110 protein-coding genes, 5 tRNA genes and 2 pseudogenes (1 of these 117 cut by a window edge) are annotated in these 114,109 nt (G+C 67.7%); 98 read left to right on the top strand and 19 right to left on the bottom strand.

What is annotated here, in order from left to right; all coding sequences use genetic code 11:
* Together ATK74_RS07920 and ATK74_RS07915 are read right to left on the bottom strand one after the other, a co-directional pair.
* Positions 1-352 carry the 5' end (the start) of a 2-oxoacid:ferredoxin oxidoreductase subunit beta gene (locus tag ATK74_RS07920; protein WP_098460517.1) on the bottom strand. It extends 695 nt beyond the left edge of the window, so only the first 352 of its 1,047 coding nucleotides appear in the window; it begins with the start codon at positions 350-352; the stop codon falls past the left edge of the window.
* The gene (locus ATK74_RS07915; protein ID WP_098460516.1) at positions 349-2,199 is read right to left on the bottom strand and encodes a 2-oxoacid:acceptor oxidoreductase subunit alpha; all 1,851 of its coding nucleotides are present in this window, start codon (positions 2,197-2,199) and stop codon (positions 349-351) included. The genes ATK74_RS07920 and ATK74_RS07915 overlap by 4 nt, the downstream gene beginning before the upstream one ends.
* Before the next feature lie 161 nt (positions 2,200-2,360).
* On the opposite strand from ATK74_RS07915, the gene mptB reads away from it, so the two are divergent.
* Positions 2,361-3,953, top strand: a complete 1,593-nt coding sequence (gene mptB / locus ATK74_RS07910) for a polyprenol phosphomannose-dependent alpha 1,6 mannosyltransferase MptB (RefSeq protein ID WP_098460515.1) — start codon at positions 2,361-2,363, stop codon at positions 3,951-3,953.
* Positions 3,946-4,884, top strand: coding sequence for an enoyl-CoA hydratase/isomerase family protein (locus ATK74_RS07905; RefSeq protein ID WP_098460514.1), 939 nt, complete (start codon positions 3,946-3,948; stop codon positions 4,882-4,884). Before mptB ends, ATK74_RS07905 begins: the two co-directional genes overlap by 8 nt.
* On the opposite strand, the gene ATK74_RS07900 is transcribed toward ATK74_RS07905, so the two are convergent.
* From ATK74_RS07900 to ATK74_RS07890, 3 genes are read right to left on the bottom strand one after another with little or no spacing between them, the layout of a single operon-like run.
* A complete protein-coding gene (locus tag ATK74_RS07900; protein WP_098460513.1) occupies positions 4,885-5,712 on the bottom strand; it encodes an exodeoxyribonuclease III in 828 nt (275 codons plus the stop codon). It lies immediately after the preceding gene.
* Entirely contained in the window at positions 5,712-6,740 is a 1,029-nt protein-coding gene (locus ATK74_RS07895) for an alanine racemase (protein ID WP_098460512.1), read from the bottom strand. The genes ATK74_RS07900 and ATK74_RS07895 overlap by 1 nt, the downstream gene beginning before the upstream one ends.
* 25 nt (positions 6,741-6,765) lie before the next feature.
* Positions 6,766-7,257 carry a YajQ family cyclic di-GMP-binding protein gene (locus ATK74_RS07890; RefSeq protein ID WP_098462136.1) on the bottom strand — a complete coding sequence of 164 codons (492 nt, stop codon included), beginning with the start codon at positions 7,255-7,257 and terminating at the stop codon, positions 6,766-6,768.
* 58 nt (positions 7,258-7,315) lie between these two features.
* Between ATK74_RS07890 and ATK74_RS07885 the strand changes: the two genes are divergently transcribed.
* Positions 7,316-7,397, top strand: a tRNA-Tyr gene (locus ATK74_RS07885).
* 70 nt (positions 7,398-7,467) lie between these two features.
* On the opposite strand, the gene ATK74_RS07880 is transcribed toward ATK74_RS07885, so the two are convergent.
* Complete coding sequence (locus tag ATK74_RS07880) at positions 7,468-8,853, bottom strand: class II fumarate hydratase (protein ID WP_098460511.1); 1,386 nt, start codon at positions 8,851-8,853, stop codon at positions 7,468-7,470.
* A 62-nt stretch (positions 8,854-8,915) separates the two neighbouring features.
* On the opposite strand from ATK74_RS07880, the gene ATK74_RS07875 reads away from it, so the two are divergent.
* From ATK74_RS07875 to rplL, 15 genes are all read left to right on the top strand, one after another.
* Positions 8,916-9,209, top strand: coding sequence for an MGMT family protein (locus ATK74_RS07875; protein WP_211283311.1), 294 nt, complete (start codon positions 8,916-8,918; stop codon positions 9,207-9,209).
* A 138-nt stretch (positions 9,210-9,347) separates the two neighbouring features.
* Positions 9,348-9,420 (top strand) — tRNA-Thr (locus ATK74_RS07870).
* Between the two features lie 56 nt (positions 9,421-9,476).
* Positions 9,477-9,552: transfer RNA gene (locus tag ATK74_RS07865), tRNA-Met, on the top strand.
* Between the two features lie 35 nt (positions 9,553-9,587).
* A complete protein-coding gene (rpmG, locus tag ATK74_RS07860) occupies positions 9,588-9,758 on the top strand; it encodes a 50S ribosomal protein L33 (protein WP_098460510.1) in 171 nt (56 codons plus the stop codon).
* Positions 9,759-9,822: 64 nt separating this feature from the next.
* Positions 9,823-10,260, top strand: a complete 438-nt coding sequence (locus tag ATK74_RS07855) for a hypothetical protein (protein ID WP_098460509.1) — start codon at positions 9,823-9,825, stop codon at positions 10,258-10,260.
* Between the two features lie 50 nt (positions 10,261-10,310).
* Positions 10,311-10,736, top strand: a complete 426-nt coding sequence (locus ATK74_RS07850; protein ID WP_098460508.1) for an FAS1-like dehydratase domain-containing protein — start codon at positions 10,311-10,313, stop codon at positions 10,734-10,736.
* Positions 10,733-11,137, top strand: a complete 405-nt coding sequence (locus tag ATK74_RS07845) for a MaoC/PaaZ C-terminal domain-containing protein (RefSeq protein WP_098460507.1) — start codon at positions 10,733-10,735, stop codon at positions 11,135-11,137. Before ATK74_RS07850 ends, ATK74_RS07845 begins: the two co-directional genes overlap by 4 nt.
* Entirely contained in the window at positions 11,130-12,182 is a 1,053-nt protein-coding gene (locus tag ATK74_RS07840; RefSeq protein WP_098462130.1) for a UDP-N-acetylmuramate dehydrogenase, read from the top strand. The genes ATK74_RS07845 and ATK74_RS07840 overlap by 8 nt, the downstream gene beginning before the upstream one ends.
* 116 nt (positions 12,183-12,298) lie before the next feature.
* Positions 12,299-12,371: transfer RNA gene (locus ATK74_RS07835), tRNA-Trp, on the top strand.
* 65 nt (positions 12,372-12,436) lie between these two features.
* The gene (gene secE, locus ATK74_RS07830) at positions 12,437-12,853 is read left to right on the top strand and encodes a preprotein translocase subunit SecE (protein WP_098460506.1); all 417 of its coding nucleotides are present in this window, start codon (positions 12,437-12,439) and stop codon (positions 12,851-12,853) included.
* A 17-nt stretch (positions 12,854-12,870) separates the two neighbouring features.
* Positions 12,871-13,674, top strand: coding sequence for a transcription termination/antitermination protein NusG (nusG, locus tag ATK74_RS07825; protein ID WP_098460505.1), 804 nt, complete (start codon positions 12,871-12,873; stop codon positions 13,672-13,674).
* Positions 13,675-13,743: 69 nt separating this feature from the next.
* Positions 13,744-14,175, top strand: a complete 432-nt coding sequence (gene rplK, locus ATK74_RS07820; protein WP_098460504.1) for a 50S ribosomal protein L11 — start codon at positions 13,744-13,746, stop codon at positions 14,173-14,175.
* 88 nt (positions 14,176-14,263) lie between these two features.
* A complete protein-coding gene (gene rplA, locus ATK74_RS07815; protein ID WP_098460503.1) occupies positions 14,264-14,965 on the top strand; it encodes a 50S ribosomal protein L1 in 702 nt (233 codons plus the stop codon).
* A 264-nt stretch (positions 14,966-15,229) separates the two neighbouring features.
* Positions 15,230-15,817: a 50S ribosomal protein L10 gene (gene rplJ, locus ATK74_RS07810; RefSeq protein ID WP_098460502.1), complete on the top strand. Its 588-nt coding sequence runs from the start codon at positions 15,230-15,232 to the stop codon at positions 15,815-15,817.
* A 17-nt stretch (positions 15,818-15,834) separates the two neighbouring features.
* A complete protein-coding gene (gene rplL / locus ATK74_RS07805) occupies positions 15,835-16,227 on the top strand; it encodes a 50S ribosomal protein L7/L12 (RefSeq protein WP_098460501.1) in 393 nt (130 codons plus the stop codon).
* A gap of 190 nt (positions 16,228-16,417) precedes the next feature.
* Here rplL and ATK74_RS15355 read toward each other — a convergent pair whose 3' ends face one another.
* Positions 16,418-16,576, bottom strand: a complete 159-nt coding sequence (locus ATK74_RS15355; protein ID WP_169923777.1) for a hypothetical protein — start codon at positions 16,574-16,576, stop codon at positions 16,418-16,420.
* Between the two features lie 104 nt (positions 16,577-16,680).
* Between ATK74_RS15355 and ATK74_RS07800 the strand changes: the two genes are divergently transcribed.
* The 8 genes from ATK74_RS07800 (at position 16,681) to tuf (ending at position 30,714) form a co-directional block, all read left to right on the top strand.
* Positions 16,681-17,925 (top strand): helix-turn-helix transcriptional regulator, encoded by a 1,245-nt coding sequence (locus ATK74_RS07800; protein WP_098460500.1) that lies wholly within the window; start codon positions 16,681-16,683, stop codon positions 17,923-17,925.
* A gap of 348 nt (positions 17,926-18,273) precedes the next feature.
* Entirely contained in the window at positions 18,274-21,747 is a 3,474-nt protein-coding gene (gene rpoB, locus ATK74_RS07795; RefSeq protein WP_098462127.1) for a DNA-directed RNA polymerase subunit beta, read from the top strand.
* Between the two features lie 77 nt (positions 21,748-21,824).
* Positions 21,825-25,709: a DNA-directed RNA polymerase subunit beta' gene (locus tag ATK74_RS07790; RefSeq protein WP_098460499.1), complete on the top strand. Its 3,885-nt coding sequence runs from the start codon at positions 21,825-21,827 to the stop codon at positions 25,707-25,709.
* A gap of 2 nt (positions 25,710-25,711) precedes the next feature.
* The gene (gene rpiB / locus ATK74_RS07785) at positions 25,712-26,185 is read left to right on the top strand and encodes a ribose 5-phosphate isomerase B (protein ID WP_098460498.1); all 474 of its coding nucleotides are present in this window, start codon (positions 25,712-25,714) and stop codon (positions 26,183-26,185) included.
* A gap of 153 nt (positions 26,186-26,338) precedes the next feature.
* Positions 26,339-26,710 carry a 30S ribosomal protein S12 gene (gene rpsL / locus ATK74_RS07780; protein WP_020488528.1) on the top strand — a complete coding sequence of 124 codons (372 nt, stop codon included), beginning with the start codon at positions 26,339-26,341 and terminating at the stop codon, positions 26,708-26,710.
* Positions 26,710-27,180, top strand: coding sequence for a 30S ribosomal protein S7 (gene rpsG / locus ATK74_RS07775; protein WP_098460497.1), 471 nt, complete (start codon positions 26,710-26,712; stop codon positions 27,178-27,180). Before rpsL ends, rpsG begins: the two co-directional genes overlap by 1 nt.
* Positions 27,181-27,276: 96 nt before the next feature.
* Positions 27,277-29,388, top strand: a complete 2,112-nt coding sequence (gene fusA / locus ATK74_RS07770) for an elongation factor G (RefSeq protein WP_098460496.1) — start codon at positions 27,277-27,279, stop codon at positions 29,386-29,388.
* Positions 29,389-29,520: 132 nt separating this feature from the next.
* A complete protein-coding gene (gene tuf, locus ATK74_RS07765; protein ID WP_098460495.1) occupies positions 29,521-30,714 on the top strand; it encodes an elongation factor Tu in 1,194 nt (397 codons plus the stop codon).
* Between the two features lie 144 nt (positions 30,715-30,858).
* On the opposite strand, the gene ATK74_RS07760 is transcribed toward tuf, so the two are convergent.
* Genes ATK74_RS07760 through ATK74_RS07750 form a run of 3 tightly spaced genes read right to left on the bottom strand, consistent with a single transcriptional unit; the run spans position 30,859 to position 34,424 of the window.
* A complete protein-coding gene (locus tag ATK74_RS07760) occupies positions 30,859-31,779 on the bottom strand; it encodes a carbohydrate kinase family protein (RefSeq protein ID WP_098460494.1) in 921 nt (306 codons plus the stop codon).
* Positions 31,776-32,705 (bottom strand): SDR family NAD(P)-dependent oxidoreductase, encoded by a 930-nt coding sequence (locus tag ATK74_RS07755; protein WP_098460493.1) that lies wholly within the window; start codon positions 32,703-32,705, stop codon positions 31,776-31,778. Before ATK74_RS07755 ends, ATK74_RS07760 begins: the two co-directional genes overlap by 4 nt.
* 33 nt (positions 32,706-32,738) lie before the next feature.
* Positions 32,739-34,424 (bottom strand): glutamine--tRNA ligase/YqeY domain fusion protein, encoded by a 1,686-nt coding sequence (locus ATK74_RS07750; RefSeq protein WP_098460492.1) that lies wholly within the window; start codon positions 34,422-34,424, stop codon positions 32,739-32,741.
* A gap of 106 nt (positions 34,425-34,530) precedes the next feature.
* Here ATK74_RS07750 and gltX point away from each other — a divergent pair, with 106 nt between their 5' ends.
* From gltX to ATK74_RS07735, 3 genes are all read left to right on the top strand, one after another.
* On the top strand, positions 34,531-35,997 hold the full coding sequence (gene gltX / locus ATK74_RS07745) for a glutamate--tRNA ligase (protein WP_098460491.1): 1,467 nt from the start codon (positions 34,531-34,533) through the stop codon (positions 35,995-35,997).
* The gene (locus ATK74_RS07740; protein ID WP_098460490.1) at positions 35,994-36,731 is read left to right on the top strand and encodes an SDR family NAD(P)-dependent oxidoreductase; all 738 of its coding nucleotides are present in this window, start codon (positions 35,994-35,996) and stop codon (positions 36,729-36,731) included. The genes gltX and ATK74_RS07740 overlap by 4 nt, the downstream gene beginning before the upstream one ends.
* Before the next feature lie 219 nt (positions 36,732-36,950).
* Positions 36,951-38,351, top strand: coding sequence for an L-fucose/L-arabinose isomerase family protein (locus ATK74_RS07735; RefSeq protein ID WP_098462124.1), 1,401 nt, complete (start codon positions 36,951-36,953; stop codon positions 38,349-38,351).
* A 201-nt stretch (positions 38,352-38,552) separates the two neighbouring features.
* On the opposite strand, the gene ATK74_RS07730 is transcribed toward ATK74_RS07735, so the two are convergent.
* Positions 38,553-39,527, bottom strand: coding sequence for an EamA family transporter (locus ATK74_RS07730; RefSeq protein ID WP_098460489.1), 975 nt, complete (start codon positions 39,525-39,527; stop codon positions 38,553-38,555).
* 260 nt (positions 39,528-39,787) lie between these two features.
* Between ATK74_RS07730 and rpsJ the strand changes: the two genes are divergently transcribed.
* From rpsJ to ATK74_RS07570, 32 genes are all read left to right on the top strand, one after another.
* Complete coding sequence (gene rpsJ / locus ATK74_RS07725; RefSeq protein ID WP_020488540.1) at positions 39,788-40,099, top strand: 30S ribosomal protein S10; 312 nt, start codon at positions 39,788-39,790, stop codon at positions 40,097-40,099.
* Between the two features lie 11 nt (positions 40,100-40,110).
* The gene (rplC, locus tag ATK74_RS07720; RefSeq protein WP_098460488.1) at positions 40,111-40,767 is read left to right on the top strand and encodes a 50S ribosomal protein L3; all 657 of its coding nucleotides are present in this window, start codon (positions 40,111-40,113) and stop codon (positions 40,765-40,767) included.
* Positions 40,764-41,432, top strand: a complete 669-nt coding sequence (gene rplD, locus ATK74_RS07715) for a 50S ribosomal protein L4 (protein WP_098460487.1) — start codon at positions 40,764-40,766, stop codon at positions 41,430-41,432. Before rplC ends, rplD begins: the two co-directional genes overlap by 4 nt.
* Complete coding sequence (gene rplW, locus ATK74_RS07710) at positions 41,429-41,737, top strand: 50S ribosomal protein L23 (protein ID WP_211283310.1); 309 nt, start codon at positions 41,429-41,431, stop codon at positions 41,735-41,737. The genes rplD and rplW overlap by 4 nt, the downstream gene beginning before the upstream one ends.
* A gap of 22 nt (positions 41,738-41,759) precedes the next feature.
* Entirely contained in the window at positions 41,760-42,596 is an 837-nt protein-coding gene (gene rplB, locus ATK74_RS07705; protein WP_098460486.1) for a 50S ribosomal protein L2, read from the top strand.
* 21 nt (positions 42,597-42,617) lie between these two features.
* Positions 42,618-42,899, top strand: a complete 282-nt coding sequence (gene rpsS, locus ATK74_RS07700) for a 30S ribosomal protein S19 (RefSeq protein WP_098460485.1) — start codon at positions 42,618-42,620, stop codon at positions 42,897-42,899.
* 26 nt (positions 42,900-42,925) lie between these two features.
* On the top strand, positions 42,926-43,324 hold the full coding sequence (gene rplV, locus ATK74_RS07695) for a 50S ribosomal protein L22 (RefSeq protein WP_098460484.1): 399 nt from the start codon (positions 42,926-42,928) through the stop codon (positions 43,322-43,324).
* A gap of 2 nt (positions 43,325-43,326) precedes the next feature.
* Positions 43,327-44,145 (top strand): 30S ribosomal protein S3, encoded by an 819-nt coding sequence (gene rpsC / locus ATK74_RS07690; RefSeq protein ID WP_098460483.1) that lies wholly within the window; start codon positions 43,327-43,329, stop codon positions 44,143-44,145.
* A 2-nt stretch (positions 44,146-44,147) separates the two neighbouring features.
* A complete protein-coding gene (gene rplP / locus ATK74_RS07685) occupies positions 44,148-44,567 on the top strand; it encodes a 50S ribosomal protein L16 (protein ID WP_098460482.1) in 420 nt (139 codons plus the stop codon).
* Positions 44,567-44,797, top strand: a complete 231-nt coding sequence (gene rpmC, locus ATK74_RS07680; protein ID WP_098460481.1) for a 50S ribosomal protein L29 — start codon at positions 44,567-44,569, stop codon at positions 44,795-44,797. The genes rplP and rpmC overlap by 1 nt, the downstream gene beginning before the upstream one ends.
* 5 nt (positions 44,798-44,802) lie before the next feature.
* The gene (gene rpsQ, locus ATK74_RS07675) at positions 44,803-45,072 is read left to right on the top strand and encodes a 30S ribosomal protein S17 (RefSeq protein ID WP_098462120.1); all 270 of its coding nucleotides are present in this window, start codon (positions 44,803-44,805) and stop codon (positions 45,070-45,072) included.
* A gap of 16 nt (positions 45,073-45,088) precedes the next feature.
* Positions 45,089-45,457, top strand: a complete 369-nt coding sequence (rplN, locus tag ATK74_RS07670; RefSeq protein WP_098460480.1) for a 50S ribosomal protein L14 — start codon at positions 45,089-45,091, stop codon at positions 45,455-45,457.
* Positions 45,458-45,459: 2 nt separating this feature from the next.
* A complete protein-coding gene (gene rplX / locus ATK74_RS07665; protein ID WP_098460479.1) occupies positions 45,460-45,837 on the top strand; it encodes a 50S ribosomal protein L24 in 378 nt (125 codons plus the stop codon).
* Positions 45,837-46,466 (top strand): 50S ribosomal protein L5, encoded by a 630-nt coding sequence (gene rplE, locus ATK74_RS07660; RefSeq protein ID WP_098460478.1) that lies wholly within the window; start codon positions 45,837-45,839, stop codon positions 46,464-46,466. The genes rplX and rplE overlap by 1 nt, the downstream gene beginning before the upstream one ends.
* Before the next feature lie 11 nt (positions 46,467-46,477).
* Positions 46,478-46,663: a type Z 30S ribosomal protein S14 gene (locus ATK74_RS07655; protein ID WP_098460477.1), complete on the top strand. Its 186-nt coding sequence runs from the start codon at positions 46,478-46,480 to the stop codon at positions 46,661-46,663.
* A gap of 80 nt (positions 46,664-46,743) precedes the next feature.
* On the top strand, positions 46,744-47,151 hold the full coding sequence (gene rpsH, locus ATK74_RS07650; protein ID WP_098460476.1) for a 30S ribosomal protein S8: 408 nt from the start codon (positions 46,744-46,746) through the stop codon (positions 47,149-47,151).
* 15 nt (positions 47,152-47,166) lie between these two features.
* A complete protein-coding gene (rplF, locus tag ATK74_RS07645) occupies positions 47,167-47,709 on the top strand; it encodes a 50S ribosomal protein L6 (RefSeq protein WP_098460475.1) in 543 nt (180 codons plus the stop codon).
* Complete coding sequence (gene rplR, locus ATK74_RS07640) at positions 47,709-48,086, top strand: 50S ribosomal protein L18 (protein ID WP_098460474.1); 378 nt, start codon at positions 47,709-47,711, stop codon at positions 48,084-48,086. The genes rplF and rplR overlap by 1 nt, the downstream gene beginning before the upstream one ends.
* A gap of 23 nt (positions 48,087-48,109) precedes the next feature.
* Complete coding sequence (rpsE, locus tag ATK74_RS07635) at positions 48,110-48,730, top strand: 30S ribosomal protein S5 (RefSeq protein ID WP_098460473.1); 621 nt, start codon at positions 48,110-48,112, stop codon at positions 48,728-48,730.
* Positions 48,730-48,912 carry a 50S ribosomal protein L30 gene (gene rpmD / locus ATK74_RS07630; protein WP_098460472.1) on the top strand — a complete coding sequence of 61 codons (183 nt, stop codon included), beginning with the start codon at positions 48,730-48,732 and terminating at the stop codon, positions 48,910-48,912. Before rpsE ends, rpmD begins: the two co-directional genes overlap by 1 nt.
* Position 48,913: 1 nt before the next feature.
* Positions 48,914-49,354 (top strand): 50S ribosomal protein L15, encoded by a 441-nt coding sequence (rplO, locus tag ATK74_RS07625; protein WP_098460471.1) that lies wholly within the window; start codon positions 48,914-48,916, stop codon positions 49,352-49,354.
* Between the two features lie 185 nt (positions 49,355-49,539).
* Positions 49,540-50,874 (top strand): preprotein translocase subunit SecY, encoded by a 1,335-nt coding sequence (secY, locus tag ATK74_RS07620; RefSeq protein WP_098460470.1) that lies wholly within the window; start codon positions 49,540-49,542, stop codon positions 50,872-50,874.
* Positions 50,871-51,443 (top strand): adenylate kinase, encoded by a 573-nt coding sequence (locus ATK74_RS07615; RefSeq protein WP_098460469.1) that lies wholly within the window; start codon positions 50,871-50,873, stop codon positions 51,441-51,443. The genes secY and ATK74_RS07615 overlap by 4 nt, the downstream gene beginning before the upstream one ends.
* On the top strand, positions 51,443-52,291 hold the full coding sequence (map, locus tag ATK74_RS07610) for a type I methionyl aminopeptidase (RefSeq protein WP_425440116.1): 849 nt from the start codon (positions 51,443-51,445) through the stop codon (positions 52,289-52,291). Before ATK74_RS07615 ends, map begins: the two co-directional genes overlap by 1 nt.
* Positions 52,291-53,205 (top strand): ketopantoate reductase family protein, encoded by a 915-nt coding sequence (locus ATK74_RS07605; protein WP_098460467.1) that lies wholly within the window; start codon positions 52,291-52,293, stop codon positions 53,203-53,205. Before map ends, ATK74_RS07605 begins: the two co-directional genes overlap by 1 nt.
* 72 nt (positions 53,206-53,277) lie before the next feature.
* On the top strand, positions 53,278-53,796 hold the full coding sequence (locus tag ATK74_RS07600) for an RDD family protein (RefSeq protein ID WP_098460466.1): 519 nt from the start codon (positions 53,278-53,280) through the stop codon (positions 53,794-53,796).
* 46 nt (positions 53,797-53,842) lie between these two features.
* A complete protein-coding gene (locus ATK74_RS07595) occupies positions 53,843-55,591 on the top strand; it encodes a DEAD/DEAH box helicase (RefSeq protein ID WP_098460465.1) in 1,749 nt (582 codons plus the stop codon).
* An 80-nt stretch (positions 55,592-55,671) separates the two neighbouring features.
* Positions 55,672-57,243, top strand: coding sequence for a circularly permuted type 2 ATP-grasp protein (locus ATK74_RS07590; protein ID WP_098460464.1), 1,572 nt, complete (start codon positions 55,672-55,674; stop codon positions 57,241-57,243).
* Positions 57,237-58,163 (top strand): alpha-E domain-containing protein, encoded by a 927-nt coding sequence (locus ATK74_RS07585; protein ID WP_098460463.1) that lies wholly within the window; start codon positions 57,237-57,239, stop codon positions 58,161-58,163. The genes ATK74_RS07590 and ATK74_RS07585 overlap by 7 nt, the downstream gene beginning before the upstream one ends.
* Positions 58,163-59,008 (top strand): transglutaminase family protein, encoded by an 846-nt coding sequence (locus tag ATK74_RS07580; RefSeq protein WP_098460462.1) that lies wholly within the window; start codon positions 58,163-58,165, stop codon positions 59,006-59,008. The genes ATK74_RS07585 and ATK74_RS07580 overlap by 1 nt, the downstream gene beginning before the upstream one ends.
* A 130-nt stretch (positions 59,009-59,138) precedes the next feature.
* On the top strand, positions 59,139-60,581 hold the full coding sequence (gene dinB / locus ATK74_RS07575; RefSeq protein WP_098460461.1) for a DNA polymerase IV: 1,443 nt from the start codon (positions 59,139-59,141) through the stop codon (positions 60,579-60,581).
* Between the two features lie 22 nt (positions 60,582-60,603).
* The gene (locus ATK74_RS07570) at positions 60,604-60,951 is read left to right on the top strand and encodes a DUF3040 domain-containing protein (RefSeq protein ID WP_098460460.1); all 348 of its coding nucleotides are present in this window, start codon (positions 60,604-60,606) and stop codon (positions 60,949-60,951) included.
* A 13-nt stretch (positions 60,952-60,964) separates the two neighbouring features.
* Here ATK74_RS07570 and ATK74_RS07565 read toward each other — a convergent pair whose 3' ends face one another.
* Genes ATK74_RS07565 through ATK74_RS07555 form a run of 3 tightly spaced genes read right to left on the bottom strand, consistent with a single transcriptional unit; the run spans position 60,965 to position 65,233 of the window.
* A complete protein-coding gene (locus ATK74_RS07565; RefSeq protein WP_143483592.1) occupies positions 60,965-63,076 on the bottom strand; it encodes a transglutaminase TgpA family protein in 2,112 nt (703 codons plus the stop codon).
* Complete coding sequence (locus ATK74_RS07560; RefSeq protein ID WP_169923775.1) at positions 63,073-64,266, bottom strand: DUF58 domain-containing protein; 1,194 nt, start codon at positions 64,264-64,266, stop codon at positions 63,073-63,075. Before ATK74_RS07560 ends, ATK74_RS07565 begins: the two co-directional genes overlap by 4 nt.
* 1 nt (position 64,267) lies before the next feature.
* Complete coding sequence (locus ATK74_RS07555) at positions 64,268-65,233, bottom strand: AAA family ATPase (protein WP_098460457.1); 966 nt, start codon at positions 65,231-65,233, stop codon at positions 64,268-64,270.
* Positions 65,234-65,390: 157 nt separating this feature from the next.
* Between ATK74_RS07555 and mraZ the strand changes: the two genes are divergently transcribed.
* From mraZ to ATK74_RS07450, 21 genes and pseudogenes are all read left to right on the top strand, one after another.
* Positions 65,391-65,819, top strand: coding sequence for a division/cell wall cluster transcriptional repressor MraZ (gene mraZ, locus ATK74_RS07550; RefSeq protein WP_098462119.1), 429 nt, complete (start codon positions 65,391-65,393; stop codon positions 65,817-65,819).
* A gap of 146 nt (positions 65,820-65,965) precedes the next feature.
* Complete coding sequence (gene rsmH / locus ATK74_RS07545) at positions 65,966-66,931, top strand: 16S rRNA (cytosine(1402)-N(4))-methyltransferase RsmH (RefSeq protein ID WP_098460456.1); 966 nt, start codon at positions 65,966-65,968, stop codon at positions 66,929-66,931.
* The gene (gene ftsL, locus ATK74_RS07540; protein WP_098460455.1) at positions 66,928-67,533 is read left to right on the top strand and encodes a cell division protein FtsL; all 606 of its coding nucleotides are present in this window, start codon (positions 66,928-66,930) and stop codon (positions 67,531-67,533) included. The genes rsmH and ftsL overlap by 4 nt, the downstream gene beginning before the upstream one ends.
* Positions 67,533-69,404, top strand: coding sequence for a peptidoglycan D,D-transpeptidase FtsI family protein (locus ATK74_RS07535; RefSeq protein ID WP_098460454.1), 1,872 nt, complete (start codon positions 67,533-67,535; stop codon positions 69,402-69,404). The genes ftsL and ATK74_RS07535 overlap by 1 nt, the downstream gene beginning before the upstream one ends.
* A 25-nt stretch (positions 69,405-69,429) precedes the next feature.
* On the top strand, positions 69,430-70,956 hold the full coding sequence (locus ATK74_RS07530; RefSeq protein ID WP_098460453.1) for a UDP-N-acetylmuramoyl-L-alanyl-D-glutamate--2,6-diaminopimelate ligase: 1,527 nt from the start codon (positions 69,430-69,432) through the stop codon (positions 70,954-70,956).
* On the top strand, positions 70,949-72,370 hold the full coding sequence (locus tag ATK74_RS07525; RefSeq protein WP_098462118.1) for a UDP-N-acetylmuramoyl-tripeptide--D-alanyl-D-alanine ligase: 1,422 nt from the start codon (positions 70,949-70,951) through the stop codon (positions 72,368-72,370). Before ATK74_RS07530 ends, ATK74_RS07525 begins: the two co-directional genes overlap by 8 nt.
* Positions 72,367-73,431 (top strand): phospho-N-acetylmuramoyl-pentapeptide-transferase, encoded by a 1,065-nt coding sequence (gene mraY, locus ATK74_RS07520; RefSeq protein ID WP_098460452.1) that lies wholly within the window; start codon positions 72,367-72,369, stop codon positions 73,429-73,431. Before ATK74_RS07525 ends, mraY begins: the two co-directional genes overlap by 4 nt.
* On the top strand, positions 73,410-74,903 hold the full coding sequence (gene murD, locus ATK74_RS07515; RefSeq protein WP_425440098.1) for a UDP-N-acetylmuramoyl-L-alanine--D-glutamate ligase: 1,494 nt from the start codon (positions 73,410-73,412) through the stop codon (positions 74,901-74,903). The genes mraY and murD overlap by 22 nt, the downstream gene beginning before the upstream one ends.
* Before the next feature lie 10 nt (positions 74,904-74,913).
* Positions 74,914-76,185, top strand: coding sequence for a putative lipid II flippase FtsW (gene ftsW, locus ATK74_RS07510; RefSeq protein ID WP_211283309.1), 1,272 nt, complete (start codon positions 74,914-74,916; stop codon positions 76,183-76,185).
* Positions 76,186-76,190: 5 nt separating this feature from the next.
* Positions 76,191-77,285 carry an undecaprenyldiphospho-muramoylpentapeptide beta-N-acetylglucosaminyltransferase gene (murG, locus tag ATK74_RS07505; RefSeq protein WP_098462115.1) on the top strand — a complete coding sequence of 365 codons (1,095 nt, stop codon included), beginning with the start codon at positions 76,191-76,193 and terminating at the stop codon, positions 77,283-77,285.
* 4 nt (positions 77,286-77,289) lie between these two features.
* The gene (gene murC, locus ATK74_RS07500) at positions 77,290-78,699 is read left to right on the top strand and encodes a UDP-N-acetylmuramate--L-alanine ligase (RefSeq protein ID WP_098462114.1); all 1,410 of its coding nucleotides are present in this window, start codon (positions 77,290-77,292) and stop codon (positions 78,697-78,699) included.
* Complete coding sequence (locus ATK74_RS07495; protein ID WP_098460451.1) at positions 78,696-79,409, top strand: cell division protein FtsQ/DivIB; 714 nt, start codon at positions 78,696-78,698, stop codon at positions 79,407-79,409. Before murC ends, ATK74_RS07495 begins: the two co-directional genes overlap by 4 nt.
* A 181-nt stretch (positions 79,410-79,590) precedes the next feature.
* Positions 79,591-80,533: pseudogene (gene ftsZ / locus ATK74_RS07490) on the top strand (cell division protein FtsZ); the annotation flags it as partial.
* Positions 80,534-80,745: 212 nt separating this feature from the next.
* Positions 80,746-81,459, top strand: coding sequence for a peptidoglycan editing factor PgeF (pgeF, locus tag ATK74_RS07485; protein ID WP_098460450.1), 714 nt, complete (start codon positions 80,746-80,748; stop codon positions 81,457-81,459).
* Between the two features lie 81 nt (positions 81,460-81,540).
* Positions 81,541-82,020, top strand: a complete 480-nt coding sequence (locus ATK74_RS07480) for a cell division protein SepF (protein WP_098460449.1) — start codon at positions 81,541-81,543, stop codon at positions 82,018-82,020.
* A gap of 176 nt (positions 82,021-82,196) precedes the next feature.
* Positions 82,197-83,267: a DivIVA domain-containing protein gene (locus ATK74_RS07475; protein ID WP_098460448.1), complete on the top strand. Its 1,071-nt coding sequence runs from the start codon at positions 82,197-82,199 to the stop codon at positions 83,265-83,267.
* 52 nt (positions 83,268-83,319) lie between these two features.
* A complete protein-coding gene (locus ATK74_RS07470; protein ID WP_098460447.1) occupies positions 83,320-83,757 on the top strand; it encodes a TraR/DksA family transcriptional regulator in 438 nt (145 codons plus the stop codon).
* Positions 83,758-83,777: 20 nt separating this feature from the next.
* Entirely contained in the window at positions 83,778-84,317 is a 540-nt protein-coding gene (locus tag ATK74_RS07465) for a signal peptidase II (RefSeq protein ID WP_098460446.1), read from the top strand.
* Positions 84,310-85,224, top strand: a complete 915-nt coding sequence (locus ATK74_RS07460) for an RluA family pseudouridine synthase (RefSeq protein WP_098462112.1) — start codon at positions 84,310-84,312, stop codon at positions 85,222-85,224. The genes ATK74_RS07465 and ATK74_RS07460 overlap by 8 nt, the downstream gene beginning before the upstream one ends.
* A 41-nt stretch (positions 85,225-85,265) precedes the next feature.
* A complete protein-coding gene (gene pyk / locus ATK74_RS07455; RefSeq protein ID WP_098460445.1) occupies positions 85,266-86,672 on the top strand; it encodes a pyruvate kinase in 1,407 nt (468 codons plus the stop codon).
* A gap of 56 nt (positions 86,673-86,728) precedes the next feature.
* The gene (locus tag ATK74_RS07450) at positions 86,729-88,450 is read left to right on the top strand and encodes a lipase family protein (RefSeq protein WP_098460444.1); all 1,722 of its coding nucleotides are present in this window, start codon (positions 86,729-86,731) and stop codon (positions 88,448-88,450) included.
* Between the two features lie 103 nt (positions 88,451-88,553).
* Here ATK74_RS07450 and ATK74_RS07445 read toward each other — a convergent pair whose 3' ends face one another.
* Together ATK74_RS07445 and ATK74_RS07440 are read right to left on the bottom strand one after the other, a co-directional pair.
* The gene (locus ATK74_RS07445) at positions 88,554-89,189 is read right to left on the bottom strand and encodes a DUF4145 domain-containing protein (protein WP_143483591.1); all 636 of its coding nucleotides are present in this window, start codon (positions 89,187-89,189) and stop codon (positions 88,554-88,556) included.
* 244 nt (positions 89,190-89,433) lie between these two features.
* A tRNA-Leu gene (locus ATK74_RS07440) sits at positions 89,434-89,516 on the bottom strand.
* A gap of 95 nt (positions 89,517-89,611) precedes the next feature.
* On the opposite strand from ATK74_RS07440, the gene ATK74_RS07435 reads away from it, so the two are divergent.
* Positions 89,612-90,247 (top strand): ANTAR domain-containing response regulator, encoded by a 636-nt coding sequence (locus ATK74_RS07435; protein ID WP_098460442.1) that lies wholly within the window; start codon positions 89,612-89,614, stop codon positions 90,245-90,247.
* Between the two features lie 7 nt (positions 90,248-90,254).
* On the opposite strand, the gene ATK74_RS07430 is transcribed toward ATK74_RS07435, so the two are convergent.
* Positions 90,255-90,659: a PaaI family thioesterase gene (locus tag ATK74_RS07430; RefSeq protein ID WP_098460441.1), complete on the bottom strand. Its 405-nt coding sequence runs from the start codon at positions 90,657-90,659 to the stop codon at positions 90,255-90,257.
* A 61-nt stretch (positions 90,660-90,720) separates the two neighbouring features.
* Between ATK74_RS07430 and polA the strand changes: the two genes are divergently transcribed.
* Positions 90,721-93,405, top strand: a complete 2,685-nt coding sequence (gene polA, locus ATK74_RS07425; RefSeq protein ID WP_098460440.1) for a DNA polymerase I — start codon at positions 90,721-90,723, stop codon at positions 93,403-93,405.
* A 123-nt stretch (positions 93,406-93,528) separates the two neighbouring features.
* Here polA and ATK74_RS07420 read toward each other — a convergent pair whose 3' ends face one another.
* The gene (locus tag ATK74_RS07420) at positions 93,529-94,098 is read right to left on the bottom strand and encodes a CG0192-related protein (protein WP_098460439.1); all 570 of its coding nucleotides are present in this window, start codon (positions 94,096-94,098) and stop codon (positions 93,529-93,531) included.
* Positions 94,099-94,337: 239 nt separating this feature from the next.
* Between ATK74_RS07420 and rpsA the strand changes: the two genes are divergently transcribed.
* From rpsA to ATK74_RS07400, 4 genes are all read left to right on the top strand, one after another.
* Positions 94,338-95,792: a 30S ribosomal protein S1 gene (gene rpsA / locus ATK74_RS07415; RefSeq protein WP_098460438.1), complete on the top strand. Its 1,455-nt coding sequence runs from the start codon at positions 94,338-94,340 to the stop codon at positions 95,790-95,792.
* A gap of 96 nt (positions 95,793-95,888) precedes the next feature.
* Positions 95,889-96,512, top strand: coding sequence for a dephospho-CoA kinase (gene coaE, locus ATK74_RS07410; protein WP_098460437.1), 624 nt, complete (start codon positions 95,889-95,891; stop codon positions 96,510-96,512).
* Between the two features lie 46 nt (positions 96,513-96,558).
* Entirely contained in the window at positions 96,559-98,640 is a 2,082-nt protein-coding gene (gene uvrB, locus ATK74_RS07405; protein WP_098460436.1) for an excinuclease ABC subunit UvrB, read from the top strand.
* An 85-nt stretch (positions 98,641-98,725) separates the two neighbouring features.
* A complete protein-coding gene (locus tag ATK74_RS07400; protein WP_098460435.1) occupies positions 98,726-99,703 on the top strand; it encodes a TerC family protein in 978 nt (325 codons plus the stop codon).
* A 1-nt stretch (position 99,704) separates the two neighbouring features.
* Here the strand turns inward: ATK74_RS07400 and ATK74_RS07395 are convergent, their stop codons facing one another.
* Positions 99,705-100,412, bottom strand: a complete 708-nt coding sequence (locus ATK74_RS07395) for a maleylpyruvate isomerase family mycothiol-dependent enzyme (protein ID WP_098460434.1) — start codon at positions 100,410-100,412, stop codon at positions 99,705-99,707.
* 80 nt (positions 100,413-100,492) lie between these two features.
* On the opposite strand from ATK74_RS07395, the pseudogene uvrA reads away from it, so the two are divergent.
* From uvrA to whiA, 10 genes and pseudogenes are all read left to right on the top strand, one after another.
* Positions 100,493-103,345 (top strand): annotated as a pseudogene (uvrA, locus tag ATK74_RS07390) (excinuclease ABC subunit UvrA); the annotation flags it as partial.
* Positions 103,346-103,479: 134 nt separating this feature from the next.
* Positions 103,480-104,694: an ROK family transcriptional regulator gene (locus ATK74_RS07385; RefSeq protein WP_098460432.1), complete on the top strand. Its 1,215-nt coding sequence runs from the start codon at positions 103,480-103,482 to the stop codon at positions 104,692-104,694.
* 20 nt (positions 104,695-104,714) lie between these two features.
* Positions 104,715-105,827, top strand: a complete 1,113-nt coding sequence (locus ATK74_RS07380) for a sugar ABC transporter substrate-binding protein (protein ID WP_098460431.1) — start codon at positions 104,715-104,717, stop codon at positions 105,825-105,827.
* The gene (locus tag ATK74_RS07375; RefSeq protein ID WP_245840838.1) at positions 105,824-106,612 is read left to right on the top strand and encodes an ATP-binding cassette domain-containing protein; all 789 of its coding nucleotides are present in this window, start codon (positions 105,824-105,826) and stop codon (positions 106,610-106,612) included. The genes ATK74_RS07380 and ATK74_RS07375 overlap by 4 nt, the downstream gene beginning before the upstream one ends.
* On the top strand, positions 106,609-107,763 hold the full coding sequence (locus ATK74_RS07370) for a sugar ABC transporter permease (protein WP_098460430.1): 1,155 nt from the start codon (positions 106,609-106,611) through the stop codon (positions 107,761-107,763). Before ATK74_RS07375 ends, ATK74_RS07370 begins: the two co-directional genes overlap by 4 nt.
* A 17-nt stretch (positions 107,764-107,780) precedes the next feature.
* Entirely contained in the window at positions 107,781-109,112 is a 1,332-nt protein-coding gene (locus ATK74_RS07365; RefSeq protein ID WP_098460429.1) for a GH1 family beta-glucosidase, read from the top strand.
* A gap of 106 nt (positions 109,113-109,218) precedes the next feature.
* Positions 109,219-111,162, top strand: coding sequence for an excinuclease ABC subunit UvrC (gene uvrC / locus ATK74_RS07360; RefSeq protein ID WP_098460428.1), 1,944 nt, complete (start codon positions 109,219-109,221; stop codon positions 111,160-111,162).
* A gap of 18 nt (positions 111,163-111,180) precedes the next feature.
* Positions 111,181-112,050 (top strand): RNase adapter RapZ, encoded by an 870-nt coding sequence (gene rapZ / locus ATK74_RS07355; protein WP_098460427.1) that lies wholly within the window; start codon positions 111,181-111,183, stop codon positions 112,048-112,050.
* Positions 112,047-112,997 (top strand): gluconeogenesis factor YvcK family protein, encoded by a 951-nt coding sequence (locus ATK74_RS07350; protein WP_098460426.1) that lies wholly within the window; start codon positions 112,047-112,049, stop codon positions 112,995-112,997. Before rapZ ends, ATK74_RS07350 begins: the two co-directional genes overlap by 4 nt.
* A 48-nt stretch (positions 112,998-113,045) precedes the next feature.
* Complete coding sequence (gene whiA, locus ATK74_RS07345; RefSeq protein WP_098460425.1) at positions 113,046-114,032, top strand: DNA-binding protein WhiA; 987 nt, start codon at positions 113,046-113,048, stop codon at positions 114,030-114,032.
* The last annotated feature ends 77 nt before the right edge of the window (positions 114,033-114,109 follow it).

The following is a 114,109-nucleotide window of genomic DNA, read 5'->3' as shown; positions in this document are numbered from 1 at the left end:
TGCCGCCGATGCTCAGGGCGTCCCCGTCGCCGGTGACCACCCAGACCGCCAGGTCCGGACGGGTCATGGCGATCCCGGTGGCGATCGCCGGCGCCCGGCCGTGGATCGAGTGCATTCCGTAGGTGTCCAGGTAGTACGGGAACCGCGACGAGCAGCCGATCCCGGACACGATCACGGTGTTCTCCCGGCGGATGCCGAGTTCGGGGAGCAGACCTTGGAAGGCGGCCAACACCGCGTAGTCACCGCAGCCGGGACACCAGCGCACCTCGGCGTCGGAGACGAAGTCCTTACGGACCAGGGGCTCGAGGGACAGCGGCACTCCGCTCAGACCGGTGATCGACGGCTCGCTCATCGCAGATCCTCCTTGATGATCGAGATCAGATCGGCGGCCAGTTCGGCCTGGGACAGTGGCAGCCCGGTCACCTTTGTGTAGCTGGTCACGTCCACCAGGTAGCGGGCCCGCAGCACCATGGCCAGCTGGCCGAGGTTCAACTCCGGGACGATCACCTTGCGGTAGTGGCGCAACACCTCACCCAGGTTCGCCGGCAACGGATTCAGGTGTCGCAGGCCGGCGATGGCCACCGCGTGGCCGGCCTCGCGGACCTGGCGGGCCGCCGCCTGGATCGGGCCATAGCTGGAGCCCCAGCCCAGCACCAGCAGCTCGGCGGTGCCGTCCGGGTCGTCGACGGTGAGGTCGGGGACCAGCTCGACCACCCGCTCCACCTTGTCCTGACGCAGCCGCACCATGGCTTCATGGTTGGCCGGGTCGTAGGAGATGCCGCCCGAACCGTCCGCCTTCTCCAGGCCGCCGACCCTGTGCTCCAGGCCAGGGGTGCCGGGGATCGCCCACGAGCGGGCCAGCCGCTCGTCTCGCAGGTAGGGCCAGTACCCGCCGTCGGGACGGTTGGGCTCGGTGGCGAAGTTCGGGCTGATGTCGGGCAGATCGGACAGCTGCGGCACCTGCCACGGCTCGGAGCTGTTGGCCAGGAAGCCGTCGGAGAGCAGGATCACCGGCGTCCGGAACTCGATCGCGATCCGGGCTGCCTCGTAGGCGGCGGTGAAGCAGTCGGCCGGGGACTGGGCGGCGATCACCGGCAGCGGCGCTTCGCCCGGACGTCCGAACAGGGCCTGGGTGAGGTCACCCTGCTCCGTCTTGGTGGGCATCCCGGTGGACGGTCCGGCGCGCTGGATGTCACAGACCACCAGCGGCAGCTCCAGCATCACGGCCAGGCCGATGGTCTCGGCCTTCAGGGCCATTCCCGGCCCGGAGGTGGCGGTCACCCCGAGCTGACCGGCGAAGGATGCCCCGACCGCGGCGCCGACCGCGGCGATCTCGTCCTCGGCCTGGAAGGTCATCACGCCGGACGACTTCAGCCGGGCCAGGTGATGCAGCACGTCGGAGGCCGGCGTGATCGGGTACGCGCCGAGGAACAGCTGCAGGCCGGCCTTGGCGGCCCCGGCCAACAGGCCGTAGGCCAGGGCCAGGTTGCCCGAGACCCGGCGGTAGGTGCCGGCCGTGATCGGTGCCGGCGGCACCACGTAGCGGTGATGGAAGAGCTCGGAGGTCTCGCCGAACGCGAAGCCGGCCTTCAGCGCGGCCACGTTGGCGGCCAGCAGCGGCGGGCGGTCGGCGAACTTGCGCTCCAGGAAGTTCATGGTGACTGCCTCGGGACGGGTGTAGAGCCAGTCCAGCAGTCCGAGCGCGAACATGTTCTTGGTGCGCAGCGCCTCGCGCCGGTTCAGGCCCAGCTCGCTGACCGCACCCACAGCTAGCGCCGAGAGGTCGAAGGAGTGCACCTGGAAGTCGTCCAGGCTGCCGTCGGTGAGCGGGTCTTCGGTGTAGCCGACCTTGGCCAGGTTGCGCGCCGTGAAGTCGGCGTTGTCGACGATCAGGACGCCGCCGCTGCGCAGGTCGGCGATGTTGGCCTTCAAGGCCGCCGGGTTCATCGCCACCAGGACGTCCACCCGGTCGCCGGGGGTGTGGACGTGATGGGCGGCGAACTGCAGCTGGAAGCTGGATACTCCGGCAAGAGTGCCTACTGGCGCGCGGATTTCGGCAGGGAAGTTGGGCAGCGTCGAGAAGTCGTTTCCGGCGGCCGCGGCATCGTGGGTGAACCGGTCGCCGGTCAGCTGCATCCCGTCTCCGGAGTCGCCCGCAAAGCGGATTACGACGTTGTCGACGGTCGCTACGTCTGTCATGCGGTGTCTCTCTCGGTTGCCCAGTATGGCGCCGGGCAAGTCTAGGCGCTCCACGCCGGGCCGGAGTAGGCAACTTCGCCACCATTGTCGTCGGTCGGGGGCCTGTTCGCGGTGGGATCGAGGGGCCATCGGAGGGGTCCGGCCCCGGTTAGGCTGGGGTCATGTCGTCTGCCCCGCTCGGATCCGCGCGCGAGGTATCGACGACCCCGCAGCCGGCCGCCGAACCGGATCGACGGCTGGCGGCGATGCGCCGCGAGTTGGCCCGCGCCTGGCGGCACCGTCCGGTGCGCCGCGGGTTGCTCGGCTCAGCCTGCATCGTGTTGGGCTCGCTGACTCCGGCCTACCTGCCGCAGAACTCTCCCTGGTGGGATCTGGTTCGCTGGATCGGGCTGGACAACTGGGTCGGCAGGGCACTGGGGACGGCACTGGTCGGTCTCGGGGTAGCCCTGCTGATCGAAGCCTGGTTCCGGCTTCGACCCAGCCTCTACCACGAGGTCAAGCACTGGCCGGTGACCCTGCTGTGGAGCCTGCCCATGCTCTTCGCGCCGCCGATCTTCAGCCATGACGCCTACGCCTATGCCGCTGAGGGCTGGCTGCTGCAGAACGGGCTGAACCCCTACCTGAACCCGATCAGCGTGCTGCCCGGAGCCTTCGCCGACCAGACGGTGTGGCTGTGGCGCTACACCACCGCCATGTACCCGCCGCTCAGCCTGGAGATGTTCCACGGCCTGGTGGCGCTCGCCGGAAACGACCCGTACTTTTCCACGCTGGCCATGCGGCTGCCGGCCCTGGTCGGGGTCGGCCTGATCACGGTCTACCTGCCTCGGATCGCCCATCGGATGGGCGCTGACCCGGCGATGACCGCCTGGTTCTCCGCGATCAACCCGGTGCTGATCATCGACCTGGTCGGCGGCGCCCACAACGACGGGCTGATGATGGGCCTGGTGGTCTTGGCTCTGTGGCTGGTGGTCGGTCGTCCCGGAGTGTCCGCGGCCGAGCCGGAGCTACGCAGCGATCTGCACGACCGTCCCGGCTACGACTGGCGATTCTGGGTGGCTGCTGTGCTGGTCGGGGTGGCCGCCTGCATCAAGCAACCGGCCATTCTCGCCTTCTATCCGGTGGCGCTGGTCGGGCACCCGTGGACCCGGCTGCGCTGGGCGGACAGCTGGCGGGCGCTGCGCCGGCTGACCCTGAGCCTGGCCACTGCGGTCGGCACCTTCGTGGCGATCACGGCGGCCACCGGGCTCGGCTACGGCTGGGTCCAGGCCGCGGACGTCCCGGGCAAGGTGCTCACCTTGGCTCCGTTCTCCTTGGTGGGAGCCGGCCTGCGGTTCCTGCTGGAGTCGCTGGGACGCCCGGCCACCGGCCAGCTGGCCATGGACGCGCTGCGCTACGTGGGTCTCGGGGTCACCGTGGTGGCCATCGGTTGGTTGGCGATCACCACCGGACGGCGTCGTCCGATCACCTTCTTGAGCTGGTCCTACTTGATCTTCGCCTTCGGTGGAATCGCGCTGAACAGCTGGTACCTCACCTGGGGTGGCCTGCTGCTGCCGCTGGCCAAGCCGGGCAAGCGGATCATCGGCACCGCGGTCACCATCACCACGATCCTTCTCGCCTACGGCGCCGGCAGCCTGGCCTGGCGCAACGACATGGTCGCCATCGGCTGCGCGGCGCTGGCCGCCCTCGGAATACTGCTGTACCGCCACATTCAGGAGCACAACCGCATTGACCTCCCTCAACCAGAAGATGGCTGAACCGACCCTGAACGTCCGCCGCGAGGCCGGCATCGGTATGATCGAGGTGAATCGCCCGGCCGCCATCAATGCCTTGACCGTGGAGATGCTCGAGCAGTTCACCGATGCCGCTGTCGAGTTCGCCCAGGACCCGCAGATCCGCCAGGTCCAGCTGACCGGAGCCGGTGAGCGCGGCCTGTGCGCGGGCGCGGACGTCCGGCAGTTGCGGGAGTTGGTCTTGTCCGGGGGTGACGTCCGCGGCTTCTTCGAGACCGAGTACCGGCTGAACCTGCTGATCGCCACCTACCCGAAGCCGTACCTGGCCCGGATGACCGGGATCACCATGGGCGGCGGCCTGGGCATCTCGGTGCACGGCTCACACCGCACGGTGGACGCCACCAGCCGGCTGGCCATGCCGGAGACCCAGATCGGGCTGTTCCCCGACGTCTTCGTCTCCTGGCTGCTGGCCCGCCTGCCCGGCGAGATCGGCACCCACCTGGCGCTGACCGGAGCCAGCATCAATGCCGCGGACGCGCTGCGGCTGGGCCTGGCCGACGACTGCGCCGGGCCGGTTCCCGAGCCCGACCCGAGCCTGGCCGGGTCCTGGATCGCCGAGTGTTACGCCGGGAACGACCCGGTCGAGATCCTCGGCCGACTGGGTGAGCACGCCGATCCGGCGGCCCGGGCTGCCGCCGACGAGCTGGCCAAGCGTTCGCCGCTCAGCCTGGCGGTCAGCCTGGAAGCGCTGCGACGGGCGGCCGCGTTCGGCGACCGGGTCGCCCAGTACGACCAGGAGCTGGCTCTGGCCGTCCGGCTGACCACCGGTCCGGACTTCATCGAGGGGGTGCGGGCGCAGCTGGTCGACCGGGACCGCAACCCGCGCTGGGCGCACGGCAGCCTGGACGAGGTCAGCCGCGCCGAGGTCGAGTCCTACTTCGTTCCGCTGGACTGATCAGCGCCCGGCCGGGTCGGCGTAGTCGACCACGACCGGGGCGTGATCGCTGATCCGGGCCGGATAGGACTCGGCGCGATCGGTGCCGCCATTCACCGCAGCCTGGGCCAGTTCCGGGGTGGCCAGGTGATAGTCGATCCGCCAGCCGGTGTCGTTGGTGAACGCGTTGCCCATCCAGCTCCACCAGGAGTAGGGGCCGTCCGCGTCCGGGTGCAGCCGGCGCACCACGTCCACCAGCGTGCGCGGGCTCTGCACGCTGCCCAGCCATTCGCGCTCCTCGGGCAGGAAGCCGACCGACTGCTGGTTGCCTCGCCAGTTGCGCAGGTCCTGCTTGGTGTGGGCGATGTTGAAGTCGCCCAGCACCAGGAACTCCCGGCCGCGCGCCTTGGCGGCCAGCCGGGCCTTGGTCAGGTAGGGCCGAAAGCTGCGCAGGAAGGCGAGCTTGTGCTGGTAGCGGGCCCGTTCGGCCTCGGTGTCGTCGTTGCGACCGCCCTTGGGCAGATACAGCGAGGCCACGGTGAGCCGCCAGCCGCACAGGTCGTAGTCGGCCTCCAGGTAGCGGCCCTCGGAGTCGTGGCGGTAGCCGAACCCTTCGCGGATCGCCTCGGGCGCCACCCGGCTGAGCAGGGCGACGCCATTGCGTCCGGCCCGGTCGCCGGGGTGGTAGGCGAAGTGGTAGCCGGCGTGGGCGACGTCAGGGACCTCCGACAGCGGCGCCCGCACCTCCTGCAGTGCGACCAGGTCGGGCTGGCGCTCCTGCAGCCACTCGACGAAGCCGCGGCGCACCGACGCGCGGATCCCGTTCACGTTGACGGTGGCGATCCGCATCAGTTGTTCCGTCCTCGGGCGGCCACCGGCCAGCGTCCGCCGCTGCTCAGTTGGTAGTACTCGTTGAGGTTCACGGCATTGCAGGCGTGGTTCGGCACGATGGCCACGGTGCTGCCCAGGCCCGGCAGCGCTCCCGGCCACTCGATGGTGGTGTGGTGCTCACTGAGCGCCACGATCCGGGCGTCAGGGACGTCCAGGACCCGGCCGTATCCGGTGGCCCAGGCGGCCCGATCGGCGCCGAGCGCCTTGCTGCCGGCATCGCAGATCACTCGGCCGCCGGCGTGGGACACCACCGTCGAGATCACGGTCAGGGCCACCTGGTCGAAGCCGATGGTGCCGAGTTCGACCTGCTGGGCGTCCCCGAAGACGTAGACGCCCGGACGCAGCTCGTTGGCTACTGTGCCGCTGTAGGCCAGGGACGGCGTCGAGCCACCGCTGAGCACACGAGTCTCCACATCGGAGGACCGCAGTTCGTCTCGAGCCTGGGCCAGTGCGGCGGTCTCCTGTTCGGCTGCCGTGGCGCCGGCACCGGGGGAGTAGCTGTGGCCAGGGAAGGTGAAGGCGCCGGCCACGTCCAGGCCGAGCTCGCTCAGTTCGGCGGCCAGCTCACCAGCGCGCTCGGCGGGCACACCGCTGCGATGGTGTCCGGAGTCCAGCTCGACCAGCACCGAGACGTCCAGTCCGGCCAGCCGGGTGCCGGCTTCGACGCTGTCGCAGCCGATCGTCAGCCGGACTCCGGTCGCGGTCAGCGCAGCCAGCCGAGACCGATCAGCCTCGTCCACCCACAGCGGATAGCCGATGAACAGGTCGCGGGCCCCATCACCGGCGAACACCTCGGCCTCGCCGATGGTGGCCACGGTCAGCCCGACCGCTCCGGCGGCCAGCTGGCGCTCGGCGATCTGCGGGCACTTGTGGGTCTTGGCGTGGGGACGCAACCCCACCCCTGCCTGGGCGCAACTGTGCGCGGCGGCGGCGAGGTTCGCCTCCATCCGGGCGACGTCCAGCCGCAGATAGGGGGTCTGGCCCATGGCTGTCTCTCGGTCGGCCGACGGACTAGCGGTAGTTGTCGAACTGGACGGCGAAGTCGTAGTCGGCTTCCCGGACCATCTGCTGGACCTTCTGCAGGTCGTCACGGCTCTTGCTGAAGACCCGCAGCTCCTCGCCCTGCACCTGGGTGCGGACGTTCTTCAGTCCCGCGTCACGGACCAGCTTGACGATCTTGGCCGCGTTCTCCCGGCTGATGCCCTGCTTGGTGGTGGCGGTGATCTTCCAGATCTTGCCGGAGATCCGCGGCTCGCCGGCGTCCAGGCACTTCAGGTCGATCTTGCGGCGGACCAGCATTGTCTGGAACACGTCGAGGATGGCCTTGACCCGCTCCTCGCCGCCGGCCTCCATCTCGATGGCCTCACCCGACCAGCGGATCTCGGCTCCGGTGCCCTTGAAGTCGTACCGATTCCGGATCTCCTTGGACGCCATGTTGAGGGCGTTGTCGACCTCTTGACGGTCGACCTTGCTGACGATGTCGAATGAACTCTCACCTGCCATGGACGCCATTGTGCCCGATTCGAAAGCAGCGATCTGCTTTGCTACGCTGTCCCGGCACGGCAGGTTGCCCGAGTGGCCAAAGGGAGCGGTCTGTAAAACCGTCGGCTCAGCCTACGTAGGTTCGAACCCTACACCTGCCACGCAGCAAGGCCCCTGGTGAGGAGTACCTCCTAGCCAGGGGCCTTTTGCATGCCTCAGCGGGAGCCTATCTCAGCGGCCGGTCATCGCCCGAACGTCCAGCGCTGCGGCCAACTGCTCGGCGGTGAGCTCGCCGCGTTCCAGGTAGCCCAGGTCGGCCACGGCCTCGGCGATTGTCAGGTTCTGGGCCACCGCGTGCTTGGCGATCTTCGCGGCCGCCTCGTAGCCGATGGTCCGGTTCAGCGGGGTCACGATCGACGGGGACGACTCGGCCAGCCGCAGGCAGCGCTCGGCGTCGGCCACGATCCCGTCCACGCAGCGTCCGGCCAGCAGTCCGCTGACCTTGCCGAGCAGGCTGATCGACTCCAGCAGGCTGTGCGCCATCACCGGCAGCATCACCAGCAGGTCGAAGTTGCCCTGGGTGCCGGCGAAGGTGATGGTCGCGTCGTTGCCGATTACCTTGGCGGCCACCATCACGGTGGCCTCGGGCAGTACCGGGTTCACCTTGCCCGGCATGATCGAGGACCCCGGCTGCAGGTCGGGCAGGTGGATCTCGGCCAGCCCTGCGCGCGGCCCCGAACCCATCCAGCGCAGGTCGTTGGCGATCTTGACCAGGGACACTGCGACCGTCCGCAGCGCCCCGGAGACCTCGACCAGAGCGTCCTGGGCGGCCTGCGCTTCGAAGTGGTTCGGCGCCTCCACGAAGCCCAGCCCGGTGTGCTCTGCGACCAAGGCGATCACCCGTGCCGAGAAGCCGGGCGGGGTGTTGATCCCGGTCCCGACCGCAGTGCCGCCCAGCGCCAACTCGCTGAGCCGGGGGAGAGTGCCCCGGACCCGGTCGATCCCGTAGCGCAGCTGGGTGGCGTATCCGCTGAACTCCTGGCCCAGGGTGATCGGGGTCGCGTCCATCAGGTGGGTGCGACCGGCCTTCACCACGTCCGCGAACTCCTCCGACTTCGCCTCCAGGGCGGTCTGCAGGGTGCGCAGGCCGGGCAGCAGGGTGGTCTGGATGGACTGGACTGCGGCGATATGGATCGCCGAGGGGAACACGTCATTGGACGACTGGGAGGCGTTCACGTGGTCGTTCGGGTGCACCGGACGACCCAGTCGCCGACCGGCCAGGGTGGCGATCACCTCGTTCACGTTCATGTTCGACGAGGTTCCCGAGCCGGTCTGGAAGACGTCGATCGGGAACTGGTCGGGGTGAGTGCCGGCGATCACCTCGTCCGCTGCGGCCACGATGGCCTGGGCCAGGTCGTCGGCGATCACGCCCAGCTCGGCGTTGGCCAAGGCCGCAGCCCGCTTGAGCTGGGCCAGCGCCGCGATCTGGATGCCGGGCAGCCGGAGCCCGGAGATCGGGAAGTTCTCGACTGCTCGCTGGGTCTGGGCGGCATACAGGGCGTCGGCGGGGACCCGCACTTCGCCCATGGTGTCGTGCTCAACTCGGAAATCGCTCATCGCTGCTCCTCTGTTCGATCTCCACCCTAGGTAGCCTTCCGGCTTCGGCCTAGAGTGAGTTTGTGACCCCCTCGATGGCCGACCTCAGCGACAGCATCCTGCTGGCCGCTGCGGCCATCCCGTCGGGTCGAGTGAGTAGCTATGGCGATCTGGCCAAAGTCGTCGGCTGCGGACCCCGTTTGGTGGCCCGGGTGCTGTCGACCAGCGGCGGCTCGACCTGCTGGTGGCGGGTGGTGCGCTCGGACGGCACCATCGCCGCTCCGTACGTTGTGGAGGCGTCGGAGTTGCTGGCCGGGGAGGGCGTCGTGGTTCGGGACGGACGGGTCGAGATGGCCCGATTCCGGGCCGAACTGTGACTGTCGGAGGCCGGATCGTCCCCGCTGGTCAGGGGCTCCGCGGAGCCCGAAGTGAGGGTCGAAATGGCCGGATTCGAGGGCCCGAAACGGCGGATTTGGGGACCACCCCTTTGGTGAGGTAGTCTCAACCGCTGTCCGGCCCCTATAGCTCAGTCGGCAGAGCGTCTCCATGGTAAGGAGAAGGTCTGCGGTTCGATTCCGCATGGGGGCTCTGCGTTCGGATTTACGGAGTTACCGCCCGTGTCCAGTGATGGAAGTCCGAACGGGGGCGGGATAGCTCAGGCGGTAGAGCAAGCGGCTCATAATCGCTGTGTCGCGGGTTCAAGTCCCGCTCCCGCTACCAGCTAGCACCTAGCGAGTGAAAGAGAAGGAAGTCTGATGGCCAAGAAGGCAGCCGACGTTCGGCCGAAGATCACCTTGGCGTGCACTCAGTGCAAGGAGCGCAACTACATCACCAAGAAGAACCGGCGTAATGACCCGGATCGGATGGAGCTGAAGAAGTTCTGCCCCAAGTGTCACCAGCACACTGCACACCGCGAGACCCGCTGACCGTGCTCTCGACCAAGCCGCCCGTGATTTCGCGGGCGGCTTCGTTGCGTTCGCAGGGCCTGCGATGACCTGGGCCGTCACCGATCGGGCCCACCGGGTCGGGCTGGTTCTGCTCGTGCTGGTCTGCGTCGGCGCGGCCACCCCGATCCTGCTCGGTTCGACCTCTCTGCCGCTGATGGCGATCACCGCCATCAGCGTGGTCTCGATGTGGCGGATGTCGCTGGCCCGGACGGTGCAGGTCAGCCTCGACGCGGACGGAATCACCAAGACCCTCGGCACCAGGAGCTGGCGCCTGGCCTGGAGCGAGGTCGAGGCGGTCAGCTTCACCCGCTTCCTCGGCTCCGACCAGCTGTTGCTCACCGGTGAGCCACAGCCGCACTGGTCGGCCTCTGATCGGCTGTTCAGCCTCGTCCCGGCCGGCACTCGCGCCGTGCAGGTGCCGACCACCCAGCTGGCCGCGGTGGGGGAACTACTGGCCGACCACGGTCTGCTCTCTCGCTGAGCGCCGAACGGCTCCACGGCGGGCCACGGTCGGGCCGCTAGCCTGTGCACATGCCGATCTCTGAGGCCCATGTCGGGCGCAGCTACCCGGCCACCTCGCCTTATGAGGTGACCGGACCGAAGATTGCCGAGTTCGCCACGGCCCTTGGCGAGCCGGACAATCCGGCCTATCACGGGACGGACGCGATCGCGCCGCCGACCTTCGCGGTCGTGCTGGCGGGCGCGGCCTGGTCGTCGTTGTTCGCCGATCCGGAACTCGAGCTGAGCCTGGCCCGCACCGTCCATGTCGATCAGGGGTTCCGCTGGTCGCGTCCGCTGCGCCGCGGCGACCAGGTCACCGCCCAGCTGACCATCGAGAAGGTGCGGGTGCGGGGGAGTGCCGCCTTCATCACCATCGCCGTGGCGTTGGCCACCACTGCCGGTGAGCCGGTGGCGGTGGCGTCGTCCACGCTGCTGCACCAGGGGGAGGCCCAGTGAGTGCCACGCTGACTGCCGGGCAGGTGTTGCCCGGCTTCACCACCCGAATCACCCGGGCCGACCTGGTCCGTTACGCCGGAGCCTCCGGCGACTTCAACCCGATTCACTGGTCGGACTCGGCCGCGGCCGCCCTGGGGCTGCCGACGGTGATCGCCCACGGCATGTTCACCATGGGGCTGGCCCTGCGCGTGGTCACCGAGGTGACCGGCGATCCCGGTGCCGTGGTCAGCTACTACGTCCGGTTCACCAAGCCGGTGCCGGTGCCCGAGGACGGTACTGAGGTGCGGTTCGCCGGCGTGGTCACCGAGGTCACCGAGGGCATCGCCAAGATCTCGGTCGAAGCCGCCGTGGCGGATCAGTCCGTCCTCGGTGCGGCAGTTGTCGAGGTCCGCCTTGGCTGAGTCGCTGGCCGCACACACCACCTTCCGGATCGGCGGCCCGGCCGGTCGCTGGCTGGCCCCCACCTCCGAGGCCGAGCTGATCGAGGCGGTCGCCCAGGTGGACGCGGCCGGCGAGCCGCTGCTGATTCTGGGTGGCGGCTCGAATGTGCTGATCTCCGACGACGGCTTTACGGGCACGGTCGTGCACACCGGAGCGCTGCGCGGCTGGCAGATCGAGGACCTGGCCGCCTGCGCCGGCGCCTTCGTGAACGTGGCCGCCGGTGAGCCGTGGGATGACTTCGTCCAGGCCGCCATCGAGCACGAGTGGGTCGGCATCGAGGCGCTGTCCGGGATCCCGGGCCTGACCGGCTCCACGCCGATCCAGAACGTCGGCGCCTACGGCCAGGAGGTGGCGCAGACCATCGCCCGGGTGCGGGTCTACGACCGGGCCGAGCACCGGGTGGTCACTCGCGGTGTGGCCGAGTGCCACTTCGGCTACCGCAGTTCGCTGTTCAAAGCCATCCCGAACCGCTTCGTGGTGCTCTCGGTGAGCTTCCAGTTCCGGCTGGGCGGGCTGTCCGCGCCGATCCGATACGCCGAACTCGCTCGTCGGCTCGGCGTGGCCGAGGGGGAGCGGGCTCCATTGGGCCAGGTGCGCGAGGCCGTCCTGGCCCTGCGCAAGGGCAAGGGCATGGTCTGCGACCCTGAGGATCCGGACAGCTGGAGTGCGGGCAGCTTCTTCACCAATCCGCTGCTCACGCCCGAACAGGCCGACCGGCTTCCGGCCGAGGCGCCGCGCTTCCCGCAGCCGGACGGACGGGTGAAGACCAGTGCCGCCTGGCTGATCGAACACGCAGGTTTCGGCAAGGGATTCGCGGTCGGTGCGGCCCGGGTATCGACCAAGCACAGCCTGGCCCTGGTGAACCCGGGGACGGCCACGGCAACGGATGTGCTCACGCTGGCCGCGACGATTCGCGAAGGGGTGGCGACCCGCTACGGTGTACTGCTGTCGACCGAACCCGTGCTTGTGGGGGTCACCCTGAATGGTCAGGACATTGAGCCCTAATCGGCCCGGCTCGGTTCGACTCACTTCGCCAAAACCCGTACACTCCTGTACTTGGTGACTACACACCGGCTGGGCCATGCCCACAAGGCAAACCTGGTCGAGCTGGTCACCACCCAAGGGCAATAGCTCAATTGGCAGAGCAGCGGTCTCCAAAACCGCAGGTTGGGGGTTCAAGTCCCTCTTGCCCTGCTGGTCTGGCGTTCGGCCGACGAACGCCAGGTATCACTGGAACTACGGAAGCGAAGGGCGACCAAGTGGCCGAAGATGTGGACAAGGCTGAAGCTGACGTCCCTGCCGACGCTGCGGCTGAGGATCTCGAGTCCGCCGAGTTGACCGAGGTCGACGAGGCTGAGCTCACGGCGTCCGAGCGTGTAGCCATGGCGGCGGTAGCCGCCCGTCCAGTGCGCAAGCAGAGTGCGGAAGGCGCGTCCGGCAAGGGCGCCGCGACTCCGAAGCAGCGTCGGCGCAACCCCGAGGATTACGAGCGGCGGGCCACTCCGGCCGAGTTCGTCCGTGAGTCCGTCGCGGAGTTGAAGAAGGTCGTCTGGCCGACCCCGAGCCAGCTGCAGCAGTACTTCATCGTGGTGCTGGTGTTCGTGCTGATCATGATGGTGATCGTGGCGCTGCTCGACGTCGTTTTCGGCGCCGGAATGCTGAAGATCTTCGGCTGATTGAGGAAGCGAGAACTGTGACCACAGACGAGAACCTGCCGAACGATGACTTCGAGATCGATCTGAGCCTCCCCGAGGCTTCCACCAGCGACGACCTGGATCTGAACCTGGATTTCGGTCAGGACAGCGAGACCTCCGACGAGGACATCCTGGCCAACCTGACCGCGGCTGAGCCCGAGCCGGAGCCTGAGCCGGTGGCTCTGGACGCCGACGAGGAAGCCGTCCTGGAGCAGCTGCGCCAGGACCTGCGCAGCCAGGTCGGTGACTGGTACGTGATCCACACCTACTCAGGTATGGAGAACCGGGTCAAGCAGAACCTGGACAACCGGGTGAAGACCTTGGGCATGGAGGACTACATCTACGAGGCCGTGGTCCCGACCGAAGAGGTCATCGAGACCCGTAACGGTGCTCGCAAGACCGTCACTCGGACGGTCCTGCCCGGCTACGTGCTGGTGCGGATGGAACTGACCGACGCGTCCTGGGCCGCAGTGCGGCACACCCCGTCGGTGACCGGCTTCGTGGCTCACGCCAACGCCCCGGTTCCGCTGAGCCTGGACGAGGTCGAGAAGATGCTGGCTCCTGCGGCCCTGGCTCGGGCCGCCGCCGCTTCCACCGGCACCACTCGGCGCAGCACCAAGAAGATCGAGATTGCGGACTTCAATGTCGGCGACTCGGTCATGGTCACCTCCGGCCCGTTCGCCGGGGTGCACGCAACCATCACCGAGATCAACGCCAACAGCCAGCGGCTCAAGGCGCTGGTCGAGATCCTCGGCCGGGAGACTCCGGTCGACCTGACGCTCAGCCAGATCCAGAAGGTCTAGGCGAGAAAGCGGGCGGCCTGCCCGGGCCGTCCGATGTAGTGACAACCAACCAAGAAGGACCCACTAGTTATGCCTCCCAAGAAGAAGGTCGCCGCCATTGTCAAGGTGGCACTGAACGCTGGTGCGGCTACTCCTGCTCCGCCGGTCGGTACCGCGCTCGGTCCGCACGGCGTCAACATCATGGAGTTCTGCAAGCGGTACAACGCCGAGACCGAGGCCCAGCGCGGCAACGTGATCCCGGTCGAGATCACGATCTACGAAGACCGCACCTTCAGCTTCATCACCAAGACCCCGCCGGCCGCAGAGCTGATCAAGAAGGCCGCTGGCCTGAAGAGTGGCTCCGCGCGTCCGCACAAGGACAAGGTGGCCACGCTGAGCGCTGACCAGGTTCGCGAGATCGCGCAGACCAAGCTGCCCGACCTGAACGCCAACAACATCGACGCGGCCATGAAGATCGTGGCCGGCACCGCCCGTTCCATGGGCGTCAACGTCGAGCTCTGATTCACCCAATCCATCCAGTGGCAGGGTTCGCACCCGGACCACGACTGGCACCCGGCCCATCCGAGGGCCGCACGACAAGGAGACCAGCATGAAGCGAAGCAAGGCCTATCGGGCCGCAGCCGAGACCATCGACGCCGACCAGCTCTACAGCCCCGAGGCTGCGCTGGGCCTGGTGAAGAACGGCGCATCGGCCAAGTTTGACGAAACCGTCGAGGTCGCCATGCGGCTCGGCGTCGACCCGCGCAAGGCGGACCAGATGGTCCGCGGCACGGTCAACCTCCCCAACGGCACTGGCAAGACGGCACGGGTCCTCGTCTTCGCCACCGGAGATAAGGCCGCTGAGGCCCTCGCTGCGGGTGCTGATGAGGTGGGCGACGACGAGCTCATCGACAAGGTATCCAAGGGCTACCTGGACTTCGACGCTGTGGTGGCCACCCCCGACCTGATGGGCAAGGTCGGTCGGCTGGGCCGCGTGCTCGGCCCGCGTGGCCTGATGCCGAACCCGAAGACCGGGACGGTGACCGTCGACGTGGCCAAGGCCGTGTCCGACATCAAGGGCGGCAAGATCGAGTTCCGGGTCGACCGGCACGCGAACCTGCACTTCATCATCGGCAAGGCGTCGTTCACCGAGCAGCAGCTCGTGGAGAACTACTTCTCCGCGCTGGACGAGGTGCTGCGGCTCAAGCCGAGCGCGTCGAAGGGCCGCTACATCAAGAAGATCACCGCGGCCTCCACCATGGGCCCCGGCGTGGCCGTCGATCCGACTCGGGTGCGTCCTGCCGACGAGTGATCCTCGCTGACGTCAACGGCCGGCTCTCGCCTCGCGGGAGCCGGCCGTTGCCTATTGGCCTCGATTTGGTCGGCGACCGGCCGGCAGCGTAGACTGCTAAGAGCCAAAGACCGCTGGTGCAGCCCTGAGAAATCAGGACCGATAAATCCCGCGTAGGTGTCTGTGAGTCGCTTCTTCGAAGTCGTCCCCGGTTGCCTGCGCACCGGGGTTTTTCTTTTGCCCCAGTAGTCAGCGGCGAACCTGACAGATGTGGGAAGGAGACTCATGGCGAGGCCGGACAAGGCAGCCGCCGTTGCGGAACTGGCTGAGCAGTTCACCAGCTCTGCAGCCGCTGTGCTGACCGAGTACCGCGGACTCACCGTCAAGGACCTCAAGGCTTTGCGCCGGTCTTTGGGTGAGGACGCCACCTACGCCGTGACGAAGAACACGCTGACCACGATCGCTGCTCGCGAAGCGGGCATTGAAGGCCTCGAGGACACCCTCGCCGGCCCGACGGCGATCGCCTTTATCCGCGGTGACGTTGCCACCGTGGCCAAGGGATTGCGTGACTTCGCCAAGGCGAACCCGCTTCTGGTGATCAAGGGCGGTGTCATGGACGGTCGTGTCCTGGACGCCGATTCGGTCAAGAAGTTGGCCGATCTGGAATCCCGCGAGGTGCTGCTGGCCAAGCTGGCCGGTGCCATGAACGGGAATCTGGCCAAGGCGGTCGGCCTGTTTGCCGCTCCGCTTTCGGCGGCCGCTCGTGCGATGGACGCACTCAAGACCCAGAAGCCCGCCGGGGATGCCCCGGCAACCGATGCAGCTGCCGCTGCTGAGGCCACCACTGACGCGGCTGACGCTGCATCCGAATAAGAGAAAGGAAGCCGATAATGGCAAAGCTCACCACTGACGAGCTCCTTGAGGCATTCAAGGAGATGACCCTGATCGAGCTCTCCGAGTTCGTGAAGCTGTTCGAGGACACCTTCGGTGTCACCGCTGCCGCTCCGGTGGCCGTGGCCGCCGCTGCCGCCCCGGCCGCTGCCGGCGAGGCCGCTGCTGAGGAAGAGGTCAGCAACGAGGTCGACGTGATCCTCGACTCCGCTGGCGACAAGAAGATCCAGGTCATCAAGGAGGTGCGCGCTCTCACCAACCTGGGCCTGAAGGAGGCCAAGGACCTGGTCGAGGCCGCTCCGAAGCCGGTGCTGGAGAAGGTTGCCCGCGACGTGGCCGCCAAGGCCAAGGAGGCCCTCGAGGCCGCCGGCGCCGCTGTCACCATCAAGTGACGCTCTAGGCTCCAGCCTGGAAACACTTCACTGGCGGCAGTCCCTCGCGGGGCTGCCGCCAGTGGCATATCCGGACAGCCTCTGTGGCTGATCGGGGCAAGCAGAAGGGCGACAACTCGAGGAGTTGTCGCCCTTCTGACTTACTGGGGGTGGGTTTTCAGTTGATCAAGTCTGTGTGGAGAAGGGAGCGTCAGCCCTTCTGGGGCCAGTTGCCCTGGCCATTGGTGGAGACGGTGGTGCCGCCACCGATGCGGCCACCGGCGTTATCACTGGAGACGACGCTGAGCGGCAGAACCGCCAGTGCGCCAGCGACTGCAACTGCTGCGACGATCTTCCGAACGATACCCATCTGGGGCCCCTTCCCTGAGGATTACTTAAAGGAAGAGTACAGACTAGTTGACTAGCTTGTCAAGATTTGACAAGGTTCCTGTCGAGTTGGAGATCGGAGGTCGAATGGACGCGTCCAACGCTGTGCAATTCGGCGTTCTGCTCCGGCAGGCACGTAAGCGCAAGGGTTGGTCCCAAGCCGAGCTCGCCGGGGACAAGTACACCGGCAGCTACATCTCCCACCTGGAGAGTGGGCGTCGGTCGGCAACCCCGGAAGTCATCGAGTTCCTCTGCCGCCAGCTCGGGATTCCTCCCGAGGAGTGGGGAGTGACCTCGAGCGGCCAGGTCAGTGATCAGCCCAGCAGTGCCATGGAGGACTTGCTGCTCGCCGAGCGAGCGTGGTCCGAGCGGGACTGGGCCGGCGCGATCAAGTACGCGACTCGAGCGGTCGAGATCGCCGAGCGCACCCACGATCAAGGACGGCATTGGGAAGCGCTGTATGTGCTTGCCCAGGCCAACTTCGCCTCCGGCAACTTCCCCGAGGCCGCCGAGCTGGCAGAGCAGCTGGCCGAGCATGAGACCGGTGGACGGTTGCCGGTGGCGCGGGCCCAGGCGCTGAGCCTGGCCTCGTTCGCTCACCGCTCCGCGGACCGGCTGGGTTGGGCGGTGGCCTTCGCGGCCCGTGCCGTCGAGGCGGCCAGCGCCGCGCCGCCGGTGGTGCTCTCTGACGCGCTGATGGCGCTCGTCAGCGCCATGACCGAGGCTGGACACTCGCTGATCGAGAGCCGGCCGTATCTGGACCGGCTGGAGGCCGTGGAGCCGGAACTGTCCTCCGATCACGCCAAGGGCATGGTGGAGTGGACCCTCGGTGCGGTGGCGATCGCCGCCGGTGAGCCCGACACAGGCGTTCCCCACTTCGAGAAGGCGCTTGCCCTCCTCGACTCTCGACGCGATGTTCGGCTCTGGCTACGCCTTCAGCGCACCTTCGCGGAGGCGAAGGTGGACGCCGGCTTCCTGGATGGAGTGCCGCAGATGCTGCAGAACGCCTCGGTGGGGCTGAGCCTGGTCGGCAACAAGCACGACCTCGCCGAACTGCGCCAGGCCGAGGCCAAGCTCGCCTTGGCCACCGGCGAGCCGCAACGGGCGGCCGAGCTCATGGAGGAGGTCCTGGCCGATCCCGCGCTGGGCGCTCCGGACGTGTCGCACGGCTCGACCAGGCTGGTGCTGGCCAACGCCTACGCCGCGCTGAACAAGGTCGGACTAGCCCGGGAGCAGTACGCGCAGGCGGCGATCGCCCTGGAGAACGAGGGGCGCCTGCGGTCTGCGTTGCGCGCATGGCGTCAGGCATCGGAGTTGAAAGAAAGTTCTTGACTGGCAGTTGACAAAGGCTGTCAAGTCTGATCGACTTATCCCTGTCGACGCGCCCCCTAAGCGTCGGACGAAGAACACCACAGGCCGGTGCCTTGTTACATACCGCGGCTACCCCTCCCGCGAGTTGGCAAGTGCGCCGGCCTTGTGGTGTCCGTCCGGGAGTATCCTTGGTGCTGAGTTGAGCAGGGTTGCGCTGCGCCGACGGCCAGCCAGCGACCCAGTTGCCATCAACGAGCGATTTCGGTAAGCTATCGCTTTGCTCATTGCCATCAACGACCCGTGTACTTGACTCGGGCCGTTCTGCGTGCAACGAAACCGGTAGTCCCGGCTTTGTGGAAGGACCTCACCTTGGCCGCCTCGCGCACTGCGTCGAAGAACACCAATGTTGTCTCAGCCAGCGGCAGGATCTCATTCGCGAAGATCCATGAACCGTTGGAGGTGCCCAATCTGCTAGATCTCCAGGTCGAGTCTTTCGACTGGCTGATCGGCAACGAAACCTGGGCCAACCGAGTGGCCGCCGCCAAGGCAGCAGGCCGCACGGACGTCAACACCAAGTCCGGCTTGGAGGAGATCTTCGAAGAGATCTCTCCGATCGAAGACCTCTCCCAGACCATGTCGCTGTCGTTCCGCGACAACCGGTTTGACGAGCCCAAGCACACCGTCGAGGAGTGCAAGGACCAGGACTTCACCTACGCGGCCCCGCTGTTCGTGACCGCGGAGTTCATGAACAACGACACCGGCGAGATCAAGAGCCAGACGGTCTTCATGGGCGATTTCCCGCTGATGACCGACAAGGGCACCTTCGTGATCAACGGCACCGAGCGGGTCGTTGTGTCCCAGCTGGTGCGTTCCCCCGGTGTCTACTTCGAGCAGACCGCCGACAAGACCTCGGACAAGGACATCTTCACCTGCAAGATGATCCCGAGCCGCGGCGCCTGGCTGGAGTTCGAGATCGACAAGCGTGACATGGTCGGTGTCCGCGTGGACCGCAAGCGCAAGCAGAACGTCACCGTGCTGCTGAAGGCGCTGGGCTGGACCAACGAGCAGATTCTGGCCGAGTTCGGCGAGTTCGAGTCGATGCGGCTGACCCTGGAGAAGGACCACACCGCCAACACCGACGAGGCGCTGCTGGACATCTACCGCAAGCTGCGTCCGGGCGAGCCGCCGACCCGTGAGGCCGCCCAGCAGATGCTGGAGAACTACTACTTCAACCCGAAGCGCTACGACCTGGCCAAGGTTGGTCGCTACAAGATCAACAAGAAGCTGGGCACCGGGCTGCCGTTCGACACCCAGGTGCTGACCATCGACGACATCGTCGCCGCGATCCGCTACATCGTGTCGCTGCACGAGGGTCGCACCGAGATCGGTGACATGCCGGTCGAGACCGACGACATCGATCACTTCGGCAACCGTCGCCTGCGTACCGTCGGCGAGCTGATCCAGAACCAGCTGCGGATCGGCCTTGGCCGTCTGGAGCGGACCGTCCGGGACCGGATGACCACTCAGGACATCGAGGCGATCACGCCGCAGACCCTGATCAACATCCGTCCGGTGTCGGCTGCGCTGAAGGAGTTCTTCGGAACCTCCCAGCTGTCGCAGTTCATGGACCAGACCAACCCGGTCGCCGGTCTGACCCACAAGCGGCGTCTGTCCGCGCTCGGCCCGGGCGGTCTGTCCCGGGATCGCGCCGGTATGGAGGTCCGCGACGTCCACGCGTCCCACTACGGCCGGATGTGCCCGATCGAGACTCCGGAAGGCCCGAACATCGGCCTGATCGGCTCGCTGGCATCCTTCGCCCGGGTGAACGCCTTCGGCTTCATCGAGACGCCGTACCGCAAGGTGGAAGATGGGGTCGTCACCGACCAGATCGACTACCTGACCGCGGACGAAGAGGATCGCTACGTCATCGCCCAGGCCAACGCCAAGGTGGCCGCGGACGGCAGCTTCATGGAGGACCGGGTCCTGGTCCGCGAGCGCCACGGTGAGGCGGACGAAGTCCTGCCCAGCGAGGTTCAGTACATGGACGTCTCGCCGCGCCAGATGGTGTCGGTGGCGACCGCGCTGATCCCGTTCCTGGAGCACGACGACGCGTCCCGAGCCCTGATGGGTGCGAACATGCAGCGCCAGGCGGTGCCGCTGATCCGCAACGAGGCTCCGTTCGTCGGTACCGGCATGGAGTACCGCGGTGCGGTCGACGCCGGTGACGTGACCGTCGCGGCCAAGCCCGGTGTGGTCACCGGGGTGACCGCCGACGTGATCGACATCACCAACGATGACGGCACATACTCCAGCTACCGGCTGGCCAAGTTCCGCCGCTCCAACCAGGCCACCTGCATCAACCAGCGTCCGCTGGTCAGTGTTGGTGCCCGGGTCGAGTCCGGCAGCCCGCTGGCCGACGGTGCCTGCACCGACGGTGGCGAGATGGCCCTGGGCCGCAACCTGCTGGTGGCGTTCATGCCGTGGGAGGGTCACAACTACGAGGACGCGATCATCCTGTCCCAGCGACTGGTTCAGGACGATGTGCTGACCAGCATCCACATCGAGGAGCACGAGATCGATGCCCGCGACACCAAGCTCGGTGCCGAGGAGATCACTCGGGATATCCCGAACATCGGTGAGGACATGCTGGCCAACCTCGACGAGCGCGGCATCATCCGGATCGGTGCCGAGGTCGGCACCGGCGACATCCTGGTCGGCAAGGTCACCCCGAAGGGCGAGACCGAGCTGACCCCGGAGGAGCGGCTGCTGCGCGCGATCTTCGGCGAGAAGGCCCGCGAAGTCCGCGACACCTCGATGAAGGTCCCGCACGGCGAGACCGGCACCGTGATCGGCGTCCGCGTCTTCGACCGCGAGAACGACGACGAGCTCCCGCCGGGAGTCAACCAGCTGGTCCGGGTCTACGTCGCTCAGAAGCGCAAGATCTCCAACGGTGACAAGCTGGCCGGCCGTCACGGCAACAAGGGCGTCATCTCCAAGATCCTGCCGGTCGAGGACATGCCGTTCATGGAGGACGGGACTCCGGTCGACATCGTCTTGAACCCGCTGGGTGTGCCGTCCCGAATGAACATCGGGCAGGTGCTGGAGACTCACCTCGGGTGGGTCGCCAAGACCGGTTGGGATATCGCCGGGGTGGACGAGCCCTGGGCCGAGCGGCTGCGTTCGGTAGGACTGGAGAAGGTGCCCGGCGAGTCTCGCCTGGCCACCCCGGTCTTCGACGGTGCCAACGAGGAAGAGATCGCCGGTCTGCTGGAGCACGGTCTCCCGCAGCGCGACGGGATGAAGCTGGTCAACGCGGGTGGCAAGGCGCGGCTGTTCGACGGCCGTTCCGGCGAGCCGTACCCGGAGCCGGTCGGTGTGGGCTACATCTACATGCTGAAGCTGCACCACCTGGTCGATGACAAGATCCACGCCCGGTCCACCGGTCCGTACTCGATGATCACCCAGCAGCCGCTGGGTGGTAAGGCGCAGTTCGGTGGTCAGCGTTTCGGTGAGATGGAGGTGTGGGCTCTGGAGGCCTATGGCGCAGCCTGGGCTCTGCAGGAGCTGCTCACCATCAAGTCCGACGACGTCCCGGGCCGCGTGAAGGTCTACGAGGCGATCGTCAAGGGCGAGAACATCCCCGAGCCGGGTATCCCGGAGTCGTTCAAGGTGTTGGTCAAGGAAATGAAGTCGCTGTGCCTGAATGTTGAGGTGCTTTCCAGCGACGGGACTGTGGTGGAGCTGCGCGACTCGGAGGATGACTACCGGGCCAGCGAGGAATTCGGGATCGATCTGTCCCGGCGCCCCGGTGCTGACTCCTTCCGCTCCGTCGACGAAGTCTGAGTTCAACTCAGTCCCAAGACAACTCGAGACTCACCCAAGTTGGTCCCACGCTCCGGCGTGGGGGAAAGCGAAGCAACGTGCTGGACGTGAACTTCTACGACGAGCTGCGGATCGGGCTGGCTACGGCCGACCAGATCCGGGAGTGGTCGCACGGCGAGGTCAAGAAGCCCGAGACGATCAACTACCGGACCCTGAAGCCTGAGCGCGACGGCCTGTTCTGCGAGAAGATCTTCGGCCCGACCCGGGACTGGGAGTGCTACTGCGGCAAGTACAAGCGGGTGCGCTTCAAGGGCATCATCTGTGAGCGCTGTGGCGTCGAAGTGACCCGCTCGAACGTCCGCCGCGAGCGGATGGGCCACATCGAGCTGGCCGCCCCGGTCACCCACATCTGGTACTTCAAGGGAGTGCCGAGCCGGCTGGGCTACCTGCTGGACGTGGCGCCGAAGGACCTGGAGAAGGTCATCTACTTCGCCGCGTACATGATCACCGCGGTCGACGTCGATGCTCGTCATCGTGACCTGCCCTCCTTGGAGGCCAAGGTCGAGGTTGAGCGCAAGCAGCTCGAGGCGCGTCGCGATGCCGACGTCGAGGCTCGCCTGCACAAGCTCGAAGAGGATCTGGCTCAGCTGGAGACCGAGGGCGCCAAGGCCGACCTGAAGAAGCGGGTCCGCGAGGGCGGCGAGCGTGAGGTCAAGCAGCTGCGCGACCGTGCCCAGCGTGAGCTGGATCGTCTCGACGCGGTCTGGAGCCGGTTCAAGGGCCTGAAGGTTCAGGACCTGGAGGGCGACGAGATCCTCTACCGCGAGATGAAGTCGCGCTTCGGCAAGTACTTCGAGGGCTACATGGGTGCCGAGGCGATCAAGAAGCGCCTGGGGACCTTCGACCTCGCGGCCGAGTCCGAACTGCTCCGCGAGATCATCCAGACCGGTAAGGGCCAGCGCAAGACTCGCGCCCTGAAGCGGCTCAAGGTCGTTTCCGCGTTCCTCAACACCACCAACAGCCCGCTGGGCATGGTGCTGGACGCCGTCCCGGTGATCCCGCCCGACCTGCGCCCGATGGTGCAGTTGGACGGTGGCCGGTTCGCGACCTCCGACCTGAACGACCTGTACCGCCGCGTGATCAACCGGAACAACCGGCTCAAGCGACTGCTTGACCTGGGTGCGCCCGAGATCATCGTCAACAACGAGAAGCGGATGCTCCAGGAGGCCGTCGACTCGCTGTTCGACAACGGCCGTCGTGGCCGTCCGGTGACTGGCCCGGGCAACCGTCCGCTGAAGTCGATCTCGGACATGCTGAAGGGCAAGCAGGGCCGGTTCCGTCAGAACCTGCTCGGTAAGCGCGTCGACTACTCCGGCCGTTCGGTCATCGTGGTCGGCCCGCAGCTGAAGCTGCACCAGTGCGGCCTGCCCAAGAACATGGCTCTGGAGCTGTTCAAGCCCTTCGTGATGAAGCGCCTGGACGACCTCAACCTGGCGCAGAACATCAAGAGCGCCAAGCGAATGGTCGAGCGCCAGCGTCCGGTCGTGTGGGACGTCCTGGAAGAGGTCATCGCCGAGCACCCGGTGCTGCTGAACCGTGCACCAACCCTGCACCGACTCGGCATCCAGGCATTCGAACCGCAGCTGATCGAGGGCAAGGCCATCCAGCTTCACCCGCTGGTCTGCACCGCCTTCAACGCGGACTTCGACGGTGACCAGATGGCAGTTCACCTGCCGCTGAGCGCCGAGGCGCAGGCCGAGGCCCGGATCCTGATGCTGTCCACCAACAACATCCTCAAGCCAGCCGACGGCCGCCCGGTGACCCTGCCTACTCAGGACATGATCATCGGTCACTACTTCCTGACCATCGAGCGCGAAGGGCTGCCCGGCGAGGGCCGCGCCTTCTCCTCGGTGTCCGAGGCCTACATGGCCTTCGACAACAAGGAACTGGGTATCGGCGCGCCGTGCCGGATCCGGCTGACCGGGATCGTCCCGCCGGCCGGTGAGGAGACCCGGGCCGATGGCTCGATCATCCTGAACACCACGCTGGGTCGCGCCCTGTTCAACGAGGCGCTGCCGGCCGACTACCCGTACGTGAACGTCGAGGTCGGCAAGAAGAAGCTGGGCCAGATCGTCAACGACCTGGCTGAGCGGTACCCGAAGGTCGAGGTCGCAGTGACCCTGGACCGGCTGAAGGCGCTGGGCTTCAAGTGGGCCACCCGTTCGGGTGTCACGGTCTCGATCGGTGACGTCCAGACTCCGCCGAACAAGCCGGAGATCCTGGCCACCTACGAGACCCGGGCTGCGAAGATCACCAAGCAGTACGAGCGAGGCAAGGTCACCGAGGAGGAGCGTCACCAAGAGCTCGTCCAGCTGTGGAATGACGCCACCGCCGAGCTCACCGCTGCGATGGAGGCCAACTTCACCAAGGAAAACCCGATCGTCATGATGGTGCACTCGGGCGCTCGAGGGAACATGACCCAGATGCGCCAGATCGCCGCCATGCGAGGCCTGGTGGCCAACCCGAAGGGCGAGATCATCGCCCGCCCGATCAAGTCGAACTTCCGTGAGGGCCTGTCGGTCCTGGAGTACTTCATCTCCACCCACGGTGGTCGAAAGGGTCAGGCGGACACCGCTCTGCGTACGGCCGACTCCGGTTACCTGACTCGTCGTCTGGTCGACGTCTCTCAGGACGTGATCATTCGCGAGGAGGACTGCCTCACCGAGCGTGGTCTGACTAAGGTGATCGCGGCCGAGGCCAAGGCCGGCGGCAAGCTGGTTCCGGCCCGCAACGTCGAGACCGCGGTCTACGCCCGGACATTGGCCTCTGATGTGGTCACCGAGGACGGCAAGGTCCTGCTGAAGGCCGGCGTCGATCTCGGCGATGTGAACATCAAGAAGCTGCTCAAGAACGGCATCACCGAGGTCAAGGTGCGTTCCGTGCTCACCTGCGAGGCTGCCACCGGCACCTGCGCAGCCTGCTACGGACGCTCGCTGGCCACCGGCAAGCTGGTCGACGTCGGCGAGGCCGTCGGTATCGTCGCCGCTCAGTCGATCGGTGAGCCCGGCACCCAGCTGACGATGCGTACCTTCCACACCGGTGGTGTGGCCGGGGACGACATCACCCAGGGTCTGCCGCGTGTGGTCGAGCTCTTCGAGGCTCGCCAGCCCAAGGGCAAGGCTCCGATCGCTGAGGCGTCCGGCCGGATCCGGATCGAGGAAGGTGATCGCCTGCGCAAGCTGGTGATCGTCCGCGATGACGGTGACGTCGACCTTGAGTACACCCTGCCGCGCCGGGTTCGCCTGGAGTGGGAGGACGCTGCCGGCGTCCAGCACTCGATCGCCGATGGCGTTCAGGTGGCGGCCGGCGAGCAGCTGTACGCCGGTACTCCGGACCCGCAGGACGTGCTCCGGGTGAGCGGTCTCCGCAAGGTGCAGGAGCACCTGGTGGAGGAGGTCCAGGCGGTCTACCGGACCCAGGGTGCTCCGATCCACGACAAGCACATCGAGATCATCATTCGGCAGATGCTGCGCCGGATCACGGTGATCGAGTCGGGGGACACCTCGATGCTGCCCGGTGAGCTGGTCGACCGGAAGCTGTTCGAGGCTGAGAACCGCCAGATGGTCACCGAGGGCAAGATCCCCGCGCAGGGCCGTCCGGTCCTGATGGGTATCACCAAGGCGTCGCTGGCGACCGAGTCCTGGCTGTCGGCGGCCTCCTTCCAGGAGACCACCAAGGTGCTCACCGATGCCGCGATCCACGCCAAGTCTGACTCGCTGGTCGGCTTGAAGGAGAACGTCATCCTGGGCAAGCTGATCCCGGCTGGTACCGGTCTGGACCGGTACCGCAACATCCGGGTGGAGCCGACGGCAGAGGCGCGGGCTGCGGCCTACGACCTCACCTACGACCCGTACGACTATGACCTGTCGGTCGGCGGTGCGCCGGTCGGCCTGGACGAGTACGACACGGGGGAGCTGCGCTGATCATGCGGATCGTCATCGCATCAGACCACGCCGCAGTTGATCTGCGGCTGGAGATGGCGGCCGAAGCCAGGGAGCTGGGTCACGAGGTCACCGACCTCGGCCCAGCTCCGGGCGAAGCGCTGGACTATCCGGTGAACGGGGCTCGGGTCGGACGGCTGGTAGCAGCCGGCACCTACGACCTCGGGCTGCTGGCCTGTGGCACCGGGGTCGGGATCTCCATCTCGGCCAACAAGGTGCCGGGAATCCGGGCTGCGGTCTGCTCGGAGCCGTACTCTGCACGGCTGTCCCGAGAGCACAACAACACCAACGTGCTGGCCCTGGGTTCCCGTGTAGTGGGCCCCGGGCTTGCCCGCATGATCGTCCGCGAGTGGTTGGCCGCCGAGTTCCAGGGTGGCCGGCACGCTCGTCGGGTTGATCTGATCACTCAGATCGAGCAGAGCCTGGATGCGACCGCGCATTCAGACTCGTCCCACTAGCCCCGCTTTGACGCTCATGGCGGGGATCAAGTAATCTTGCACGCTGTGTTCGGGTGACCGAACCATGCGTGCGTGCGCCGCGTCCGGCCAGGGTTCAGGCTGGTGGCGCTCGGCGCGCGCCACGACAAGCCTCAAGGAAAGAGATACCAGCCGGTGCCCACTATCCAGCAGTTGGTCCGCAAGGGCCGCACGGACAAGGTCAGCAAGAACAAGACCCCTGCGCTGAAGGGTTCACCGCAGCGCCGTGGGGTTTGCACCCGCGTCTACACCACCACGCCGAAGAAGCCGAACTCGGCGCTGCGCAAGGTTGCGCGCGTGCGGCTGTCGTCGGGCGTGGAGGTCACTGCCTACATCCCGGGCGTCGGCCACAACCTGCAGGAACACTCGATGGTGCTGGTCCGTGGTGGCCGAGTGAAGGACCTTCCCGGTGTTCGCTACAAGATCATCCGCGGCTCGCTGGACACCCAGGGTGTGAAGAACCGCAAGCAGGCTCGCAGCCGCTACGGCGCGAAGAAGGAGAAGTAATGCCTCGCAAGGGTCCCGCCCCGAAGCGTCCGATCGTCGTCGACCCGGTCTACGGCTCGCCGCTGGTCTCTCAGCTGGTCAGCAAGATCCTGCTGGACGGCAAGAAGACCACCGCGCAAAGCATCGTCTACGGCGCCCTGGAGGGCACCCGGACCAAGACTGGTGTCGATCCGGTGCAGACCTTGAAGAAGGCCCTGGACAACATCCGTCCGGCCCTCGAGGTGAAGAGCCGTCGTGTCGGTGGCGCCACCTACCAGGTGCCGGTCGACGTCAAGCCGGCTCGCGCCAACACGCTGGCCCTGCGCTGGCTGGTCAGCTTCTCCCGCGCCCGTCGCGAGAAGACCATGACCGAGCGTCTGATGAACGAGTTGCTGGACGCCTCCAATGGCTTGGGCGCTTCGGTGAAGCGTCGCGAAGACACCCACAAGATGGCCGAGGCCAACCGCGCCTTCGCTCATTACCGCTGGTGATCTCGCACCAGATCTGAACCCAAAACAGGGCACGGTCTCACCACCGTGCCCTGTGCCCTGAATAAACCAGCTTGTAGAACGGAAGGTTGAGGCCCAGTGGCCATTGACTTGAAGCAGGACCTGGCGAAGGTCCGCAATATCGGCATCATGGCCCACATCGACGCCGGCAAGACCACCACCACCGAGCGGATCCTGTTTTACACCGGCATCAACTACAAGATCGGCGAGGTGCACGATGGCGCCGCGACGATGGACTGGATGGAGCAGGAGCAGGAGCGAGGGATCACCATCACCTCGGCTGCCACCACGTGTTTCTGGAAAGACCACCAGATCAACATCATCGACACCCCCGGCCACGTCGACTTCACCATTGAGGTCGAGCGGTCGCTGCGCGTGCTGGACGGTGCGGTCTGTGTCTTCGACGGTGTCGCCGGTGTCGAGCCGCAGTCGCAGACGGTGTGGCGTCAGGCCACCCGCTACGGCGTGCCGCGCATCTGCTACGTGAACAAGCTGGACCGCACCGGCGCGTCCTTCGACTACTGCGTCAAGACCATCCGCGAGCGTCTGAACACGGTCGCCGCTGTGCTGCAGTTGCCGGTCGGCGCCGAGTCCCACTTCCAGGGCGTGATCGACCTGGTCCGCATGCGTGCCCTGATGTGGCGCGGCGAGACCACCATCGGCGAGGACTACGTCGTCGAGGAGATCCCGGCCGACATGGCCGATGCCGCTGCGACCGCCCACGAGGAGCTCATCCACGTGCTGGCCGACCACGACGACGAGTTCGCCGAGGCCTGGCTCGAGGCGGAGGAGACCGGCGAGGAGCTGACCGCTGCGCAGATCAAGGCCGCCATTCGTCGCGCCGTGATCGCCAACAAGATCACCGCGGTGATCTGTGGCACCTCCTTCAAGAACAAGGGTGTGCAGCCGATGCTGGACGCCGTTCTGGACTACCTGCCGTCCCCGCTGGACATCCCGGCCATCCAGGGCTTCAAGCCCGGCCACCCGGACGAGGTCATCGAGCGGCACACCTCCAACGAGGAGCCGCTGTCGATCCTGGCCTTCAAGATTGCCGCGGACCCGCACCTGGGCAAGCTGACCTACATCCGGATCTACTCCGGCGTGCTGAAGGCCGGCCAGCAGGTGCTGAACTCGACCAAGAGCCGCAAGGAGCGGATCGGCAAGATCTACCAGATGCATGCCAACAAGCGTCAGGAGATCGACGAGATCGGCGCCGGCATGATCGTGGCGGTGATGGGTCTGAAGGACACCACCACCGGTGAGACCTTGTGCGACCCGTCCGACCCGGTCGTGCTGGAGTCCATGGACTTCCCGGCACCGGTGATCGAGCAGGCCATCGAGCCGAAGACCAAGTCCGACCAGGAGAAGCTGGGCATCGCGATCCAGCGCTTGGCCGAAGAGGATCCGACTTTCCGCGTCCACACTGACGAGGAGACCGGCCAGACCATCATCGCCGGCATGGGCGAGCTTCACCTCGAGGTGATGATCGACCGGATGAAGCGTGAGTTCAAGGTCGAGGCGAACATCGGCAAGCCGCAGGTCGCCTACCGCGAGACCCTGCGTCGTCCGGTGGAGAAGGTCGAGTACACCCACAAGAAGCAGTCGGGTGGTTCGGGTCAGTACGCCAAGGTGCTGGTGGCTCTCGAGCCCAAGCCGGCCGGCGAGGGCTACGAGTTCGTGAACGCCGTCACTGGTGGTCGCATCCCCCGGGAGTACATCCCGGCCGTGGACGCGGGCATCAAGGAGGCCATGGCCTTCGGTCCGCTGGCCGGGTACCCGGTCGAGGACATCAAGGTCACCCTGCTGGACGGTGCGTACCACGACGTCGACTCCTCCGAACTGGCCTTCAAGATCGCCGGTTCGATGGTCTTCAAGGAGGCCGCCCGTAAGGCCGACCCGGCTCTGCTGGAGCCGATGATGGCCGTCGAGGTGACCACCCCGGAGGACTACCTGGGCACTGTGATCGGCGACATCAACAGCCGCCGTGGCCACGTCCAGTCCATGGAAGAAGCGCACGGCAACCAGGTCGTCAAGGCTCTGGTGCCGCTGAGCGAGATGTTCGGCTACGTCGGCGATCTTCGCTCCAAGACCTCCGGTCAGGCGTCGTACTCGATGGAGTTCGACTCCTACGGCGAGGTTCCCAAGTCGGTGGCCGACGAGATCATCGCGAAGGGCCGTGGCGGCGCCTGAGTTTGACTCAGGCCACCCGGTAGAGAAAACTTGGCATGGTCCGTGCGCTGAGGCGTCGGACCGTGACCATGCAGTCAAGAATCAGTAGCGCCCCGCGAGCCCGCGTGGCGACAAATCCGAAAAGGAGCCCAAGTGGCAAAGGCCAAGTTCGAGCGGACCAAGCCGCACTGCAACATCGGCACCATCGGGCATATCGACCACGGCAAGACCACGCTCACCGCGGCGATTACGAAGGTGCTCCACGATAAGTACCCCGAGCTCAATGCGGTGTCCGCGTTCGACCAGATCGACAAGGCGCCCGAGGAGCGTCAGCGCGGTATCACTATCTCGATCGCGCACGTCGAGTACCAGACCGAGAAGCGTCACTACGCTCACGTTGACTGCCCGGGTCACGCTGACTACGTGAAGAACATGATCACCGGTGCCGCCCAGATGGACGGCGCGATCCTGGTCGTGGCAGCTACCGACGGCCCGATGCCGCAGACCCGCGAGCACGTGCTGCTCGCCCGTCAGGTCGGCGTGCCGGCGATCGTCGTCGCGCTGAACAAGTGCGACATGGTCGACGACGAGGAGCTCATCGAGCTCGTCGAGCTCGAGGTTCGCGAGCTGCTCTCCAGCCAGGAGTTCGACGGCGACAACTGCCCGATCGTCCGCGTCGCCGCCTTCCCGGCGATGAACGGCGACGAGAAGTGGTCGGAGTCGGTGCTCGAGCTGATGAACGCGGTTGACGAGTACATCCCGCAGCCGGAGCGCGACACCGAGAAGCCGTTCCTGATGCCGATCGAGGACGTGTTCACCATCACCGGTCGTGGCACCGTGGTGACCGGCCGTATCGAGCGTGGCATCGTCAAGACCGGCGAGACCGTCGACATCATCGGCATCGCCGAGAAGAAGCAGACCACCACCATCACCGGTGTTGAGATGTTCCGCAAGATCCTCGACGAGGGTCGCGCGGGTGAGAACGTCGGCCTGCTGCTCCGCGGCACCAAGAAGGACGATGTCGAGCGCGGCATGGTCGTCATCAAGCCGGGTTCGACCACTCCGCACACCGACTTCGAGGCGAACGTCTACATCCTGACCAAGGATGAGGGTGGCCGTCACAAGCCGTTCTTCTCCAACTACAGCCCGCAGTTCTACTTCCGTACCACGGACGTGACCGGCGTGGTTGCGCTTCCTGAGGGCACCGACATGGTGATGCCTGGTGACACCACCGACATGACCGTGCACCTCAACAAGCCGATTGCCATGGAGGACGGCCTGAAGTTCGCCATCCGTGAGGGTGGCCGGACCGTCGGCGCCGGCCGCGTGACCAAGATCATCAAGTGACCTTGGTTCGCTAGCACGAACTGAAGAAGGCCCCCGCCAACGGCGGGGGCCTTCTGCTATGCCCGGAGCCGGCGCACCGGGGCGTAGACCACACTGGCCCGTGACCGGTGCGGTCACGGGCCAGGGGAGTGGTGTCTGTGCTGTTCAGCCGGCGAGTTCGGCGCGGGTGGGCGGGTTGGCGCCGACCCGGGAGACCGTGATGGCTGCGCAACCCAGAGCCCGCTGGACGGCCGGCAGGACCTCGTCCCAGCCTGCTGCGTAGAGCCGGCTGCGCGCGTCCGTCCCGCCGAGCAGGCCGGCGTCCAGAAGCCCGGAGATCAGGCCGGCCATGAACGAGTCCCCGGCCCCGACCGTGTCGGCGACTGTGGTGGGCAGGGTGGGCAGGCAATGCAGTTCTCCGGCCAGGAGGAGTGCGGCCTCAGAGCCGCCCTGGGTGATCGCGCACAGCGCCGGGCCGAGCTCTGCCCAGTGTCGCAACACCTCAGCCACGGGTCGGCCCGGGTAGAGCCAGGCGGCGTCCTCCTCCGAAGCCTTGACCACGTCGGACAAGCTGATCAGATGCTCGATGACCGGGAGCACCGCCTCCGGCTCGCCCATCAGGGTGGGCCGGGCATTGGGGTCGTAGGAGACAGTGGCCTGCGCTCGAGCGGCGGACACGATCTCGGCCACGGCCGCGCCACCGGGGGAGAGGGTGGCGGCGATCGAGCCAGTGTGGACGTGGCTGCCAGCCGGTACCGGCACCTGGGCCGGGTCCAGGCGCCAGTCGAGGTCGAACTGGTAGGTGGCCACGCCGGCCTCGTCCAGATGGGCGGCGGCGGTCGGGGTGCGCTCGGCCGCGCAGCTGTCGGCGGTCAGTGACACCGCCTCCCGGGCCATCAGCTCGGCGATCCGAACCCCACGGGCGTCGGTGCCGATGTGGGTGGCCAGCCGGGTGGGATGACCGAGTCGAGCCAGGCCGATGGCCACATTGGCCGGGCTACCGCCGACATGCTCGCTGGGCTCGCCGGAAACCGGAATGACGATGTCGATGAGGGCCTCCCCGACGACGGTGACCTCGGTGCTCATGGGTTGGTTCCTTCCACGTCGATGTGTACTCCGGTGCGCTCGGCGCTCAGCTGCCAGACCAACTCGCCGACACCGGGCACCAGGGCCGAGGGTGGCAGCGTTACCGCGCCAGCCGGTCCGGATGCGCCGAACCGGCGAGTGGGGCCGTAGTAGGTGGCCGGAGGGTCAGTGGTGGCGGCCAGCAGGATCGGCTGGGCGCCGTCGGCCGCCGACTGAATCGTCCCGGTCAGATCTCCGATCCGATCGACGAAGGCGGGGAGGCCGGCGGTGGCGAAGATGGCAGTCTGGGCCCAGCCGGGGTGGGCGGCCGTGGCGGTGACCGGGCTGCCGGCGTCCCGCAGCCGACGGGCCAGTTCGGTGGCGAACACCACTGTGGCTAGCTTGGAGTCGGAGTAGGAGCGCACCGTGGAGCCGGTCGGACGGCCCAGGCCGGCATCGATCCGGCCTCGCCGGGCCATCATCGAGCCGAGCATCACCACGCGTCCGGAGGCGGCAGTGAGGGCCGGCCACAGGCCAGCGGTGAGGGCGTAGGCACCCAGATAGTTCACCCCGACTTGCAGGTCGAAACCGTCCTCGGTCACCTGGGACGGGTCGGCCGCGGAGAGTCCGGCGTTGTTGATCAGGACATCCAGCGGACGGGCACCCACCCGAGCGGCGAAGGCGGCGATGCTGGCCAGCGATCCCAGCTCGATCAACTCGACCTCGACCTGGGCGCCGGGATGGGCTGCCCGGATCTGGGCAGCAGCCCGCTCACCCCGTTCGGCGCTGCGGACGCCCAGAACCACCCGTGCGCCGGCCGCAGCCAGGGCCTCAGCGGCCGCGCGGCCCAGGCCGCTACTGGATCCGGTGACCACCACCCGGCGGCCGCTGAGCGCGGGCAGGGGCAGTGGTGGCAGGCGATCGGCTACCGACTTCGACGCGGACATGGCGGCCTCCTGGGTTGGTCGGGGTGGGGCAGGTCAGCCCTGGCGACGCTGAATGGCCGCCCACTCGTCCCGCAGCCCGACCGTGCGATGGAAGTGCCCGGCCCGATCGGGATCCAGGGCGAAGTAGCCGATCCGCTCGAACTGGACCACGCTGCCCGGTGCCAGCTCGGCAACCGCAGCCTCGGCCCAGCACTCGCCGAGCACCTCGCGGGAGTTCGGGTTCACGTCGTCCAGAGCCTCGCCGGTGGCCTCACCGGGAACAGGGGCGCTGAACAGGCGCTCGTACAGGGCCACGCTGATCCGGCTGGCGTGGGCGGCGGAGACCCAGTGCATGGTGGACTTCACCTTGCGGCCGTCCGGGGCGTCCCCGCCCTTGGTGGCCGGGTCGTAGGTGGCGTGGACGGCGACCACTTCGCCGTCTGCGTCCTTCTCCACCGAGGTGGCCGTGACCAGGTAGGCGCCGCGCAACCGCACCTCGCGACCCACGGTGAGCCGGAAGAACTTCGGCGGCGGCACCTCGGCGAAGTCCTCGGCCTCGATCCACAGCTCGCCACAGAACGCGACCTGGCGGGTCCCGTCCTCGGGGTTCTCCGGGTTGTTGGTCACCTCGAAGTACTCGGTGACCGGCGTCCCGTCAGCGTTGGTGGGCCAGTTGTCGATCACCAGGCGCAGCGGGTGCAGAACCGCCATCCGGCGCTGTGCGGTGGCATTCAACTCGCGGCGGACGAAGGCCTCGAGGGCCTCGATGTTCTGCCGACTGTTGGTCCGAGTGGTGCCGATCTCGCGGCAGAAGCCACGGATCGCGGACGCCGGGTAGCCGCGGCGGCGCAGGCCGCTCAGAGTGGGCATCCGCGGGTCGTCCCAGCCGTCCACGGTGCCATCGGCGACCAGCTTGGCCAGCCGACGCTTGCTGGTGACGGTATGGGTGAACTCCAGCCGGGCGAACTCGATCTGCTTGGGCGCGGTGGCCGGCAGGGGCAGCTGGGCCAGGTACCAGTCGTACAGCGGACGATGGGTGTCGAACTCCAGGGTGCAGATCGAGTGGGTGACTCCCTCGATGGCGTCACTCTGGCCGTGTGCCCAGTCGTAGGTGGGGTAGAGGCACCACCGATCGCCGGTGCGGAAGTGGTGGGAGTGGCGGATCCGGTACATCACCGGGTCGCGCAGCGCCATGTTCTCGCTGTTCATGTCGATCTTGGCCCGCAGCACCTTCTCGCCGTCGGCGAACTCGCCGTCGCGCATCCGGCGGAACAGGTCGAGGTTCTCCTCGACCGAGCGGTTGCGGTAGGGGCTCTCGATGCCGGGCTTGCCGAAGCCGCCGCGCTGGGCCGAGATGGTCTCGGTGTCCTGGTCGTCCACATAGGCCAGGCCCTTGCCGATCAGGTACTCGGCCCATTCGTAGAGCTGATCGAAGTAGTCCGACGCATGGAGCACGGCGGCCGGACGGTAGCCCAGCCACTCGATGTCGGTGACGATCGACTCGACGAACTCGGTCTCTTCGGTGTCCGGGTTGGTGTCGTCCAGGCGCAGGTTGCAGATGCCGTCGAAGTCGTCGGCTGTGCCGAAGTCGACGGTGATGGCCTTGGCGTGGCCGATGTGCAGGTAGCCGTTGGGCTCGGGTGGGAACCGGGTCTGGACGCGTCCGCCGTAGGTCTGCTGCTCCAGATCCCGCCGCACGATGTCGCGGATGAAATCGTTGGCAACAACAGGCTCGGTCATGGGCGAAAAACTAGCATGTCGGCGGCCCTGGCCCGGTTCGTGGCTGCGGTGCCGGTCGCCGGTGCCGAGCCGCTACCGGCGGTGCGTGCACTAGGCTGATTCGGCCATGACTCAGACTCCAGCTCGCCTACGCGTTGCGCCCTCGCCGACCGGCGATCCGCACGTCGGCACCGCCTACATGTCCTTGTTCAACCTGGCCTATGCCCGAGCCACTGGTGGCCAGTTCGTGCTGCGGATCGAAGACACCGACCGGGCCCGCTACGTGGCCAGCTCCGAACAGCAGATCTTCGACACCCTGCACTGGCTCGGCCTGGACTGGGACGAGGGCCCCGACCTGGGCGGGCCGTATGCCCCGTATCGGCAGTCCGAGCGGCTGGACACCTACCGCCCCTTCGTCGACAAGCTGATCGCCGACGGCCACGCCTACTACTGCTGGTGCTCGACCGACCGCTTGGCCGAACTGCGCGCCGAGCAGCAGGCGTCAAAGGCTTCGGTGACCGGCTACGACCGGCTCTGCGTGGGCAAGACCCGCGAGGAGCGGGCTGCGCTTCCCGGCTTCAGCGAGACCCCGGTGGTCCGGATGCTGGTGCCGGAGGACGTCGAGCTCACCTTCACCGATCTGATCCGCGGCGAGGTGAACGCGCCCGTCCCCGACGACCAGGTGATCCTGAAGGCTGACGGCTTCCCGACCTACCACCTGGCCGTGGTGGTCGACGACCACCTGATGGGGATCACCCACGTGGTCCGCGGCGAGGAGTGGATCTCGTCCACCCCCAAGCACCTGCTGCTCTACAAGTGGCTGGGGCTGACCCCGCCGGCGTTCGCGCACATGCCGCTGCTGCGCAACACCGACAAGTCCAAGATCTCCAAGCGCAAGAACCCGGCGGCACGGCTGACCTGGTTCGCCGAGCAGGGCTACCTGCCTGAGGCATTGCGCAACTTCCTGCAGCTGCTGGCCTACCCGCCGGTGCACGAGGGGACGGACGTCGCCAGCTTCGGCGAGTTCGTGGCTGCCTTCGACTGGGCCAAGGTGAACACCACCGGCCCGATCTTCGACCTGACCAAGCTCGGCGCCCTGAACGCCGACTACATCCGGGCGCTGGACGCCGACGAGCTGGCCGATCGGATCATCAGCTACGCGCTGGCCAACGGCCAGCTGACCGACCCCAGCGACACCCAGCTGAGCCTGCTGCGGGCCGCGGTTCCGCTGATCCAGGAGCGGCTGGTGCTGCTCAGCGAAGCGGTGCCGAAGTTGGCCTACCTGTTCGCGGCCGACGATGAGCTGGTCATCGACGCCGATGCGCTGGCCAGGGCCGGCGACAATGCGTCCGCTGTGGTGGCGGCGACCAGCCAGGCGCTGGCCGAGCTGGGGGAGTGGAACCACGAGGCCATCCAGGCCGCGTTGCGCGAGGCCCTGGTGGACGGGTTGGACCTGAAGCCCAAGTTCGCCTTCGGCCCGGTGCGGCTGGGGATCACCGGCTCCAATGTCTCCCCGCCGCTGTTCGAGTCGATGGAACTGCTGGGCCGCGAGTCCTGCCTGGCCCGTCTGGACAGGCTGGCCGGACGGCTGTGAGCCGGGTCGTCGCGATCTTCGGGGGCCGCAGCGAGATTGGACTCGCGGTGGCCACCCGGCTCGCGCCCGGTGCCACGGTGGTGCTCGCCGCCCGCCCCGGACCGATGGACGAGGCAGTCGACGCCTGCCGACAGGCCGGCGCGACTCGGGTGGAGGTCTTCGACTTCGACGCCGATGATGTCGCTGCCCAGCCGGGCCTGGTCGCGGCGATCGAGGAGCGGGTCGGCCCGATCGACGTGGCCGTGTTGGCCTTCGGCGTCCTCGGCGACCAGAAGCGGGCCGAGGCCGACGCCGAGTTCGCCGCTGCCGTGTTGCACACCGACTTCATCGCTCAGGCCGGGTTGCTCACCGTCCTGGCCGACCGACTGCGTCCCCGCGGGCACGGCACGATCGTGGCCTTCTCTTCGGTGGCCGGAGCCCGGGTCCGTCGGGCCAACTACGTCTACGGCTCGGCCAAAGCCGGATTGGACGGGTTCGCGTCCGGCCTGGCCGATGCGCTGCACGGCTCCGGGGTGCATCTGGTGATCGCCCGGCCCGGCTTCGTGATCGGCCGGATGACCCAGGGCATGGAGCCGGCCCCGTTCTCGTCCACCCCCGACCAGGTGGCCGATGCCGTGGTGCGGCGGATCGAACGCGGCCGCGGTGTGGAGTTGTGGATCCCCTGGCAGCTGAAGGCCATGTTCGCCGTGGCCGCCGTCGTTCCGCGGTCCCTGTGGCGCAGGATGCCGCGCTGACCATCGGACGCTGAACCTCGGCCATGATGCCGAGGCAATTTGTTGTCCGCCACAACTAATAGGGGTAGGCTGCCCTCATACGTCGCCAACGATGGCCGGCGTTGAGGATGCCGACTCCTCGCAGCCCGCATGGACGCGGGCCTTCTCGAGGCGTGGCTTCCTGGCCATCTGCGCGTCGTTCAGCGACAGCTCAACCAGAAGGGATTCACGCTGATGTCCATGACATTCGGCATTATCGTCGGGAGCCGAGAGTTCTTCCCAGGTCACCTCGCAGCCACCGGCCACAAGCACATCGTCGAGGCAGTCACCCGGGCGGGCCATCAGTGCGTCATCCTCGGCGCGGAGGACACCGAGCACGGTGCAGTCCAGTCCTATGAGGACGCGAAGAAGTGCGCGACGCTGTTCAAGCGGCATGTGGACGAGATCGACGGGATCATCGTCACCCTCCCGAACTTCGGTGAGGAGCGCCCGATCGCCGACGCGATTCGTCTGTCCGGGCTGAAGGTGCCGGTGCTGATCCAGGCGACACCCGACGATCCGGGGAAGATGTCGATCCAATGGCGCCGCGATAGCTTCTGCGGAAAGATGTCGGCCTGCAACAACCTTCATCAGTACGGCATCAAGTACTCCCTGACGACCTCCCACTGCGTGGATCCGCTCAGCGACGAGTTCGGCGAAGACCTGGCGCGTTTCGCGGCGACCTGCCGCATCGTGGGTGGCCTGCGTGGGTTGCGCATTGGTGCGATCGGCGCGCGTCCACAGGCATTCAACACGGTCCGTTACAGCGAGAAGCTGCTGGAGGCGTCCGGGATCTCGGTGATCACCTTGGACCTTTCCGAGATCCTGGGCCGGGTGGACCGGCTGTCCGACGGTGCTCCGGAGGTTGCGGAGAAGCTGGAGGCCATCAAGAACTACATTCCGGTGCACGGAGTTCCCGCCCCGGCGCTGCTGAAGCAGGCCAAGCTGGCGGCCGTCACCGAGGACTGGATGCGGGAAGCCGACGTCGCGATCAGCGCGATCCAGTGCTGGACCTCCATCGAGGAGAACTACGGCGTCGTGCCCTGCACGATGATGAGCATGATGAGCTCGAAGTTGATGTCGAGCGCCTGCGAGGTTGACGTCTGCGGGCTGGTCGGGATGCACATGCTGGCCCTGGCATCGCAGACTCCGAGCGCTCTGTTCGACTGGAACAACAACTACGGCAGCAATGCCAACAAGGCGGTCTGCTTCCACTGCAGCAACCTGCCCCGAGAGTTCTTCAAGGACTACAAGATGGACTTCCAGGAGATCATCGCCGGCACCGTGGGCAAGGAGAACACCTATGGGACCGTCGACGGTGTGGTGAAGTCCGGGCACATGACCTACCTGCGGATCAGCACCGACGATGCTTCGGGACGCATCCGTGGCTACGTCGGCGAAGGCAGCTTCACCGACGATCCGCTGCACACCTTCGGCGGTGCCGGCGTCGTGGAGATCCCGGAGCTGCAGAAGCTCGTCCGCTACATCTGCCAGAACGGCTTCGAGCACCACGTGGCTGCCAACTACGCCGCGGTGAGCGGTGCGGTGGTGGACGCAGCCGAGAACTACCTGGGTTGGGACATGCACGTCCACGAAGGCTGACCGCTCGACGCCTGCCCGTGGCGTCGGCCCGACGGGGTGCGCCCTGCGGGCCCGCGACCGGCTGCCATGCACGTGCGCTGATCGGGGCCTCCTGAGCCCTGAGGCCGCTGGCTGTGCCGGGTCACAGAGGAACGACCTGTGGCCCGGCGCTCGGGTCACAGTCAGGTTGCGCCGGGCTCCGGCGGTGCGCGCCCCAGCCGCTCAGTCGAGCGCGACGAGTTCCTCGGCCGGCGCCGGCGCCGTGCTCATCCCGTCCAACCGGATCAGCACGACTCCGGCAATGATCCCGACCCCGCCGAGGAGCTGCATCGGACTGGGGATCTCGCCGAGTATCAGTGCGGCCACCGCGGTGGCGAACAGCACTTCCGACAGGCTGACGAAGCTGGACAACCGCTCACCCATCAGCGGGAGTCCGGCCAGGCCGAGCGCATAGGCGGCGGCAGTGGCCACCACGATCACCACCGACAGCGGCACCCACCACGGCACCTGATGGCCGAGCAGGGTGACGTCCACCAGCGGCGCGGAGTAGGGGAGTGCTCCGACCGCGATCAGCAGGCCGAGCGCCACCGCCCCGATCGGCAGGCCGAACGCCGGCAGTGCCAGCGCCGGGAGCTTCGAGTCGCCGGAACCGATCGCGAAGTACGCAGCTGCGCCGACCATGGCCCCCATGGCGAACAGCACGCCCAGGCCGTCCAGCCGGGCTCCGGTGAGGTCGAGGACGCAGAAGAGTCCGACCACACTGGCCGCGCTTCCGGCCAGAATCAGCCCGGACGGCGCCTTGCGGGTGCGCACCCAGGCCAGCAGCACCAGCGCCACCGGGGCCATGTACTCCAGCAGCAGCGCCACACTGACGCTCATCCGGGAGACCGCGGAGAAGTACATGCCTTGCGCCATGGCGACGGCCAGCAGTCCGAAGGCGAGCACCCGGAACCACTCAGCGCGCAGTTCTCCCCAATGGCCGCGCATAGCCCACAGCCCGAACGGTGCCAACAGGACCGACGCGACCAGCACCCGCCAGAACACCGCCGCGCCCGGAGTCCAGCCGGCCTCCAGCAGTGGACGGACGAAGGTGCCCGAGGTTGCGAAGGCCAAAGAAGCGGCCAAACCCAGGGTGATTCCGGCTCCGATCCGGCTATGGTGGTGGTCGGCGGGCGATGGCGGGTTTGAGAAGCTCACCCGGCCAATAGTGCCCGTCCCACGGGATTTGGCAGGACGCCGCCCAGCATGAAAGAATCGACAGGTTGCTCCGACAAGGACGCCCGCTGTGGCGGCCTTTCGGCAAGTCTGGCGCGCGGGTGCCGGGCCCTACCACGACCAATCAAAAACGGTCATGTGCGGCCCAGAACTGGTCCGACACGCCCGACCCCGGGGGTCGGAGGAACATACTCGCTCGGTAGATGCAGCCGGACGAGACAGCCTAGAAGAAGGACGAACCAGTGGCGGGACAGAAGATCCGGATCCGACTCCGGGCTTACGACCACGAGGTCATTGACTCGTCGGCGAAGAAGATCGTCGACACTGTGACCCGTACCGGCGCCAAGGTGGCAGGCCCTGTGCCCCTGCCGACCGAGAAGAACGTGTTCTGCGTGATCCGTTCTCCCCACAAGTACAAGGACAGCCGCGAGCATTTTGAGATGCGCACCCACAAGCGGCTGATCGACATCCTCGACCCGACGCCGAAGACGGTGGACTCGCTGATGCGACTCGATCTTCCGGCCGGTGTCGACATCGAGATCAAGCTCCCGTGAGGTCAGGCGTCATGAGCGAACGAAACGTGAAGGGGCTGCTGGGCACCAAGCTCGGCATGACCCAGGTCTGGGACGAGAACAACAAGGTCGTCCCGGTGACCGTCATTCAGGCCGGTCCCTGTGTGGTGACCCAGGTCCGCACTCCCGATGTTGATGGCTACTCCGCCGTTCAGCTCGGTTTCGGTGCGGTCAAGGCCAAGGCCGTCACCAAGCCCGCTGCCGGGCACTTCGAGAAGGCAGGGGTCACCCCGCGCAAGCACCTCGTGGAGCTGCGCACCGGTGACGCCAGCACCTACACCTTGGGTCAGGAGCTCACCGCCGAGCTGTTCGAGGCGGCCGAGATCGTGGACGTCACCGGCGTCACCAAGGGCAAGGGCACCGCGGGTGTCATGAAGCGGCACGGCTTCGCCGGTCTGCGGGCTACCCACGGTGTGCACCGCAAGCACCGCTCGCCGGGCTCCATCGGCGCCTGCGCCACCCCGGGTCACGTCTTCAAGGGCACCCGGATGGCCGGCCGGATGGGTGTCGAGAAGGTCACCGTGCAGAACTTGTCCATCCACGCCGTCGACGCCGAGCGCGGGCTGATCCTGGTCAAGGGCTCGGTGCCCGGACCCAAGGGCGCCCTGATCGTGGTGCGCACCGCGGCCAAGAAGGGAGCTCAGGCATGAGCGAGACCCGTACCGTTCCGGTGCTGGGCACCAAGTCGAGCAAGGCCGAGCTTCCGGCTGACCTGTTCGACGTTCAGACCAATGTGCCGCTGATCCACCAGGTTGTGGTGGCTCAGCAGGCCGCTGCTCGTCAGGGCACCCACGCCACCAAGACCCGCGGCGATGTCGCCGGCGGTGGCGCCAAGCCGTGGCGTCAGAAGGGCACCGGTCGCGCCCGTCAGGGTTCGCGCCGGGCTCCGCAGTGGACCGGCGGTGGCGTCGTGCACGGCCCGCAGCCGCGCAGCTACGCCCAGCGCACCCCGAAGAAGATGATTGCTGCCGCTCTGCGCGGGGCGCTCTCGGATCGGGCTCGCGACGGCCGCATCCACGTTGTCGATTCCGTGGTGACCGGCGAGCAGCCGTCCACCAAGGCCGCGCTGCAGGCGCTGGCCAGCCTCGGCGGCAGCAAGCTGCTGGTGGTCCTGGATCGTGACGAGGACGTCGCCTGGCTGAGCCTGCGCAACGTCGCCTCGGTGCACGCCCTGGCCGTCGACCAGCTGAACGCCTACGACGTTCTGATCAGCGACGACGTCGTGTTCACCTCCGCTGCGCTGGCCGCCTTCGTGGCCGGTCCGGTGAAGGGCGAGGTCAGCCTGACCATCGAGACCGAGGAGGACGCGAAGTGAGCGACCTGAAGATCCGCGACCACCGCGACATCCTGTTGGCCCCCGTGGTCAGCGAGAAGAGCTACGGCCTGCTGGACGAGAACAAGTACACCTTCCTGGTCTCTCCGGACGCCAACAAGACCGAGATCAAGATCGCGGTCGAGTCCGTGTTCGGGGTCAAGGTCACCGGCGTCAACACCAGCAACCGCGAGGGCAAGCGCCGTCGCACCAAGTCGGGCTGGGGCAAGCGTCCTGACACCAAGCGCGCCATTGTGAGCGTCGCTGACGGTCAGCGCATCGATATCTTCTCCGGGCCGCTGGCCTGAGCCGAGATAGGAAAACGAACTCATGGGTATCCGTAAGTACAAGCCGACCACTCCGGGCCGTCGTGGCTCCTCTGTGGCCGACTTCGTCGAACTGACTCGCTCCACGCCGGAGAAGTCGCTGCTGGCTCCCAAGCCGAAGACCGGTGGCCGGAACAACTCCGGCCGGATCACCACCCGGCACATCGGTGGCGGTCACAAGCAGGCCTACCGGCTGATCGACTTCCGCCGCTACGACAAGGACGGTGTTCCGGCCAAGGTCGCTCACATCGAGTACGACCCGAACCGCACCGCCCGGATCGCGCTGCTGCACTACGCGGACGGCGAGAAGCGCTACATCATCGCTCCCAACGGCCTGGTCCAGGGCGCGATGGTCGAGGCCGGCGAGGCTGCCGACATCAAGCCCGGCAACAACCTGCCGCTGCGCAACATCCCGGTGGGCACCACGGTGCACGCGGTGGAGATGCGTCCAGGCGGTGGGGCCAAGCTCGGTCGTTCGGCCGGCGCCAAGATCCAGCTGATCGCCCGCGAGGGCAAGATGGCCACCCTGCGTCTGCCGTCCGGCGAAATGCGCCTGGTCGATGTGCGCTGCCGCGCCACCATCGGTGAGGTCGGCAACGCCGAGCAGTCGAACATCAACTGGGGCAAGGCCGGCCGTAGCCGCTGGAAGGGCGTCCGCCCGACCGTCCGCGGTGTTGCCATGAACCCGATCGACCACCCGCACGGTGGTGGTGAGGGTAAGACCTCCGGTGGTCGCCACCCGGTTACTCCGTGGGGCAAGCCCGAGGGCCGTACTCGAGACAAGAACAAGGCGAGTTCTCGCCTGATCATCCGCCGCCGCAAGTCCGGCAAGAAGCGCTGATAGGACAGGTGAGGTAACACAATGCCACGCAGCCTGAAGAAGGGCCCGTTCGTCGACGACCATCTGGTCAAGAAGGTCGACACCCAGAACGCGGCGGGCACCAAGCAGGTCATCAAGACCTGGTCGCGTCGCTCCATGATCACCCCGGACATGATCGGGCACACCATTGCGGTGCATGACGGCCGCAAGCATGTGCCGGTGTTCGTGACCGACTCGATGATCGGCCACAAGCTGGGCGAGTTCGCCCCCACCCGCACCTACCGCGGGCACATCAAGGAAGACAAGAAGTCGCGCCGCCGCTGAGTGGGCGAGAAGAGGAATTGATTCAAGTGAGCAATAAGGAGCGACCCACCCGTCGCGCAGCCCTGCTCGGGGATCGTCCTGGCTCGTACGCGATCGCGCGTCACGTCCGGATGAGCCCGCTGAAGGTTCGTCGCGTCGTTGATCTGGTGCGAGGGATGGACGTCACTGACGCCCTGAACACGCTCAAGTTCGCGCCGCAGGCGGCCTCCGAGCCCGTGTACAAGGTGGTGGCCAGTGCCACTGCCAATGCTGAGACCACTGCAGGTCTCCGCGCTGAGGAGCTTTTCGTCTCCCAGGCCTTTGTCGACGAGGGGATGACCCTGCGTCGAATCCGGCCGCGGGCGAAGGGTTCGGCCAGCCGGATTCTCAAGCGGGCCAGCCACATCACCGTTGTTGTCGAGCCCAAGACCGTGAAGGGAGCCTGAGCATGGGCCAAAAGATCAACCCCCACGGCTTCCGCCTCGGGATCACCACTGACCACAAGACCCGTTGGTACGCCGACAAGAGCTACTCGGATCTGGTCTCTGAGGACGTCAAGATCCGTCGCTTCCTGGCTAAGAACCTCGAGCGCGCCGGCATCTCCAGCGTCGAGATCGAGCGTCGCAGCGAGCGGGTGACCATCTTCCTGTACGCGGCACGCCCGGGCATCGTCATCGGCCGTAACGGCGCCGAGGCGGAGCGGGTGCGCGCCGAGCTCGAGAAGCTCACCAGCAAGCAGGTGCAGCTGAACATCCTCGAGGTGAAGAACCCCGAGACCGATGCGCAGCTCGTTGCCCAGGGCATTGCCGAGCAGCTCGGCGCCCGCGTGGCCTTCCGCCGCGCGATGCGCAAGGCTCAGCAGAGCGCCATGCGCGCCGGTGCCCTCGGCATCCGGATCCAGTGCTCCGGCCGTCTTGGTGGCGCCGAAATGAGCCGTTCGGAGTTCTACCGCGAGGGTCGCGTGCCGCTGCACACCCTCCGGGCGGACATCGACTACGGGTTCTACGAGGCTCGCACCACCTTCGGCCGGATCGGCGTGAAGGTCTGGATCTACAAGGGCGACGTGTCGGGCAACCGCGCCGAGCGTGCCGCTCAGAAGGCAGCGCGCGCCGCAGCCGGCGGCCAGCGCCGTCCGGCCCGTGGCCCCCGTCGCGATGGCGCCGGTGCCGGCCGTGGGGATCGTCCCGAGCGCGGCGGACGCCGTCGCGCCGAAGCCGTCGCTGAGGGCGTCACTGCGCCCGAGGCCGTAGAGACCGCAGGAGCCTGACCATGTTGATTCCCCGTCGAGTCAAGCACCGTAAGCAGCACCACCCGAACCGGAGTGGCGCGGCCAAGGGTGGCACCAAGCTCGCTTTCGGTGACTACGGCATCCAGGCTCTGGAGTCGTCGTACCTGACCAACCGTCAGATCGAGAGTGCTCGTATCGCCATGACCCGCCACATCAAGCGTGGCGGCAAGGTCTGGATCAACGTCTACCCGGATCGCCCGATGACCAAGCACCCTGCGGAGTCCCGGATGGGTTCCGGTAAGGGTTCACCCGAGTGGTGGATCGCCAACATCAAGCCGGGCCGGGTGCTCTTCGAGCTCTCCGGTGTGGACGAGCCGGTGGCCCGCGAAGCCATGCGGCTGGCCATTCACAAGCTGCCGTTCAAGGCTCGCTTCATCAAGCGGGAAGTAGGTGACATCTGATGGCCAAGACTGTCACGGCCACTGAGCTTCGCGGACTGAGCCGCGATGAGCTCAACGCCAAGGTGCTGGAGTTGAAGGAAGAGTTGTTCGGGCTGCGGTTCGCCGCTGCCACCGGTCAGCTCGAAACCCACGGCCGGTTGCGCGAGGCCCGCAAGGACATCGCGCGGATCTACACCGTGCTGCAGGAGCGCAACCTCGGCATCGTGCCCGATCCGGATGAGGACAAGTGAGTCAGATGAGCGAGCAGAACGAAGCCCGCGGGGCACGTAAGGTCCGAGAGGGCCTGGTCGTCTCCGACAAGATGGACAAGACCGTCGTGGTGGCCGTCGAGCAGCGGATCAAGCACCCGCTGTACGGCAAGGTCATGACCAAGTCTGAGCGGCTCAAGGCCCACGATGAGGCCAATGAGGCCGGCGTGGGTGACCGCGTTCGGGTGATGGAGACTCGTCCGCTTTCTGCCACCAAGCGGTGGCGCGTGATCGAGATCCTCGAAAAGGCCAAGTGACCAGGAGAGATTGCAGATGATCCAGCAGGAGACGCGACTCAAGGTCGCCGACAACACCGGTGCGAAGGAACTGCTTTGCATCCGCGTGCTGGGCGGCTCCAAGCGTCGCTACGCCGGTCTCGGCGACAAGATCGTGGCCACCGTCAAGGACGCCATCCCCGGCGGCAACGTGAAGAAGGGCGAAGTGGTCAAGGCCGTTGTCGTCCGTACCGTGAAGGAGACCCGTCGTCCCGACGGCTCCTACATCAAGTTCGATGAGAACGCCGCCGTCATCCTGAAGAACGACGGGGAGCCTCGCGGCACCCGCATCTTCGGCCCGGTCGGCCGTGAGCTGCGCGAGAAGAAGTACATGCGAATCATCTCGCTCGCGCCGGAGGTGTTGTGAGCATGGCGAATTCGCTCCATGTGAAGAAGGGTGACCGAGTCAAGGTCATCGCCGGCAAGGACAAGGGTCGTGTCGGCGAGATCATCGCGGTCTTCCCCGGTGACGGACGTGTGATCGTCCAGGGCGTGAACCTGGTCAAGAAGCACAAGGCAGCCACCCCGAACCAGCAGACCCGGCAGAACAACGCCGCCGGGATCATCACCACCGAGGCACCGATCGACGCCTCCAACGTGCAGCTGGTCGTGAAGGTGGACGGCAAGGACGAGGTGACTCGGGTCGGCTACGAGCGGCAAGAGGTCACCAAGCGTCGTCCCGACGGGACCGAGTACACCGCTACTCGCAGCGTCCGGATCGCGCGCAAGACCGGGAAGGAAATCTGATGGCCGCCACTGCGACCAAGACTGCGCCCAGGCTCAAGGAGAAGTACCGCTCCGAGATCGCCCCGGCGCTGCTGGCTGAGTTCAAGTACGAGAACGTCATGCAGATCCCCGGTCTGACCAAGATCGTGGTGAACATGGGCGTCGGCGAGGCTGCTCGCGACTCCAAGGTGATCGATGCCGCGGTGCGCGACCTCACGGCGATCACCGGCCAGAAGCCGGTGGTCACCAAGGCCCGCAAGTCCATCGCTCAGTTCAAGCTGCGTGAGGGCATGCCGATCGGCTGCCACGTCACCCTGCGTGGCGATCGGATGTGGGAGTTCACCGACCGGCTGATCACCTTGGCGCTGCCCCGGATCCGCGACTTCCGCGGTCTGTCGGCTCGTCAGTTCGACGGCAAGGGGAACTACACCTTCGGTCTGACCGAGCAGGTCATGTTCCACGAGATTGATCAGGACCGGATCGACAAGCTGCGGGGGATGGACATCACCTTCGTCACCACAGCGGAGAACGACGAAGAGGCTCGGGCGCTGCTCAAGGCTCTCGGCTTCCCGTTCAAGGCCGCGGCGGACGAAGTCGCCAAGGTCGCGAAGAAGAAGGGCCCGGCTTTCTCGGGCAAGAAGAAGAAGTGAGCTGATCAGCCATGGCAAAGACCGCTCTGAAGGTGAAGCAGGCCCGCAAGCCGAAGTTCGCCGTTCGCGCCTACACCCGCTGCAACAAGTGCGGCCGGCCGAAGGCCGTGTACCGCAAGTTCGGCCTGTGCCGGATCTGCGTCCGGGAGATGGCTCACGCAGGTGAGCTGCCCGGCGTCATCAAGTCCTCCTGGTGAATCGATACCAGGACAACCACAACCCGCCGAAGGTCCGGGCGTAGCCCGGAAACCATGGTGAGAAAGAGGCATCACAAGTCATGACCATGACCGATCCCATTGCGGACATGCTGACTCGGGTGCGGAACGCCAACCAGGCGTACCACGACTCGACCAGCATGCCGCACAGCAAGATCAAGGTTGGCATTGCCGAAATCCTGAAGGCCCAGGGCTACATCGCTGACTTCGAGGTCATCGATCCCGCTGAGGGCGAGGTCGGCAAGACCCTGAAGGTTACCCTCAAGTACGGCGCTAACCGTGAGCGCTCGATCGCCGGGGTGCGTCGCATCTCCAAGCCGGGCCTGCGCGTGTACGCCAAGTCGACCGCACTGCCCAAGGTCCTCGGTGGCCTCGGTATCGCGATCATTTCTACCTCCCAAGGTTTGCTGACCGACAAAGAGGCCAACTCTCGTAGCGTGGGCGGCGAAGTCCTCGCCTACGTCTGGTGAGCAGGAGGAGCTGATATGTCACGCATTGGAAGGCTTCCGATTGCCATTCCCGCCGGAGTGGACGTCACTCTGGACGGCCAGACCGTGTCGGTGAAGGGCCCCAAGGGCACCCTGGCCCACGTCGTCGCCGAGCCGATCAAGGTCTCTCGCAACGATGAGGGTCAGCTCGAGGTGACCCGCCCGAACGACGAGCGCACCAGTCGCTCGCTGCACGGACTCACCCGCACCCTGGTGGCGAACATGGTCACCGGCGTCACCGACGGTTACGAGAAGAAGCTCGAGATCGTCGGCGTGGGTTACCGCGTCACCTTGAAGAGCCCGCAGGAACTCGAGTTCGCGCTCGGCTTCTCGCACCCGGTCATCGTGAAGGCGCCCGAGGGCATCACTTTCTCGGTGGAGGCGAACACCAAGTTCACCGTCTACGGGATCGACAAGCAGGCGGTCGGCGAAGTCGCCGCCAACATTCGCAAGATCCGCAAGCCTGAGCCGTACAAGGGCAAGGGCGTGCGCTACGCCGGCGAGCGGATTCGCCGCAAGGTTGGAAAGGCTGGTAAGTGATGGCCAGTTCACTTTCGGTGCACAAGGGCATGGCCGATCGCGCTGCCGCGCGACTGCGTCGCCAGGCTCGTGGTCGCAAGAAGGTTGCCGGTACCCCCGATCGTCCGCGCTTGGTGGTGTTCCGGTCCAGCCGTCACATTGCCGCCCAGGTCATCGACGACACTGTCGGCGTCACCTTGGCCAGCGCGTCCTCCTTGGAGCTGCGCTCCGAGGCCGGCGACAAGTCGGCCAAGGCGAAGGCGGTCGGCAAGCTGCTCGCCGAGCGGGCCAAGCAGGCGGGTGTCGCGGATGTCGTCTTCGACCGAGCCGGCAACAAGTACCACGGACGGATCGCAGCGCTGGCTGACAGCGCCCGCGAGGCCGGCCTCGGATTCTGACGGAAGCGGAAGGGTAACAAGCGATGAATACAACCCAGCAGCGCCGCGGTGCCGGCGCCGCCGGCGGTGGTGAGCAGCGTCGCGGCCGCGATGACCGTCGAGGTCGGGATGCGGCTGCCGAGAAGGAGAAGAGCCAGTACCTGGAGCGCGTAGTCGCTATCAACCGGGTGGCGAAGGTCGTCAAGGGCGGTCGTCGGTTCAGCTTCACCGCACTGGTCGTGGTGGGCGATGGCGACGGCATGGTCGGCGTCGGCTACGGAAAGGCCAAGGAGGTGCCCGCGGCAATCGCCAAGGGTGTCGAGGAGGCCAAGAAGAGCTTCTTCCGCGTGCCGCGGATCCAGGGCACGATTCCGCACCCGGTCCAGGGTGAGAAGGCGGCTGGCGTGGTCATGCTGCGTCCGGCCTCCCCGGGTACCGGCGTCATCGCCGGTGGCTCGGCTCGCGCCGTCCTGGAGTGCGCCGGTGTGCACGACGTGCTGGCCAAGTCGCTGGGCTCGGACAACGCGATCAACGTGGTGCATGCCACGGTGGCCGCGCTGCAGAGCCTCGAAGAGCCGGAGGCAGTGGCCAAGCGTCGCGGCCTCCCGGTTGCCGACGTGACCCCGGCCGCGATCCTGCGGGCTCGGGCGGAGGGAGTTCACTGATGGCACGCCTGAAGGTCACCCAGATTCGTTCTGGGATCAGTGGAAAGCAGAACCAGCGCGACACCCTACGTAGCCTCGGGTTGAAGCGCATCGGCGACGTGGTGGTGAAGGAGGACCGTCCCGAGATTCGGGGGATGGCCGCCGCCATTCCGCACCTGGTCGTCCTTGAGGAGGTCGAGTGACATGGCACTAAAGGTTCATCACCTGCGTCCGGCCCCGGGCGCCCACACCGCCAAGACCCGCGTGGGTCGAGGCGAGGGCTCCAAGGGCAAGACCGCCGGCCGCGGTACCAAGGGCACCGGCGCACGCAAGAACACCCCGGAGAACTTCGAGGGTGGGCAGATGCCGCTGCACATGCGGCTGCCCAAGCTGCGTGGCTTCAAGAACCCGTTCCGGGTGGAGTACCAGGTCGTCAACGTGGCGCGCATCGCGTCCTTGTTCCCCGAGGGTGGCCAGGTTTCCCCGGCCGACCTGGTGGCCAAGGGTGCCGTCCGCGACGGTGAGCTGGTCAAGGTGCTCGGCAATGGCGAGATCTCGGTTGCGGTTCAGGTGAGCGCGCACGCGTTCTCCGGCTCTGCGAAGAGCAAGATCGAGGCCGCTGGCGGAAGCGTCACCGAGCTGTAGATCGCACGATTCATGCATGAGGGCTCCGGCATCGTCCGGAGCCCTTGTGCGTAGTCGGACCGCGATGCGAGAAATCGCGTCGGCCTTGATAGAGTTTCCCGGGTTGGCCGGACCTAGTCCGCTGCCCCATGTGGAGCTGCCGACAGGCAGCGCCGCCGAAGACGATAAGGAGTTGGGTCGGTAACATGCTTTCCGCATTCGCGAATGCGCTACGGACACCTGACCTGCGCAGGAAGATCCTGTTCACGCTGATGATTCTGGCGATCTTCCGTCTGGGCTCGGTGATCCCGGCTCCGAACGTCAACATCCAGGCGGTGAACACCTGTCGGATCCAGGCAAGCAGCGGTGACTCTGCCGGCCTGTACTCGATGATTCAGCTGTTCTCCGGTGGTGCGCTGCTCCAGCTGGCGATCTTCGCGCTGGGGATCATGCCCTACATCACCGCGAGCATCATCTTGCAGCTGCTGACGGTGGTCATTCCGCGGCTGGAGGCCCTCAAGAAGGAGGGCGCCTCCGGGACCGCGAAGATCACCCAGTACACCCGCTACCTGACCATCGTGCTGGCGGTGCTGAACTCGACCGCGTTCGTGACCCTGGCGGTGAACGGGCAGCTGTTCCCGGGCTGCAATGAGCAGCTGGTCTACAGCAAGGGCCTGTTCCCGATCATCACCATGATCCTGACCATGACCGCCGGAACCGGCGTGATCATGTGGCTGGGCGAACTGATCACCGACCGTGGCGTCGGTAACGGCATGTCGGTGATGATCTTCACCCAGATCGCCGCGCAGTTCCCGGCCTCGCTGTGGGCCATCGCGCTGTCCCGGGGCACGATGCCCGGCAACGACAACATGCCGAATGCGCAGGGCTGGCTGATCTTCGCTCTGGTGCTCGCCATCGGCCTGGCGGTGATGGCGGCCGTGGTCTACATGGAGCAGGCGCAGCGCCGGATCCCGGTCCAGTACGCCAAGCGGATGGTCGGACGCAAGCTGATGGGTGGCACCACCACCTACATCCCGATCAAGGTGAACCAGGCCGGCGTCATCCCGGTGATCTTCGCCTCCTCGATGCTCTACCTGCCGGTGCTGTACGCCCAGTTCCAGGCCGGCAACCCGGTGTCGAACTGGATCTCCACCTACCTGACCACCGGCAGCTGGGTGTACGAGACGGTGTTCTTCCTGCTGATCATCTTCTTCGCCTACTTCTACGTGTCGATCACCTTCGATCCGGTCGAGGTCAGCGACAACATGAAGAAGTACGGCGGCTTCATCCCGGGCGTCCGCGCCGGACGTCCGACCGAGCGCTACTTGGCCCACGTGCTGTCCCGGCTCACCGCGCCCGGCTCGATGTACCTGGGGATCATCGCGTTGATCCCGGCGATCGCGTTCATCCTGCTCGGCACCCACAACAAGTTCCCCTTCGGCGGTACCTCGATTCTGATCATCGTCGGAGTGGGCCTGGACACTGTGAAGCAGATCCAGAGCCAGTTGCAGCAACGAAACTATGAAGGATTCCTCAGATGAGACTGCTCATCATGGGCCCCCCCGGCGTCGGTAAGGGCACCCAGGCTGTCGGCATTGCCGCTCACTACGGCATTCCCGCTATTTCAACCGGAGACATCTTCCGTGCCAACGTGAAGAACCAGACCCCGCTGGGCCTGGAAGTCTCCCGGATCATGGCCGACGGCGGCTATGTGCCCGACGAGATCACCAACGCGATCGTTGCCGATCGTCTGGTCGAAGCCGACGCTGCCGCCGGCTGGCTGCTCGACGGCTACCCGCGCACCTCCGGCCAGGTCGTCGCGCTCGACGAGGCTCTGGCCAAGAGCGGTCAGACCATCGATGCGGTGATCTCGCTGGTCGCCGACACCGACGTGCTGGTGGCCCGGCTGCTGAAGCGGGCCGAGCTCGAGGGCCGCGCGGACGACAACGCCGACACCATCCGCAACCGGATGGTCATCTACACCGAAGCCACCGACCCGCTGCTGGCCACCTACCGCGACCGCGGTCTGCTGGTCGAGGTGGACGGCATCGGCTCCATCGACGAGGTCGCTCAGCGGATCACCGCAGCGCTCGACGAGAAGCTGGCCTGATCATGAGCCGGCGCCGGCCGGTCATCGAACTGAAGAACGACGACCAGCTCCGCAAGATGCGGGCCTCTGGTCTCCTGGTCGCGCAGATTCTGGCGGCGGTCCGCGAAGCGGCCCGTCCCGGAGTCAGCCCGATCGAACTGGATCGCCTGGCCGCGGCAATGATCGCCGACGGCGGGGCAGTGTCATCCTTCCTCGGGTATGGCGGCGGCTACGGGCTGCCGCCATACCCTGCGGTCACCTGCATCTCGGTGAACAACGTGATCGTCCACGGCATCCCGGCGGAGCGTCCGTTGGTCGACGGCGACCTGGTCAGCGTCGATTTCGGCTTGTCCATCGACGGTTGGCACGGCGACTCGGCCATCACCTTCGGGGTGGGTGAGCTCAGCCCTGAGCGAGCTGCCCTCAGCGAGGCGACCAGGAACGCCATGTGGTCCGGGATCGCCGCGGCACGGATCGGTGGACGGATCGGCGACATCAGCGCGGCCGTCGAGCGCTCGGTGCGCAGTGCCCGGACGAAGTACGGAATCGTCGGCGAGTACACCGGACATGGGATCGGCTCGGCCATGCATCAGCCGCCGGACGTCCCGAACCTGGGTCGGGCCGGTCGCGGCGAACAGCTGGTCAAGGGCATGTGCCTGGCCGTCGAGCCGATGATCACCCTGGGTTCGCCGAACACCGCAGTGCTCGACGACGAGTGGACGGTCGTCACCCGGGACGGCTCGGTTGCTGCTCACTGGGAACACACCGTCGCGCTCACCAGCCGTGGTCTGTGGGTGCTCACCGCTGCCGATGGCGGCGAAGCCGAGCTCACCGCTCGCGGCGCGAAGTTCGGCCCGCTGGCGGACTGATGAGTCCCCGGGTCGTCCTGGTCGGCCTTGGCGCGGTCGGGGCCGGCTACGGCAGCGTGTTGCGACAGGCCGGGATCGATCTCGAAGTGCTGGCCGACCCGGCCCGGATCGCTCGCTACGGCAGTCGACCCACCGTGGTGAACGGCCAACCTGTCGCCTTCGCGATGGTGACCTCGGCCGAGGCGCCGGCGGATCTGGTGCTGGTCGCGGTCAAGCGCGGCGCACTGGAGGAGGCCATCGAGCTCCTCACGCCGCAGGTCGGGCCGGGCACAGTGATCCTCAGCCTGCTCAACGGCATCGACAGCGAAGAGGTACTGGCCGCGGCATTCCCGCAGGCCACCGTCCTCCTGGCGCTGAGCGTCGGCATCGACGCCGTCCGGGACGACCGTGAGGTGCACTACTCGTCGCTGGGCCGGATTGTCTTCGGTGAACCGGCCAACCCCGGCCCCCGCGCCGACCAGGTGGCCGCGGTGGCGGCGATCTTCGACCGGGCCGGCGTCGCCTACCAGGTGCCGTCCGACATGGTTCGTGAGCTGTGGTGGAAGTACCTGATCAATGTCGGGGTGAACCAGGTGTCGGCCATTATCGGCGCTCCGTACCGGGTGTTCCAGGTGGAGGGGGAGGCCCGGGCCGTGATGATCGCCGCCCAGCGCGAGGTGATCGCGGTGGCCAATGCCCTGGGCATCGGCCTGGGCGAGGCGGATCTGGACCGCTGGCTGGAGGTGCTGGCTGGACTCGGCCCGGACAACTTCACCTCGATGGCCCAGGACGCCCTGGCTGGACGCCCCACCGAAGTGGACAGCTTCGCGGGGACGATGATGGCTCTGGGGGAGCGGACCGGCGTGCCGGTGCCGGTGAACACCGTGCTCTTTGGCCTTCTCAAGGCCCGCGAGGCGGTCCTGGCTAGGCGCTGAACTCTCAACCTCTGCCGCAGGCCTGGCCCGCCCGGATGCCCGCTCGGCATTCGGTCCCGCTAGCCTGGGCGGGTGAGCAGTTGGTCGGGACGTCGCCTCGTGGCCGGACTGATCGACCTCGGCGTGGTGGCCGTGTTCGGTGGGCTGCTGCTCCTGATCTTCACCGGCTTCCAGGTCGGACGCCAGCCTGCGCTGAGCAACCTGGCCACGCATCTGGTGCAGGCCGCATTGGTGGCGGTGGCCGGCACCCTGATCCTGGCCTGCTTCGAAGCCAGCCCGCTGGAAGCGACCCCGGGCAAGCTGGCGTGTGGGCTGCGGCTGCGTCGCGACTCGGACTCCGGCCACCTCGGTCTGGGTCGGGCGATCGTCCGCAACCTGTTCAAGCTCGGCCTGCCGGTGCCGTTGGCCTACCTGGCTGCACTGGCCGCCTACGACGGCGGTGGCTGGCCGGCGTGGGTGGGTGTCGGGGCGGCCGCGGTGGTGGCGGCGAGCTATCTGGCCGGGGTCCTGCTCGGCGACGGCCGGCCCGTCTACGATCAGCTGGCCGGAGCTGTGGTGATCCGCACGGCACCGGGTCGACGGTACGCCTGAGTACGCGGGTTAGCGCCCTGAGCGGACCGGTCACTACACTTCGCAGGTGACGCAACAAGAAGTTGACCTCCCTTTGCCCCGATTCAGCGACCTCGGACTCGACGAGCGAGTGCTGAAGGCGGTGAAGGATCTTGGGTACGAGTTGCCCACGGCGATCCAGGCGGCGACCATTCCGCCGCTGCTCGAAGGACGCCATGTCCTGGGCCGAGCGCAGACCGGCACCGGCAAGACCGCTGCCTTCGCGCTGCCCATCCTTTCCCAGCTCGACTACAGCCAGAAGGCCCCCGAGGCGCTGGTGCTGTGCCCGACCCGCGAACTTGCGCTGCAGGTCTGTGAGGCCTTCGCCAGCTACGGATCGCACCTGCCGAACCTGCACCTGCTGCCGGTCTACGGTGGCCAGGCCTATGGCGTCCAGCTGAGCGCGTTGCGCCGCGGCGTCCAGGTGGTCGTCGGCACCCCGGGCCGGATCATGGATCACCTGGAGAAGGGCACCCTGGATCTCAGCCAGCTGCGCTTCCTGGTCCTCGACGAGGCCGACGAGATGCTCAACATGGGCTTCGCCGAGGACGTCGAGACCATCCTGGCCGGCACTCCGGAGGGCAAGCAGGTCGCGCTGTTCTCGGCCACCATGCCGGCCCCGATTCGCAAGATCACCAAGCGCTACCTGGTCGATCCGATCGAGATCAACATCAAGAGCAAGACCACCACGGTGGCCACCACCACCCAGCGCTATCTGCGGGTCGCTCCGGCCCAGAAGCTGGACGCGCTGACTCGCATCCTCGAGGTGGAGAACTTCGAGGCCATGATCATCTTCGCCCGCACCAAGCAGGACACCGAGCAGCTGGCCGAGCGGCTGCGGGCCCGGGGCTTCGCAGCCACCGCGCTCAACGGCGATGTGGCTCAGGCCCAGCGCGAGCGGATCATCAACCAGCTGAAGTCCGGCAAGCTGGACATCCTGGTGGCCACCGACGTGGCCGCCCGCGGCCTGGACGTGGACCGGATCAGCCATGTGGTCAACTACGACCTGCCCACCGACACCGAGTCGTACGTGCACCGGATCGGCCGGACCGGCCGCGCCGGACGCACCGGCGACGCCATCTCCTTCGTCACGCCCAAGCAGTTCTATCTGTTGAACCAGATCGAGAAGGCCACCCGGCAGTCGGTCACCCAGATGCCGCTGCCCTCCATCGACGACGTGAACAGCACCCGGCTCACCAAGTTCGACTCGGCCATCACCGCGGCGCTGGAGTCGGACTCGGTGGACACCTTCCGCGACATCGTGGCCCACTACGTCCGCGAGCACGACGTGCCCGAGGTGGACGTGGCCGCGGCGCTGGCCATCGTCATGCAGGGCGATGTGCCGCTGCTGCTGGAGGAGTCCAAGCCGGAGCCGTATGTCCGCAGCGAGCGGGGCGAGCGCGGTGAGCGTCCGACCCGCGGCCAGCGGTTCGAGCGGGACGATGATTCGCCGCGCGAACGGCGTCCGCGCAACCAGGTCGAACTGGCCACCTATCGGATCGCAGTGGGTCGCCGGCATCGGGTGCAGCCGCGGCAGATCGTCGGCGCGCTGGCCAATGAGGGCGGCCTGCAGCGCTCCGACTTCGGTCACATCGATATCCGGATCGACCACTCGCTGGTCGAGTTGCCCGCCAAGTTGCCGCCGGAGGCCTGGCAGGCGCTGGCCGAGACCCGGATCTCCGGGAAGCTGATCGAACTCGGCCGGGTGAGCAGCCGTCCGGCCGGTGGGCCGGGCAGCAAGCCCCGCAAGGCTCGCCCGCGCCGCGAAGAGCGCTAGTCCTGGCCCCACCGTGGTGTGCGGAGTAACGACTCACAATCGACACCCGCTCGAAACAAGGCGGTTTTAGCCTTCGAGACGTGAGTCTGCTGTTTCGTGACTACGCCGGCACGCCGAAAGCCTTCGATGAGGTGGTGGGTGCCGAGGGCGTACGGGTCGCCTATGGGTCGGTGCTGCGGCAACTCGGCAAGCTCGATGGCGAAGAGGTCCGCGCTCGCGCGGAGTACCTGAAGTCGACCTACCTCGATCAGGGGGTCACCTTCGACATCGGCGGCGAGGAGCGTCCGTTTCCGCTGGACATCGTGCCCCGGGTGCTGCTGTCCAGCGAGTGGGCCGAGGTCGAGGACGGAGTCGCCCAGCGGGTCCGAGCACTGGAGGCCTTTCTGGCCGACGTCTACGGCGAAGGGCGAGCCTTCCGCGACGGGGTGATTCCCCGCCGGGTTGTGGTCACCTCGCCGCACTACCACCGGGTGGTCGCCGGGCTGCATCCGGCCAATGGCGTCCGCTGCCATGTGGCCGGGATCGACCTGATCCGCGACGAGGTCGGCCGGTTCCGGGTCCTGGAGGACAACGTCCGAGTGCCGTCCGGGGTGTCGTATGTGATGACCAACCGCCGGGCCATGTTCTCCGCGCTCCCGGAGGTGACCAGCCGGCACCGGATCCGTCCGGTGGAGGGCTATCCACTGCAGCTGCTGGCCGCGCTGCGGGCCGCGGCACCGTCCGGCGTACCCGACCCGACCGTGGTGGTGCTCACCCCCGGGGTGTTCAACTCCGCCTACTTCGAGCACGCCCTGCTGGCCCGGATGATGGGCGTCGAGCTGGTCGAAGGCCGTGACCTGGTCTGTCACAGCGGACGGGTCTCGATCCGGACCACCCACGGGCTGCGCCCGGTGCACGTGATCTACCGCCGGGTCGACGACGAGTTCCTCGATCCGGCCCAGTTCCGCTCCGACTCGGTGCTCGGCTGCGCCGGGCTGCTCACCGCGGCCCGGGCCGGCAACGTCACCATCGCCAATGCCATCGGTAACGGAGTGGCCGATGACAAGCTCGTCTACACCTATGTGCCGGATCTGATCCGCTACTACCTGGGTGAGGAACCGCTGCTGGCCAGTGTCGACACCTGGCGGCTGGAGGATCCCGCGCACCGCGAGGAGGTGCTCGATCGGCTGGCCGAGCTGGTCCTCAAGCCGGTGGACGGCTCCGGCGGCAAGGGCATCGTGATCGGGCCGAAAGCCACCGTCAAGCAGCTGGACGCGCTGCGCGCCCGGATCCTGAAGGATCCCCGCGGCTGGATCGCCCAACCCGTCGTCCAGCTGTCCACGGTGCCGACCATGATCGACGGCCAGATGGCGCCCCGGCACGTCGATCTGCGCCCCTTCGCGGTGAACTCCGGCAGTGACGTCTACGTGCTGCCCGGTGGACTGACCCGGGTGGCCCTGCCCGAGGGTGAGCTGATCGTGAACTCCAGCCAGGGTGGCGGCTCGAAGGACACCTGGGTGCTGGCCCGCGATGCCGTCCGGGGTAAGCGCCGCCGCCGGCGCGGCCGGGACGTGGTGGCCTCGGTGCCGCTGGTGGACCTCGGCGAGGAGAAGGTGGCTCATCAGCAGGCCCAGCAACAGCAGCAGACCCGGGTCGGAGGTGGATCGTGCTGAGCCGGATCGCCGAGTCGCTGTTCTGGATCGGCCGCTACCTGGAGCGGGCCGAGGACACCTGCCGGATCGTCGAGGTGCACCTCCAGCTGCTGCTGGACGACCCCTCGGTCGACCAGGACGATGCCGCGCTGACCCTGCTGGCCGTGATGGGGGCGCCGTCGCTGGAGGCCGCCGACACCACCGAGGTGCTCCGGCTGCTCAGCTATGACCCCACCTCGCCCTGCTCGATCGCCGCGGCCCTGGGCGGAGCCCGGGAGGCCGCCCGGCGGGCCCGGGAGACGGTCTCGATCGAGATGTGGGAGGCCATCAATACCACCTGGAACTCGGTGAAGGGTGGTCGGCTGCAGCGGATGCGTCCGGCTTCGGCGTTCCGGCACGTCCGGGAGCGCTGTGCGGTCATCTCCGGCACCGCCGACCAGACAATGAGCCACGATGAGGGCTGGCTGTTCCTGGCCCTGGGCCGCAGCATCGAGCGGGTGGACATGACCGCCCGGCTGATCTCCACCGCGCACATCACGGCGGGCACCCAGAGCTCCTGGAACAACGTGCTGCGCGGCTGCGGTGCCCATCACGCCTTCGTCCGGTCGTACGGCGGCGTGACCACCGACACCGATGCGGCCGAGTTCGTCCTGCTGGATCGGCTGTTCCCGCGCTCAGTCGTACACAGCCTGGCCGCGGCCGAGGCGGCCCTGGCCGAGCTGAACCTGGCCAGCGGCCGACGAGCCGGCTACGAGGACGAGTCCACCCGGCTGCTGGGGACCGCGCGATCGGCGCTGGAGTACCGGGCGCCAGGCCGAATCCTGGAGGATCTGCCGGCCCGGATGACCGAGTTGCAGCGCACCTGCAACCAGGCCAGCGAAGCGATCACCGAGCGGTACTTCAGCAGCTCGGCCGCGGCGAGCTGGAGCGGAGGCAACTGATGGGTCGACAGCTGCGAGTGGTGCATCGCACGGGCTACCGCTACACCGGACTGGTCAGCGCCTCGCACAACGAGGCCCGGATGACTCCTCGGGCGACCCGGGAGCAGTTCGTCCAGGCCACCCGGCTGGACATCAACCCGGTCGCCTGGACGCACACCTTCACTGACTACTGGGGCACCTCGGTGACCGCCTTCGAAGTGGCCGAGCCGCATCAGCGCCTGGACGTCGTCGCGGTCAGCACCGTGGAAGTGGGCGACCGGCTGGCCGTCGGTCCCGGAGTCGAGTGGGCCGAGCTGGCCGAGGACTCGTTCATCGACAAGCACATCGAGATGCTGGCGATCAGCGAGCATGTCGATCCTGGAGCCGAGCTGCGCCGGATCGCCACCGAGGCGGCCCGAGACTGCGCGCGTCCGGCCGAGGCGGTGGCCGCGATCATCGGCCGGATCCGCGAGCGGGTCGCCTATGTGCCCGGCTCCACCCAGGTGAACACCCGAGCGGCCGATGTCTGGGAGATCCAGGCCGGCGTCTGTCAGGACCTGGTTCACCTCGGGCTGGGAGCCCTGCGCAGTGCCGGAATTCCGGCGCGCTATGTCTCGGGCTATGTGATGCCCTCCGCCACCCCGGTGGTCGGCGAGGTGCGGGTGGGGGAGTCGCACGCCTGGCTGCAGTACTGGGACGGCGCCTGGGTCGGCCTGGATCCGACCAACGACGTCGCTCCCGGCGACTTCCATGTGGAAGTCGGGGTGGGCCGTGACTACTTCGACGTCCCCCCGCTGAAGGGCGTCTACTCCGGCACCGAGTCCTCCGACCTGTTTGTCGAGGTGGAGATCACCGTCCTGGGCTGAGCACAGGACGGCAGCCGCCACGTTGCTCGGTATCGCGACTTCGGCCGTGGTGTGATCCCGACCGCGCGCCCGGACGCCCCACTTGACGAACTGTCGGAGGGGCCGCCTATGATGTCCTTGAATCGAAAAGATGTTCGAATACATCGAATCGATCGGCCGAGCTGGGGAAGGCTCGTGGCGGGCCCTCGGGCCCGTCCGATCTCCGGTGCGGGCGCTCCTCGACCCAGCGCCCGCGCCGGGGTCATCGGCCCGCTCAGCCGGGACAGTCTTCGTGGGGAACCGGCAGGGGCGACTCGTGGTGAGTGATGACGATGGGGCCACGCCGCCCCGGGCGGCGCCTCGGCTCACGATGACCGCCGACGAGCAACCGACAGCTCCGATTCTTCATGTGGACATGGACGCGTTCTATGCGGCCGTCGCGCAGCGCGATCGTCCCGAACTCGCCGAAGTGCCGATGTGGGTGGGTGGGGCCGAGCGGGGCGTGGTGCTCTCGGCCAACTACCGAGCCCGCGCCTTCGGGGTACGCGGTGGAATGTCGGTGGTGGCGGCTCGACGGCTGTGCCCGCAGGGCGTGGGCGTCCCTGGCGATTTCGGCAGCTACACCGAGGCCTCCTCGGAAGTACGAGAGATCCTTCAGACCTTTTCGGCCAAGGTGCAGATGGCCTCCATCGACGAGGCCTATCTCGAGCTGCCGAGTGGGCCGCGGGCCGTACCTCCGGCTGAGGTCGGCGCCCGGATCAGGGCGATCATCTTCGATGAGCTGAAACTCACCTGCTCGGTGGGAATCGGACCGAACCGCCTGGTCGCGAAGATGGCGGCCAACGCCGCCAAGCCGGACGGACTGCGCGAGGTGGACGCCGACGAGGTGATCGGCTTCCTGCATCCGCTGCCGGTGGAAGCGCTGGTTGGGGTAGGCGAGTCGGCCGCCACCAAGTTGCATCGCTTGGGCGTGGTCACCATCGGTGACTTGGCCCAACTCTCCGCGGTCGACCTACGCCGGGCCTTCGGGCCTCATGCCGGCCTGAGCCTGCGGGCGCTGGCCTGGGGGCAGAGCTGGTCGGCCGAGTTTCATCAGCCGGGGACCAGGGGAGTGGGCTGCCAGATCACCGGGTACCGGGATCTGGCCAGCGTGGACGAACTGCACGCCGTGCTGTTGCGGGTCGTCACCAAGGTGGCCTCTCGGATGCGTGCCGCCGATGTTCTCGGCCGTCGGATCACGGTCGGACTGCGCTACGCGGATTTCACCAGTGGCTCAGCCTCGGCCACGCTGGCGATGCCCACTGACGTGAGTCAGGAGCTCTATCTCGCCGCGCGCCAGGTCTGCACCCGGCTGCGCGGCGGACGCCTCGGTGTGCGCCGGGTCGGGCTGCGAGTCACTGAACTCAGCGACCGCTCCCGGGTGGCGGTCCAGCCACGCCTGGACGAGCCGGACCATGGCTGGGCTGACCTCGACCGGGCCGGCGACCGATTGATCGAGCGTTTCGGCCGTGGAAAGGTTCAGCGAGCAGTGCTTACCAGGCGCGATGGGGTCGTCGGTTCCGAAATACCTGATCGCAGCCTAGACTGGCGCTGAAGTAACACCGGAGGAGGTGACCATGGCCCTCACTGAAGAGGAGCGGAGGCGACTCGCCCAGTTGGAGGCTGACCTGGCCGCCGACGATCCGAAATTCGCCAATGCGCTTCGGGGCAGCGGACATCGCTGGGCACGCCGCCAGACGGTGCTCGCCGCGCTGCTGTTCTTCCTCGGACTGGCCGCGCTGGTCGGCGGGATGGAACTGCACTGGCTGATCAGCGTCCTCGGGTTCGTGGTCATGCTGGGAGCTGCGGTGCTGGCACTGCGTGGTTTCGAGCAGGCCGACGCCGCTGCGGGGACCACCGATCACCGCCAGTCCGGCGATCGCAGCGATGAGCGTCATCATCGCCCTTCCGGCGACGGCAACTAACCTCGCCGATCGGCTAGCTCGGGTCTCCCCTGCGGCTACCCAATCTCGGTCGTAGCGACTTCGGCCACCACTGCGCAAGCAGAGTGCGGCGTCGTCCGGCCAGTCCCGCACTCAGCGTCTGCAGCAGCGGCATCAGCCCCTCGGGCGAGGCCGGTTGCCGGTCGAACCGAGCGCGCTCCACGGCCACTGCCAGCTGGAACAGCGCGGTGGCCGCGGACTCGTCCAGGTGTTCGGCCGCCTGCTTCGCCTGCAGTCGCGGCGAACCTCGCTCAAGCCGAATCCCGGCATCGGCCAGGCGTGCGGTCGCCTCCGACCAGGCGCCCTCTGCGGCCGGACCTGCCTCGGTGCGATGCAGGCGAAGCAGGCTGAGTCCGAGCCGGACCAACCGAGGCAGTGCCAGCAGCAGAATGGCGGCGGCGATCCAGCCGACGATCGGCCAGATCGGCGCTCGCTGCTCCGGGGCCGGTGTGGTGGGCCGAGCGGATTGGCTGGGACGGGGCACCGGCGCCTCGCTGGTTCGCGGCGCTGTCGACGTGGGGGAGACTGTCGGTTCCGCACTGGAGGTCGCCGTCGGGCCACCCTCGACCGCGCCGGGCGGGGTTGCGTCCAGGGCCACCCAGCCCAGGTCATCGAAGTACAGCTCGGTCCAGGCGTGCATGTTGCGCACCCCGACCTGCCAGACGTCGCCGCTCTTGCGTCCGGGCAGGAAGCCGACCACAACTCGCGAGGGGATGCCGGCGATCCGGGCCATCGTGGCCAGCCCGCCGGCGAACTGCTCGCAGTAGCCGACTCGGCTGCCGATCAGGAAGTCGTTGAGAGTGCCGATGGTCGTCCCGGGCGCCATCTGCGTGGAGTAGGTGAACTCTCCCGAGCGCAGGAAGTCCCGGAGCGCCAAGGCCTTGGCTCCGGAGCTGCGCAGGCCGCTGGTCAGGTTGTCGACCAGGCCGGTCACCTCCGCTGAGATCCCCTCGGGTAGTTCCAGGGTGAGTCCCCGGTCGCCCGGATCGCCGGCCTGAGCGCTAGCCAGTTCCTTGTCCAGGTCGAGCATCTGCCAGCCGGTCGCTGTGTAGTGCAACCCGCGGGTAGCAGTGGCCTGGGTGTCGCCGACCGCAGCAACGGCGAGCGTCGTCCGGTCGTAGCGCCAGTCGCCGGTGGCGCTGTAGCTGGTCGGCACCCACGGCACCGGCAGCCACTGGCTGGTGAAGTCGCCGACCGTGACGTCCAGCTTCACCCAGCGCTGCTCCCCGGGCGGGCGGCCGGACGCCATCGGCCCCGGGAAGAGTTCAGTCGGCACCAGGCCGAAGCCGCTGTCGGTGAAGCCGCTGAGTGCGGCCAGTCGCAGATAGCTGCCCTTGCCGTCATCGCTGCGGTAGCTCAGCACCGGCCGGTCGGTGACCGCGTTGATGTTGCGGATCAGGTCGAGGCTCGGGTCGACCAGCTGGACGCCGCCGTTGATGCCCTGGCCCCAACTCTGCTTGGCTGCCGGAAGCCGTCCGGTGACCACCATGGCCGCGACCAGGGCCAGCACCGTGGTCAGTGCCGCGATGCTCAGGATTCCTCGGCGCAGACCGGTCACTGAGGCGCCCGGACTCTCCTGCCCGGCACGGTTCCGGGTGCTGGTGGCCAGCAGGATCGCATAGCCGAACGCCGGTACCGCGAAGTGCCAGAAGCCGGTGAGATCCGGTGCGATCACCACGTCCGCGATGAAGCTGGGCAGCAGCAGGGCCAAGCCGAGCACCGAGCTTCGGACCGCCTCGCCGATCGCCTCCAGGATCACGAACACCAACCACAGCAGCACCCCACTGAGTGCGGCGAAGCCCACCTCATACGCCATCGGAGCCACCGACGCCTGGATGTGGATCACCGTCTTGGTGATCAGTCGCACCGGGTTCTGGCTGGCCGGCACGACGATCGGGATCAGGATGAGGGCGCTCAGCTGGAGCAGGCGGGCCGCCCAGCTCGGCGCGCCCAGGTGTCGCACGCCGATCCCCACGGCTGCGCTGGCTCCGATCAGCAATGCAGCGAGCACCAGGTAGGTGCGGTCGCTGGTCAGCACGACCAGCGGGAAGCCGGCCGTGAGGGCGGCCACCGCGCAGGCGAGGGTGGTGCGGTCGGCCGGAGTCATCGGCTCCACCCTCCGAATGCCTGCCACGCCGGCGCTACCGAAGTGGACGGGTCGGCGATCACGGCATGCCAGCCGGCCTGGGAGAGCCGGTCGACGGTGGCCTGGTCGGATCCGGTTCCACCGACCAGGATCGCCCAGCCGACCCGGCCGTGGCCCAGAGCGGCGGCGAGCTCGGCTTCGTCGCTGCCGTCCACCCGGCCGAGGATGGCCACCAGCAGCTGGCTGGCCCCCTCCGCACCCGCGGCAGACAGGGCGGTGGACAGGCTGCGCGTGCTGCTGGCTTCAAGATCGGTGAGGTGTTCGAGGATCAGTTCGGGCTCACCGCCGGACAGGCTCAGTCCGTCCACGTCGATCAGGCTGGCCGCGAAGCCGTCCCTGGCCAGCTGCAAGGTGATCGATGCCGCGGACGAGATCGCCCATTCCAGCCGAAGGTCGGGGTTGCGCCGTGCGTAGCCGTGGCTGCGGTTGTCCACCAGCACGCTGGCCCGCGGATCCCAGGACCGTTCCTCACGACGCACCATCAGCTCGCCGAAGTGCGCAGTCGAGCGCCAGTGGATCCGGCGGACGTCGTCGCCGGTCTCATACTCGCGGATCAGCACGTCGTCGGCGCCGCTGAGCCCGCTCTGCCGGATCAGCGGGTCGCTGAGCGAGCCCTGGCCGGTGGCCGGACGCAGGCTCGGCAGTACCTCTACTCGAGGCCGGGCGACCAACTCGACCGAGTTGTCGGCGCTGCGCAGCGCACGGGCCAGACCTAGACCGTCGCCCAGGCTCTGCTCGGTCGGACCGATCTGATGCCGACCCCGCCAGGCCGGGGTGACCCGATAGGTCAGCCGGCGACGCCAGCGGCCGACCCCGGCCGGGATGATGTACCACCGGGCTTCGCCCAGGGCCGGCGCCAACCGGTCCCGGAGTCGGAACACCCCGCCGAAGCTCAGCGCGCGGGGAGCCGGGAGCAGCTCGACCTGCGCGGTCTCGCCGACGCTGACCCGTAGCGAGCTGACCTGACGACTCACCCGGCAGCTGATCGAGGCCGGCAGCAGGAGCAGCCAGCTGAGCAGGGGAGCGGTGGCCAGGAAGACTCCCGGCCAGGCCAGCGGTCGTTGTCCCAGGCTGAGTGCCACCACCGTCCAAGCGATGCCGCCGATGAGCAAGCCCCAGCCACGCACGGTGAGCGGGTTGCCGACCTTCATCTCACCGCTTGGCCGGCACCGCAACCGTGGCGATCGCCGCAGCCACCGCATCGGCCGGATTGCGGCCGGCCAGCTGAGCGGCGGGACTGAGCAGGACCCGGTGGGCGAGGGTGGGGATCGCCAGGTCGGCGATGTCTTCGGGGATCACATAGCCACGCCCGTCCATGGCGGCCCAGGCTTTGGCTGCGCGCATCAGTTGAAGGCTGGCTCGAGGAGATGCGCCCAGTCGGAGTTCCGGGGCGGCCCGTGTGGCCGAGACCACGTTCACCAGGTACTGCTTCACCTGCGGATGGACGTACACCCGCCGGACGATCCCGATGGCCTCCATCACGGTGGCCGCCCTCGCTACCGGAGCCAGTGGCCCCAACGGATCGGTGTCACCGTGATGCTCCAGCATGGCCACTTCCGCGGCCGGGCTCGGGTAGCCGATGTCGATCCGCAGCCCGAAGCGATCGCGCTGGGCCTCGGGCAGTGGGTAGGTGCCCTCCATCTCGATCGGGTTCTGGGTGGCGATCACCAGGAACGGGCGGGGCAGTTCGTGGCTGACCCCGTCCACGGTCACCCGGCGCTCTTCCATCGCCTCGAGCAGGGCCGACTGGGTCTTCGGGGAGGCGCGGTTGATCTCGTCGCCGATCACCAGGTTGGCGAACACGCTGCCCGGCTTGAACTCGAAGTTGCCGCTGGACTGGTTGTAGACCGAGACCCCGGTGATGTCGGACGGCAGCAGATCCGGAGTGAACTGGATCCGCCGGACCGTGGCGTCGATGGTCTTGGCCAGCGACTTGGCGAGCATGGTCTTGCCCACTCCTGGCACGTCCTCGATCAGGAGATGTGCCTCGGCGAGGAGAGCCGCGGTCGCGAGCTCGATCGCTTCCGGCTTCCCCTCGATCACCGTGCTCACCGCTTCTCGGATCGACCGCGCCAATGCGGTGACCCTTGCGATGTCGTCCTCGCCGATGCCTTCCACTTCGCCCCTGTCGTCTTTGGTGCCGGACCGTGCCCAGCCTAACCGGCGATCGGTGGTTGTGGGGGCGTGTGGATTTACTCATCAAAAAGCGACCTCGGTGGGGGAAAGTGGAGTACTGTGGGGCCAAGTGGAGGAAAGGGAAAGGGGAGTGGGCACCATGTTTCTGGGCACCTACACCCCCAAACTCGACGACAAGGGACGGTTCTTTCTGCCTGCGAAGTTCCGCGAGCAGCTGGCATCCGGCCTGGTCATCACCCGTGCGCAGGATCGCTGTCTGGCCGTATGGCCGACCGAGGCGTTCCTGGCCGAGGTGGCGAATGCGGCGACCGGACCTTCCACTGTTCGAGGAGTGCGCGACTACCAGCGGATGGTGGCCTCGGGTGCCTCGGACGAGTTGCCGGACAGCCAGGGCCGGGTGACCGTCCCGCTGCCGCTCCGGGCCTACGCGGGCCTGACCAAGGAGATCGTCGTGATCGGGGCCTTCAACCGCCTCGAAGTGTGGGATGCGGCGACCTGGGCGGAGTACTCGGCGACTCAGGAGGAGGCCTTCGCGGCCTTGGATGAGGGAACCCCCTCGGTGGGCTGACCACCGAAGGACGGTTCGCGCGTGGCGGCTTCAATCCGCGTGCAGACCCTCCTGGCGCACCTTCCCCGGTGCCAGGAGCGGAGACCGCGGATTGAAACCACGACGCACGAACCAGCAACCAGGCAGAGCGGACAGGCAGGGTCGAGATGAGCGAAGCCGGCGGCAGCGTCGCCCCTCAGCACCATCCGGTGCTGTTGGAGCGTGTCGTCGAGTTGTTGGTCCCGGCCCTGGCCGAGCCCGGCTCGGTGTACGTGGACGGCACCCTGGGCTTGGGCGGCCATGCGGCCGCCATGCTGGAGGCGGCGCCCCAGGCGAGCTGCATCGGGATCGACCGGGATCGGCATGCGCTGGCCCTGGCCGGCGCCCGGCTGGCCGGTTTCGGCTCGCGGGTCGAGCTTCACCAGGCGATCTACCACGAACTGCCGGACGTCCTGGCTGCGGCCGGACGTCCGAAAGTCCAGGCGATCCTGCTGGATCTAGGTCTGTCATCGCTGCAGATCGACGACACCAGCCGCGGCTTCGCCTATGCGACCGACGCGCCACTGGACATGCGGATGAACCAGGAGCAAGAGCTCACCGCCGAGGTCATCGTCAACACCTGGTCGGCCGACCAGATCGCCCGCATCCTGCGTGACTACGCCGATGAGCGGTTCGCCCGGCGGATCGCCGACCGGATCGTCGCGGCCCGTCCACTGCACAGCTCGGCGGACCTGGTGCGGGTGGTCACCGATGCCATCCCAATGGCGGCCCGACAGACCGGGGGACACCCGGCCAAGCGGACCTTCCAGGCACTGCGGATCGCGGTCAATGCCGAGCTCGACTCGTTGGCCAAGGTGCTCCCGGCCGCCCTGGACGCCCTTGCCCCCGGTGGCCGCCTGGTCGTGCTGGCCTATCACTCCGGCGAGGACCGACTGGTCAAGCGGGTCTTCGCCCAAGCGAGCTCGGATCGGGTGCCGGTCGGCGTCCCGTCCGTCCCGGTCGGCTATGCCGCGAACTTCACTCTGCTCACTCGCGGCGCCGAACAAGCCTCGGACGCCGAGATCGCACTCAACTCGCGTGCCAAGCCGGTCCGGCTGCGCGCCCTAGCCAGAAAGCAGGAGGAGGCCCGATGACCGCCCAACTCGCCCCTCGTCCGACTCCGGAACGCCGCCGACCGAGGCTGCGCCCGGTCCCGCAGTCGGCCTCCAGTCTGGCCACGATCCCGTTCGTCGCCGTGGTCGCGGGACTACTCGCTCTCGGCATGGTCGGCATTCTGGTGTTGACCACGGCCCTGCAGAGCCAGGCGTTCGTGGTGCAGGACCGGCAGCACCAGGCAGCCGTACTGGCTACGAAGGTCTCCGGGCTGCAGGCGGCCGTTGCCGACAAGCGCTCGGTGCAGAGCCTGGCCGTGGCTGCGCAGTCGTTGGGAATGCGTCCCAACCCGGTCTCGGCCAACTTGCGACTCGATGACGGGGACGTGATCGGCAAGGCGTCGGCGGTCAGTGGCATCGAGGTTCCCTCGATCCGTTACCTGACCGATGAGCAGGTCGCCGCGCAGGTCGCGGCCATGGACAAGGCCGAGGCGGACCGCAAGGCGAAGGCAGAAGCCGCGCGTAAGGCGAAGGCGGACGCGAAGGCGGCTCAGGCGCAGGCCCAGGCCGAAGCGGACGCCCAGGCCGCGGCCGGAGGTCAGACCGGCGGAGCCCCCCAGGCAGACACCACGGGGCGTGGCTGATGTCGCGGCCTCTTGATCGGTTCTTCCTGGCTCGGGAGGCTCGGCCCGCCAAGCAGGCCAAGCCGGCCAAGCGTCCGACCACCCGCAAGCGGCCTGTGGTCAGCTCGGTGACCCGGCTGCGGGCGCTGTTGATCGGGATCGCTGTGATCTTCTCGATGGCGGCCGGCCGCGCCGTCCAGGTGCAGGCCATCGATGCCGACACCGTCGCGGCCGAGGCGGCCAGCCAGATCACGGTGACCCGCGACCTTCCGGCGTTCCGTGGCGAACTGACCGACCGCAATGGCGAGGTGCTGGCCTTCACCGAGGACACGGTGTGGGTGATCGCCGATCCGTTGGCGATCATGACCAACGGCAAGCTCAGCCCCGATCAGATGACCGACAAGGACCGTCAGGTCGCCGCGGCGGCGCCGCAACAGCTCGCCCAGTTGCTGGCTACCCGGCTGGGCGGCTCGGTGGACGGCTATCTGCCGAAGCTCACCAAGGCTGGGAGCCGCTACCAGATCCTGGTCAAGCAGGTGCCGGCTGCGGTTTTCCGCGAACTCAATCAGGCGGTATCGGACGCCGGGCTGCTGGGACTGTTCAAGGAGAGCCACCCGACCCGGCGCTACCCGAACAAGACTCTGGCCGCGAACGTCCTGGGCTTCGTCAATGAAGCCGGCGACGGTGGTGGCGGCCTGGAACTGGTGCTGAACTCCCAACTGGCCGGCAAGGACGGCAAGGAGATCTACGAGAACTCGCCGAACGGGAAGATCCCGCTGGGCACCAACGTGCTGCAGCCTGCCGTGAACGGGCTGGACTACCAGCTGACCATCGACGCCGGGCTGCAGTGGGAAGTCCAGCAGATCCTCGGCGACCGGGTCCGCAAGACCGATGCCAACTCCGGGATGGCGATCGTGATGAACGTCAAGACCGGCGAAGTGCTGGCCCTGGCCAACTACCCGACTTTCGATGCGAACACCCCCGGTGACGCCGATGCCAAGGACTTGCAGAACCGGGCCGTGACCACGCCGTACACCCCGGGATCGGTGCAGAAGGCGCTCACCTTCGCCGCGCTGCTGGATCAGGGTTTGGTCCGTGCGGACGATGTCGTGAAGGTCCCCGGGAAGATCAAGTCCGGCGACAAGTACGTCAGTGACGCCTGGGATCACGGCACGTTGACCCTGCTGGCGCGTGGCGTGCTGGCCAAGTCGTCCAATGTGGGGACCATCGAGCTGGCTCGCAAGTCCACCAAGCAGGCGTTGCACGACTACTACGTGAGCTTCGGCCTCGGCCAGAAGACCGGGATCGGCCTGCCCGGTGAGTCGAAGGGCGTCCTGCCGCCGGCCGACATGCCTGACTACAGCCGTGACGGTCTGGCCTTCGGTGGTAGCGCGGTCTCGGTGACGCTGATCCAGCAGGCAGCTGCCGTGGCCGGCATCGCCAACGGTGGGGTCTACAACCCGCCGCGCCTGCTCAAGTCCCGCGCTCTGGCCGACGGCACCTCGGAGAACCTGCTGACCGGAGAGCCGCGCCGCGTCGTCTCGGAGCAGACTTCGGCCGAGGTGGTGTCGATGATGGAGGCCATGGTGCAGCACACCAGGGCGCACACCTTCGACATCCCCGGCTACCGGACCGGCGCCAAGACCGGAACCTCGCAGAAGCTCGACCCGAAGACCGGGAAGTCCACCGGCCTGGTCACCTCGACCATCGGGGTCGGGCCGGTCGAGGATCCGCAGATCGTGGCGTACGTCGTGATCGATCATCCGCGCCGTGGTTCCTCGGGCCAGTCGGTGGCCGGACCTGCCTACCGCGACATCATGGCGCTCGCCCTGGCTCGCTATGGAGTCCCGCAATCGACCGGCAAGGTTCCGAAGCTGCCGATCGAGCCCTGACCAGGTTTGGCTAGGGTAGCCCTCGATGAGCAGCACTTCGGCACCATTGCGGCCGAGCCGGAACCGTCCGGTTCAGCTGAGTGGCTTGTTTCCCTCGGCCCCTGACCTGAGCGTCAGCGGGGTCAGTATCGACTCCCGCAGTGTGCTCCCCGGCGACCTCTATGTCGGCCTGCCCGGCGCACAGACGCATGGGGCACGCTTCGCGGCGACTGCGGCCGAGGCCGGAGCGGTGGCGCTGCTCACCGATGCCGCCGGAGCCGAGTGGGCCGCCGGCAGTGCGCTCCCGGTGGTCGTGGTGGCTGATCCGCGGGCCGAACTGGCCCGGGTGGCCGCCGAGGTCTATGGACGTCCGGGCGACCGGCTGGCGCTGTTCGGGGTGACCGGCACCACGGGCAAGACCAGCACCAGCTTCCTGCTGGCGGCCGGTCTGGCCGCGGCCGGCCATCAGGTCGGCACCATCGGCACCATCGGCTTCCGGTTGGGGGAGCAGCAGCTGGCCTCGGGCCGAACCACGGTGACCACGCCGGAGTCGTCCGATCTGCAGGCGCTGCTGGCCTACCTGGTCGAGCGCGGCGCGGACGCCGTGGCCATGGAGGTCTCCTCGCACGCGCTGGCCCTGCATCGGGTCGATCAGCTCCGGTTCGGCGTGGCCGGCTTCACCAACCTGGGCCGCGACCATCTGGACTTCCACCTCGACCAGGAGAGCTACTTCCAGGCCAAGGCCGAGCTGTTCCGCAACGGCCGGGCCGCGGCCGCCGTGGTCTGCATCGACGATGAGTACGGTCGCCGCCTGGCCGACGAGATCCGGGCCGGCGGCCAGATGCCGCTGCTGACCACCGGCGCGGACGACCGGGCCGACTACTACGTGGCTTCGTCCGAGCTCCAGCCGGACGGTAGCCGGCTGGTCCGGCTGGCCACCCCGACCGGCCAGGTCGGCTTCCGGCTGGGTCTGCTCGGCGAGTTCAACCTGCGCAACGCCACCACGGCAGCCGCGATGCTGGACGTGGCCGGACTCGACCTCTCGGTGGCACTGTCGGCTTTCGGAGAGGCCGCAGTGCCCGGACGGATGCAGCGGGTCGACCTCGGCCCCGGCGCCCCCGGCGTGATCGTGGACTTCGCACACACTCCGGAGTCGGTGACCGCCGCCCTGAACGGGATCCCGCAGGGGAGACGGATCGCCGTGCTCGGCTGTGGCGGCGATCGTGACCAGGCCAAGCGCGGCCCGATGGGAGTGGCGGCGGCTACCGGAGCCCAGGTGGTGATCGTCACCGACGACAACCCGCGCAGCGAGGACCCGGCAGCGATCCGGGCCGCGGTGCTGGCCGGAGCCCGAGCCGCGGCCGCGGAGAGCGGGGCCGAGGTGATCGACGGTGGTGACCGGACCCACGCCATTCGCACCGCACTGCGGTTGGCCGGTTCAGACGACTGGATCGCGATTCTGGGTAAGGGGCACGAAAGCGGTCAGCAACTGGCCCACGAGACGATCGCTTTCGACGATGTGGCTGTGGTCGGCCGCGAGTGGCGGGCCGTTATGGGAGAACCTGATGCATGAGATGACCACTGCGCAGCTGGCTGCGCTGGTCGACGCCCGACTGATCGGCGACCCGACTGTGACGGTCGGTCCGACGGTCGTGATTGATTCCCGACTGGCCCGGCCGGGCAGTGTCTTCGTGGCCCTGCCCGGAGAGCGGGTGGACGGACACGACTTCGCGGCTGCTGCGGTGGCCGGCGGGGCAGCCGCCGTCCTGGTCGGACGCGAACTGGACCTTCCGGTTCCGCAGCTGCTGGTCGCCGATCCGGCCGAAGGGCTGGCCCGGTTGGCTCGCGGCCTGGTGGACGAGGCGATCGCCGGTGGCCTGGTCAGCGTGGCCGTCACCGGCTCGTCCGGGAAGACCAGTACCAAGGACCTGATCGCCCAGGTGCTGGCCGTGGCCGGCGAGACTGTGGCACCGGTCGGCTCCCAGAACAATGAGATCGGGGTGCCGCTGACCGCGACCCGGGTCGACACCGGTACCCGATACCTGGTCAGCGAGTTCGGTGCCCGGGGGCTGGGCCACATCCGCTGGCTGTGCCAGGTGGTGCCGCCGCGGATCGGCGTTGTCCTCAATGTGGGCCAGGCGCACCTGGGCGAGTTCGGCTCGCAGGCCGTGATCGCCCAAGCCAAGGGCGAGTTGGTGAAGGCATTGCTGGCCGACGGCTGGGCGGTGTTGAACGCCGCCGACCCGCTGGTCGCGGCCATGGCCGGACGGACGGCGGCGCGGCTGGCCAGCTTCGGAGCCGCGGACGGCCCTGGTGAGCTTCGGGTCTGGGCCGATTCCGTCGAGCTGGACGAACTGTCTCGGGCCGGCTTCGACCTGCACGCCGCCGGACTGGCCGAAGGTGTGGCCCGGGTCAGCCTCCAGGTGAGTGGCGCCCACCAGGTGGAGAATGCTCTGGCCGCCGCAGCCGTCGGCCTGCTGGCCGGGATCGACCTCGCCGAGGTGGCGGACGCGCTCAGCCGAGCCGAGGCTCGGTCCCGCTGGCGAATGGAACTCACTCAGCGCCCGGACCGGGTGCTGGTGGTGAACGATGCCTACAACGCCAACCCGGACTCGATGGCGGCCGCGCTCCATTCGTTGGCTGGGCTCCGCCGTCCGGCCGGTCGGCTACTGGCGATCCTCGGTGACATGCTCGAGCTGGGCGACACGGCCGCCGAGTGCCACCGACGGGTCGGCGCACTGGCCGCCGAACTGGGCATAGACCACCTGATCGTGATCGGCGACCACGCCGAGGATCTGGCCGCTGGCGCGCGTGTCGGGGGTGTCGGGGTTAGCATGGCGCCCGATCGGACGGCAGCGCTCGCGACTGCAGCGGACTGGCTGCGTCCTGATGATGCGGTACTGGTCAAGGCATCACGTGGCTTGGCGCTGGAGACGGTGGCACAGGCCCTCGCCGAGGGCCGGTCGACGCTGGAGGTTAGGGAATGAGGAGCATCCTGCTCGCCGGGGCGATCGGTCTGATCGGCACCCTGTTGGGCACCCGCTACGCGATTCGCTTCCTGGTGCGGCGCGGCTACGGCCAGTTCATCCGTGATGACGGCCCGACCAGCCACCACACCAAGCGCGGCACGCCTACCATGGGCGGCACCGTAATCATCATCTCGGTCGTGCTCGCCTACATCCTGGCCCACCTGGTCACCTGGACCCCGCCGACCGCCTCGGGTCTGCTGGTGCTCGGCCTGGTGGTCGCCCTGGGTCTGGTCGGCCTGGCCGACGACTGGATCAAGATCAGCAAAGCTCGATCGCTGGGTCTGCATGCCTGGGTGAAACTGACCCTGCAGACCGCAGCGGCCATCGCCTTCGCCATTGCGGCCCTGTCGATGCCGAGCACCCGCGGTGTGTCCCCGGCCAGCCAGTTCGTCTCCTTCCTGCGTGACCTGCCCTGGATCTGGTTGCCGCTGCCGTTGGCCGTGGTCTGGATCGTCTTCCTGGTGGCCGCCTGGTCGAATGCCGCCAACCTCACCGATGGCCTGGACGGGCTGGCCACCGGTGCCGGCGCCATGGTCTTCGCCGCCTACGCGATCGTGAACATCTGGCAGTACAGCCAGTCCTGTGGTGTCGGCGGCCCGCAGTGCTACGTGGTGCGCGACCCCTACGACCTGGCCGTGGTCTCGATCGCCCTGGCCGGGGCCTGTTTCGGCTTCCTGTGGTGGAACGCCAGCCCGGCCAAGATCTTCATGGGTGACACCGGCTCGTTGGCGATCGGCGGCGCTTTCGCGGCACTGTCGGTGATGACCCGGACCGAGCTGCTGATGGTGATCGTGGCCGGCCTGTTCGTGATCATCACCGCTTCGGTGGTGCTGCAGGTCGGCTGGTTCAAGATCTCCGGAGGGAAGCGGTTGTTCAAGATGGCCCCGCTACAGCATCACTTCGAGCTGCTGGGCTGGCAGGAAGTGACGATCACCGTCCGGTTCTGGATCATCTGCGGCATGTGCGTGGCTACCGGCCTCGGTGTGTTCTACGCCGAGTGGGTGGTGGGGCAGCCGTGAAGTCCTGGTTGGCTACTGCGGATCGGCTCTCGCCGTGGTCGCAGGCCACGGTCGTGGTGGCCGGGCTGGGTACGTCCGGTTTCGCTGCTGCGGACGGCCTGATCGAGCTCGGCGCCAAAGTCATCGTCCTGGATGACTCACTGAGCAGCGAGAATGCCGAGAAGGCCAAGCTCCTGGAGTTCCTGGACGCCGACGTCCGGCTCGGGCCGGGCTCGACCGCCCAGCTGCCGGCCGACGCCGACCTGGTGGTCACCTCGCCGGGCTGGCGACCGTCGGCTCCGCTGCTGGCCCAGGCCGCGCTGCGGGGGATCCCGATCTGGGGCGAGGTGGAGCTGGCCTGGCGGATGAGCCTGCCCGATCGGCAGGTGCCGTGGCTGGCGGTCACCGGCACCAACGGCAAGACCACCACGGTCGGGATGCTGGAGTCGATGCTGACCGCGGCCGGGCTGAAGACGTCCGCGGTCGGAAACGTCGGACGCCCGATCGTCGAGGCCGTCCTGGACGACGTCAACTACGACGTGCTCGCCGTGGAGCTGTCCAGCTTCCAGCTGCACTGGACCAACAGCCTGGCGCTGCATTCGGCCGCCGTGCTGAACGTGGCGCCGGATCATCTGGAGTGGTACGCCGACCGGGCCGGCTGGCCGGACGGGGTCACCGACTCGATGACCGCCTACACAGCCGACAAGGCCCGGATCTTCGAGCGTGTCCAGCACGCCTGCGTCTACAACGTGGCCGACCCGGTCACCGAGCACCTGGTCGAGGAGGCCGAGGTTCAGGAGGGTGCTCGGGCCATCGGCTTCACCCTGGGCATTCCGGCGGTCTCGATGCTGGGCGTGGTGGACGAGGTGCTGGTCGACCGCGCCTTCATCAGCCAGCGCTGGGATTCGGCCATCGAAATCGCCAAGGTGTCCGACGTCCAGCCCTACGCCCCGCATAACGTGGCCAACGCGCTGGCCGCAGCCGCCCTGGCCCGCTCCTTCGGAGTGCCGCCGCAGGCGGTCGCCGAGGGCCTCAAGCGGCTCCGGCTGGGCGACCATCGGATCCAGACCGTGGCCGAGCGCAACGGCGTCCGCTATGTCGACGACTCGAAGGCCACCAACCCGCATGCGGCCGCCGCCTCGCTGGCCGCGTTCGACTCGGTGGTGTGGATCGCCGGGGGACAGGCCAAGGGAACCACCTTCGACGAGCTGGTCACCCAGGTGGCCGACAAGCTGCGCGCGGTGGTGGTGTTCGGCATCGACCGCGCCGTGATTGCCGACGCAGTCGCCCGACACGCACCTCAGGTGCCGCTGATGGTGCTCGATAACAGCGATCATGGTGCGATGAAGCAGGCGGTGGAGTGGGCGGCGTCCCGGGCCAATCCCGGTGACGTGGTGTTGCTCGCCCCCGGCTGCGCCAGTAGAGACATGTACACCGACTACGCCGAACGCGGCGCGGCCTTCGCAGAAGCGGTGGCCGGACTCAGCGGATAGGAGGTAACCGGTGGCGATCCTGTCTTCCCCCTTTGAGGATCGCCACGGAACCGAGTCGGCCCAACCCGCCAAGGGCCGCCGACGGAGTCTCGTGGTCGACTGGCTGGCCCATCCACAGGCCAGCTTCTACTTGGTGCTCGTTCCGGCAGTGCTACTGCTGGTGCTGGGCATGATGATGGTGCTTTCCGCCTCCAGCGTGTACGCCTACGTGCGCTGGGACGGTGACTCGTACTACTTCGTGAAGCGGCAGGCCGTCTTCCTGCTGGTCGGCGGTGCGATGGCCTATGTCTTCGCCCGGTTGCAGCCGACCCAGCTGAAGGTGCTCGGCTGGGTGCTGATGGCCGCCGCCATGATCCTGCAGGTGCTCACCTTCTCCCCGCTGGGCTACTCCAACAACGGCAACACCAACTGGGTGAACCTCGGCTTCTCGTGGTTCAACATCCAGCCGTCCGAGGTCGCCAAGCTGGCCATCGTGATGTGGGGTGCCGACATCTTCGCCCGCAAGGAGAAGCTGCTCGGCGACGTCCGACACCTGCTGATCCCATTCCTGCCGGCCTCGTTGGTGATGATCGGCCTGGTCGTGCTGCAGTCCGACCTGGGCACCGGGATGATCCTGGGCGCGATCATGCTGTCCGTGCTCTGGTACGTCGGGGCGTCATGGAAGGTGCTGGTCTCGATCATCGGCGGCGTCGCGGCGGCCGTGGTCGTGCTGATCCTGACCGCCCAGTACCGGATGTCGCGCATCTTGGGCTTCTTCAACCCCAATCTCGACCCGCTGGGGATCAACCACCAGCCGATCCGCGCCCAGTTCGCGTTGGCGTCCGGCGGTTGGTGGGGGCTCGGGCTGGGCGAGAGCCGTCAGAAGTGGGGCGGCCTTGTCGAGTCGCACACCGACTACATCCTGGCCGTGATCGGCGAGGAACTCGGACTGGTCGGGACGCTGAGCGTCCTGGCCCTGCTGCTGATCCTCGGCTATGCCGGTTTCCGGATCGCGATGCGCTCGGACCTGAAGTTCTGCCGCTACACCGCTGCCGGGATCACCAGCTGGTTCATGATCCAGGCCCTGGTCAACATCGCCGTGGTGTTCCGGATGATGCCGGTGCTCGGCGTCCCGCTCCCGTTGCTGTCCTACGGTGGCTCGGCGTTGATGGCCAACCTGATGGCTCTGGGCGTCCTGCTGGCCTGCGCCCGCCAAGAGCCGGCTGCGCGGGCCTACTCCGAGCGGCATCGGGCCAGCCGCCGCAAGACCCTGGTGACTACGGCGGTCGGTGCCAAGTCGTGAGTGGACTGCCCATCATCCTGGCCGGCGGAGGCACGGCCGGGCACACCTCGCCGCTGATCGCGACCGCGGAGCGGCTGCGCGAACTCAGTGACGTCGACCTGCTCTGCATCGGCACCCCGAAGGGCCTGGAGTCGCGGGTCATCCCGGCGGCAGGACTCGAACTGGCGTTGATTCCGCCGGTTCCGCTGCCACGCCGGATCACCCCGGCGCTGTTCTCGGTGCCGGGCCGATTGGGCCGCGCCGTCGCCGAGGCGGGCGCCATCCTGCGTCGGCACCAGGCCGAGGTCGTGGTCGGCTTCGGCGGCTATGTCTCGCTGCCGGTCTACCTGGCCGCCTGGCGGGCCAAGCTGCCGATCATCCTGCACGAGGGCAATGCCGTGCCGGGCCTGGCCAATCGAGTCGCCGCACGGTTCACGCCGTGGGTGGCCACCACCTTCCCGAACACCGCATTGCCGCACGCCCAGCAGGTCGGCCTGCCGGTGCGGGCCGCCATCGCCGGGCTGGACCGGGCTGCTGGACGGTCGGCGGCGTGCGCCCAGTTCGGACTGCCGGCGGACGGGCCGGTGCTGCTGGTATCCGGCGGCTCGCAGGGCGCCCGCAGCCTGAACCAGGCCGTGATCGGCGCCCGGACGGCGCTGCTGGCCGCGGGGATCAGCATCCTGCACGTGCTCGGACCGGCCAACCTGACCGAGGAGACCGTGGCCGTGGTCGACCCGGACACCGGGGCCGGCTACCGTCCGGTCGGCTACGTGGACGAGATGGGCCAGGCCTACGCCGCCGCCGATCTGATGGTCGGACGCTCCGGGGCCGGCACTGTGATGGAGACCGCGATGATCGGGTTGCCGACCATCTTCGTCCCGCTGCCGCACGGCAACGGCGAGCAGGCCCGCAACGCCGACTTCCTGATCCAGGCGGAGGCCGGCCTCCTGGTCCCCGACGCCGAGCTGACCGCAGTCGGGCTGACCGCCCTGGTCACCGAGTTGTTCGCCGATCCACAGCGCCTGGCCGCTATGTCGGCCACCTGCAGCGAGCTGGCACCGTCCGGAGCGGCCGATGCGCTGGCCCGGTTGGTGCTTCGAGTGGCCGGTCGACCAAACTGAAGCCATGCCTTTGATCCAGCCGGTTCCGCTGTTGCCCGTCCCTGAGTTGGGACGGGTGCACTTCATCGCCGTCGGTGGAGCGGGCATGAGTGGCATCGCCGCGTTGTACGCCGACCTCGGGGTGGCGGTCAGTGGCAGCGACCAGCACGACTCGGCCACCCTGCGGGCGCTGGCCGATGCCGGAGTGACCACCTATGTCGGCCATGACCCCGCCCAGCTGGGTGCCGCAGAGACGGTCGTGGTCTCGTCCGCGGTCCGCGAGACCAACCCCGAGCTGGCTGAAGCCCGTCGCCGTGGCCTGCGCGTGTGGCATCGCAGCGCGGCCCTGGCGGCGCTGATGCTCGGCCGGGTCGGAGTCGCGGTCAGCGGCACTCACGGCAAGACCACCACCTCGGCCATGATCGCCACGCTGCTCACTGAAGTCGGCGCCGATCCGGGTTATGTGGTCGGCTCGCCGCTCCGCGACACCGGGCGCAGCCATCGGCTCGGCTCGGGTGAGAGCTTCGTGATCGAGGCCGACGAGAGCGACGGCTCATTCCTGCAGTACCCGGCGCAGCTGGTGGTGATCACCAACATCGAGGCTGACCATCTGGACAACTGGGGGACTGCCGAGGCCTATGCCGACGGCTTCGTCCGGCTGGCCACGGCTGAGACGGTGACCACCGTGGTGATCAGCGCCGACGATCCGGGGGCGGTCGCGCTCACTGAGGTCGTCCGGGCCGCCGGGAAGCGGGTGCTGACCTTCGGCGCGTCGGCCGGGGCCGACGTCCGGCTGACCGGGATCGGCCACGGCCCGCGCGGCGCCACCGCGATGCTGACCGGCCCGGACGAGTCCGGGCCGCTGGAGTTGGCCGTCCCGGGACGCTACAACCTGCTCAACGCAGCCGCGGCCTATGCGGTCGGGATCAGCCTCGGGGTGTCCGGTCCGCTGCTGCGCGCCGCGGCGGCTCGCTTCGGCGGCACCAATCGACGCTTCCAGCCGGTGGCCGAGCGGGGCGGCGTCCGAATCTTCGATGACTACGCCCACCACCCGACCGAGGTGGCGGCCACCTTGACCGCAGCCCGCGAGCTGGCCGGCAGCGGACGGGTAGTGGCCTGCTTCCAGCCGCATCTCTTCTCCCGGACCAGGGACTTCGCTACCGAGTTCGGCCAGTCGCTCGGACTCGCCGATGTCGTGGTGGTCTGCGGCATCTACCCGGCGCGCGAGGATCCGATCCCCGGGGTGACCGGCGAGCTGGTCGCCCAGGCAGTTTCCGATCCGAGCCGGGTCCACTACGTCGAGCAGATCGACCAGGCTGCTGCCGTGCTGGCCGGCCTGGTCGCGCCCGGCGACCTGGTGGTGACCATCGGTGCCGGCGACGTCACCAGCGTCGGTCCGCAGCTGGCCGCCGCACTGGCGAGAGGTCCGCAGTGAGCCTGAGCGACGCCACCACCCGGCTGGACCTGCGGCGCCGCCAGGAGCGGCAGCACCGCTGGCTGCGGATCGGCGGCATCGCGGTGGCGGCGCTGGCCCTGGCGGCCGTGGCCTACCTGGTCTGGTTCTCCCCGGTGTTCGCGGCCCGCGAGATCACCGTGACCGGCAACAAGCTGCTCAGCAAGACCGATGTGGTCGCCGCGGCTCAGGTCGTCCCCGGGACGCCGATGGCCCGGCTCGACGTCGACGCCATTGCCGATCGGGTGGCCGGCTTGCCGGCGGTGGCCCGGGTCACGGTGAGTCGGGACTGGCCGGACCGCTTGACCCTGGCGATCACCGAGCGCACGGCACACCTGTCCATCCCGGCCGGGGCCGGCTACCTGATCGCGGACGAGTCCGGGGTGGTCTTCCAGGCGGTGCCGGACCAACCGTCCGGCCTGGTGCGCGTGGTGGCCGATCCCAGCAATCAAGGCGTGCTCGCCGACGTGGGAGCGGTCTTCTCGGCGCTGAGCGACCAGCAGCGCGCGCAGGTCAATCGGCTCGAGGCTCCGAGCCGGGACGGCATCGTGCTGCGGATGCGCGACGGCGCCAAGGTGATCTGGGGGAGTGCGGACGAGTCGAGCCTGAAGTCTCAAGTGCTGGCCCGGTTGTTGCCGCTGGGCGGCGACATCTTCGACGTCTCGGCGCCTGCCTTCCCGGCGCGCCGCTGATCTTGGCCCGCCTCAACCCTGAAGCGGCACTTGAGGGACTCGCCGAGGCCCAGGTCATTCTTGGACAGTGCGAAAAGGGGTCTCCTAGCCTGGGTCCGCACGCCGAAGCACGTTGCCCTTCCCCGCCATGGCTTCGTCGAGCCCGTATAAGGCAGCAGTTGCTCCAGTGAGGGTGGGTGACGTGGGAACTGCATCCCAGAACTATCTGGCCATCATCAAGGTGGTCGGCGTCGGTGGTGGTGGCGTTAATGCCGTCAACCGAATGATCGAGTCGGGATTGCGTGGGGTCGAGTTCATTGCCGTGAACACCGACGCCCAGGCTTTGTTGATGAGTGACGCTGACGTCAAGCTCGACATCGGTCGTGATCTGACCCGTGGACTTGGCGCTGGCGCCGATCCGTCCAAGGGCCGGCAGGCCGCCGAGGATCACTCCGACGAGATCGAAGAGGTGCTCAAGGGCGCCGACATGGTCTTCGTGACCGCCGGTGAGGGTGGTGGCACCGGTACCGGTGGCGCGCCCGTGGTGGCTCGGATCGCTCGTTCGCTGGGTGCGCTGACCATCGGCGTGGTCACTCGTCCGTTCAGCTTCGAGGGGCGGCGCCGCTCGTCCCAGGCCGAGGACGGCATCTCGACGCTGCGCGAAGAGGTCGACACCCTGATCGTCATCCCCAACGACAAGTTGCTGGAGATGACCGACCATCAGGTGGCGATCCTGGACGCCTTCCGGCAGGCCGATCAGGTGCTGATGCAGGGCGTGTCCGGCATCACCGACCTGATCACTACGCCCGGCCTGATCAACCTGGACTTCGCCGATGTGAAGGCGGTCATGTCGAACGCCGGCTCGGCGTTGATGGGCATCGGCTCGGCGCGCGGTGAGGATCGAGCCCGGGTAGCCGCCGAGATGGCGGTGTCCTCTCCGCTGCTGGAGGCCAGCATCGAGGGTGCGCACGGCGTGCTGCTGTCGATCGCCGGTGGCTCGGACCTGGGCCTGTTCGAGGTCTCGGCTGCGGCGAACCTGATCGAGGCGGCCGCCCACGAGGACGCCAACATCATCTTCGGCACGGTGATCGACGATGCACTCGGCGACGAGGTGAAGGTGACCGTGATCGCCGCCGGCTTCGATGGCGGGCAGCCGCCCAAGCGGGCTCCGCGACCGGAACCGCAGCGTCGTCCGCAACCGGCCCCGGTGCGCCCCGAGCCCGTGGCCGTCGTCGAGGAGCCGGCTCCGACCGAACCGGTCGAGCCGGTGGTTCCGATCACTCCGGTCACCCCGGTCGTGCCCGGCTACATCGGTAACGACGACCTGGACGTCCCGGACTTCCTGAAGTAGGGACTCTTGTTCAGCTATCGAGTTGACCCCGGCGCCGACGGCGTCGGGGTCGCTTTCTGTGACGGCGTCGCGCCGGACGGTTCCCGCCTCGACCTGGGGCTGAGCGGCTACCCCGGGTGGCGCTCGCCGGATTGGGGCCTGGTGGAGGCCGAGATCGGCGTCCCGGTCCTGAACGCCTACCAGGTGCACAGCGCGCGGGTGCTCGAGGTCGATCCGAGTACGGACGCCCAGGCACTGGCTCGGACCGAGGCGGACGCCCTGGTCAGCGCCGCACCCGGGATCGGACTTGCGGTGCGCGCCGCCGACTGTCTTCCGGTGTTGTTCGCCGACCTGCAGCGGGGGCTGATCGGAGCCGCTCACGCCGGCCGGGTCGGCCTGGCCGGCGGCGTCCTTCCGGCCACGGTGGACGCACTGATCGGCCTGGGGGCGACGCAGCTGTCGGCCTGGATCGGCCCGCACATCTGTGGGCAGTGCTACGAGGTGCCGGCCGCACTGCAGGCGGAGTTCTGTGTGGCGCTGCCGCAGGCCCGCGCCCGGACCAGTTGGGACACCCCGAGTTTGGACCTGGGTGCTGCCGCACAGGCCCAGCTGGTCGCCCTCGGGGTCACGGTGACCCGAGTGGATCCGTGCACCAGAACCACCCCCGAGCTGCACTCCTACCGGCGTGACGGCGCCGACGCGGGCCGGCAGGCGGCGGTGATCTGGCGGCCCAGCCTCTAGGCGTGTCGCCGGTGGGCCTCCCCGAGGAAGCCGGTCGCGGCGGCTAAAGTCGAACTGAATCGGGCTTTGGAGGGCTGAAAGATGGCGGATCGCTTGAAGAAGGCAGCCGTTTGGCTGGGCCTGGTGTCCGACACCGACTACCCAGAGGTCGAGGCTGAGCAGGACGAGGCCACCGAGGCCGTCCCGACCGGCACGGACCTGGAGACGCGGCCGGCGGCTACCGCGAGCGTGACCGAGCTCGGCTCCCGGCGTCCGGTGAAGGAAGCTGCGCCCAGGGTCGCCGACATCAACCGGATCATCACCGTGCATCCGCGGACCTACAACGAGGCTCGCACCATCGGCGAGAACTTCCGCGACGGCATCCCGGTGATCATGAACCTGTCCGAGATGGAGGAGTCCGACGCCAAGCGTTTGGTCGACTTCTCTGCGGGGCTGATCTTCGGCCTGCGAGGCAGCATCGAGCGGATCACCAGCAAGGTCTTCCTGCTCTCGCCGCACAATGTGACCGTGGCGGCCGAGGACAAGGAACGCCTGGCCGGCGGTTTCTTCAACCAGTCCTGAGCCGACCAGCGGATAGCCGGCTCGACCGGTTCCGCCGGGTGGACTCTTGACCTTCGGTTTACGGCCGTGAGCGTGCAATCCCATCGATTCTTGGATTCAGCCAAGCTGTGACACTAGCCTGAGAGCACTATCGGGATTGCTGAAGCTTGTCCCGTTACCGACACGTGAGGTGAGCAATGACCCTGACCCTCGAGCAGGTCCGCCAGACCCGCTTCCACCTGGCTCGACGAAACGGCTACGAGCCCGTCGACGTCGACAACTTCGTCGACAAGGTAGAGGCGACTCTCTCCCAGCTCACTGAAGAGAACGGCAGCCTGAAGAAGCAGCTCGAGGCGCTGTCCAGCTCCGAACCGTCCAGCATCTTCGTCCCGGGCGACAACGCCGAGGCCGACAAGCTGCGCTCTGAGCTGTCAGCTCGTCAGCGGGAACTTGAGACCGTGCGCGGCCAGCTGGCCGAAGCACAGGCCGCCGCCGAGAAGGCCAAGGCCGAACTCGCCGAGGCGCAGGGGCTGCTGGCAAACACCAAGGCCGCTGCCTCGAAGTCCGGCGCGGACGCTCAGGCGGCCGCACAGGCCGCTCAGGCCGCCGCTGCGGCCCAGGCCAAGGCAGAGATCGAGTCGCTGCGTGCTGAGCTCGCTGAGGCCAAGCAGGCCGCTGCTGCGGCTGCTGCAGCTCCGGTGGTGGACGGCCCGAGCGGCAAGGTCGAGAACATCATCGTCACCAACTCCGCCGAAGCCTCGCCGGCGGTCACCCGGTTGCTGCAGATGGCGACCGAGCAGGCCGAGCGGCTGGTCGGTGAGTCCCAGGTGGACGCCGATCGGATCGTCAGCAGCGCCCGCGCCGAAGCGGAGACCGTCATCGACAGCGCGAACCGCAAGGCGCACGAGGCCCTCACCGATGCGCGCACTCGCGCCGACCGGATCGAGTCCGAAGCCCGTGTGAACGCCGAGAAGCTCACCTCTGACGCACAGGCCAAAGCCGATCAGGTGACCGGCGAGGCGGACGCCCTGCGCACCGAGCTGTTCAGCGCGTTGGAGGCCGAGCGGGATTCGCTGCGTGGCAAGGTCGATCGCCTGCGTTCGTTCGAGCAGAGCTACCGCAGCACGCTGGCCAACCACCTGCAGAGCCAGCTCCGTTCGCTCAACGAGGTGACCTTGCAGCCCGGCGATGTGCCCGAGATCCTGACCGAGCCCGGACCGGGTTCCGCCACGCCGCGCCTGGACGCCCTGCTCAACGAGAGCAACTGACCGAAACGGGTGGTACTCTCCCTGCTCAGACAACAGCAGGAGGTGCGAGTCCATGCCGTCGGCTAACCGTGTGAAGCCCACCGTTCGGGCCAAGGCCGCCTCGTTCCCGATCGCTGAGGGCGAGGATCCCTGGACCGAGGACGAGGTCGAAGAGATCCGCCAGGAGTTGCTTGCCGACATCGCTCGGATGGAGCGGGCGATCGAGGTGGCCGAGGCGGGTTTGGCCGATCTTTTCGAGGAGGGCACCGACGGTGCCGGACGTGATCCGGCCGATGTCGGCTCCTCGAACTTCGAGCGCGATCAAGAGATGTCGCTGGCCCAGAACGCCCGCGACATGCTCGATCAGGCGCAGCAGGCCTACCGGATGTTCGAGGCCGGCAACTACGGCTCCTGCGAGTCCTGCGGGCAGCCGATCGGGAAGGACCGCCTTCAGGTCTTCCCGCGGGCCACGATGTGTGTGGCCTGCAAGCAGCGGGAGGAACGCAGATAACCAGCAGTGAGAAGACCGGCATGTCGCCGGTCGCGGTGTGGTCGTGGGTTCTCGGGATCGGGGCTCTGGGGCTGGTCGTCGATCAGGTCACCAAGGCGGTGATGCTGGTGGTGCTGGATCCTGCCCATCCGATTCCCCTGCTCGGCGGGTTGGTCACCCTCCAGTTGCTGCGCAATTCTGGAGCCGCCTTCAGCATGGGCGAGGGATTCACCATCGGGCTGGCCATCATTGCCATCGCGGCCCTGATCGGGGTGCTGGCCTGGTTCGTGCCGAAGGTGCGCCATCCGGGCTGGACCGCGGCCATGGGTCTGCTGGTCGCCGGGATCAGCGGCAACCTGGCCGATCGGCTCTTCCGTGACCCGGGCCCGTTCCAGGGCCATGTCATCGACTTCATCCAGCTGCCCTACTTCGCCGTGTTCAACGTCGCCGACATGTGCATCACCGCGGCTGCGGTGGTGGTGATCTGGCTGACCTTGATCACCAAGGTCGGCTTCGACGGCGTCCCATTCGCCGATGCTGCACCCGAGGCCGGCGCCGATGCCGGCCCGACGGATGAATAGCGTCTGGCTGGTTCCCGACGGCCTGGACGGCGAGCGCGTCGACCAGGCTGCCGCTCGGATGAGCGGATTATCCCGCAGCCGGATCTCCGATCTGCTGGAAGCCGGCGGAGTCCTGGTGAACTCCGAGACCGTGGCCAAGTCTCATCGGGTCCGTGGCGGTGATCTGCTCGAGGTGGCGGTGACCACCGCCCCCACCGTCCAGGTGGTGCCGGTCGAGGTCGCCGGAATCGGGATCGTCTACGACGACGCCGACATCGTGGTGGTCGACAAGCCGGCCGGAGTCGCGGCCCACCCCAGCCTGGGCTGGGACGGTCCGTCCGTGGTGGAGCACCTGGCCGCAGCCGGCTTCCGGATCTCCACCTCGGGAGCACCCGAGCGGCAGGGGATCGTCCAGCGCCTCGACGTGGGCACCTCGGGTCTGATGGTGGTGGCCAAGAGTGAGTCTGCCTACACGGTCTTGAAGCAGGCCTTCCGCAGCCGGGAGGTCGCCAAGACCTATCACACCCTGGTGCAGGGCCATCCGGATCCGCTGGAGGGCACCATCGAGGCCCCGATCGGACGCCATCCGGGCGCGGACTACAAGATGGCCGTGATCGCCGGCGGACGGGCCAGCGTGACCCATTACCAGCTTCTGGAGGCGTTCCGCTCCGTATCTTTGCTGGAAATTCACCTGGAGACCGGACGAACTCACCAGATCCGGGTGCACATGCAGGCGATCAAGCACCCTTGCGTGGGCGATCCGACCTATGGCGGAGATCCGGTTCTGGCGGCCCGACTAGGGCTTCAGCGGCAGTGGCTGCACGCCGTTCAGCTGTCCTTCACGCATCCCCGCAGCGGCGAACTGGTGACCTTCAATTCGCCTTACCCCGACGATTTAGCCACGGCACTGGAGTTGGTCCGGCACTGACCTGCGCAGGTTGTAACACGAGGCGGCTAGGGTTGGGCAACGTGCGTAGAGCGAAGATAGTGTGCACGATCGGTCCGGCGACTGATTCGGCCGAGGCAATCGTCAACCTGGTGAACGCGGGAATGAACGTCGCGAGGCTCAATATGAGCCACGGCGATCACCTCCTGCATGCCGAGCGGGTCCGGTGGATCCGCGATGCGGCCCGAGTCGCGGGCCGACCGGTCGGCATCCTGGCCGACCTGCAGGGCCCCAAGATCCGTCTGGGCAACTTCGTCGACGGGGAGGCCTTCCTGAACGCTGGTGATCGCTTCGTGATCACCACCGAAGACGTCCTGGGCACCGCCGAGCGGGCCGGGACCACCCTGAACACGCTGACCGCCGACGTCACCCCCGGCGACCAGATCCTGATCAACGATGGAGCCATTGAGCTGCGGGCGGTCGAGGTCACCGAGACCGACGTGATCACCGAGGTGATCGTCGGCGGCCGAGTGTCCGATCACAAGGGGATCAACCTGCCCGGCGTGCCGGTCAGCGTCCCCGCGTTGAGCGAGAAGGACGAGCGGGACCTGCGCTGGGCTTTGCGCCACGGCGTCGACATGGTGGCGCTGTCCTTCGTCCGCAATGCCGCCGACATCGTCCCGGTCCATCAGGTGATGGACGAGGAGGACCGGCATGTGCCGGTGATCGCCAAGCTGGAGAAGCCGCAGGCGATCGACAACCTCGACTCGATCATCGACACCTTCGACGCCTTCATGGTGGCCCGTGGTGACCTGGGCGTCGAACTGCCGCTGGAGGACGTCCCGGGCGTGCAGAAGCGGATCATTGACGCGGCCCGGACCTGGGCCAAGCCGGTGATCGTGGCCACCCAGATGCTGGAATCGATGATCACCTCGCATCGCCCGACCCGCGCCGAGGCCTCTGACGTGGCCAACGCGATCCTGGACGGCGCGGACGCGGTGATGCTCTCCGGTGAGACCGCCGTGGGGGAGTACGCCATTCAGGCCGTCGAGGTGATGTCCCGGATCATCAGCCGGACCGAGTCCGAGGGACTGGACAAGATCCGTGGCCTGGCCTGGGATCCGCACACCGTCTCCGGGGTGATTGCCAAGGCGGCCATCGAGGTGGCAGAGCGAGTGGGGGCCAAGTACCTGGCCGCATTCACCATCTCCGGCGACACTCCGCACCGGCTGGCCCGGCTGCGCTCCGAGGTGCCGATCATGGCCTTCACCCCGCTGCCGAAGACCGCCCAGGAGTTGACTCTGTGCTGGGGCGTTCAGTCCTACGTCACTCCGGAGTACACCAACACCGACGCCATGGTGAAGTCGGTGCAGGATGCGCTGGCCGCAACCGGCTTCATGGCCACCGGCGATCGGGTGGTCGTGGTGAGCGGCAACCCGGGCCGCCACATGCACAAGACGAACGCGCTGCGCATCTACGAGATGGACTGACCCACTCCGACCACGGGTAGCCGAGCGCCCGGAGGGTCGGCCGCTAGAGTCTGGGCGTGGCCGATCCCCGGGTGAGCAGGGCTGTTCGGACGGCGGCCGGCATTCCGGCGGTCGTCGTCGGGGCCTTCCTTGCCGTCCGCCCGTTTGCCGCGCCCGAGCTGATGGCCCTGTGTGTGAGCCTGGGGCTGGCGGTCGCCGCCCTGGTGGAACTGGTCCAACTCAGCCGGGAGCGCCCGGCCAAGCTGACCCTGGCGATCTGCTTCGCCGTGGGCAGCGCTCTGATCGGACTGTGGCAGCCGGTGAACCTCTCGCTGGTCGGCGCGGTGACTGGAGTGCTCCTGATCCTGGCCGGCGGCGCCGAGTTGTGGTCGGCCGCGCTGCTCAGCAACCCGCACTGGCCCAGGCTGCTGAACAGCCCGTCGACAGCCGGCTTCTGGGCATCGCTGCTGGTCGGCGGCGCTTCCATCGGGCTGGGCAGCCTTGCCGTGGTCTGGGTGGATCGGACGCTGCTGCCGGCGGCGGTTGTTTTGGGGCTGTACCTGCTGATCGCCGGCCTCGGCATCATGGTGGACGCCTGGGCGGCCGATCGGCCAACCGTGGCGGCCAACCGAAATCGACTGGTCGGGCGAGGGCTGGCGCTCCTGCTCGGCTTGGCGCTGGCCCTGGCTGGGGCCGGCCTGGACGGCGGTCGCGTCGCGCCGGGCCCGTTCTACAGCCCGGCCATGGTCGGTGGGCAGCATGCCCCGGGCAAGCTGCTGCGCGCCGACAGCTACGCCGGAGCGACGACCCCCGGGGTGGTGGCCGCTCGGCTGCTCTACCTGACCACCACGGCTCAGGGCAGTCCGATCGTAGCCAGTGCGGCGATCTACCTACCGGCCGATCGGGTGACCGAGCAGTTGCCATTGGTCGTCTGGCTGCACGACGGCACCGGGCTTTCGCCGTCCTGCGCGCCGTCGGTGCGGGGACTCGCCTCCGGTGGCATGTCCTTCCTCGACCAGGTCACCGGAGCCGGCTACGCGCTGCTGGCGCCGGATCTGCCGGGCCTGGGCGTCGAGGGCGCCCCCAGCTACCTCCTCGGCCAGCCGGAGGGCAGGGCGGTGCTGGACGCGCTGCGGGCCGCACGGCAGCTCAACGGCGTCCGGTTCGGTGAGGCCGTGCTGTGGGGTTTCGGGGAGGGCGGGCATGCGGCGCTGTGGGCCGGCCTGATCCGGGACGACTACGCGCCGGAAGTCACGTTGACGGGGCTGGCGGCGCTGGCTCCGCTGACCGATCTGTCCGGGGTACTGGCCAGTCCGGATCGCGGAGCGGAGCGAGAGGCCGTGGCCGCCCGTCTGATCAGCAGCTACGCGGCCGTCTACCCGGAGATCGACGGCAACGACTACCTGCTGCCGACGGCCCGGGCGCGGGTGAGCGAGACCGCGGCCCGCTGTCAGGGTCAGCCCGGCCCCTTGCTGCCCTGGTTGGGCTCCGGGCTGAGCTGGGCGCAGTCACCCACTGCGGGGGCGTTGGCGACTCGGCTGGCCGAGAACCGTCCCGACGGGCGGATCCCGGTCCCCGTGCTGCTGGGGCAGGGCGGACGGGACCAGTTGGTCCCAACTGACGTCCAGGACGGCTACGTCGCCGCGCAGTGTCGCAGCGGAACCCGGATCGATTATCGGGTCTACCACGAGCGGGATCACCGCGGCCTGGTCGCGCCCGCCTCGCCGGCGGTCACCGACCTGCTGACCTGGAGCTCTGCGCGCTTCACCGGCCTCACTCCGACCAGCAGTTGCGGTTGAGCCGCTGCGTCAGGCGCGAGCGCTCGGGCTGCGGTAGGCGGTTCGACGAGGCTGTCCCGCCCCGGCGAGAGCTGGGGACGGGGCGGCTTCTGCACGCCCAGCGTCAGATCGTCAGGATCTCGCCTTGTCCCTCATCTTCAGCGTCGTCCGGCTTCACGAGCTCGTCCATCTCGTAGCTCAGCCTCAAGAGCTGATGTGTGAACCCGGCCACATCGAGAGCTTGCTTCTCTGTGACGGGCGTTATCTCGTGATTCGCGTCATTCCCGATGTCTTTGATCCGGTCCACCCAGGTTCGCATCCGCTTAGTGATGACGCCTTCGGCCTCAAGGTGATTGACGCACTGGGCATAGGTCGGAGCTCTGTTGCTCTTGTCCTTGGCCGGGAGGCCGGTAGCAACCGCCACGTGGAACAAGAGCTTCCGACACATCATGGCTGACGCTGTGAAAGCACCGGCAGCGAGGCACGACCGAATCTCAGCCCACACGGCCGCTTCAGTGTTTGGTAGTCCTTTAGGAACATCAAACGGCTGAGCACCAGGGAGGGTCACCCCCCACTCTCGGACGAAACCGCGACCACAGCCGACACATCGCAGCCAATAGAGCTCACTCTCCGGAAGGAAGGCGACGACACCCATCTGCGTACCTCCACAGTCAGGGCAATGGCCTGTGTCCCAGGCGACGTCGTTGGTTTTCGTGTAGTCGTGGTCGATACGCTTGATGTTGCTGAACACTCCGCTCACAGCGACAGCATCGCAGGTGGCTCCGACACTCGTGGCCGAACCCCGAAGGCGACGCAACGCCGGCAACCCTTGAACCAACCTTGCCGCGCCACGGGAACCCCAAAACAGAGCCTCGCGAGCGGGCGTCCGGAGGGGGCTCTGAGGGGGTCTCGGCCGGGCCTGGGTTGCACGGGAGTTGCAGGGTCTTGGCGTCCGGAGACCACCGGAGCGGTTCCGCCCCTAACCAGAGCCATATCGAGTCGAGTACCGGGAAGGGGAGTCGAACCCCTACGCCCTTGCGGGCAGACGGGTTTGAGCCGTCCGCGTATACCATTCCGCCACCCCGGCAGGTAGGCACAGATTCTGCCACAACTTGGCAGTGGCTGTTTGCCGCGCGGTACCCTCAACCCAGCACAGCAAGGCTGATCGGTAGGAAAGTGAAGATGGCGACCACAAGCGATGTGAACCCCTCGGCAGAGAACCCCCTGCGCGTTCTGGTGGCCGAGGACGAGGCCCTGATCCGCCTCGACTTGGTCGAGCTGCTCACTGCGGAGGGCTACCAGGTGATCGCCGAAGCCGGCGACGGCGAGGAAGCTCTCGCATTGGCCCGCTCGCTGGAGCCCGATCTGGTCGTGATGGACGTGAAGATGCCCAAGATGGACGGCATCACGGCGGCCGCGGCGATCGCGGAGGAGCGGATCGCTCCGGTGGTGATGCTGACCGCGTTCAGCCAGCGTGAGCTGGTCGAGCGCGCCCGGGACGCCGGTGCCATGGCCTATGTGGTCAAGCCCTTCGATGCCTCCGACGTGGTGCCGGCCATCGAGATCGCGATCGGCCGGTTCGCCGAGATCCGCGCGGTCGAGGCCGAGGTGGCCGATCTGGAGGAGCGGTTCGCTTCCCGCAAGGCCGTCGACCAGGCCAAGGGCCTGCTCCAGGAGGGGCTGGGCCTGTCCGAGGCCGAAGCCTTCCGCTGGATCCAGAAGACCGCCATGGATCTGCGCAAGTCGATGCGCGAGGTCGCCGAGGGCGTGATCGATCACTCCAAGAGTGGTGGCAAGCCCAAGCCGCTCAAGAAGTAGCTTCCGCTCAAGAAGTAGCTGCTCGCTGCAGGGAGACCGTCACCCGGGCCACACACACCAAGGTGCCGGCGTCGTCGCGGAGTTCCACCTGATAGGTGGCCAGAGTGCGTCCGATTCGGATGGCCTCGGCCGTGCCATGCACCCAGCCGTCCCGGGCCGCGGCCAGATGGGTGGCGTTGAGCTCGACTCCGGCGGCCCGTCCGTCCGGCCCGACTTCGGCGATGGCGGCCACTGAGGCGAGGGTCTCGGCCAGCACGCAGGACGCGCCGCCGTGCCACAGTCCGAAGGGCTGGGTGTTGCCGGCCACCGGGCAGCGGCCCTCGGCCCGGGCTGGCTCCAGATGCAGCAGCTCCAGCCCCATCCGCTCGGCCAGTGGGCCCAGTGGCAGCTGAGCGATCTGTGCAGGGTCCATGGGGAAACCCTGACACAGGCCGAGGTGGCGGTGGGGGAGGCGACGGCTAGAGTTCCGGTTTGTGACGACCCCAGCTGGAGCTAGCCAACCGACCCTGCTGCTGATCGATGGGCATTCGGTGGCCTATCGGGCCTTCTTCGCCCTTCCGGTGGAGAACTTCGCGACCACCACCGGGCAGCCGACCAATGCCGTCTATGGCTTCACCTCAATGCTGCTCAACGTGCTGCGCGACGAGCAGCCCACCCACGTGGCGGTCGCCTTCGACGTCTCCCGGAAGACCTTCCGCAGCGAGCGCTACGTCGACTACAAGGCCAATCGCGCGGCGTCGCCGGCCGAGTTCGCCGGCCAGGTCGACCTGATCAAGGAAGTGCTGGACGCGCTGCGGATCGTCCACATCGAGAAGCCCGGCTTCGAGGCCGACGACATCATTGCCACCCTGGCCACCCAGGCGCCGGCGTCCGGACTGCGGGTGCTGATCTGCACCGGCGATCGGGACACCCTGCAGCTGGTGAACGACTCGGTGACCGTGCTCTACCCGCGCAAGGGCGTCTCCGACCTGGCCCGGCTCACCCCGGACGCGGTCGTCGAGAAGTACCTGGTGCCGCCGGCCCGCTACCCGGAGCTGGCCGCGCTGGTGGGGGAGACCAGCGACAACCTGCCCGGGGTGCCCGGGGTGGGTCCGAAGACCGCAGCCAAATGGCTGACCGCCTACGACGGCTTGGAGAACCTGTTGCGCCAGGTCGACTCGGTGCCGGGCAAGGCCGGGGAGTCGCTGCGCGAGCACCTGTCCGACGTCACCCGCAACCGCGAACTGAACGCCCTGGTCGGCAACCTCGAGCTCGGCGTCGGCGTGGACGAGTTGGCTCGCCGCGACTGGGACCGCGAGGCCGTCCACTCGCTGTTCGACGGCCTGGAGTTCAGGGTGCTGCGGGACCGGCTGCTGGAGAACCTGCCCAACAGCGAGGCCGAGACCGCCGGCGGCTTCGAGGTGAGTGGCGAGACCCTGGCGCCGGGCAGCGTCCGGGCCTGGCTGGACGCGCACGCCCGCTCCGGGGTGGTCGGGCTCGACTTCGCCGGTCAGTGGCGAGCCGGGGCCGGCGACCTGACCGGGATCGCGCTGGCCGCCGCCGACGGCAACGCCGCCTTCATCGAGGTCACCGAGCTCTCCCCGGACGACGACGCCGCGCTGGCCGCCTGGCTGTCCGACCCGAGCCTGCCCAAGGCTGTCCACTACGCCAAGGGGCCGTTACTGGCGTTGTGGTCGCGTGGCTGGGAGCTGGCCGGGCTGGTCAGCGACACCCAGCTGGCCGCCTATCTGCTGCGTCCGGATCAGCGGGTCTACGACCTGGCCGATCTGGCGGCGCGCTACCTGCACCGGGAGCTCTCCGGCAACGCGGCGGCCGACGACTCCCAGGCCGCCTTCGACTTCGACGACAGCACCTCCACCGATGCCATGGTGCGGGCCCGTTCGGTGATCGACCTGGCTCAGGAGCTGGAGGCGCAGCTGGCCGACCAGGGCGGCACCACCTTGTTGCAGGACGTCGAGTTGCCGCTGACCAGGACCCTGGCCGTGATGGAGCGGGTCGGCGTCGCCGTCGACCTGGATCGGCTGGAGCGGCTGCGTACCGACTTCGACACCGCCGTGAGCCAGGCCGAGAGTGCGGCCTTCGAGGCGCTCGGGCATCCGATCAATCTCGGCTCGCCCAAGCAGCTTCAGGTGGCGCTGTTCGACGAACTGGGGATGCCGAAGACCCGGCGCACCCAGACCGGCTACACCACCGATGCCGAGTCGCTGGAGTACCTCTACGCGACCACCGAACACCCGTTCCTGGCCCATCTGCTGCGACACCGCGACCAGATCCGGCTTCGCCAGACCGTCGAGGGGTTGCTGAAGTCGGTGGCCGACGACGGACGGATCCACACCACCTACGTCCAGACCATCGCGGCCACCGGACGGTTGTCGTCCACCGACCCGAACCTGCAGAACATCCCGATCCGCACCGAGGATGGCCGGCGGATCCGGGAGGCTTTCGTGGTCGGGGACGGCTATCAGACTCTGCTCACCGCGGACTACTCGCAGATCGAGATGCGGATCATGGCCGACGCCTCCGAGGACGCCGGGCTGATCGAGGCCTTCTCCTCCGGCCAGGACTTCCACACGATCATGGCCTCCCGGGTCTTCTCGGTGGCCCCGGATCAGGTCAGCGGTGCCCAGCGGGCCAAGATCAAAGCCATGAACTACGGCTTGGCCTATGGGCTGAGTGCGTTCGGGCTGAGCCAGCAGCTGAAGATCGAGGTGTCCGAGGCTCGCGGGCTGATGGAGGAGTACTTCGAGCGGTTCGGTCACGTCCGCGACTACCTGGCTGGGATCGTGGCCGAGGCGCGCAAGACCGGCTACACCCAGACCGTGCTGGGCCGGCGCCGCTACCTGCCCGACCTGAACTCGTCCAACCGGCAGCGCCGCGAGATGGCCGAGCGGGCCGCGCTGAATGCGCCGATCCAGGGCTCGGCCGCCGACATCATCAAGGTGGCCATGCTCGATGTCGAGACCGCTCTGGCCCGCCGGTCACTGCGCAGCCGGATGCTGCTCCAGGTGCACGACGAACTGGTCTTCGAGGTCGCCGACGGCGAACTCGAAGAGCTCACCGAACTGGTCCGGGACAAGATGGGGCACGCCGTCGAGATGACGGTCCCGCTGGCGGTGTCGGTCGGCACCGGCGGTTCCTGGCACGACGCCGCACACTGAGCGCAGCGCTCGTCCGCGCGGACGGCGCTCCAACGCACGAGAGCCCGCCGCCACCCTCGCGGCCCGCATGGCAGCGAGCACGTAGAGGGGAGCGGCGAGCTCTCGACGGAATGGGGCCTGCGCTCAGCGCAGCACGGCCAGAACCTGCTCCACGGTGGCGTCACCGTCGGTCCAGCTACCGGTCAGCGTGCCCAGCGGCGTCCGGTTGCCGGGGACGTGCGCGCCGTCCAGCACTCGCACCACCCGGACCGACTCGGTGGCGGCATTGGAGACCGGGACGATCCCCGAGCCCAGCACGGTCATCGACTTCTCGCCGCGGGACAGCTCAGCCTCGTTGTCGCCCTCGTGGATCACCCGGAGCAACTCGACCACGTAGACCGGGTCGCCCACGGCGTCGTAGGTGTAGCGGGTGCCCAGCGCGGAGTGCTCCATGGTGCCGATCAGCGAGTCCTCGGCGTCGGCCAGCGGCTCGCCGCGGTAGGTGAGCGGAACCTGGTAGGTGACTCCGGCGGAGCGGACCAGGATGGTCTCGATGCCGACCTCGCCGTCCGGGTCGACGAAGCGGTAGGACGCGACTCGCTCCAGGTCGTCGGCAGGGCCCGTGAACCAGGACTGCTGCGGCAGCCAGCCGGCCAGAAGCTCAAGCTTCGACGGGGTCAAGGTTGCGTCGTGGATCTCGGCGGTGCCGCTCATGGTTTCCTGGTCCTCCTAGGTGCTTACTGCCAGCCTAGTCAAAGACGCTAGTACACGCAGGCCGGATTGACCCCCCCTCGGCTTGATAGCTAGGCTATCGGCTGCACTGCGACTGGCATGACCTCATACGGGTCAGGCACGCTTTTGTGCGGAATCCAGGCCCCTGTGGCCAAACCCGTGCGGGGCAGGTGGTTCGGTGCGTCCACAACCTGTATCACAAACCATCGGAGCCCTACTACATGACCTCAACTCACGAGGCAGCCATCGTCGCAGTTGACGACCTCGGTTCGCCCGAGGCATTCCTCGCAGCGGTCGACGCGACCATCAAGTACTTCAATGACGGTGACATCGTCACCGGGACCGTCGTCAAGGTCGACCGGGACGAGGTTCTCCTCGACATCGGCTACAAGACCGAAGGCGTCATCCCCTCCAAGGAACTCTCCATCAAGCACGATGTGGACCCGTTCGACGTGGTCTCCGTGGGCGATGTGATCGAGGCCCTGGTTCAGACCAAGGAGGACAAGGAAGGCCGGCTCATCCTGTCCAAGAAGCGGGCTCAGTACGAGCGCGCCTGGGGCACGATCGAGAAGGTCAAGGAAGAGGACGGTGTGGTCACCGGCCGCGTCATCGAGGTGGTCAAGGGCGGCCTGATCATCGACATCGGCCTGCGTGGCTTCCTGCCCGCTTCGCTGGTGGAGATGCGCCGGGTGCGCGACCTGCAGCCGTACGTCGGCATGGAGCTCGAGGCCAAGATCATCGAGCTGGACAAGAACCGCAACAACGTGGTCCTGTCCCGCCGTGCGTGGCTCGAGCAGACCCAGTCCGAGGTGCGTCACACCTTCCTCAACCAGCTCACCAAGGGCCAGATCCGCAAGGGTGTCGTCTCCTCGATCGTCAACTTCGGCGCCTTCGTCGATCTGGGCGGCGTGGACGGCCTGGTGCACGTCTCCGAGCTGTCCTGGAAGCACATCGACCACCCGTCCGAGGTTGTCGAGGTCGGCGACGAGGTCACCGTCGAGGTGCTGGACGTCGACATGGACCGCGAGCGCGTCTCGCTGTCGCTGAAGGCGACCCAGGAAGATCCGTGGCAGACCTTCGCCCGGACACACCAGATCGGCCAGATCGTCCCCGGCAAGGTCACCAAGCTGGTGCCGTTCGGTGCGTTCGTTCGGGTCGAGGAGGGCATCGAGGGCCTGGTCCACGTGTCCGAGCTGGCCGAGCGTCACGTCGAGATCCCCGAGCAGGTCGTCACTGTGAACGACGACGTCATGGTCAAGATCATCGACATCGACCTGGAGCGTCGTCGGATCAGCCTCAGCCTCAAGCAGGCCAACGAGGGTGTGGACATCGCAGCCGACGATTTCGATCCGGCGCTGTACGGCATGTCCGCCTCCTACGACGAGCAGGGCAACTACATCTACCCCGAGGGCTTCGATCCGGAGACCCAGGAGTGGAAGCCCGGCTACGAGGCACAGCAGCGGGCGTGGGAGCAGCAGTACGCCGAGGCTCAGGCTCGTTGGGAAGCTCACAAGAAGCAGGTCGAGGAGGCCGAGGCTGCCGATGTGCAGGCCACGATCGCCGAGGCCAACACCGCGGCGTACTCCGCTGGTGCTGCTGACGAGACCGTTGAGGGCTCGCTGGCTTCGGACGAGGCCCTGCAGGCCCTGCGCGAGAAGCTGACCGGCGGTCGCTGAGTCATAGCCAGACAGAAGGTCCGGTGCCCCGATGGGGCGCCGGACCTTCTGCTTTCCTGGCATGCTGGGCGCCATGCGGTTGGCGGGAGCGTGGCGATGAGCGGGCGGCGGGTGCTGCATCTGGGGCTCACCGGCGGAATCGCCTCGGGGAAGTCGACGGTGGCGCAGCGCCTTGTCGAGCACGGCGCACTGTTGATCGACGCCGACCTGCTGGCCCGCGAGGTGGTGGCCCCGGGAACCCCGGGGCTGGCCGCGGTGGCGGCTCGCTTCGGTGCCGGCGTTCTGGCCGCGGACGGCTCGCTCGACCGGCCCGCCCTGGGGCGGGTGGTGTTCGCCGACCCGGATGCGCGGCGCGACCTGGAGCAGATCATTCACCCGGCGGTTCGCGCCCGGGCTGCGGAGCTGCTGGCGTCCGCGCCGGACGGGTCGGTGGTGGTCCAGATGATCCCCTTGCTGGTCGAGACTGGCCAGGCGGACACCTTCGATCTGGTGGTGGTGGTGGACGTCCCCGCGCAGCTGCAGGTGCAACGGCTGATGGCGCGTGACGGGCTGAGCGAGGCCGAAGCCGAGGCCCGGTTGGCCGCCCAGGCCGACCGCACGCAGCGCTTGGCCGCAGCTGACGCGGTGATCGACAACACCGGCCACCCGGCCGAGTTGCGGGACGCCGTGGACCGGTTCTGGGCCGCGCAGGTGCTGCCCCGGCTGGCCGAGCGGGGCTGATTCGCCTCCACGAGGAACTGTCGGTGGGGCGTCCTATGCTCAGTCTGTGCGACCAGTGACCGATGTGAAGCGACGAGTGGCCCCGTTCCGGGTGGAGTCGGACTTCGATCCGGCCGGCGACCAGCCGGCTGCGATCGACGAACTCGAGCGCCGGATCAACGCCGGTGAGCAGAATGTGGTGTTGCTGGGCGCCACCGGCACCGGCAAGACCGCGACCGTGGCCTGGCTGGCCGAACGGATCCAGCGTCCGATGCTGGTCATGCAGCCCAACAAGACTCTGGCCGCCCAGTTCGCCAACGAGCTGCGCCAGTTCTTCCCGCAGAACGCGGTGGAGTACTTCGTCTCTTACTACGACTACTACCAGCCCGAGGCGTACGTCCCGCAGACCGACACCTACATCGAAAAGGACTCCTCGCTGAACGAGGAGGTCGAGCGGCTCCGGCATTCGGCCACCAGTTCGCTGTTGACCAGGCGCGACGTGATCGTGGTCGCCACGGTCTCGGCCATCTACGGCCTGGGCACGCCCCAGGAGTACGTCGACCGGATGATCCAGCTGCGAGTGGGTGAGGAGATCGGTCGGGACGCACTGCTGCGCCGGCTGGTCGACATTCAGTACGCCCGTAACGACCTGGCCGGCACTCGGGGCACCTTCCGGGTCCGCGGTGACACCGTCGAGGTGTTCCCGATGTACGAGGAGCACGCGGTCCGGGTGGAGTTCTTCGGCGACGAGATCGAGGCGCTGTCCACCATGCATCCGCTGACCGGCGAGGTGCTCAGCAATGACTCCGAGATCTACATCTTCCCGGCCTCGCACTATGTGGCCGGTCCGGAGCGGATGGAACGGGCGATCGGCGGGATCGAAGCCGAGCTGGCCGATCGGCTGGCCGAGCTCGAGGGGAACGGCCAGTTGCTGGAGGCGCAGCGGCTGCGGATGCGAACCAGCTACGACATCGAGATGATGCGTCAGATCGGCACCTGCTCGGGCATTGAGAACTACTCCCGGCATATCGACGGCCGTGAGCCGGGCAGCGCCCCGAACTGCCTGTTGGACTACTTTGGCGAGGATTTCGTCCTGGTCATCGACGAGTCGCACGTCACGGTGCCGCAGATCGGCGGCATGTATGAAGGCGACATGTCCCGCAAGCGGACCCTGGTCGAGCACGGTTTCCGGCTGCCGTCGGCCATGGACAACCGTCCGCTGCGCTGGGAGGAGTTCGTCGAGCGGATCGGGCAGACGGTCTACCTCTCGGCCACGCCCGGTCCCTACGAGATGGCCAAGGCGGATGGGATCGTCGAGCAGCTGATCCGGCCCACCGGCCTGGTCGACCCGGAGATCATCCTCAAGCCCACCAAGGGCCAGATCGACGACCTGATGGGTGAGATCCGGCTGCGCACGGAGCTCGATCAGCGAGTGCTGGTCACCACGCTGACCAAGAAGATGGCTGAGGATCTCACCGACTACCTGATGGAGAACGGGGTGCGGACCCGCTACCTGCACTCCGAGGTGGACACTCTGCGTCGGATCGAGCTGCTCCGCGAGCTGCGGCTGGGAGACTACGACGTGCTGGTCGGGATCAACCTGCTTCGGGAAGGTCTCGACCTGCCCGAAGTGAGCCTGGTGGCGATCCTCGATGCCGACAAGGAAGGCTTCCTGCGTTCGGCACGGTCGCTCATCCAGACAATCGGTCGAGCCGCTCGAAATGTCGACGGCCAGGTGCACATGTACGCCGACAAGATCACCCCCTCAATGGCGGCCGCCATCGACGAGACCAACCGGCGCCGGGCCAAGCAGGTGGCCTACAACACGGAGCGGGGTCTCGACCCGCAGCCGCTGCGCAAGAAGATCGCCGATCTCACCGACCTGCTGGCAAGGGAGGACGTCGACACCGAGGTCCTGGTCGCCAAGGCCGGTGGACGCCGCGGCACCGCGCCGGTGCCGGCCTCGGGCCAGCGCGAGCGGGATCTGGGCTCGATGCCGTCCACCGAGCTGGCCGGCCTGGTCTCCGAACTCACCGAGCAGATGCACGCCGCCGCCGCGGAACTGCAGTTCGAGTTGGCCGCGCGGCTGCGCGATGAGATCGCCGACCTGAAGAAGACCCTGCGCCAGATGCTGGAGGCGACCCGCTGAGGCGCTTTTGCCCAGATCCCGCGGGACACGGGATAGTTGGGTGCAGTGCGGGCCGTCCGGCTTGCACTAGCTGGGAGACGCCGGAATGCATGTGAGCCCCGAGGCGTGGCTGATCACGATCGTGGTGATGGCGGCGGTGTTGATCGCCGACGTGGTGGTGATCGGGCGCCGTCCGCACGAGCCATCGATGAAGGAAGCGGGGATCGCCATCGGCGTGTTCTCTGCGCTCGCCGTGGCCTTCGGCCTGGGGGTCTGGTACTTCAGTGGGCCGCGGTTCGCCGGGGAGTTCTTCGCCGGCTGGCTGACCGAGTACAGCCTCAGCGTGGACAACCTGTTCATCTTCGTGCTGATCATGGCCAACCTGCGGGTGCCGCGTGAACTCCAGCAGTACGCCCTGATGGTCGGCATCGTGCTGGCACTGATCTTCCGTGGCATCTTCATCGCCCTCGGCGCCGCGGCCATTGAGCGGTTCAGCTGGGTGTTCTTCGTGTTCGGCGCCTTCCTGATCTACACCGCCATCAAGCTCTACCTCGACTATCGGCAACACGACGAAGACGACGAGGTCACCGAGAACGCCATGATGCGTTGGGTGCGCCGGGCGTTCCCCTCCACCGACGGCTTCCGGGGCACCAAGCTGACCGTCCGCGAGGCCGGCAAGCGGCTGATCACTCCGATGCTCTTCGTGGTGGTCGCCCTCGGCAGCACCGATCTGCTGTTCGCTCTCGACTCGATTCCGGCCATCTACGGGCTCACCCAGGAGGCCTACCTGGTCTTCACGGCCAATGTGTTCGCCCTGATGGGCCTGCGGCAGCTCTACTTCCTGATCGGCGGCCTCCTGCAGCGGCTGGTCTACCTGTCGGTGGGCCTGTCGGTGGTGCTGGCGTTCATCGGGGTGAAGCTGGTGCTGCACGCCCTGCACGAGTACCACCTGGACGAGCGCTGGGGCTTCAGCGCCGAGATCCCGATCTGGGCCTCGCTCACGGTGATCATCGCGACGCTGGCGGTCACCACCGTGGCCAGCCTGATCAAGTCCGGCCGGGACGCTCGGCAGCAGGCCGAGTAGCTCAGCTGAGCAGGGGCAGCACGAGGTCGTCAGTGCCTTCGACGTGGTCGGTGCGGCCCCGTCCGGACAGCCAGAGCCACAGCTCGATGTCGGTGCCGCGGACCTCGAGACGCGGTTCACCGGTGCCGAGTTCCCACTCCACGCCTTCTCCGACAAGTCGAACCGACGGCAGGGGGTGCTGCTGCCGGCGCTCGATCACCCAGCGCAGCAGCCAGCCGGCCTCCTCGCTGTCCACGGCGGTGAGGTCGCGGTGCGGATCCAGGTCGTAGTGATGCATCTCCAGCTCGTTCAGCCGAGCCAGCGGCAACCGATCCAATGGGCAGATCTGGCCGTGCAGGGCGATCGTGCCGGTGCTCCAGTCGGCAACCGCGTCGATGGCTCGCTGCAGCGCCCCGGCGCTGGTGTCCAGGTCTATCTGCAGCTCCAAGCCCGAGCGGTCCGCACCCTCCTCGAGCACCCGCCGCTCGTCGGCGGCTGTGGGACGCCCCGGCTGAGGCTCACCCGACTCCACTGCGCTGAGCGCATTGGTCAGATAGTCCGCATTGCGGGCCAGATGGGTGGCCAGATGGGCGCGCGTCCAGCCCGGCAGTGCGGTCGGCTGGTGCCACTCGGTTTCGCTGATCCCAATGGTGTGTCCGAGCAGCCGCTGGGTGGCGTCGGCGAGCCAGCGATGCACTTCCGCGGGCGGTTGATCGGTACAGCTGCTCATGGCAGTTCACCCTATGGCCGTTGGCGGCCGGCGGCCAGCCTGCTCATCCCCGGTGGTAACTGTCAGAGGCTCGGCTTAACATGCTCGGCGTGAATGATCGGCTGATCGTGCGTGGAGCGCGCGAGCACAATCTGCGCAACATCAACCTCGAACTACCCAGGGATTCCCTGATCGTCTTCACCGGACTGTCCGGCTCGGGGAAGTCGAGTCTGGCCTTCGACACCATCTTCGCCGAAGGTCAGCGGCGCTATGTGGAGAGCCTGTCCGCCTACGCCCGGCAGTTCCTCGGTCAGATGGACAAGCCTGACGTCGACTTCATCGAAGGCTTGTCGCCGGCGGTCTCGATCGACCAGAAGTCGACCAGCCGCAATCCACGGTCGACCGTGGGGACCATCACCGAGATTCACGACTATCTGCGACTGCTGTTCGCCCGCGCCGGACGGGCGCACTGCCCCGAATGTGGCGAGCCGATCTCCAAGCAGTCGCCGCAGCAGATCGTCGATCGGCTGCTGACCCTGCCCGAGGGGACCCGGTTCCAGGTGCTGGCTCCGGTCGTCCGCGGACGCAAGGGCGAGTACGTCGACCTGTTCCGGCAGCTGGCCAGCCAGGGCCTGGCTCGGGTCCGGGTGGACGGAGAGCTGCACCAACTGGTCTCGCCACCGACCCTGGACAAGCAGAAGAAGCACAGCATCGACGTGATCGTCGATCGACTCGCGGCCAAGCCCGGGATCAAGCAGCGGCTCACCGACTCGGTGGAGACCGCCCTCGGCCTGGCCGGCGGCGTGGTCACCGTCGACTTCGTCGATCGCCCCGAGGACGATCCGCAGCGGGAGCGCCGCTACTCCGAGCATCTGGCCTGCCCCAACGAGCACGACATCTCGATCGAGGAGCTGGAACCGCGCCAGTTCTCCTTCAACGGGCCGTGGGGCGCCTGCCCGGAGTGCTCGGGCATCGGCACTCGGATGGAGGTCGATCCGGAGCTGGTGGTGCCCGATCCCACCAAGAGCCTGGCCGAGAATGCGGTCGCCGTGTGGAGCACCCCGTATGTGGCCGGCTTCTTCCAGAACATCTTCGCAGCGCTGGCCGAGCAGGAGGGGTTCAGCCTGGACACCCCCTGGGAGCACCTGCCGTCCCGGGTTCAGCAGATCATGTTGCTCGGTGTGCCCGGCCACGTCACGGTGCACAGCCGGACGCGACACGGCCGCGACCACAGCTATCGGGCCAAGTTCGAAGGGGCGCTGCCCTACATTCGGCGTCGGCACGCCGAGGCCGAGTCGGACAACGCGCGCGAGCGGTTCGCCGGGTACATGCGCGAAGTGCCGTGTCAGTCGTGTAATGGGGCCAGGCTCAAGCCGTCCTCGCTTGCCGTCACTATCGGCGGGCGGAACATTGCCGAGATCTCGAACCTGAGCATCGCCGAGGTGGCCGTGTTCATGCGCAGCCTCGAGCTCACCGAGCGTGAGGCGAAGATCGCCGAGCGGGTGGTCAAGGAGATCAACGAGCGGCTGCGCTTCCTGCTCGACGTGGGCCTGGATTACCTCAGCCTGGCGCGTCCGGCCGGCAGCCTGTCCGGAGGCGAGGCCCAGCGGATCCGGCTGGCCACCCAGATCGGCTCCGGGCTGGTCGGCGTCCTGTACGTCCTGGACGAGCCGTCGATCGGGCTGCACCAACGGGACAACCATCGGCTGATTGAGACGCTGCTGCGGCTGAAGTCGCTGGGCAACACGTTGATTGTGGTCGAGCATGACGAGGACACCATCAAGGCCGCGGACTGGGTGGTCGACGTCGGCCCCGGGGCCGGTGAGCACGGCGGTGAGGTGGTCGTCTCCGGTTCGGTGGAGGAGTTGCTGGCCCACCCGACCTCGCTGACCGGTGCCTACCTGGCCGGACGGCGTCGGATCCCGATGCCGAAGACCAGGCGCCCGGGCAACGGCAACGCCATCACCGTCCATGGCGCCACCGAGCACAACCTGCGCAACGTGACCGTCGACTTCCCGCTCGGGAAGCTGGTCGCCGTCACCGGGGTGTCCGGCTCCGGCAAGTCGTCCCTGGTGAACAGCATCCTGTACACGTCGCTGGCCAAGAAGCTCTACAACGCGCGTGCGGTCCCCGGACGGCACCGGACGATCACCGGGGTCGAGCACATCGACAAGAGCATCCACGTCGATCAGTCGCCGATCGGCCGGACGCCGCGGTCCAACCCGGCCACCTACACCGGGGTCTTCGACAACATCCGCAAACTTTTCGCCGAGACCCCGGAGGCCAAGGTCCGCGGCTACCAGCCAGGCCGGTTCTCCTTCAATGTGAAGGGCGGACGCTGCGAGAACTGCTCGGGCGACGGCACCATCAAGATCGAGATGAACTTCCTGCCGGACGTCTACGTGCCCTGCGAGGTCTGTCACGGCGCCCGCTACAACCGGGAGACCCTCGAGGTCCACTACAAGGGCAAGACCATCTCCGAGGTGCTGAACATGCCGATCGAGGAGGCCGTGGAGTTCTTCGCGCCGATCCAGTCGATCGCCCGGCATCTGCGCACCCTGGTCGACGTCGGCCTGGGTTACGTCCGGCTCGGCCAGCCGGCCACCACGCTGTCCGGCGGTGAGGCGCAACGAGTCAAGCTGGCCGCCGAACTGCAGCGCCGGTCGACCGGACGCACCTTCTACGTGCTGGACGAGCCGACCACAGGCCTGCACTTCGAGGACATCCGCAAGCTGCTCGAAGTGCTGCAGTCGCTGGTCGACAAGGGCAACACCGTGGTGGTGATCGAGCACAACCTGGACGTGATCAAGGCCGCCGACTGGCTCATCGACCTCGGTCCCGAAGGCGGCAGCCGCGGCGGCCTGGTGCTGGCGGAGGGAACCCCGGAGGAGGTGGCCGAGAACCCGGACTCGTACACCGGTGCCTTCCTCAAGGAGGTCCTGGCGGCCAGCCAGTCGGCTTCTCAGGAGGCTCTGCCGGCCTGAGTGGGGCAGGGGAGAACCCTGGTCACAGTCCGATAACAGGTGTTGTGGCTCTTGCCAGACCTTTCTTTCGGCTCCTAAAATAAGACTCGAAGTTAGGAGCAACGGTGCCCAACAAGATCTCCACCCAGGATGTCCGACGAGCCAATCGGGCCCTCGTGCTGCGCCACCTTCGGCTGAACCACCCGACCTCACGCATCGATCTCGGTGCGATGACCGGGCTGTCGCCGGCCACGGTGACCAGCGTGGTGGGGGAGCTGCTCGCCGAAGGAACCATCGCCGAGACCGGCTTCCGGAGTTCGGCCGGTGGGCGCCCGCGCACCCTTCTCGAACCGCGTCCGGAGTCGGCCTATGTGCTCGGCTGCGATATCTCCGAGCATGAGTTGACCACCGCCTTGTTCGACTTCACCCTGCAGCAGCTCGACTCCCGGTCCTACACCTTCCCGGAGCGCCAGCTGGATCTGGCCACCGCGACCACGGTGATCGCCAACCAGGTGCGTGAGCTGATCGGAACCTTGTCCGAGACCGGCAACCGGGTCCTGGGGCTGGGCATCGGGGTGCCCGGCATGGTGGAGGAGCCAGCCGTCCCCGAGGGGGACTCGCTGATCCATGCCGAGCTGATCGGCTGGCGGGACGTGTCCCTGTCCGGGCTGTCGGCCGAACTCGGGCTGCCGGTCTTCGTCGACAACGGCGCAAAGACCACGACCTTGGCCGAGGCCTGGTGTGGCGAAGCCCGCGGAGTTGAGCACGCCATCCTGGTGCTGATCGGCGACGGCGTCGGTGCCGGCGTGATCACCAATGGACGGCTCTACCGCGGTGCCACCTCCTCGGCCGGCGAGTGGGGCCACACAAAGATCGATCTTTCCGGGCGGCCGTGCCGCTGCGGATCCCGGGGTTGCGTCGAGACAGTGCTCGGCGCATCCGGGGTGCTCCACGCCTGGCCGGGCCAGGCGGAGGTATGGAAGGGCCGGGAGCCGGAGGGTGTCGCCTCCTTGCTGGCCGCTTTCGATGCCGGTGATGAGGCCGCCGTCACCGTTGTCACAGAACTGATTGATCACCTGGGTCTGGCGCTGTCCGGCCTGGTGAACCTCTATAACCCGCAGAAGATCATCCTGGGCGGCTGGCTCGGCCAGATGATCGCACTGCGGTTCCTTGGGGACGTGCGGGAAGCGACGCTCCGGCATTCCCTCCCTCAACCCGGGCGTCAGGCCGTGGTGGAGCGATCGCTTCTGGGAAGTCGGGGTCCCGCGCTCGGCGCGGCGATCCTGCCGATCGAGCGCTACATCGAGTTCGGGTTGTCACATCCGCTCACCTCTAGCTAGCTCCGAAAGAAGGAAACGTAATGAAGCGTCTCATTCCTCTCGTGGCGGGTATGGCCTTGGCCGCCTTGTCGATGTCGGCCTGTTCCGCACCGTCCACCCCGGCCTCGTCCGGCTCCGCTCCCGCCAGTTCGAGCTCGGCTCCGGCGCAGGCGATCAAGATCGCCTTCCTGATGCCGTGTTCCACCTGCGCCGACCGCTTCGAGTCGAAGGACAAGCCGTTCTTCATCGAGGCCGTCAAGGCGCTCGACCCGTCCATCGAGGTCATCGCCAACAATGCGCAGGGCGACGCAGCCGTCCAGCTCCAGCAGGCCGAGGCTGCGCTCACCAATGGTGCGAAGGTCCTGGTGACCAGCCCGTTCACGGCAGAGTCCGGGGCGGCCATGGTGGCCAAGGCCAAGGCGGCCGGCGCGAGTGTGGTCGCCTACGACGGCCAGATCGAGGGTGCGGTTCCGGACGCCTACATCTCGTTCCAGAACGAGAAGGTCGGCGAGCTGCAGGGTCAGTACCTGCTGGACAACCTGCCCAAGGGTTCGAAGGTGGCCATGATCAACGGCGACATCACCTCGGCCCCGGGCCTGGCCTTCAAGAAGGGCGCGCACAAGGTGCTCGACCCGGCCTTCGCCTCCGGCGATCTGAAGCTGGCCTATGAGTCCGACACCCCGGGCTTCGACCCGGCGGCCGGCCAGCGTTCGGTCGAGCAGGCTTTGACCAAGCTGAAGGACGACGTGCAGGCCATTCTGACCCCCAATGACGGCCTGGGTAACGCGGCGATCGTCGCACTCACCGCACGCGGGCTGAACGGCAAGGTTCTGGTCACCGGCCAGGACGCCACCGACGCCGGTCTGACCAGCATCGTCGCCGGCGACCAGGCCATGACGGTCTACAAGCCGATCAAGGCCGAGGCCGAGGCTGCCGCCAAGATCGCCGTGGCCCTGGCCAAGGGAGACCAGGCAACCGTGACGTCCCTGGCCACCCAGAAGGTCAACAACGGCACCGGGGACATCCCGGCCATGCTGCTGGATCCGGTGGTGGTGACGGCGAAGAACATCGCCGACACGGTGATCGCTGACGGCTTCACCACCTGGAAGACGATTTGCGTCGGTGCTGCGGCCGAGAAGTGCCCGAAGCAGTGAGCGCACGAGTATTCGAGTCGGGGCCGTCCATCGCGGCGGCCCCGACCCTCCAGCTGCGCGGGATCGAGAAGCGCTATGGGCAGGTGAGTGCCTTGTCCGGGGTGAATGTCACCGCCAAGGCCGGCGAAGTCACCGCTCTGGTCGGCGACAACGGCGCCGGCAAGTCCACCTTGATCAAGGCCATCGCCGGCGTCCACCGGATTGATGCCGGTGAGCTCCTCCTCGACGGGCAGCCGATCCAGCTGACCTCGCCACGCGACGCCACCGAGCACGGCATCGAGACCGTCTACCAAGACCTCGCCCTGTGCGACAACCTGGACGTGTCCGCCAACCTCTACCTGGGACGAGAACTGCGCCGGAACCGCTCGGCGCTGCTCGACGGCGAGGCCATGGAGGCCCGCTCGGCGCAGGTGATCAGCGAACTGGGTGCGCGACTGCCTGGCTTCGACGTCCTGGTCTCGGCGCTGTCCGGTGGCCAGCGGCAGGCCGTGGCGGTCAGCCGGGCGGCCCTGTGGGGCAGCCGGGTAGTCCTCCTGGACGAGCCGACCGCCGCTCTCGGAGTCACTCAGACGGCCATGGTCTATGACCTGATCAGATCGTTGCGCGACAAGGGACTGGCCATCGTCGTGGTGTCCCACAACCTGGCCGACGTCTTCGCTCTTGCCGACCGGATCGTGGTGCTGCGGCTGGGTCGCAATGCCGGCGAGTTCGTTCCGAGCGAGTCCAGCCCGGAAGCCGTGGTGGCCGCCATCACCGGCGCCGACACCGTAGGGGAGGGGCGATGACCAAGTCCCTGCTGCTCGGCAAGAGCGCCGGCACCCGGCTGGTTCTGGTCGGCCTGGCCCTGGTGTGGGTGCTGTTCCAGCTCCTCAATCCGAACTTCCTTTCCCCGCGGAACCTGTCGAACCTGCTGCTCCAGATCGCGGTGCTGGGCACCTTGGCGATCGGCATGGTGGTCGTCCTGGTGCTCGGCGAGATCGACCTGTCGGTCGGAGCCATCGCCGGGGTCAGCGCCGGCCTGCTGGCGCTGCTGATCAGCCAGGGCCTGCCCTGGTGGGTGGCGATCGGGGCCGCACTGGCCGCCGGTGGCCTAATCGGCTTCATCCACGGCTCGATCATCACGGCCTTCGGCATCCCGTCCTTCATCGTCACGCTGGCCGGACTGCTGGTCTGGCAAGGCGTCCAGCTTCAGCTGGTGGGCGATCAGGGTCAGATCCCGATCCGCGACGTGGTGATCCGGGGGATCGCCTCCACCTACGTCCCGACCCTGCTCGGCTGGCTGATCGCCCTGCTCGGAGTAGCCGCGATCTTCGCCGCTCGACTTGTCCGTCGTCGCCGTCGCGAGCGGTTCGGCCTGGCGGTCCCGGCCCTGTCCGCCGACCTGCTCGGTGCCGGCCTGGCCGGCGTGGCCGTACTGGCGGTCTGTGCGGTGCTGAACTCCTACTTCGGCATCCCGTGGGTGTTCGTCCTGGTGCTGACGTTGCTGGTGGGCTGCTCGGTGGTCATGGAGACCACTGCCTTCGGGCGGCACATCTATGCGATCGGTGGCAACCGGGAGGCGGCTCGACGGGCCGGGATTCAGGTGCGGAGGCGGACCATCACGGTGTTCGTGGTGATCTCGATGATCGCGGCTCTGGCCGGCATCATCGAGGCGTCGCGCCAGTTCTCCGCCTCCAACTCGCTGGGCGGCGGGACGCTCCAGCTCAATGCCATCGCTGCCGCCGTGATCGGTGGAACCAGCCTCTTCGGCGGACGCGGACGGATCTACCAGGCGCTTCTGGGTGCCCTGGTGGTCGGCAGCGTCCAGAACGGACTGGATCTGCTCGGGCAACCCGCCGCCATCAAGAACATCGCCACCGGCGTGATCCTGGTCACCGCGGTGGCCGTGGACGCCGTCGGGCGCCGCCGCCGGCTGGCCCGCGGTGCCGCAGAGTGAAATCAGGAGATAGACCAATGAGCATTCGTTTCCCCCAGGGCTTCGTCTGGGGAGCTGCCACCGCCGCCTATCAGATCGAGGGCGCGGTCACCGAGGACGGGCGCGGCCCGAGTATCTGGGACGAGTTCTGTCGGCATCCGGGAGCCGTGGGCCGCGGCGACAACGGCGACATCGCCTGCGATCACTACCACCGCTGGCCCAGCGACTTGGACCTGCTCGAAGAGCTCGGCGTCGGCGCCTACCGGTTCTCGGTGGCCTGGTCGCGGATCTTCCCCGAGGGCACCGGACGGGTGAACCCGGCCGGGCTCGACTTCTACGAACGCCTCGTGGACAGCCTGCTCGAGCGTGGCATCACCCCGATGGTCACCCTCTACCACTGGGATCTCCCGCAGGCGTTGCAGGAGACCGGCGGGTGGGCCGATCGGGCCACTGCTGAGAAGTTCGCCGACTACTCGGCGAGAGTCGCCACCCGACTCGGCGACCGGGTGGAGTCGTGGATCACGCTCAACGAGCCGTACTGCAGCGCCTTCGTCGGCTATGTCGAGGGACGCCACGCGCCGGGCATCGTCGATGAGGCCACCGCCGTCCAGGTCCTGCACCACCTGCTGCTCGGCCACGGGCTTGCCACCAGTGCCATCCGGGCGACCGGGGTGCCCGGGAAGGTCGGCGTGACCTTGAACCTGACGTCGCCGCACCCGGCATCGTCGGCTCCGGAGGACCTGGCCGCCTACCGCCGGCTGGATCTCTATGAGAACCGGATGTTCCTCGATCCGGTGCTCGGCAGGGGCTACCCGGCCGATGCCGAGGAGTTCTACCGCGGCATCACCGACTTCGGCTTCGTCCAACCCGGTGACCTGGACGTGATCGCTGCGCCTATGGACTTCCTCGGGGTCAACTACTACGAGCGGCACCTGGTGGAGGCCGATCCGGCCAATCCGCGCGGCTGGCGGCGGTTGCCCGATCCGAACCCGACCATCAGCGGAATCGGCGTCCATCCCGAAGGCTTGGGTGAGGTTCTCGATCGAGTCAGCGAGTACACCGACCTTCCGCTGATGATCACCGAGACCGGGATCGCCCTGCACGACTACGTCGATCCGGAACGTCGGATCCACGACCAGGAGCGGATCGACTTCTACGACGGCCACGTCCGGGCCGCGGCGGACGCCATCGCCAGGGGAGTGAACCTGGTCGGCTTCTTCCCGTGGTCGTTCATGGACAACTTCGAATGGGCCTGGGGCTACGGCCACCGCTTCGGCCTCTACTACGTCGACTACGCGACTCAGGAGCGCATTCCGAAGGACTCGGCGTCCTGGTATGCGCGAGTGACTCGCGCCAACGGGCTGGAGTAGGCCCGCCCCTCGAGCGGTGGGGACGTGACCAAACGGCCTGGGCACGTCCCCACCTTCACATCGGCCGACTGTCGGTGCCATGGCCTACGCTCTTTCGTGATGTCCTATGGCTGATCCCGCAAGCTACCGCCCCAAGCCGGGCACCATTCCGACCGATCCCGGCGTCTATCGGTTCAGTGACCCCGACGGCGTGGTGATCTACGTCGGCAAGGCGATCAACCTGCGCCAGCGGTTGAACTCCTACTTCGCCGATCCGGCCGCTCTGCACTTCCGCACCCAGACCATGGTGCGCACCGCTTCCAAGGTCGAGTGGACGCTGGTCCGCAACGAGCTGGAAGCCCTGCAGCTGGAGTACACCTGGATCAAGCAGTACGACCCGCGGTTCAACATCAAGTACCGCGACGACAAGTCCTATCCGTGGGTGGCGATCACCTGGGCCGAGCAGTTCCCGCGGGTCTTCGTCGGTCGGGGCGCCAAGCGCAAGGGCAACCGCTACTTCGGCCCCTACGCCCAGGCATGGGCGATCCGGGACACCATCGACTCGCTGCTGCGCGCCTTCCCGATGCGCTCGTGCACCAACGGCGTCTTCAACAGCGCTCGGTCGTCAGGGCGTCCGTGCCTGATGGGCTACATCGGCAAGTGCGCGGCGCCCTGCGTCGATCGCATCTCGGAGAGCGCGCATCGCGAGCTCGTCGAGGGGGTCTGCGACTTCCTGGCCGGGCGCACCAATGTGCTGTTCCGGCGGATCGAGGCCGAGATGCGGATGGCGGCCACCAATCAGGAGTACGAGCGGGCTGCCGTACTGCGCGATCAGCTGGCAGCGCTCCGGCAGGCTACCGACCGGAACGCCGTGGTCCTCGGCGACGGCACCGATGCCGATCTGGTGGCATTGGTCGAGGATCCGCTGGAGGTGGCCGTCCAGGTCTTCCGGGTGCGCGATGGACGGATCCGCAGCGAGCGCGGCTGGGTGGCCGAGCGCAACGACGACGCCGACACCGGCGAGCTGCTCGAGCAGTTCCTGCTCCAGCTCTACGCCGAGGGTGACGAGCCGCCGCCGGAGGTGCTGTTGCCGGCCTTGCCCGCGACTGCGGAGACCCTGGAGGAGCTGCTGGCCGAGCAGCGCGGCGGACGGGTCCGCTTGCATGTGCCGCAGCGCGGCGACAAGGCGGCCCTCCTGGAGACCGCAACCCGCAATGCGGCCGACTCGCTGGCCATGCACAAGCTGCGTCGGGCTGGTGACCTCTCCACCCGGAGCCGCGCGCTCGAAGAGCTGCAGGAGGCACTGCAACTGCCCACCGCCCCGCTGCGGATCGAGTGCTATGACATCTCACATATCCAGGGCACCCAGGTAGTGGCCTCGATGGTGGTCTTCGAGGACGGCCTGGCCCGCAAGAGCGAGTACCGCCGCTTCGTGATCCGGACCGTCGAAGGCAGCAACGACGTGGGCGCCATGCATGAGGTGCTCACCCGCCGGTTCAGCCGGTTGCTGGCCGAGCGCGCGGAGGCGTCCGCCACGGACGGGCCGCTGCTGATCGACCCGACCACGGGCGAGCCGAAGAAGTTCGCCTACGCCCCGGCGCTGGTCGTGGTGGACGGCGGTGCGCCACAGGTGGCGGCAGCGCAACGGGCGCTGGCCGAACTCGGCCTCACCGACATCGCGCTGTGCGGCCTGGCCAAGCGGATGGAGGAGGTCTGGCTGCCCGATCAGGAGTACCCGCTGATCCTGCCCCGGGCCAGCGAGGGTCTCTACCTGCTGCAGCGGGTCCGCGACGAAGCGCACCGGTTCGCCATCACTCACCATCGCGGCCGACGCAGCGCGGCCATGGTCGAGTCCCTGCTGGACGAGGTCCCCGGGCTGGGCGAGGTGCGCCGCAAGGCGCTGCTGAAGTACTTCGGATCGCTGAAGAAGCTGCGCGCGGCCAGCGTCGAGGACTTGGCCCAGGTGCCCGGTATCGGCGAGCGCACCGCGTCCGCCATCGTCGAGGCATTGGCCAGCAGCGAAAAACTGCCCGCAGTGAATGTGACCACCGGCGAGATCATCGAGTCCTGACTCCTCGATAATGGAGGCATGGACGCCTCCGCCGTACCCGTCCGTCTCCTGGTCATCACCGGCTTGTCCGGTGCCGGTCGTCGGACGGCAGGTCACACATTGGAAGACCTCGGCTGGCTGGTGGTCGACAACCTTCCACCGAGCCTGCTGCCGGAGCTGCTCGAGATCTCCCGGGATCGCGACTTCCGCCGGGTGGCGGTGGTGCTGGACGTCCGCTCGCGCTCGGAGTTCGAAGCCATCCCGGCCGCCTTCGCCGAGCTCGGCCGGGCCGGCATCGTCCCGCAGATCCTCTTCCTGGACGCCAACGACGAGTCCATCGTCCGGCGCCAGGAGGGCGCTCGTCGCCCGCTGCCGCTGCAGGGCACCGGTCGGCTGCTGGACGGGATTCGCCGCGAGCGGGCCATGCTGGCCGGTCTGCGTGCGAGCGCCGATCTGGTGATCGACACCAGCAGCCTGAACGTCCACGAGCTCTCCGGACGCGTGAGCGGAGCCTTCTCCGGCGATGTCGAGCCCGGTCTCCAACTGTTGCTGATGTCGTTCGGCTTCAAGAACGGGTTGCCGATCGATGCCGACATGGTCTTCGACGTCCGGTTCCTGCCGAACCCGCATTGGGTGCCGTCGCTGCGCCCGCAGACCGGGCTGTCCCAGCCGGTCTCCGCCTATGTGCTCGGCCAGCCCGATGCCGAGCCGTTCCTGGAGCATCTGCTCGGGGTGATCGATCTGGTCCGGCCGGGCTACCTGCGCGAGGGCAAGCGGCAGGCCATGGTGGCGATCGGCTGCACCGGAGGCAAGCATCGCTCGACCGCCATGGTGGAGGAGGCGGCCCGCCGGCTCCGTGAGCGGGATCTGTCGGTCCAGACGATCCATCGTGATCTGGGGCTGGAGTGACCGGCTTCGCGCCCACCCCTGCGGTGGTGGCTCTCGGCGGTGGGCACGGGCTGTCGGTCAGTCTCAGCGCGTTGCGCCAGCTGACCCATCGCCTCACCGCCATCGTCACGGTGGCCGACGACGGCGGCTCGTCCGGACGGCTCCGCGCGGAGTTCCCGATCCTGCCGCCCGGCGACCTGCGAATGGCGTTGGCCGCCCTGTGCGGCGATGACCAGGTCGGACGGGCCTGGGCGGAGGTCCTTCAGGCGCGCTTCCCCGGCAACGGAACCCTCGGCGGGCATGCCATCGGCAACCTGCTGATCGCCGGGCTCTGGCAGCAGCTGGACGATCCGGTGGCCGGCCTGGACATGGTGGCCTCGATGCTGCACGTCGAGGGACGAGTATTGCCGATGGCCGCGGTGCCCCTGGTGATCGAGGCCGACGTGATCGGTGCCGACCCCAGCCGCCCGGACGAAGTCAGCCTGGTGGTGGGCCAAGAGGCGGTGGCCCTGGCCAGGGGAGACATCGCCGCAGTCCGGCTCCGTCCGTCCGATCCGCCGGCGGTGCCTGAGGCCGTCGCCGCGATCGCCGAGGCCGACTACCTGATTCTGGGTCCGGGCTCGTGGTACTCCTCGGTGATCCCGCATGTCCTGGTCCCGCAGTTGGTCGAGGCCATGCAGCAGACCAAGGCCAAGCGGGTGCTGACCATGAACCTGGTGCCCACCGAGGACGAGACGCCCAGCTACACGGCCGCGCGGCACATCGAGGTGCTGGCCGAGCATGCCCCGCGGCTGCGCTGGGACGTGGTGCTGGCCGATCCGAGCTTCGCCAACGACCCCCATCTGGCCTGCTTCGCGGCCTCGCTGGGTGCCGAACTGGTGGTCACGCCGGTGCAGATGAGGGACGGCTCGCCCCGTCACGACCCGTTCCTGTTAGCTTCTGCCTACGCCGGGATCATGGGTCTGTAGGCTAGGCAACTACTTCTGACACGGTCGCGAAAGGCGGACATCTTCACGATGGCAATGACGCAGCAGGTCAAGTCCGAGTTGGCCACCCTTGAAGTGGCCAAGCCCGAGCTGCGCAAGGCTGAGGTGGCCGCCCTGCTCCGATTTGCCAACGGCCTGCATATCGCCGGTGGTCGGATCGTGGTGGAGGCCGAGCTGGACACCGGTGCCGCCGCGCGCCGGCTGCGGACCGCCATCGCCGATCTGTTCGGCTTCAGCTCGGAGTTCGTGGTGATCACCGGCAGCGGACTGCGTCGCGGCACCCGCTACGTGGTTCGGCTGATTCGCGACGGTGAGTCCTTGGCCCGCCAAACCGGTCTGATCGACACCAGGGGACGTCCGGTCCGCGGCCTGCCGGTTCAGGTTGTGTCCGGCAGTATCGAGGTGTCGGTGGCCGCCTGGCGGGGTGCCTTCCTGGCGCACGGCTCGCTGACCGAGCCGGGCCGATCGATGGCTCTGGAGGTGACCTGTCCGGGATCGGAGGCCGCCCTGGCCCTGGTCGGTGCGGCCCGCAGACTCGGGATCAGCGCCAAGGCCCGCGAGGTGCGGGGAGTGGATCGGGTGGTGATCCGTGACGGAGACGCCATCGCCGCCATGCTGACCAGACTGGGCGCCCATGAGTCGGTGCTGGCTTGGGAGGACCGCCGGATGCGTCGTGAAGTGCGCGCCTCGGCGAACCGGCTGGCGAACTTCGACGATGCCAACCTGCGTCGCTCGGCCCGGGCTGCGGTGGCCGCCGGTGCGCGGGTGAAGCGAGCCATGGAAATTCTCGGTGATGACATCCCCGAGCATCTGCTGGATGCCGGCAAGCTCCGCCTCGAGCACCGCCAAGCCAGCCTTGAGGAGCTGGGTCAGCTGCACAACCCGCCGCTGACCAAGGACGCCGTGGCCGGACGAATTCGGCGACTGCTGGCGACCGCCGACAAGCGGGCGGCCGAACTGGGCATTCCGAACACCGAGGCGGGGCTCAGCCCCGACCTCCTCGACGAGCGGGACTGAAGTCCGCCGATTCTGCCGAGTGGGCTAGCGCACCCGTGAACGGATACGCTATGAGGGAGCCCGGCCGACCATCGATG

The sequence above is a fragment of the Propionicimonas paludicola genome, assembly GCF_002563675.1.
Taxonomy (GTDB): domain Bacteria; phylum Actinomycetota; class Actinomycetes; order Propionibacteriales; family Propionibacteriaceae; genus Propionicimonas; species Propionicimonas paludicola.
The sequence above is the reverse complement of the archived record's forward strand: the minus strand, read 5'-3'. Positions and strand labels throughout refer to the sequence as shown.

Coding starts and splice junctions, on each gene's coding strand:
- ATK74_RS07915 (WP_098460516.1), bottom strand. CDS start 2,199: ATGACAGACGTAGCGACCGTCGACAACGTCGTAATCCGCTTTGCGGGC.
- mptB (WP_098460515.1), top strand. CDS start 2,361: ATGTCGTCTGCCCCGCTCGGATCCGCGCGCGAGGTATCGACGACCCCG.
- ATK74_RS07905 (WP_098460514.1), top strand. CDS start 3,946: ATGGCTGAACCGACCCTGAACGTCCGCCGCGAGGCCGGCATCGGTATG.
- ATK74_RS07900 (WP_098460513.1), bottom strand. CDS start 5,712: ATGCGGATCGCCACCGTCAACGTGAACGGGATCCGCGCGTCGGTGCGC.
- ATK74_RS07895 (WP_098460512.1), bottom strand. CDS start 6,740: ATGGGCCAGACCCCCTATCTGCGGCTGGACGTCGCCCGGATGGAGGCG.
- ATK74_RS07890 (WP_098462136.1), bottom strand. CDS start 7,257: ATGGCAGGTGAGAGTTCATTCGACATCGTCAGCAAGGTCGACCGTCAA.
- ATK74_RS07880 (WP_098460511.1), bottom strand. CDS start 8,853: ATGAGCGATTTCCGAGTTGAGCACGACACCATGGGCGAAGTGCGGGTC.
- rpmG (WP_098460510.1), top strand. CDS start 9,588: ATGGCCAAGAAGGCAGCCGACGTTCGGCCGAAGATCACCTTGGCGTGC.
- ATK74_RS07855 (WP_098460509.1), top strand. CDS start 9,823: ATGACCTGGGCCGTCACCGATCGGGCCCACCGGGTCGGGCTGGTTCTG.
- ATK74_RS07850 (WP_098460508.1), top strand. CDS start 10,311: ATGCCGATCTCTGAGGCCCATGTCGGGCGCAGCTACCCGGCCACCTCG.
- rplK (WP_098460504.1), top strand. CDS start 13,744: ATGCCTCCCAAGAAGAAGGTCGCCGCCATTGTCAAGGTGGCACTGAAC.
- rplA (WP_098460503.1), top strand. CDS start 14,264: ATGAAGCGAAGCAAGGCCTATCGGGCCGCAGCCGAGACCATCGACGCC.
- rplJ (WP_098460502.1), top strand. CDS start 15,230: ATGGCGAGGCCGGACAAGGCAGCCGCCGTTGCGGAACTGGCTGAGCAG.
- rplL (WP_098460501.1), top strand. CDS start 15,835: ATGGCAAAGCTCACCACTGACGAGCTCCTTGAGGCATTCAAGGAGATG.
- ATK74_RS15355 (WP_169923777.1), bottom strand. CDS start 16,576: ATGGGTATCGTTCGGAAGATCGTCGCAGCAGTTGCAGTCGCTGGCGCA.
- ATK74_RS07800 (WP_098460500.1), top strand. CDS start 16,681: ATGGACGCGTCCAACGCTGTGCAATTCGGCGTTCTGCTCCGGCAGGCA.
- rpiB (WP_098460498.1), top strand. CDS start 25,712: ATGCGGATCGTCATCGCATCAGACCACGCCGCAGTTGATCTGCGGCTG.
- rpsG (WP_098460497.1), top strand. CDS start 26,710: ATGCCTCGCAAGGGTCCCGCCCCGAAGCGTCCGATCGTCGTCGACCCG.
- ATK74_RS07760 (WP_098460494.1), bottom strand. CDS start 31,779: ATGAGCACCGAGGTCACCGTCGTCGGGGAGGCCCTCATCGACATCGTC.
- ATK74_RS07755 (WP_098460493.1), bottom strand. CDS start 32,705: ATGTCCGCGTCGAAGTCGGTAGCCGATCGCCTGCCACCACTGCCCCTG.
- ATK74_RS07750 (WP_098460492.1), bottom strand. CDS start 34,424: ATGACCGAGCCTGTTGTTGCCAACGATTTCATCCGCGACATCGTGCGG.
- gltX (WP_098460491.1), top strand. CDS start 34,531: ATGACTCAGACTCCAGCTCGCCTACGCGTTGCGCCCTCGCCGACCGGC.
- ATK74_RS07735 (WP_098462124.1), top strand. CDS start 36,951: ATGACATTCGGCATTATCGTCGGGAGCCGAGAGTTCTTCCCAGGTCAC.
- rplC (WP_098460488.1), top strand. CDS start 40,111: ATGAGCGAACGAAACGTGAAGGGGCTGCTGGGCACCAAGCTCGGCATG.
- rplD (WP_098460487.1), top strand. CDS start 40,764: ATGAGCGAGACCCGTACCGTTCCGGTGCTGGGCACCAAGTCGAGCAAG.
- rplB (WP_098460486.1), top strand. CDS start 41,760: ATGGGTATCCGTAAGTACAAGCCGACCACTCCGGGCCGTCGTGGCTCC.
- rpsS (WP_098460485.1), top strand. CDS start 42,618: ATGCCACGCAGCCTGAAGAAGGGCCCGTTCGTCGACGACCATCTGGTC.
- rpsC (WP_098460483.1), top strand. CDS start 43,327: ATGGGCCAAAAGATCAACCCCCACGGCTTCCGCCTCGGGATCACCACT.
- rplP (WP_098460482.1), top strand. CDS start 44,148: ATGTTGATTCCCCGTCGAGTCAAGCACCGTAAGCAGCACCACCCGAAC.
- rpmC (WP_098460481.1), top strand. CDS start 44,567: ATGGCCAAGACTGTCACGGCCACTGAGCTTCGCGGACTGAGCCGCGAT.
- rpsQ (WP_098462120.1), top strand. CDS start 44,803: ATGAGCGAGCAGAACGAAGCCCGCGGGGCACGTAAGGTCCGAGAGGGC.
- rplN (WP_098460480.1), top strand. CDS start 45,089: ATGATCCAGCAGGAGACGCGACTCAAGGTCGCCGACAACACCGGTGCG.
- rplX (WP_098460479.1), top strand. CDS start 45,460: ATGGCGAATTCGCTCCATGTGAAGAAGGGTGACCGAGTCAAGGTCATC.
- rplE (WP_098460478.1), top strand. CDS start 45,837: ATGGCCGCCACTGCGACCAAGACTGCGCCCAGGCTCAAGGAGAAGTAC.
- ATK74_RS07655 (WP_098460477.1), top strand. CDS start 46,478: ATGGCAAAGACCGCTCTGAAGGTGAAGCAGGCCCGCAAGCCGAAGTTC.
- rpsH (WP_098460476.1), top strand. CDS start 46,744: ATGACCATGACCGATCCCATTGCGGACATGCTGACTCGGGTGCGGAAC.
- rplF (WP_098460475.1), top strand. CDS start 47,167: ATGTCACGCATTGGAAGGCTTCCGATTGCCATTCCCGCCGGAGTGGAC.
- rplR (WP_098460474.1), top strand. CDS start 47,709: ATGGCCAGTTCACTTTCGGTGCACAAGGGCATGGCCGATCGCGCTGCC.
- rpsE (WP_098460473.1), top strand. CDS start 48,110: ATGAATACAACCCAGCAGCGCCGCGGTGCCGGCGCCGCCGGCGGTGGT.
- rpmD (WP_098460472.1), top strand. CDS start 48,730: ATGGCACGCCTGAAGGTCACCCAGATTCGTTCTGGGATCAGTGGAAAG.
- rplO (WP_098460471.1), top strand. CDS start 48,914: ATGGCACTAAAGGTTCATCACCTGCGTCCGGCCCCGGGCGCCCACACC.
- secY (WP_098460470.1), top strand. CDS start 49,540: ATGCTTTCCGCATTCGCGAATGCGCTACGGACACCTGACCTGCGCAGG.
- ATK74_RS07615 (WP_098460469.1), top strand. CDS start 50,871: ATGAGACTGCTCATCATGGGCCCCCCCGGCGTCGGTAAGGGCACCCAG.
- ATK74_RS07605 (WP_098460467.1), top strand. CDS start 52,291: ATGAGTCCCCGGGTCGTCCTGGTCGGCCTTGGCGCGGTCGGGGCCGGC.
- ATK74_RS07580 (WP_098460462.1), top strand. CDS start 58,163: ATGGGTCGACAGCTGCGAGTGGTGCATCGCACGGGCTACCGCTACACC.
- dinB (WP_098460461.1), top strand. CDS start 59,139: ATGTTCGAATACATCGAATCGATCGGCCGAGCTGGGGAAGGCTCGTGG.
- ATK74_RS07570 (WP_098460460.1), top strand. CDS start 60,604: ATGGCCCTCACTGAAGAGGAGCGGAGGCGACTCGCCCAGTTGGAGGCT.
- ATK74_RS07565 (WP_143483592.1), bottom strand. CDS start 63,076: ATGACTCCGGCCGACCGCACCACCCTCGCCTGCGCGGTGGCCGCCCTC.
- ATK74_RS07560 (WP_169923775.1), bottom strand. CDS start 64,266: ATGAAGGTCGGCAACCCGCTCACCGTGCGTGGCTGGGGCTTGCTCATC.
- mraZ (WP_098462119.1), top strand. CDS start 65,391: ATGTTTCTGGGCACCTACACCCCCAAACTCGACGACAAGGGACGGTTC.
- rsmH (WP_098460456.1), top strand. CDS start 65,966: ATGAGCGAAGCCGGCGGCAGCGTCGCCCCTCAGCACCATCCGGTGCTG.
- ftsL (WP_098460455.1), top strand. CDS start 66,928: ATGACCGCCCAACTCGCCCCTCGTCCGACTCCGGAACGCCGCCGACCG.
- ATK74_RS07535 (WP_098460454.1), top strand. CDS start 67,533: ATGTCGCGGCCTCTTGATCGGTTCTTCCTGGCTCGGGAGGCTCGGCCC.
- ATK74_RS07530 (WP_098460453.1), top strand. CDS start 69,430: ATGAGCAGCACTTCGGCACCATTGCGGCCGAGCCGGAACCGTCCGGTT.
- ATK74_RS07525 (WP_098462118.1), top strand. CDS start 70,949: ATGCATGAGATGACCACTGCGCAGCTGGCTGCGCTGGTCGACGCCCGA.
- mraY (WP_098460452.1), top strand. CDS start 72,367: ATGAGGAGCATCCTGCTCGCCGGGGCGATCGGTCTGATCGGCACCCTG.
- murC (WP_098462114.1), top strand. CDS start 77,290: ATGCCTTTGATCCAGCCGGTTCCGCTGTTGCCCGTCCCTGAGTTGGGA.
- ATK74_RS07480 (WP_098460449.1), top strand. CDS start 81,541: ATGGCGGATCGCTTGAAGAAGGCAGCCGTTTGGCTGGGCCTGGTGTCC.
- ATK74_RS07475 (WP_098460448.1), top strand. CDS start 82,197: ATGACCCTGACCCTCGAGCAGGTCCGCCAGACCCGCTTCCACCTGGCT.
- ATK74_RS07470 (WP_098460447.1), top strand. CDS start 83,320: ATGCCGTCGGCTAACCGTGTGAAGCCCACCGTTCGGGCCAAGGCCGCC.
- ATK74_RS07465 (WP_098460446.1), top strand. CDS start 83,778: ATGTCGCCGGTCGCGGTGTGGTCGTGGGTTCTCGGGATCGGGGCTCTG.
- ATK74_RS07460 (WP_098462112.1), top strand. CDS start 84,310: ATGAATAGCGTCTGGCTGGTTCCCGACGGCCTGGACGGCGAGCGCGTC.
- ATK74_RS07435 (WP_098460442.1), top strand. CDS start 89,612: ATGGCGACCACAAGCGATGTGAACCCCTCGGCAGAGAACCCCCTGCGC.
- ATK74_RS07430 (WP_098460441.1), bottom strand. CDS start 90,659: ATGGACCCTGCACAGATCGCTCAGCTGCCACTGGGCCCACTGGCCGAG.
- ATK74_RS07420 (WP_098460439.1), bottom strand. CDS start 94,098: ATGAGCGGCACCGCCGAGATCCACGACGCAACCTTGACCCCGTCGAAG.
- rpsA (WP_098460438.1), top strand. CDS start 94,338: ATGACCTCAACTCACGAGGCAGCCATCGTCGCAGTTGACGACCTCGGT.
- coaE (WP_098460437.1), top strand. CDS start 95,889: ATGAGCGGGCGGCGGGTGCTGCATCTGGGGCTCACCGGCGGAATCGCC.
- ATK74_RS07400 (WP_098460435.1), top strand. CDS start 98,726: ATGCATGTGAGCCCCGAGGCGTGGCTGATCACGATCGTGGTGATGGCG.
- ATK74_RS07395 (WP_098460434.1), bottom strand. CDS start 100,412: ATGAGCAGCTGTACCGATCAACCGCCCGCGGAAGTGCATCGCTGGCTC.
- ATK74_RS07380 (WP_098460431.1), top strand. CDS start 104,715: ATGAAGCGTCTCATTCCTCTCGTGGCGGGTATGGCCTTGGCCGCCTTG.
- ATK74_RS07370 (WP_098460430.1), top strand. CDS start 106,609: ATGACCAAGTCCCTGCTGCTCGGCAAGAGCGCCGGCACCCGGCTGGTT.
- ATK74_RS07365 (WP_098460429.1), top strand. CDS start 107,781: ATGAGCATTCGTTTCCCCCAGGGCTTCGTCTGGGGAGCTGCCACCGCC.
- uvrC (WP_098460428.1), top strand. CDS start 109,219: ATGGCTGATCCCGCAAGCTACCGCCCCAAGCCGGGCACCATTCCGACC.
- rapZ (WP_098460427.1), top strand. CDS start 111,181: ATGGACGCCTCCGCCGTACCCGTCCGTCTCCTGGTCATCACCGGCTTG.
- whiA (WP_098460425.1), top strand. CDS start 113,046: ATGGCAATGACGCAGCAGGTCAAGTCCGAGTTGGCCACCCTTGAAGTG.